The sequence below is a fragment of the Mesorhizobium sp. WSM4830 genome, from assembly GCF_055811495.1.
In genome coordinates this window covers 69,416-177,934 of record NZ_JBVVQI010000005.1, presented here as the reverse complement: position 1 = coordinate 177,934, position 108,519 = coordinate 69,416, and the positions used below count along the sequence as shown (strand labels likewise).

Below are 108,519 nucleotides of genomic sequence, written 5' to 3'. Positions count from 1 at the left end.
AGGGACCGACGGTCATGGGCCGATGACGTGCAAGGATCCGGTTCGGCATTGACTGCGGTCGGGAACGAAGCCACAGACAGGTGATCGAAACCGTCTCGCGCTTCAAGACAACACGAAGACCGGACGGGATCGCAACGGGCGGCGACAAGATGATTGCAAAGAAACGAGTGTCAACGGTCCCGGCATATCCGCTGATCAAGCGTCTGATTGGCGAAAATCTGCCGCCGCACAAGATGCTGTATGTGACAGGTTTGCTGTGCTCGATCGCTGCTGCTGCCGCGGTCGGCGCGACGGCCTGGATCATGAAAGTCATGATCAACACCATCTATGTCGAGCGAGACGCTGCCGCTGTATCGGGTATCAGCGTCGTCATCATCGGCATTTTCCTAGTCAAGGGCATAGCTGCCTACTGCCAGACCGTCACGACGGGAAAGATTCGCCGGGCTATCGTTTCGGACCTGCAAAACCGTCAATTTTCTCGAATGGTGCGCTTCGACATCAGCCGTTTCGCGAACCAGCATCCGGCAAAATTCATCGCCAAGATCATGTTCAACGCGCGCGCCGGGGCGACCGTTATTCTCACCCTCACGAGCAGCGCCGTCTCTGATCTGCTGACCCTGATTGCTTTGGCCAGCGTCATGGTCAAGCAGGACCCGGTGATGTCGCTGATATCCGTGGCGGTTCTGCCGATGCTGTTCCTGTCAGTCGGCGCGATAACAAGGAAGCTCAAGGCGCTGGCGAGGGGCGAGACGGAATTGGCCGCGCAGGTCCAGTCGATCGGCACGGAAGCCGTCGAAGGCATCCGCACCATCAAGTCCTTCCAGCTCGAGGACAAGGCGGTTGCCAGCTTTGCAAAGGCCGTCCGCAAGATGGAAAGACGTGGCATCCAGATCAACCGGACGTCAGCATTGATGAGCCCATTGATGGAGACCGGCGGCGGCGTGATCATCGGGCTTTTCGTTATGTACGCCAGCTGGCAGACCCTCGGCAACGGCAAGACGCCCGGCGAATTCATGGCCTTCATTACCGCGTTCCTGCTTGCATATGAGCCTGCCAAGCGGTTGGCCCGGGTCAATGTCGACGTCCAGAAGCAGATGGTCGCCGTCGAGCAGATGTATGATTTGATCGACACGCCCGAGCAGCGGCGACTCGCAATCGCGGGCGAGCGCCTGACCGACGTCGATGGTGGTATCCGCTTTGAAGATGTGGCCTTCTCCTATGACGGCAACAGCCCGGCGCTCGAGGGTGTTTCCTTCGACGTGCGACCTCGTGAGAAGCTGGCGATCGTCGGCCGCTCCGGCGCCGGCAAGACCACCATCGTCAATCTGATCCTGCGCCTGATGGAGCCGGCCAAGGGCAGGATCCTGATCGACGGAAAGGACATTTCGAAGATCAGCCTAGCGGACGTTCGCGACAATATCGCACTTGTGTCACAGGACGTCTTCCTGTTCGAAGGCTCGATCCGCGACAACATTCGCGACGGCCGCCCGAACGCCACGGATCAGGAAATCGAGTCCGCTGCGAACCTCGCCCGGGTCACCAGTTTTGCTTCGGCGCTTGAAAACGGCCTCGACACGCTTGTCGGGCCGAGCGGCACCAATCTGTCGGGCGGGCAGAAACAACGCGTCGCCATCGCACGCGCCCTGCTCAAGAATGCTGCGGTAATCGTCTATGACGAAGCGACATCGGCGCTTGACGGCGAAAACGAACGGGCGGTTATGGAGGCAGCCTTCGACAGCACATTTCAGCGCACGGTGATCTGCATTGCGCACAGGCTGTCTACAATCAAGGCGGCCGATCGTATTCTCGTGTTTGACGCCGGACAGCTTGTCGATGCTGGAACGCATGACCAGCTTGCCAAGCACAGCGAGATATATCGTTCGATATTCCACCTGGAGGCGCCCGATCCGATGGTCGAAAGCGGCAAAAAGCTGCGGCAGAGCGTATTGCGCTGAAGGCCGATGACCAGCTTTTATCATGGTTCCTATGTCCGGTATGTGATTGGTGGACTGGGCCTTCAGGTGCGCCGGTACAAAAAGGCGGTGCGCAGGTTGTTTTCCGGTGCCAAGCAGCCGCGTTCCATTCTTGAGCTGCAAGCCAAGGTTGAGGCTCTGATCGTGCGCAGGGACTGGAAAGGCCTTGAAGCCGGTACCAATGAGATGGCTGTCACGGCCGATCACAATCGCGATCCGGAGTTGATGCAGAAGGCGGGCCAGGCGTTCGAGCGGCTTGGCAACTTTGCGCGGGCAGCTGAGCTTCGGCTTTCGGCGCGCCGGCTGCGGAAAGGGAAAAGCGCCAACGAGTGGATCGGCGAGAATCTCGGATCGGATACACTGCTGATCGATCTTGTGGAGGATGACCCGCGCAGCCTTGGCCGGGTTATCCGCCACGCGCGACTGGCCGGCGCTGCCGCTTCCTATTCGCAAAGCGCAACAATTCGGGTCGAGCCGCGCCTGGTATCAATTCTGCAACGAACGTTCCCGAAGGCGACCGTGGTCCCGGCGCAGCAGGATGTGGTCGGCGACAAACGTGCGACTTTCGAAGATCTCGCCTGGGTGTTCGGACGCGATGCCGAAAAGCTTGCTGCCGACTTCGTGCCGCTGCGGCCAGATCCTGAACTCGTCGAGACATTCCGCAAGCGCTATCGCTCGATGACGGATCTGCCGCTGGTGGGTCTCTCCTGGGGCAGCAAATCCCACACCAAGGACGTGCCTGATTTTCCTGAATGGGCACGGTTCATCGCCCAGACACAAGCGACATTCGTTTCGCTCCAGTACGGACAGATCAAGCCGGCGTTGCGGCGCCTTCGCAACGGCAACGACGGACGTCTTATCTTTGACGACAGCGTCGACCAGATGGTCGACATGGACCGTTTCGCCGCACAGGTGGCCGCACTCGATGCTGTCGTGACGATCAGCAATACGGCGGCGCATCTTGCCGGAGCCCTTGGCGTGCCGACTGTTTTCCTCATCGACGACAATTTTCAGACGGCATGGCCAGTGACCGGCGACCGGACACCCTGGTATCCGAAGGGCATTGTCATTCGCAAGGAGGGGCGCCCTTGGTCGCTGGTGCTCGACGAGGCCGGCCGGCGGCTCTCGTCGATCCTGACGACGCTTTCCGACACTCCCCGAGGACGATAGAACATCGCCGTGCAGAACAGACGAACCATCCTTCAGAAAGCAAAAACCGCCGATCTGCGCCCGCAGGGCGCCGTCGGCAAGCGGCTGCAGAAGGTTCTCGAGCGGGCAAAGGAACTTCTTAGACGTCCCTCGCGCCACGCCGACGAAAGCGCCGAACGGCATATGAGGCTGATGGAGGAAAGCGTGCAGCGTGGTGACTGGCAAAGTGCTCGCGACCATGCACTGGCGCTTGGCGTGCTCGGTGAGCAGCTTGGCGATCTCGGGCTGATCAAGAAAGCAGGGCGTGGACTGAGGCGTCTCGACGGAGGAAATCGCGTCTGGCAGTTGATGGCGGCGAGCAAGCAGCTGCGCGGCAGGCCCGATTGGGATGGCCGTGATCTTGCGGGTCGCACGCTTCTCGTCGATCGTCGCGAAGGCGACCTGGCGATCTTTTTCCAGTTCGCGTCGCTGCTTGGTCCAGTGATCGCGGCTGCCGGTCGATGCATCGTCTTCGTCGAGCCGCGACTGGCACCGCTTTATCGCAGAACATATCCTGCGCTCGATGTCAGGATTGAAGGGGAAGAGGACATGGCGGCGGTGGACGCCGATGTCGTTGCCGGTTTCGAGACACTGGCAAAGCATTTCTGGCCGGACGACCCGGCGGCACGCGCGCCCTTCGTTCCGCTGGAGCCGGACCGCCGACTGGTTGCCGAGCTGCGCGGCACCTATCTCGATGGCGGCCCAGGTCCCCTGATCGGATTTGCCTGGGGAAGCCTCAACAAGAGCAAGGATCTGCCGGCTCTGGACGATTGGCGGACGCTGTTCGGCAGCCTGCCGGGGCGCCTCGTCAGCTTGCAATATGGCGATGTCGGGCCGGCCCTCTCCGAGTTCGAGCGCCACGCGCCGGGGCGCATCATCCATGACGCTTCCGTCGACCAGTTGACGGACATGGACCGCTTTGCCGCCCAAATCGCGGCGCTCGACGCGGTGGTGACGATCAGCAATACCGGCGCCAACCTGGCCGGCGCGCTCGGCGTGCCGACGATTGTCATGCTCGACGACGGGTTTCGACTGTCCTGGCCTGCCTTCGGCGAGACCGTCGCCGCATATCCGAGCATTCGACTGGTCCGAAAAGGCGGCCGAGCCTGGGCGTCGGCAGTGCAGGAAGCAGGCGGACGGGTCATGCAAATCATCGGCGGAGCTGGCGATGGAAGGTAGCCTATTTCTCGGCCGGTTGCGCCGCGCTGTCGCGCTTGCAGGCTACAAATACAAGGTCTGGTTCCGACGTCACCGCCGGCAGCTCTTCCTTCGCTGGCGCGACGGCGACATTGCCGATCAGATGGCGGACTATCGGCGAAGCGTCGAGTCCCGCGATTGGCCGGCGGCACTGCCGAAAGCCCTGGCTCTTGGGTCCATTGCGAAGTCGAGGGGCGAGGTCCACCTGATCGACGAGCTCAGCAAGGCGCTGATGCGGATGGGCGCCTATGGCGCAGCCGCCGAACTCAGGATCGCACGACGCCACATCGTCAACGGCCGCGTCGATGGCGAGTGGCTGGGCCAGAATATTTCTGGCCAGACACTGCTGATCGATCTGATGGAAACCGAAAAGCAGGGTCTGGCCACCGCGATTCATCATGCGAGTTCCGTCGGCTGTGCCCTGGCGCGCGCCGCCCGCTCGATCGTGCTGGTCGAGCGCCGCCTGGTACCGCTCTTTCAGCGCACTTTTCCAACCGCCGATGTGCGGCCGGTCGGCGCTGATGGCAAGGCTGCCTATGCCGAGGCGCAGGCCTTCGCCGGCGTCCAGCATCTGACTGCCGTTTTCGAGACCGACGAGGCGACGATCCGCGAGCATTTCGTGCCCCTTAAGCCGGATCCGGCCCGGGTCGCTGAACTTCGCGCCCGCTACCGGAAGGAAGGGCGGCCGTTGGTCGGTATCGCATGGGGCAGCTCCAATCCCGGCAAAGACCTGCCGCCGCTTGCCGCCTGGCGAAACCTGATCGGCCGCCCGGACCTCCGGTTCGTCTCGCTGCAGTACGGCCAGATCGAGACCGATCTGAAGATCCTGACCGACGGTGAGCCGGAGCGCATTCTTCATGACAGATCGGTCGATCAGCTCGTCGACATGGACCTTTTCGCCGCGCAGGTTGCCGCGATGGACGCCGTGGTGACCATCAGCAATACCGGAGCGCATCTGGCCGGCGCGCTCGGCATTCCCTCGGTTTTCATTCTGGGCGACGGCTTCAAGCGCTCCTGGCCGGTCGAGGGTGACCGCACGCCCTACTATCCATCGGCCGTGCTGGTCTCGAAACGGGAACGCCCCTGGTCCGTAGTGATGGACGAGGCCGAGTCCATTCTGGCGCCATGGGTCACAAAAGTGAGTGGCTAAAGCATGTCGTCCAAAAGCGCGTCACTGAATGCGCTTCGACGCAATGCGCATTAAGGGGTTCGGCCGACGGACCGCGGAATGGAGCGCCTGTGTCGAACAGTCGTCGCAACAGGCCAAAAAACATAAGGCATTCCGAACCGGGATATAGTAAAGGCCCAATTCGCCCCGCAGAGGATCGCAATTCTTGCTGGCATTTCTGCCTTGTGTTCGAATCAGTCGTAGGCTTAGGCGCCCAGTAATGGGGTTGGTCTGGCCGGCAGCGGTTCGGGCGCCAGCTCTGATAATCTAAAGGAGGTCTCTCCCATGTCCTTTCTAAAATTTTTCCAGGCCAAAGCGCCGCCTCTTCCTCTTATCGTATCCTTTCCAAAATCGGGGCGCACGTGGCTGCGTGTCATGCTGGACGATCTCGGCGTTGAAGTTCAATACATTCATGACGGAACCGACCACAAGTTACTTCGACCGAAGTCGAGCCTCAAGGAGAATAAGTCTCGATACAAGAAGAGAAGAACAATAATGCTTGTTCGCGATCCAAGAGATACGGTGGTCTCAGGGTACTTTCAGGTTCAGAAGCGCCACATGCTTCCAGCGGGATCGTTCAGCGATTTTATCAGAAGCGACAATCATGGGATTGAAAAGATCATCAGATTTAATCTGCATTGGTTCGCGGCCATGCCCCGGATGCGCGAAATCCGGTATCTTCAATATGAAGATATGCATCGGGATACGGCTGGTGTCCTTCGCGCGATTCTTGGATTCCTGAACCAGCAGGCTGACGATCGGACGCTTGTCGAGGTGGCGAACAACCGAACGTTCGACAAGATGAAAGTGAGTGAATCGACCGGTGATCTGTCCGATCGATACGGCAAGATATTACAGCCGCGCGATGCGAATGATCCCGAAAGCTTCAAGGTGCGCAAGGGCAAGATAGGCGGTTACGGCGAATATCTTTCCGACGACGACGTGGCCTATTGTGACGAGCAGTTGGCTAAGTTCGAATATTGGGAGAAGCTGGACAAGGTCTTTAGCACGAACGGCTTGTGCTACTCTCGCGTCGATAACCGCGCCCGGATCGCCTTGGGTTAGGGAGCATTGCCGACATGGTGATGCGGACCGGATTCATTTGCGGCTGCGGTCATAGCGGGACGACGTTGATTGCGACGATCCTTGCGTCGCATCCCGACGTCTACTTGCCGCTCCAGGAAACCAACATTTTCTTCAAGTGGACGCCATTGGCCATGTTCCGCTTCTGGAAACTGAAGCGGGCGGCGCTCGATGCTGGAAAGAGCGTGCTGCTTGAAAAGACACCGCGGCATATCCGCCGTGTCGCCCGCATTCGCCGGCTCGTGCCCGGCGCGCGTTTCGTCATGCCGGTGCGAGATGGGCGCGACGTGGTAGCGTCCCTGATCAAACGACTTGGCGACCCAAAGGAGGCTCTCGACCGCTGGATCAACGACAATGCGCTAGTTCTTGCGGAACGGGGAAAGCCGGATGTGCTGATCTATCGCTATGAGGACCTGGTCGAGAATCCGGCCAAAGTCGTCGAGCAGATATGCGGCTTTCTCGATGTAACCTTCAGCCCGGATCTTCTCGACTACCACAAGAACCCGCAGCAATGGTTCAAGCCGACCGACGCCAGCGACGAGACGCCACATGCGGTGCTCCGGAACCAGCAGGTCAATCAGCCGATCTACGACGGAAGCGGAAGATGGCGCTCCGAACTTGGAAACGCCGAACTACAGGACCTGGTACAAGGACGAGGTGCCCAGCTTATGAAAGCATTCGGTTATGCATGATGCCGGTTCGGCATCTGCTGGAAATGCCGTCTACCAATCAATCTTGTCGATCAAACCCGTTTTGAACAGGCTGTGAGCTCCTTCGTACAGCATTGACTGTTCGCTCATCGCGCTGAGAGCGGCTTTACCGCTCGATACCTCATGATACTGGCGATATTTGGAAGCGCCGTTCCAATACTGACCTTCCGCCACCGCGACCTGCGCCTTGTCGTTGAAATCGGCGAAGAACTTGAAATGAAGCAGGCCGGCCAATCCTTTTATATAGTTTCGCCAGTAGGGCAGCGGTGAGTGAATCGACGTAAAAATCGTCTGGCGATCAACATATATCAGAGGAAACTTGGTCAACTTGTGCTGCCTGGCGAAAAGCCGGGTTCTCGGGCCGCCTGTGATCTTGAGATGCCGGGGGCTCCTCGTCACCTCATAGCCGCTGACGTCGAAATGGTCCGCAACTTGCCATGGCGGGACGATGGGATCGAAGGGTACGTCCCAGATGTTTCCGCTCGGATACATGTCGATCATCGGCGCCAGCAGGCGTGTCATTCCGCGCCGCTTGAGCCAGTCGGCCATCGCACCGAGCGGATGCTGATCCATGCCGTCATAGACAAGATATTCGTCCGCATCCACGGTCAGATACCAGCGAGGCTGACCGTAAATCTGCACAATACGCTGCCGCCAAAGGTTTCCCAGGTCCGACTGCGAATAGGTGATCGGCGAGCTGAACAGATCGACGTCTGGCTGCTCGGCCAGAAGCTCAGCTGTGCCGTCGGTCGAGCGATCATCGAGGACGGCGAATCTGGTGACGCCGAGTTCGCGATAGTGCTTCAGGAACGGGTGTAGCCTGTCCGCCTCGTTGCGGATGACGAGGATCAAAGGCAGGTCATTCGCTTTAAGGGGCGTTATCGGCCGCAGCGATGACACTTCTGCCCGTCTTCCGAAGGTGTGTCTCAGCCGATATATGGCGGTGTCGGTAATCGTCCGGCGGACAATGGCGGGCCAGGTTGCTTTGCTCAAGCCGTCGATTCCCCTCATGGCGGTCACCGCCCGGCTGGAGCTGGCGCTGATCCGCTGTTTGCAGTTAATTTCTACATGCAGCACCGTTAGGCAAATCGCAAGCAGTTGCGGAGTTCCGGCGGGTGAGCTTTCCAAGTGTTGCCGATGCGCGCTGGCCTCTATAGACATCGTCGGATGGCAACAGGCCGGAGCCCAGACCCTATGTACGCCGGCATTCGTGGCACCGAAATTCAATTCGACAGGCCGATCCTGTTCGTGCGCCAGCGTTATGCGCCATTTGGCGGCGGCGAGATCATGCTGGAAAACATCATGGCCGCATTTGCCGCGCGTCAGCGGCCGGTGGCCGTGCTCTCCGGCGACTGGCCGCGAAACGAAGGCATAGAATTCATCCATTGTGCCGGCCGCCGGTTTCCGCGTTCGCTGCGGGCGACGTCCTTTGCTCAAGCCGCCTGCCGCAAGATCGCCGAGATGCCGCCGGCGCTGGTGCAGAGCAATGATCGCCTGCCGTGCTGCGATGTCTTCCGGGCCGGGGAGGGCGTTCATGCCGCCTATCTTGCCGAGCGGCGGCGTTTCGAGACGCGGCTTGGCAGGGCGGCAATGGCGCTGAGCCCCTTTCACCGCCAGACGCTGCGCCTCGAGCGCGCAACCTATGCCAGCCCGCGGCTCAAAGCTGTCATTGCCATTTCGAAAATGGTGGCAGAGGACATTGTCCGTCACTACGATTATCCGGCGGAAAATGTGCACCATATTCCCAACGGGGTGGATCTCGAACGTTTCAACCCGCAGCTGCGCCAGCGGCATCGGGCGACAATCCGCGCGCGGCTCGACGTCGACGAAAACAGGTCGGTCGTCCTGTTTGTCGGCTCGGGCTTTGCGCGAAAGGGACTGCTTGCACTGATGACGGCAGTCGCCAGGCTCGATGGCGAGCCTGAATTGTGGGTCATCGGCCATGATTCGCGCGCCAACGCCTTCAGGCAGGCCGGTGACAGGCTCGGTCTCGGCGCACGGCTCAAGATGCTGGGGCCGCAGAAAGACATGCTGCCGTGGTACGGCGCGGCCGACATTGCAGTGCTGCCTTCCATCTATGATCCTTTCGGCACGGTGGTCATCGAAGCGATGGCCAGCGGCTTGCCCGCCGTGGTGAGCACCGGCTGTGGAGCGCGCGAGCTTGTCGAGCGGTTCGAGCCGACGCTCGTTTGCGATGCGGCCAGCGAAAGCGACCTCGCAGCAGCGCTCGCGCACGCGCTGCAGTTGTCGTCACGGCCTGAGACCGCAACCCGGGTGAGGGCGGCCGCCGAACACTATGATTTCAATGTCATGATCAAGCGAATGATGGCGCTGTATGAAAGCCTTGATCTGAAATGATTTTCGACTTTGTTGAATTGGGTTAGTACCGTCAGTGTGCCAACAGGCCGGGAGCCGATGCTGCAGATGCATTCGAATGACAGTGGCAGCTTTGATGCCGGAACCTTCTGACCGTGCCGGCGCTCTCGGTCATTATCATCACCCGCAACGAGGAGGCGTCCATCGCGCAATGCCTTCGGTCGGTCCATTTTGCCGATGAGATCGTCGTTCTCGACAACAACAGCAGCGACAGGACCAGGGAGATTGCCGGTGCTCTGGGGGCCAAGGTTCTGATGACCGTTGATTGGCCCGGTTTCGGCGCGCAAAAAAACCGTGCGCTGGCCGCGGCGACGGGGGATTGGATCCTCTCGCTGGATGCAGATGAGTGGGTGGAGGCGCCGCTCGGCGCGGAAATCAGGGCCGCAATCGCCGACCCAAAAGCCTATGACGGCTTCGAAATACCGAGAAGATCGCGCTTTTGCGGTCACATTGTCCGCCATAGCGGCTGGTCGCCCGATCTGGTGCTCAGGCTCTTCCGTCGCCGCTCCGGGCGCTTCAGCGACGACACCGTGCACGAGAAGGTATTGGTGAACGGGAAGGTCAGCCGATTATCCCAGCCGATCGAGCACGATTCCATCACCGACTTGGCAGATGCCCACGACAAGATCGGCCGGTACGCAGAAGCGTCCGCCGCGCAGCTGCTTGCCGAGGGCAAAAAAAGCTCGATAGGCAAGGCGGTCTTGCGCTCGGTCTGGGCCTATGTGCGCAGCTATGTTTTCCGGCTGGGATTTCTGGACGGTTCCATTGGTGCGATGGTGGCCGCGTATTCGGCTAGCTACACCTATCAGAAATGGGCGCGTGTCGCATTGGGAATGCGAGGCCAGGTCCACCAGAAAAGCAAGGCTGAGGCCAGGACAAATCTGTGACAAACCGGCTTGGTTGACCGCAATTGTTGCCGAGCCATCGCCAACTAGTTAGTGTACGACCGTTAAAATCGAAAGCCAGGGTAGTGAATATGACTGATGCGTTTAGGGTATTTATCGGATGGGACAGCCGTGAGCCGATCGCGTACGACGTCGCGCGACACTCGTTGCTCAAACATGCGTCGGCGCCTGTCTCCGTCATTCCGATCAAACAAGACGAGATGCGTGCCCGCGGGCTGTATTGGCGGGAAAAAGATCCGCTCGCCTCAACGGAGTTCACCTACACGCGCTTCCTGACGCCCTTTCTCGCCGACTACACGGGTTGGGCCCTGTTTTGCGATTGCGATTTCCTGTGGCTCGGTGACGTCGCAGGCCTGCTGAAATACACGGACTCGGACAAGGCGGTCTATTGCGTCCAGCATGACTATACGCCGAAGGCCACAACCAAGATGGATGGCGTGGTCCAGACGTCCTATCCTCGGAAAAACTGGTCGTCGCTGATGCTGTTCAATTGCGCGCATCCTTCGGTCAGATCGCTCACGCCAGACGTCGTGAATCAGGAAAGTGGCGCCTATCTTCACCGAATGCAGTGGGTTGCCGACAAGGATTTGGGCTCATTGCCGGTAGAGTGGAATTGGCTCGAAGGCTGGAACGAAAAGCCTGCTGTCGGCACACCCAAGGCGGTCCACTATACCAGCGGCGGCCCGTGGTTTGCCGAGTGGCAGAATGTCGACTACGCCGACTTGTGGATAGCAGAACGCGACGAGTTCCTGGGTTCCGATCAAGCGGCATCTTCTCAGAGCGCAGTTCGATAAGAACATCGTGTTTGGCGGGTGACCTGGGCGCTTGCGAAAGTGGCATTGATTTTCGTGTCGCCAAGGGCGCAGCAACCAGCCGTCAGGCGCTGGGCGTCGACAACAATGCGTGGTGCCGACTGGGGGCGGGACCGGGGCAGATTGCGCCTACGGATCTGGCGGCTCCGGCCGGGCAAACATGCCGCGCTGAGATAAGGATCAACTCGCGGCAATATGATCGGTTTGGGGTCCGTCAGCTCTTTCATCGCCCTAGCCGGCACGCGAAAGTCGACCATGCCGTCACTGCGAAGACGCCTCGATCGTTTCCTGGAGAACCGCGGGCCTAAAATACCGCGGCTGCAGCTGAACCATGTCGAGCGCCTGGCGCTGGTTCGTCGCCATGGTGATTTTTCCCTTGCCTATTCGACCACCGTGCAGAAGGGGCTTCACTACTTCGGCGATGCCCAGGGCTACATCGCTTACGGCAGCAAAACGCGACATCATTTCGCGCTGGGTGATCCAATGGCTGCCCCGGCCGATCGGCGCGACTATATCAGACGTTTCATCGAGGTTGCCGGCAGCCCGTGGTTCGTGCAGATCGGCGAACAGACGGCGCGCGTGCTTGCCGGGCTTGGCTATCAGGTCAACCGCCTCGGCGTCGACACCAGGCTTGTCTTGCCCGGACACGACTTTTCCGGAAAGCGCAATGAGACAGTGCGCTATTCCGAACGCTGGCTCTTGAGGAAGGGTTTTTCCTTCGCAGAGGACAACGGGACTGTCTTCCTCGACGAGATTGCCAGGCTCTCCCAGAATTGGCGGGCCGACCGCATCGTCAAGCGCTGGGAGATGAGATTTCTCAACAGGCCCTTTGCCGATCACCTTGGCGTCGATATGCGCCGTTTCGTCCTGCACGGTCCGGATGGGGAACTCGTGGCCTTGCTGGATTTCGATCCGCTGTTCAGCGACGGCAAGATCATCGGCTACACCACCTCGTTCAAGCGCAAGCACATCGATGCCTCGGCGCATGCCGAGATCGGCCTGACCAAGTTCGCGGTCGACCGCTTTCGCAACGAAGGTGTTTCCGTCGTCACCCTGGGCCTGTCGCCGCTTGTCGAAATCGGACCTAGCGGTTTTGCCGAAAGCGATTTCTGGCGGCACGCCTTCCAGCGTGCCTATGACTCGCCGTGGGTCAATCGCACCCGCTTCAACCTGCAGGGGCAGGCGGCCTTCAAGCGCCGGTTCCACGGTGTCGAAGAACCGACCTATCTCGCCTTTCGCAAGGGGACTTTTTTCGAAGCACTTTCTCTGCTCCGGCTGATCAGGGCCGTGTAGTGCCTGTTAGATGAGCGCTCGTCGTCTCCCGGTATGGTCGACCTCACACCGGCCAGGCTGGTTGTTTAGGTGGGGAAAGGAATGCCGCGGCGGATGCAAAAGACCGGCTGCGAAGCGCCGGACCATTCTGCCGTCGTCCCCAGTCCCGCCGAGGCACTTTTGGCAGCCCGACACCGGCTCCGCATCAGCGCGCCAGCGAGCGGATTCACTATTGCTGCTGCGCACCGCCGGGAATAACGAGAGTACCCTGGCCCGGCCTTGAGTATCTGAAGCCTATGAAGAACAAAGCAACGATGACCAAACAAATGACGATGACCGCGACGACGCTGCCAGGATGGTGTCCGGTATCTGGCGGTTGGACCATTGCCTTCCCGTATGGCTATCGCCACTGACCTTCTTCATCTTCCAACCGAGCATGACGACTGTCAATGGACAGAGGAGCTGCCCCCGCCATCCAATCAGCCGCCGGTAGCGCCGACCACGTTACGCGCTTGCCGACCGAAGTTGATGATGGACCGAACCACAACTTGTCCTAAGCACGCCTCCATCGCTGCGAAGCGTTGGATGGCGGCGATCCACCGCGGCTTAGTCAAGCCGGAAACAGGAACGCCGCCGCCGGATCGAAAAAGACCTGCCGGCTGCAGGGCGACACACCCTGCGATTGCATGGCGGCGGAGGTCGGCCTGATGTCAACCTCCTGTCCAGCGGCGGTGCGCGCGACAATCCGCCGGCGCTCGCCGTAAAATGCGATATCGACGATCTCGACATTCAGTTCAGCGCTCGCCGGGCTCCGCTCCATGCTAAAGGCTTCGGGCCGGATCATCAGCCTGCTCTTCTGGCCTTTGCCGAACGTGCCGTTGGACCTCACTCCGGATATGATCGAACCGTCTGTCATGCGGATCGTTGTCGTGCCGTTGGTGGTGTCGAGATGTTCGGCGGCGAGGAAATTTGAATTGCCGATGAAGCCGGCGACGAAGTCGGTCGCCGGCCTCAGATAGAGATCCTCGCCGGTGCCGGTCTGCTCGATGCGGCCATCCTTGAACAGGGCGATCCGGTCCGACAGATGCAGCGCCTCTTCCTGATCGTGGGTGACGTAGAGAATGGTGACGCCGGTCTGGCGATGGATGCGGCGGATTTCGCCCTGGATTTCCTCGCGCAGCTTCTTGTCGAGCGCCGACAATGGCTCGTCCATCAAAAGGATCGGCGGATCGTAGGCCAGCGCCCGGGCCAGCGCGACGCGCTGCTGCTGGCCGCCCGACAGCGCGCCGGGTAAGCGCCCGGCAAAGCTTTCGAGTCGCACCAGGGCCAGCATGTCGGCGACCTTTTTCTTCACCTCGGCGTCCGTCCGGCGGCGAACCCGCAGCGGAAAAGCGACGTTTTCGGCCACCGTCAGATGCGGAAACAGGGTGTAGCGCTGGAAGACCATGCCGATGTTGCGCTTGTGCGAGGGCACTGCAAGCAGTGATCTTCCTTCCAGCAAGACATCGCCGGAAGTCGGGTTCTGAAAGCCGGCGATCGCGTAGAGCGTCGTCGATTTTCCCGAGCCGGAGGGCCCAAGAAAGGTCAGGAACTCACCCTTGGGTATGTCCAGCGTGACATCGTGCACGGCGACAATCGCCCCGAACGCCTTGCGCAGATTGCGGATGGAGAGGAAAGGGTGGGTCATGTCCGGAACTTTCGCTGCAGCAGCGCCGTCACCACCATCAGGGCAAGCGTCAGCCCGACAAGCAGGCTTGAGGCGGCTGCGATCACCGGACTGAGGTCCGACCGCAGACTGCTCCAGATCTTGACGGGCAAGGTTTGCAAGCTGGGACTGGCCATGAAGATCGCCACCACGACTTCGTCCCATGAGGCGAGGAAGGAAAAGATCGCGGCGGAGAAGATGCCGATCCGGATCGACGGCAAGGTGATCCTGAGCCTGGCCTCGAGCGGGCTTGCCCCGCAGACGATTGCCGCATCCTCGATCGACTTGTCAAACCCTTCGAGCGCCGCGACGATCGGGATGATGGCGAAGGGCAGCGCCAGCACGGTGTGGGCGATAACGAAACCGATGGTGGTGCCGCCGAGGCCAAGGCGAAGGAAGAAGGCGTAGATGGCGATGGCGAAGACGACGACGGGCAGCACCATCGGCGTCAGCAGCAGGCCGCGCAGGATCTCACGTCCGGCAAACCGTCCGCGAACCAGGGCAAAGGAGGCGAGCAGGCCGATCGCCACTGCCAGGATCGCCGTCATGGTGGCGATTCGGGCGCTGGTCAGCGCCGCGTCGAGCCAAGCCGGATCGGCAAAAAGCTCCTGGTACCATTTGAGCGTCCAGCCGGGCGGCGGAAAGGCCAGCCAGCGCGACGAGCCGAAGGAGAGCAGGACGATGAAGACCACCGGCAACAGAAGAAAGCCGGCGACCAGCGCGGTGAAGCCGAGCAGGGCAACCCGCAGTCCACCCATGCGGTCATAGTCGAGCAGCATCTCAGATGCCTCCGCTCGTGCGCCTGGCACCGACAAGGCGCAGCTGCAGCGCGTAGAGAGCCATGGTGACGACAAGCAGGATGAAGGCTGCGGCGCTGCCGAGTCCCCAGTTAAGCAGCGACTGGACCATCTGCGCGATCATTTCGGCAAGCATCATGTTCGACGTGCCGCCGAGCAGTGCCGGCGTGACGAAGTAGCCGAGCGACATGACGAAGACCATCAGGCCGCCGGCCGCGACGCCGGGCAGCGACAGCGGCAGGAGGATGCGGCGGAACGCCTGGAAAGGGCTTGCGCCGCACAGCGACGCCGCACGCAGCGTCATCGGATCGATCGCCCGCAGCGTGCCGACCAGCGGCAGGATCATGAAGGGCAGCATGATATAGACCATGCCGATGGTGACGCCGGTGAGATTGTTGATGAGCGGCAGCGGCTGGTCGATGACGCCGATGGTCATCAGCGTCCGGTTGATGACGCCGGTACGCTGCAGGAGCACCATCCAGGCATAGGTGCGGGTGAGCAGGTTCGTCCACATCGACAGAATGATGATGCCGAAGATGATCGAGGCCAGTCCCGAAGGCATGATCGCCAGCATCCAGGCGACCGGAAAGGCGACAAGGACGGTGACGATGGTGACCAGCGCCGCGACCAGGAATGTGTTGAAGAACACCCGCGCATAGGTGCCGTCACCAAGCAGGGCAGCATAGTTCTGCAAGCCTGGCTCGGGCTCCGTGACACTGCGCAAAAGCAGCGCCAGCACGGGGACGACGAAGAACAGCATAATCAGAATCAGGGCCGGCAGCAGGCCATTGAGACCTGCCGGCACCCGCACCGTTCCAAAGTTCCGGCGTGTTTCGACCGACATGACAGCGACCCGGCTACGGGACGAGACGGTACGAACCGTCTCGTCCATTGCGGTTCAAGGGCGGGCTTATTTCGCCTGCCAGGCATACCAGCGCGCGGCGATGGTGTCGCGATTGGCGGCCCAGTAGTTCATGTCGAGATTGATCTGTCCGTCGACATGAGCATCCGGCAGCGATTTCACGGCATCGGCCGGCATCTCTGCCTTGGCCTTGGTGTTGATCGGCGCATAACCGCTGGCTTCGGCAAATTTGGCCTGGCCAGCGGGGCCGCTCGCCGCGGCGAGGAATTTCATCGCCGTATCCTTGTTCTTGGCACCCTTCGGTACCACCAGGACGTCGGCTGCGGTCAGGTTCTGGTTCCAGGAGACGCCGACATCGGCGCCATCCTTGTTCAGTGCGAAGACGCGGCCGTTCCACAGCTGGCCGAACGTTGCTTCGCCGGATGCGATCAATTGCTGCGACTCCGCCCCGCCACCCCACCAGACGATGTCCGACTTGATGGTGTCGAGTTTCTTGAAGGCGCGATCGAGATCCAGCGGATAGAGCTTGTCCGCCGGAACACCATCGGCCAGCAGCGCGATCTCGATGACGCCGGGCGCCGACCATTTGTAGAAGGTCCGCTTGCCCGGGAACTTCGTCAGGTCGAACATGTCGGCCCAGCCGGCCGGTTCACCCGAAACGGCGCCCTTGTTCCAGGCGAGCACGAAGGAATAGTAGAAACTGCCGACGGCGTGATCGGTGGTGAAGCGCGGATCGAGGTCGGCCTTCGGCACGGTCTTGAAGTCGATCGGCTCGAGCAGACCGTCCTTGGCCGCCTTGATGGCGAAATCCATCTCGACGTCGACGACGTCCCAGTTGACACTGCCGCTATCGACCATCGCCTTCAGCTTGCCGTAGTCGGTCGGGCCATCCTGCATGACCTTGATGCCGGATGCAGCGGTGAACGGCTCGGCCCAGGATTTGGTCTGCGCTTCCTGGGTCGTCCCGCCCCAGCTGGTGAACACCATGTCCTCGGCCTTTGCGTCCGTCGTTGCCAGAACTGTCGTTGCAATAAATCCGGCAAGGATGCCGGTGATGATCAGTTTCATGTCGTTCTCCTCTGTTGTTTTCGTTGTTGTCTGTTCGCGATCGGTCGTTTTCGCCTTGATCGCGCATCTCCGGCCAGCGGCGGCTACCGCATGACAAAAGGATCGGGAATCGGGTCGTCGGAGGTGCGTATCCACACCGATTTCGAACGCGTGTAGTCGCGGATCGCATCGAGGCCGCCCTCGCGGCCGAGCCCGGATTGGCCGTAGCCGCCAAACGGAACCAGCGGCGAGACCGCCCGATAGGTGTTGATCCAGACCACGCCGGCATGGATGCCGCGCGCCATGCGGTGGGCTTTTGCCAGATTGGTGGTGAACACGCCGGACGCCAGGCCGAACTTCGTGTCGTTGGCGAGCGAAAGCGCTTCAGCTTCGCTGTCGAAGGCAAGCACCGAGAGCACCGGGCCGAAGAGCTCTTCGCGCACGCAGGCAAGGGTCTGATCAGGCGCGTCGATAATCGTCGGCGCGTAATAGAAGCCGCCCGCCATGCCCGTGGGGCGGATGCCGCCGGTGACCAGCCGCCCGCCGGCGGCCAGGCTTTCAGCAACGATCTTCTCTATCCATTCGCGCTGGCGCGAGGTGGCGAGCGGTCCCATTTCGGTCGCGGGATCCTGCGGATCGCCAATCCTGATCGCCTCGGCCTTGCGCTTGAGCCGGGCGAGGAGTTCGTCCTTCACGGAGCGCTGGACCAGCAGCCGAGAGCCGGCGACGCAGCTCTGGCCGGTGGCAGCGAAGATGCCTGCAACGACCGCGTTGGCGGCGCTGTCCAGATCGGCATCGGCAAACACCACGACCGGGCTTTTGCCGCCGAGCTCGAGCGTCGTGAAGGCGAGGTTTTCCGCCGTATTCCTGACGATCTGCCGAGCGGTCGAGGGACCGCCGGTGAAGGCGACGCGGGCGACGAGCGGATGACTGGTCAGGCGGTGACCGCAATCGTGGCCGAAGCCGGTCAGGATGTTGACGGTCCCGGCGGGAAATCCCGCCTCATGGACGAATTCGGCGAAGGCCAGCAACGGGGCAGGGCCGTCTTCCGATGCTTTCAGAACGATGGTGCAGCCGGCCGCCAGCGCCGGCCCGAGCTTGACGGCGGACAGGAAGAGCTGCGAATTCCACGGCACAATGGCGGCGACCACTCCGATCGGTTCGGGCCGGATGGTTACTTCCATGTCGGCCTTATCGATGGGGACGAATGAGCCCTCGTGCTTGTCGGCCAGCCCGCCATAATAGCGGTAGTAGTCGCCGACATAGGCGATCTGGGCGCGGGTCTCGCGGATGATCTTGCCGGTGTCGCGTGTCTCGAGTTCAGCCAGCCGGTCGGCATTGGCGACCACCAGATCGCCGAGCCTCACCAGAAGCTTGCCGCGTGCCGTTGCCGTCATCGCTGCCCACGGGGCACAGCGCAGCGCCCGGTGAGCGGCTTCGACGGCGCGGTCGACATCATCAGATGATGCAGCGGGCATCGTCGCCCATGGCGCGCCCGTCGAGGGATCGATGCTGTCGAAGGTCGCCGCCACTTCGACGAAGCTGCCGTCTATATAGTTCCTGAATTGAGTGGTGCTCATCGCAATCTAGCTTTCGGCTCGGAAAAGGCCGGCATCACCCTGTCGATGAAGAGCTGCAGCGATTTCTTCTTGCGCTGATGGGAAAGGCCGCTGTCGATCCAGATCGAATACTGATCGTAGCCGAGCGCTTCGTAGGCCTTCAGCCTGGCGATCACCTCGTCGGCTTCGCCAATGACCAGGTTCTGCTTGATCTTGTCAGGCGCATATTGCGGCATGGCCCCGATCTCGTCTTCGGTCAGCGCTTCCATCATGCCCTGGTGCACCGGCTTCTTGTTCTGGAACCAGGCGCCGAACTGGCAGTAGAACTGCGACAGATCCTGCGCGAGCCGGTCAGCATCCGCGGCGTCCTCGGCGACGAAAGTATGCATAAGCAGCATGATCTCCGGCCTTGGTACGTCGGGGTGGGCATTGCACGCCGCGTTGAAACGCTCCATCAGGCTGGCCACTTCGTCATCGCCCGAGGCAAGCGGCGTAACCTGGACGTTGCATTTGCTGGAAACCGCAAAGTCGTGCGAGTTCGGATCGCGTGCGGCCACCCAGATCGGCGGATAAGGCTTTTGCAACGGCTTGGGCGACGAGGTGGTTGAAGGAAACGACCAGAACTCGCCGGCGAGTTCGAAGTCACCATCCCAAAGGCCCCGGATCGCTGGCACCATCTCGCGCATACGCTGGCCGGCACCCCAGGCCTCGAGGCCTGGGAAAAGTCGCAGGTATTCATAAGCGTAGGCGCCGCGCGCAATGCCGATGTCGAGACGGCCGCCGGTGATGACGTCGGCCATCGCCGCTTCGCCGGCAAGCTTGATCGGGTGCCAGAATGGCGCGACGATGGTTCCGGTGCCGAGCCGGATGCGCCTGGTTTTGGCGGCGAGCCAGGCGATGTTGATGAACGGATTCGGCGAGATGGTGAATTCCATCCCGTGATGCTCGCCGATCCAGGCAGTCTCGAATCCTGCCTTTTCGGCCTGCAGCACCAGCTCCTCCAACTCGCCGACAAGCTCGGAATGCGGCTTTGCCAGATCCGACCGCTCCATGTGGACGAAAAGCGAAAATTTCATCGGTTTCACCCGCGGCCGGAAAGACGAATTTGAGAAGAAGAGGGCTTGGCGAGCGGCCGGACTTCGCCTTCGACCTCGTTGCCGACATAGACGCCGAATGCATCTTCCGTACGTTCGCGCGCATAGCGGGCAAGCATCGAACGCACTGCGGGATCGGCGATCTTCAGATCCGCGATCTTCTCGATGTCGACAAGCCGCATCTGGCGATCGTCGGAATAGGGTCCCTCGACCGTTCCGCGATAATAAACATGCGTGCGCCAGGGTTCGGCGGCATCGTCCCACACCGCGAACAGGAAGCCGAGCTGGGCGTCTATGGCCTTGGCGGCAAGGCGCCCCTTGAGACTGCGCGCATCGTTCGGCGTGCCCAATCCGCGTCCGGCTGGCAATTCATGAAACCCATCGGCCGTTGCGAAGAACAGCACACGGCCCTCATTCTCGAGAATGGCGCCGATCTCCGTATCGGGGGGCGCCGCCGCCAGGGCCTCCTGGCTGAGGCCAGGCGTGACGTAGGTGCCTCTGCAATAACCGAGGGGCTGAGCTCCGTTGTGACTGAAGTCACGGACGCGGCCGATGAGGATCGAGTGATCGCCAGCATCGACCAGTTGCTCCATGCCGCAATCGAACACCGCAACGCAGCCGTCGACCAGCGGATTGCCGGTCCGGCCCGGTTGCCAGCTCACGGCCGCGAACTTGTCCGCTGCTTTGGAAGCGAAGATGCCGGAATGGGCCTTCTGGTCCTCTGACAGGATGTTGATGGCGAAACCTCTCGACGTCGAAAAAGCACTGTGCCCCAGCGCCCTCTTGGCGATGCAGACAAGCACCAGCGGCGGCTCGAGCGAGACCGAGGTGAACGAGTTGGCGGTGAAGCCGCGCGGTTCGCCTTCCGTGCTGATCGTTGTGACGATGGTGACACCGGTCAGGAAGGAGCCGAGCGCGCGCCGGAATTCGCCGCTGTCAAAGACTGCATCCGTCTCCGGGTTCACGCCAGCGTCTCCTGCCGTGTCGAGAAATTCCATGATGTGTTTGGTCACTTTTTCAGGTGAAGCCATTGCCATCATGTGCCTTTCTCCATTGAGCACGAGGCATTGACCGTGCGGCGCAAGCCTCGCCATCGCCGCCGACATGGCCGGGGTCGAATTGCTGTCTTGCGACCCGGTCATAAACAGGGCCGGTGCGGCAAGACTCGGGAGGGCATCGGCATGCTCGGCATCGGCACGGGCAAAGAGGCGATAGGTGCGCGCGTAGCCTTCGGGTTCGACCCTTTCAAGGGCGGCGCGCGCGGTAGAGGCCGCGTCGACAAGGTTCGCAGGCAGCGGGTCGCCGAACCAGCGGGCAAGTGTTGCCGCAATGGCGGAAGGATTGCCACGGGGGCCAAGCGCGGCCGCCCGCTCGCGCACGGCCTGCGTCAAGGCCGCGGGGCGGCGGAACACCGCGTTGAGGCACACGATGGCGCGAACGCGCAAAGGGGCGCGAAGGGCGATTTCCAGTGCGACCAGCGCGCCCATCGAATGACCGACGATCGACACCGACGCCACGCCAAGATGGTCGAGCAGGCGAACCGCCTGATCGGCGAAATCCGACAGGCTGGCTTCTTCCGGCGGCAGCGGTGAAACGCCGTGGCCGAGCATGTCGATGGCGATCAGGTCATGATGGTCTTTCATCGCCGCGATCTGATCGTGCCAGATCGCGGCGTTCATGCCGACACCGTGAATGAGCAGAACCGGCGCGCCGGAGCCGGCGCGGATGAAGCCGGTGCCGTCCGGAGCCGTGTCCCGGACCCATGCGGTGGCAGCGACATCAGCCATGCAGGTCTCCGACCTCCTTGAGGTCCTGATAGCGGTCGCCGATGCGATGGTGCGGGCGGCCGCCAATCGAAGCGCCAAGCGCCACCACCAGTTCGTCGGGCGCGGGCGCGTCGCCGATTTGGAAATGTACGGTCAGATAGTGGGAGCGGCGGCCTTCGTCGTTCTTGTCCATCAGCGGGATCATGATCGGGGTGTTCGGCCCTCCGCGCAGATTGGTGAAGGCGAGATAGGTCTTGGCGCCGACCGCGCGACGGTAATGGTTGCCGAAATGCAGCGTATGGATCAGCGCCGATGCGTGCTCGATCTCGCCAGCCGTGCCGCAGACCGCGGCCTTGCCATAACCCTCTATTGCCTCGCCGGAACCGGCAACGGCGATAATCTCGCGGGTCAGCAGTTCGCCGAGGAAGGGAGCAATGACACGGATCTCCGGCGACAGGTCGTCGGTGAAACCGCAGCCCGCCCAAGGGTTTGTCAGCACGGCGGCGACGCCGATCAGACGCAACGGTTTTGGGGCTTCCTTGCCGCCCTCGATTAGCGTGTTCTCGATGTAGGTGACGATCTTTCGAATGGCTGGTTTCATGAAAGTCCTCGGTCGCCATGGCGCTGTGCAACGCCGAAATCTTTACATCATCTTATGGTATACCATACTATGGAGCACCGGGAGCCTTGTCAATCGGCTATGGAATCTGTTTTGTGGCCGGATCGGGGTAGGGAGAGAAGATGTCAGGCGATACGCTGCGGATCGACCGCTCTGCCAAGACGCTGAGGACGCTGGCGCTGGAGCGCATGCGTGAAGCGATCATGGGCTTCCATTTCCAGCCTGGTGAAAGGCTGGTCGAGCGGCCGCTATGCGATCAGCTCGGGGTTAGCCGTTCCGTCGTGCGCGAGGTCCTGCGGCAGCTGGAGGCGGAAGGCCTGGTGCAGATGATACCGGGCCACGGACCCGCCGTGGCCAAGCCGGATCTCGGCCGCGCCGACGAAATCTATGAATTGCGGGCGCTGCTCGAGGGCATCGCGGCGCGGGCTTGCGCCCTAACGGCCACGGACGCGCAGATCGCTTTGCTCGATGACGCCTTGACGAACCTGCTTGAGGCGTGGGCGTCCGGTGCGCCTGTCGAGGTGATGCGGGCAACGACCAAGTTCTACGAAACGCTGTTCGAGGCCGCCGACAAGCGCATTGCCTGGGAAATCGTGACGGGGCTGAATGTCCGCATCAATCAGCTCCGCTCAATGACGATCGCATCGGAGAACCGCCGCGAGCCGGCGATCGCCGAAATGACCGAAATCATGGATGCAATCCGGTCGCGCAAGCCGGACGAGGCGGAGGCGGCGGCGCGGCGGCATGTCGAATCCGCGTGGCAGATCGCCCGCAACACGCTTCGCCTTGGCTGACTGGTTTGCCGCCAACGCGGTTCATCGTTCCATGGAAGGCGTCTAACTGGTGCGTACAGCGAGGTGTGTGACGTGACTAAATTGCTTTCAGTTGCGGCGGCAAAATCGTATATCGGGTCAGTTAGGTGAGCATCTCTTGCCAAATTGCTCTGTCATTCGAAACGGAGTATCGGACGGACTGAGACAGAGAAAATAGTAAAATGAATATGCTACGCCACAGACTTGCGGTGGCGCCGATGATGGATTGGACGGACCGGCACTGCCGGTTCTTCCATCGCCAGCTGACGCGCGAGGCGCTGCTCTACACCGAGATGGTGGTGGCCGATGCGGTCATCCACGGCGCACGCGAGCGGCTGCTCGGCTTCGACGACAACGAACATCCGGTGGCTCTGCAGCTCGGCGGCGCCGATCCTGGAAAGCTGGCCGAGGCGGCGCGCATCGGCGAAGCCTTCGGCTATGATGAAATCAACCTCAATGTCGGCTGCCCGTCCGACCGCGTCCAGTCGGGCACCTTCGGCGCCTGCCTGATGAAGGCGCCCGTGCTCGTCGCGGATTGCGTCGCGGCGATGAAGGCGGCGGTGAAAATACCGGTTACCGTCAAATGCCGCATCGGCGTCGATGAGCAGGATCCGGAACCGGCACTCGATTCGTTGGCCGACGGTGTTTTCGCGGCCGGCGCAGACGCGCTGTGGGTGCACGCCCGCAAGGCCTGGTTGGAAGGACTGAGCCCAAAGGAAAATCGCGACATCCCACCGCTCGACTATGGCCGCGTCTATCGGCTGAAAGCCAGAAAGAAAAACAAATTCATCGGCATCAACGGCGGCATTCAATCTCTCGCAGAGGCGCTGACGCATCTCGACCATGTCGATGGCGCCATGCTCGGCCGCGCCGCCTATCACACGCCAGGGATACTGACCGGCATCGATGCCGCGTTTTACGGCAGCACAGCTGAGCCGTTCGATTTTGCCGCACTGATCGATGCGATGGCGGACTACGCGGCACGCCATATCGAACAGGGCGGCCGGCTGGGGCATGTCACCCGGCACATGGTCGGGCTGTTTCACGGCCTGCCCGGTGCACGCCGCTACCGGCAGATCCTTTCCATCGAGGCGACCAAGCAGGGTGCCGGACCGCAGGTGCTCAAGGCGGCTTTCGCAGAGGTCGATTTCGGCAGGACCGCAGAGGCGGCCTGAGGAAAAACTTAATCCCGCAACACCATGCGGTCACCGCGTACGTCGAAGCCCGATAGCGAGCCGATGAAATTCATGCCGAGCAGGCTCTGGCCGAGCGTGCCGGGTGCGGCGATCATGATGGGCATGTCCTTGCGCACGATGCCGCCGATCGACAGTTCATCGGTTCTTACGGCGGCGGCGCGTGTCATGCCGTTGGCGGTAGAGATCGGTATGGTGAAGCGGAGAGCCGCCGAATTGAACCCGACCGCCAGCGCGTCCTCGGCGGTCAGCACGGTGCTGGTTGCGCCGGTGTCGACAACCGTCAGGATCGGCGTGCCGTTGATCGTGACGCGCGCTTCGAAATGGCCGCTGCCGGCCTTGTCCAGGGTGACGGTGGCATGGCCTTCTTCCACGCCCAGCGCCAGCGGACTGCCGGGAACAAGGCCAGCGGTGATGCGGCTGGCGAAATCCTGCAATTCATAGCGGTACTGATAGCCGGCGATCAGCGCCAGCACGATGGCACCCCAGGCGCCGAGGCTGCGGGCCATGGTGCCTAACGGCCTGCCTGATCTGAGCAGGCCGGCGCCGACGAGCGCCGCTAAAGCGCCAAGCCAGATCAGCTGGCTGAAATCGTAATTCTCAACGCCGAATGTGCTGCCGGCGGAATCGTTGAGCATGAGCAGGAGTACACCCGCCCCGATCGCGACGATCAGAATCCACAACAGTCGGTTCATCTCTGCGGCCGGTTCACGAGAGGGCGTCGCGTTCGCGTGCCATGCGGCTGCGACGGGTTTCCCGGCGGGGGCGTCGCTCGACCGTTTCCAGCCTTGCCGGCAGCTCGGCCATGACGCTGCGGCGCGTTTGTGGGGTCATGTCGATCCAGGCGGCGATTTCCTCGCGCGTGCGCCCGCAACCGAAACAGAAGCCGGTTTTCATGTCGATCGAGCAGACCAGGATACACGGAGATTCAATGGCCGTCATAAGGATTTCCTTGGCTAGCCTCCACATGGTGCAACGACAATGTCAATGCAAGCCCTCCGGGATGCGCCGCCAACGGGTGCTTTCGCGTCAATACCGCCAAGTTGTACCGGGGCCTGGAGGTTGTGCCGGCTTGAGGTTGTGCCGGCTGGCCAAGGCGGCTATGCCGCTAACCAATTCACACGGACGATCGCCATCGACATGACCAGCGCGCTGCCTTTCGACGATTTTCGCGACCTCCTGGTGAGCCTGCGGCCGGCAGATATGGCGGCCAACGCCCGCGTGCGCCAGCTGTTTGCCAGGGCAGACAAGACCAAAGGCTCGCTCGGCCGCATCGAGGACATCGCCGCATGGCTCGCCGGCTGGAGCGGTCGCGCGCCGCCGGCGGTGACGCGACCATTGGTGGCAATCTTTGCCGGCAATCATGGCGTCACCCGCTACGGCATTTCACCGCGCCCCGCCGCCGCCACGGCAAATGCAGTCGAGCTCTGCGCCGCCGGCGGTGCAGCGATCAACCAGATCTGCATAGCCAACGATCTCGGCTTGAAGGTGTTCGATCTGGCTCTGCACATCCCGACAGCCGACATCACCGAGGATGCGGCACTAGACGAGCGCGGTTGCGCCGCCACCATGGCCTTCGGCATGGAAGCGATTGCCGGCGGCACCGACCTGCTTTGCCTTGGCGACCTCGGCGTCGGCAATTCGACTGTTGCCGCGGCGCTTTGCACGGCACTGTTCGGCGGCACCGGCGCCGACTGGGTTGGCCCTGGATCAGGGGCCGACGCGGCGATGCAGAGGCGCAAGGCGGAGGTAGTCGATGCCGCGATCGCGTTTCACGGCGCGAGCCTCAAGGACCCGCTGGAAGCGCTGCGCCGCGTCGGCGGACGAGAATTCGCGGCGATCTGCGGCGCCATTCTGGCGGCGCGGATGCAGAAGATCCCTGTGCTGCTCGACGGGTTTGCGGTAACCGCGGCCGCTGGTGTCCTACATGCCGCCAACCCCGCCGCGCTCGATCATTGTCTCCTTGCAAGCCTGTCGCCGGAGCCTGGTCATGCCAAGGCCGCCGAGCGCCTCGGCCTTCGCCCGCTGCTCGATCTGGGCGTCAGTCAAGGCGAGGGGGTAGGGGCGGCTCTTGCCGCCGGCCTGGTCAAGGCGGCCGCGCTGACCAGCTCCGGCATGGCAGCCGCGGTCCGCGGTTAAGCATTCAGCGCCGGCGCGAAGCAACCGCCTTGGTCGGCAGCGCCGGCAGTTCCTCCATCACCCGGCTCAGCGGGAAGATGGCGATCGCCTCGGTGCCTTCGCGTAGCCTGGAATGGAGCTGGAATTCGCCGCCATGCATGGCCAGCAGGCCTTGCACGATCGGCAGGCCAAGCCCGGTGCCCTGTTCGGCGCTCTTGATGGCGATCGAGCCCTGGCCGAAGGCCGAGAGCACGATCGGAATCTCGTCTTCCGGTATGCCCGGCCCATTGTCCTTGACGGAGAGATATTGCCCGCCGCCCGCCGTCCAGCCGACGCGCACGCGGATTTCGCCGCCGGTCGCGGTGAACTTGATGGCATTGGACAAGAGGTTGAGCGCAATCTGCCGCACCGCGCGTTCGTCGGCGAACAGGCGCGGCAAGGCGTTTTCGAAATCCTGGACGATGCGGATGTCCTTGTTGCGCGCCTTCAGCTCCATCATGTGGCAGCAATCCTCGACGACGGAGAGCAGCATCATCGGCTCCTCGTTGAGCTGGTAGCGGCCCGCTTCGATGCGCGACAAATCGAGAATTTCGTTGATCAGGTCGAGCAGATGCTGTCCGGAGTCATGCACGTCACGGGCATAGTCGCGATAGGTCGGGTTGCTCATCGGGCCGAGCACCTCGTTGGCCATCACTTCGGAAAAGCCGAGAATGGCGTTGAGCGGTGTGCGCAGTTCGTGGCTCATCGAGGCCAGGAAACGCGATTTCGCCAGATTGGCGTCTTCCGCCCGCCGCCGTGCCTCGTCCGACATCGATTTCGCCGTCTCCAATTCGGCGATCAGCGCATCCTTTTCGGAGCGGAACGAAAGCAGCATCAGCGAGGAACGGTTGAGCTGGCGCGCCACATAGGCGAAGAAAGGCAGCGACGCGATCAGCAAACCGGCCATGATCACTTCGACCGGCATCCATAATTTTGCGCTGGCATAGGCATAGATGGCGGCCGGGAGGGCGAAGGTCGCCAACAGCGCGCCGCGCAGGGACGATGCCAGGATCGCGGTTGCCGACATGGCGAGCAGCAGCACCACCGCCTTGGCGACCTGGAACTGATCGATTTGGCAAGTTTCGCAGCCGAGCCATGCGAACCAGGCCCAGCCAAGCCCGCAAAGAAAATGGCCGATCAGGAAATCCCTATGCGTCTCCAGCGGGTTGAGCTCGGACGCTTGAGTGACGCGTCTCGCCATGAATGCAACGATGGTATAGCAGATGAATGTGAACAGCGCCCAGACGCCGATCTCCTTGCCGATGCCCGCGAGCAAGCCTGCCGCGGCCGTTGCCAGAACGAGCAGCGGGATGACGATCACGCCGCCGGTCATCGAAAGCGCGTGGAGCTTCAACAGCTCGCGGTCGAAGTCGGGATTTCCGGCTTGCTGCGAAAGACGGTCGCGCGTCTTGCGGACCGCGCGCGCGACATCGCTGTTGCGATGGCGTTTCCTGCGGTCCACAATAAACTTGTCCGCCGTGGTCGAGCGTTGCAGGGGCATGAAGTCTTCAATTTACGCGGGCAGCAATTTCAAATCGTTAAGCTACGTTCGAATGATTAACCAACGGTTTGCCATATGAGCCGTTCGTGGTCGCGATGGCCGCGCCCGCGATACTATGCGCCGCGTCCCCTGTGGCGCAGGCTGATGGACTATGGGCTGACACTCACCGTGCTCGGCTTGCTGATCCTCCTGGCGGCGCGCCTCGACCGGGTGGAGACGCGCAAGACGGAGGGCGCGGCCATTGTCAATGACGGCGATAGCATCACGCTCGGCAGCGAGCGCATCCGCATGCGTGGCATCGACGCCCCGGAATATTCGCAGATCTGCCGCAAGGACGGTGCCGATTATCCCTGCGGCAAGCTGGCGCGGCAGTCCCTGGTGCGGTTGATAGCCGGCAAAGCCGTCTCCTGCAGCGGCTGGCAGCGCGACCGCTACGGCAGGCTGCTCGGCGACTGCAAGGTCGGCGGCAAGGATCTCAACCGCGCGCAGGTCGAGGCCGGCTGGGCGGTCGCCTTTGGCGATTTCGAGACCGAGGAAGCTGCTGCGCGCGCGGGCAAAGCCGGCATCTGGGCCGGAACTTTCGACGAGCCGAAGAACTGGCGCGAGAGCCACGGCCACGAGATGGTCGAAAGAAAGCACGGCACCTTGGCGTCGATCGGCGATGCCTTGCGCGAAATTTTTCGCTTCTGGTGAGCTGTGCCTATAGTTCGTCGAGACGGACGAGGAGGATAGAGATGAAGCTGTTCGACGGCGGGCGCGCGCCCAATCCACGTCGGGTTCGGATTTTTCTGGCCGAAAAGGGACTTCAGGTGCCGCTGGTGCCCGTCGACATGGGCGCGCTGGAGCACAAAGAGCAGCCGGTCAGCTCGCGCAATCCGCTGAAGCGTCTGCCGGTGCTCGAGCTCGACGATGGCACCATCATCACCGAATCCGTCGCAATCTGTCGTTACTTCGAGGAGCTGCACCCCGAGCCGGCTTTGTTCGGGCGTGGCGCGCTCGGCAAGGCGATCGTCGAGATGTGGCAAAGACGTGTGGAGTTCAATCTGTTCGGCTGCGTCGCCGCGGCGTTCCGGCATATCCACCCCGCAATGAGGGAATGGGAGATCCCGCAAATCCCCGAATGGGGTGAGGCCAACAAGCCGAAGGCGATCGAATTCCTGAGATTTCTGGACACTGAGCTCGCCGGCAGGGAATTCGTCGCCGGTGATGCCTATTCGATCGCCGACATCACCGGGCTGGTCGCCATCGACTTCATGAAGCCGGCTCGCATCAAGGTACCCGAAGAGTGCACCAACGTGCTGCGCTGGTATCGAGAAATCTCCAGCCGGCCGAGTGCAGCCGCCTGACAATGAGTTCCGAATGAGCGAAGAGCTGGAAGCCCTGGCGGCGAGGGTACGCGCCTGCCGCATCTGCGTCGATAGGCCGGCCGGCAGGCCGTTGCCGCACCAACCGCGGCCCGTGCTCAGGCCATCTTCGAGCGCACGTATCCTGATTGCCAGCCAGGCGCCGGGTACCAAGGTCCACGTGTCAGGCATGCCGTTCACCGACGCCTCCGGCGACCGACTGCGAAGCTGGCTAGGCGTCGGCAGCGAGGAATTCTATGACACGGACAAGTTTGCCATCGTGCCGATGGGCTTTTGCTTTCCCGGTCAGGACGCCAAGGGCGCCGACCTGCCGCCGCGCCGCGAATGTGCGCCGGCATGGCGCACATCGCTGATGGCGCTGATGCCGCAAGTCGATATGGTGCTGACGATCGGCATCTACGCGCAAAGCTGGCATATGGGCGCGGCGCGCCGTCCCTCGCTGACGGAAACGGTCATGGATTGGCGTGCCATCTGGGCGGCGGCGACCGACCCGAAAGTCCTGCCGCTGCCGCACCCGTCCTGGCGCAACACCGGCTGGCTGAAGCGCAATCCATGGTTTGAAATGGATTTGCTGCCCTTTCTGAGATCGGAAATCCGCTATCGCCTCGGCTAGGCATTCGGCAAGAAATCACTCGCTTTTGCGCTATTCAACAGAATTTCTTTCTTGTAATAGGCTTGAGCAAGAGGGAATATGGTAATCCATTCCTCGAAGCGCGTCGCGCATGAGGGGACGCGCGTTAAATTCTTGTTTTTATGCATGTCGTTGTGCCAAGGCCGCTGCGCACTTTGGACGACTTGCATCAGGGGAGCACCCAATGGACCGCCTCGATAGAAAAATCCTCCGCCTCCTTCAGGAGGATGCGACGCTTGCAGTCGCCGACGTCGCCAAGAAGGTGGGCCTGTCGACGACGCCGTGCTGGCGGCGCATCCAGAAGCTCGAGGAAGAGGGCGTCATCAAGCGGCGTGTCGCCATCCTCGATCATGAAAAGGTCAATGTGCGGGTCACCGTGTTCGTCTCGATCCGCACCAATTCGCACAGCCATGAATGGCTGCGGCGCTTTTCGGAGGTTATCCAGGAATTTCCCGAAGTGGTCGAATTCTACCGCATGAGCGGCGACGTCGACTATCTCTTGCGCGTCGTGGTGCCCGACATCGCCGCCTACGACGCCTTCTACAAGCGGCTGATCGCCAAGATCGAGATCCGCGACGTGTCGTCTTCCTTCGCCATGGAGCAGATCAAATACACGACCGAGATGCCGCTGGATTACATGGTGCTCGACAAGGAGTCCGGCGCCAACGCCGCCTGAGATTCTTCTGCTTAGTTCTTCTTTTTGTTGAGGAAAGTCCAGGGCGAGTTGACCGGCAGCGTGATCGTATCCGGCACGGTGTCGACGTCGACCACCTCGGCCTTGCGCACGGTGTAGCCCGACTGGATGACGCTTACACCGTCAAGGATAAAAAGCTGACTCTTCTCCATGCCCGGCTGCAATGCGCCGGTTACCGAAACCGGCTGGTAGGCCTCAGACATCCGGTAGGGTTGGGCAGGCGTAACGAGGACGATCTGGTTGGGCGGCGGCGTCGGCATATGGCTGCAGGCTCCCGTCCAGGGCACCAGCAGGAATTGATAGACGAGATCACCGTCGCGATCGACCGGCAGTGCATAGCCCGCGAGTTGTACGGTCTTGTCCTGCAAGTTGAGTGACAGCGTCTCGCCATGATCCGGCATTTTGGCCGCGATCATTGGCAGCCCGACGCTTTCGGCGGCTGCCTGGCTCGCCGGGCGCAGATCCTTCCAGAAAATATGCATCGTCCCGGCGCAAGCGTTGCCTGCGACAACAGACGCGAACACTGCGGCTGCAAGCGTCGCGCCTGACTTGAGACGGTTTTTCATTCCTGCTCCACTGCTGAGCCTTGATCTGCGGCCTATGCCAGCAAGTAAAGCTGCCGCTGTCGCCAAGGTCAACGTTCAAGCCGCATCACATGCCGGCGCGAGCCGGTCATGCCGATCTCGCGAAAGCCGCGGGCGGCGAACATGTCCCGAAAACCCATAAAGCTGTAGCTCGGCGACGCCTGGTCGACGGGATAAGCCTCGATCGTCGTGGCGCCTTTGGCAAAGGCGTGATCGATGGCTGCATCAAGCAATGCGCTCGCCAGCCCGCCGCCGCGCAACGCTCTAGGCACAAAGAAGCAGACGATCGACCAGATCCCCGCCTCGCGGTCGTCCTGCTGCCGTGACAGCTTGCGGTAGGTCTCGCGCGGCGCGACCGAGCACCAGCCGACGGTCCGGCCATCGTTCTGGGCGACAATGCCGACCGGCGTGCCGGCGTCGATCAGCGCCATCATCGCGCGTTTCTTCTCGACGTTCTCGACATGCTCGCGGCGGTCAAGATTGCGCCAAGCCATACACCAGCAGTATTTCGGCCCGCCGGGTTGCTCGAACAGGTTTTCGAAATCGGCGCGCGTCGATTGCGTCACCTCCGTGAAGCGCAGTTCGCTCAGGTCAAGCTTTTCTGTCAGCGAGCCGCTCAAGCGTCTTGGCATCGGAAAGTTCCTTCACGGCGTCCTTGCCGATCCAGCGTGCAGTCTTGTCCGTCGAGGCTGCCAGTTTTTGCGCCACGGCAAGGGCAGGGCGGTGCAAATTCATCGATCGCTTGCCGATCGAACGAAGCGCCCAGTTCACGGCCTTCTTCACAAAATTGCGGCCGTCGGTCGCATGCGCTTCGATGATCGACAGGAATTCGAGGAAGGTCGTGTCGGGTTCCTTCTTCCGGTGAACCACCGACCAGGCCATCATCGCAAAAGCCGTGCGCCGAACGAATTCCCGTTCGTCGACCGCGAATTCGGCGATCAATTCCCTCCAGCAATCCGTATCAACAAAGAGATCGGAGACCCCGTCGACGATATCCCAGGAGTCGAAAGTCGCCGCCCATCGTCTTGCATCCGCGGCGGAGAACCGCTCCGGATCGGCTGTCACGGAAGCGATGAACTGCGCCTCCATGATGCCTGTCTGCCAAAGCTCGAAGGCACGCTCATGGTTGCGCTTGATTTTCTTGGCAATCTGCCGCTGCACGCCATGCGAGATACCGAGCGCACGTTCGATCTTGATGCCGTAGCGCAGCATGCCAAGTCGATTTTCCTCCGAGGCGATCGAGCGCAGATGAGCGACGATTTCGTCGGCGCTGGATTGAGGCGAAAGCTCGGCCACGGTGAAGTCCTATTTCTCCAGCCGCGCCAGCAGCGAGGACGTGTCCCAGCGCTTGCCGCCCATCGCCTGCACGTCCTTGTAGAACTGGTCGACAAGTGCCGTCACCGGTAGTTTGGCGCCGTTGCGGTCGGCCTCGGCGAGGCAGATGCCAAGATCCTTGCGCATCCAGTCGACGGCGAAGCCGAAATCATATTTGCCGGCGTTCATCGTCTTGTGGCGGTTCTCCATCTGCCAGGAACCGGCGGCGCCCTTGGAGATCACCTCGATGACCTTTTCGATGTCGAGCCCAGCCTTTTGGCCGAAATGGATGCCCTCGGCCAGGCCCTGAACGAGGCCGGCGATGCAGATCTGGTTGATCATCTTGGTGAGCTGGCCAGCCCCGGCCGGTCCCATCAATCCGATCATGCGGGCATAAGCATCTATGACTGGCTTGGCCTTGTCGAAGGCGTCTGGCTCGCCACCGACCATCACGGTCAGCATGCCGTTCTCGGCGCCTGCCTGACCGCCGGAGACCGGGGCGTCGAGAAACGCAAACCCGAGCGCTTGCGCCTGCTGCGCCAGTTCGCGCGCGACCTCGGCCGATGCCGTGGTGTTGTCGATGAAGATGGCGCCTTTCTTCATGGAATTGAAGGCGCCTCCGGCGCCGGTCGTTACCGAGCGCAGATCGTCGTCATTGCCGACGCACGAAAAGACGAAGTCCTTGCCCTCGGCCGCCTCCGCCGGCGTCGCGGCGAAGCTGCCGCCATGCTGGACAACCCACTGCTCGGCCTTGGCCCTGGTGCGGTTGTAGACGGTGACGTCATGACCACCCTTGTTCTTGAGATGCCCGGCCATCGGATAGCCCATGACGCCAAGACCGAGAAATGCCACCGAAGCCATGTTTTCGAAATCCTTTCAAGCCTGCTTTCCGGCCTTCTTACCGGATCAGGCCTTCTTAGCGGATGAGATAGTGCGGTGGGAGTCAGCGGTGCAGATGGATGGTGATGCGCCGTTCGATCCATTCGACTGCGTGGCGCAACATCTCGACAATGATCAGGTAGACGATCGCCGCCCAGATAAAGGACTGGAAGTCGAAAGTGCGCGCATAGGTGAGCTTCGTCACGCCCATCAGATCGTAGACGGTGATGATGGCGACGATCGCCGAGCCCTTGATCATCAGGATGATCTCGTTGCCGTAGGGTCGCAGCGCGACGATCAGCGCCTGCGGCAGGATGATCTTCCACATCGTCTGCAGTTTGTGCAGGCCGAGCGAGGCGGCACCTTCCCATTGGCCCCTCGGCACGCTCTCGATCGCGCCACGCAAAATCTCGGCCTGGTACGCGGCAGTATTCAGTGAAAAGGCGAAGATCGCGCAGTTGAACGCCTCGCGGAAGAAACCCCACAGGCCGACCATCTCGAGCTCCGGCCGGAAGGAGCCCAACCCGTAGTAGACCAGGAAGGTCTGCGCCAACAGCGGCGTGCCGCGAAAGAAATAGACATAGGCATAGGCGAACCCCGAAAGGATCGGGTTCTTCGACATGCGTGCATAGGCGATCGGCACTGACAGGATCGCACCAAGCACAATCGAGATGGCAACCAGCAACAGGGTGATGCCGAGGCCGGATATGTAACCGGGTGCATATTTCTGGAAGAACTCCGGGTTCCACGCAGCGACCAGGTAGACGACCATGCCAATGCCGAGAGCGATCCACAGGCCGACCAGGACATGGCCGAGGATGCGTTGGCGCGACCAGCCGCGTGCGGGCGGCGGCGGCCGGTCGACCTTCAGCGTATCGGTGGCCAGGCTCATCTCTTGACCTCTCTGCCGCCGACCGCTCGTTCGATCGCATTGATACCGAAGGAGGAGACGATCGCCAGCAGGAGATAAATCAGGCTGGCAAAACCATAAAACAGGAAGGCATGCTTGGTGACGCGCGCGGCAACCCCGCTCTGCCGGAGGATCTCGTTGAGGCCAACGGCCGATACGAGGGCGGTGTCCTTGAGCAGGATCAGCCAGAGATTGGCAAGTCCGGGCAACGCGATGCGGATCAACTGCGGCAGCACGATCAGCCGCATCGTCTGACCGCTGGACAGGCCAACTGAATAGCCTCCCTCATATTGCCCTTTTGGAATGGCACGGAAGGCGGATAAAAATACCTCGCTGGAATAAGAGGAGAAAATAAAGCATAGCGCGATCATGCCGGCGACGAAGCTGTTGACGTCGGCGGACGTTCCGGGGCTCACCAGCCGGACAATGTACTGCAGGATCAATGGGATGCCGAAGAAGATCAGAAACAGCGTGAGCAGCTCGGGTATTCCGCGAAAAATCGTGGTGTAGATGTTCCCGGCCAGTCTCAGCGACGGCTCTTCCGACTGTTTGGCCAGCGCCACGAAAAAGCCGAGCGTCAGGCCAAATGGCAAAGTGGCCAGCGCAAGACATACCGTGACAAACACACCCGCGGCGATGTCGTCGAGCCAGCCTTCGGGTCCCCAACTGAGAAGCGTCAGTGCGCTCTGCATCCGCCGGCCTGTTCTCCTTGAGGCTCTTTGCCACCCGTGCCGCGTCACCCCTCGTGCGCGGCATCCTTATAAGAACGGCGGGAATCTCCCGCCGTTCACGTCGACCTATGTCGGTCGATCAGGACTCGCCGCCATAGACGTCGAATTTGAAGTACTTGTCGTTGATTTCCTTGTACTTTCCATTCGCGCGGATGGCGTCGATCGCCGCATTGAACTGGTTGACCAGATCGGTCTCGCCCTTGCGCACGGCAATGCCGGCGCCCGGACCGTGGATTTCGATAACCGGCTGGATTGTGCCGACCAGCTTGCAGCAGGCGCCGTCCGGCGAATCCAGCCATTGCTGCAGCACGACGACGTCGTCATTGGCGGCATCGAGCCGGCCATTGGCCAGATCGAGCTGGTATTCCTGCGCGGTCGGGTACGGCTTGACGGTGCTGTCGGTATAAGTCTTGGTCGAATAGTTGAAATGCGTGGTGGACGCCTGCACGCCGATTGTCTTGCCGGCCAAGTCTTCCTTGGTGACACCCTTGATGTCGGTGTCCTTGGGCGCGGCGATCGCCGGCGGCGTATTGTAATATTTGTGGGTGAAGTCGACCTTCTCGGCGCGTTCCGGCGTGATCGACATAGACGCGACGATGGCGTCGAACTTGCCTGCCTGAAGGGCTGGAATGATGCCGTCCCAGTCCTGCGCGACAAAGGTGCACTTCACCTTCATCTCGTCGCAGAGCGCCTTGGCAATGTCGATATCGAAGCCTACGAGCTGGCCGTCGGCTGTCAGATTGTTGAATGGGGGATAGGCTCCCTCGGTGCCGATCCGCAAGGTTTTTTCCTGGGCCTGGGCAACGCCAAGCGTCAGCAGCGCAGCCGATGCGGCGAGCGCGATACGCAGTGCAATACGCATAATGGTCCTCTCTGTTGGTCCCGGCCGTCGTTCCCGAACGGCTCTGTGGGCGGTGCTTTTGACCGCCCGCTGGCGCGATACTCCCATTCTTTCCCAAGAAAAAGCAACTGCAAAACCGTCGCTTGAGGGAAGGTCATGTTCAGAAAGCGATGACGCTGGGTCAGACGCCTAAATTGGAAAGTAAGTGGGCGGAAACTGTCTTCTGCCGCATTCTCAGCGCGACAGGCCGGTGGCGCGCTCGATGAAGTCAGCTATCGAATTCGTGTCGTCGAGATCGAAAACCGGCAAGTCTTCGCCGACAATGGGGAAGTCGGACGCGATGGCGACAATGTGTGGATCGCCTGCCGAGAGCGGTGTCCGGTCCTTGGCCTCGAGCCGTCTCGTCTCGATTTTCTTGTGCGCCTCGCGCTTGTACCCCTCGACCAGCACGATATCGGAGGGTGCCAGCCGTGACAGGATCGCGTCCAGCGTCGGCTCGTCCTCGCCCCGCAATTCGTGCATCAGCGCCCAGCGCCTGCCCGACACGACCGCGACCTCCGTCGCTCCCGCCTGCCGGTGGCGAAAGCTGTCCGCGCCGGGTTTGTCGATGTCGAAATCATGATGGGCGTGTTTTACAGTCGACACTTTCCAGTTGCGCCGGACGAGTTCTGCTACCAGCTTTTCGGTCAATGTCGTCTTGCCGGAGTTCTTCCAGCCGGTGATGCCGAAAATACGTCTTTTCATGGCTCGATGCTCTGCAACAGATGCGCGGCCTGGGCAAGGTCGTCCGGAGTGTTGATGTTGAAGAACGGATCTATCTCGGCCCCGCCGGATTTCAGGATGGGAAATTCCACCTCGACAAAACCGTGCCGGTCGATGAACGCCGAAACGCGCCGATTGTCTTCCTCGACGAGAAATTGTCGCAAGACCTGGCCGGAACTCAGCGGCCACAGCGCAAAGGTCGGATGCCGTTTGCCGCCGGAACAGGCGACCGCAATCGAGCCGGGGCGTTCGTCGGCTGCCGCAAGCAGCCGCTCGACCATGTCCCTGGGCAGGAAAGGCGTGTCGCCGGCAGCCGTGACCAGCGCCTGGCAAGTCGTGTCGAAAGCCCATTCGAGGCCGGTCAGGATCCCGGCAAGCGGCCCGGCATAACCCTTGACGGTGTCGGCAAGCACCGGAAGCCCCGTCGCGGCAAACCGTGCCGGATCGCCATTCGCGTTTAGCGCAAGCGGGCCGACTTGCGGGCCAAGGCGCGAAACGACACGGTCGAGCAGAGTACCGTCGCCAAGTGCAAGCAGGGTCTTGTCGCCGCCACCCATCCGGCTCGACCGGCCGCCGGCCAGAATGATCCCTGCGATATGTCGGCCCATCGTTTGCTGCCTAGACCCAATGACCAAAATCCAGTTTTCAAATCAGACGGTCGTCGACGGTCACGCCTATATGCCGTCCGGCGCCATGTCCGGTCCAGCGCTTTCGGCAGCTGTCTTTTGCCGGCCGACGATCCGTTCGCGGTAGAGTGCATAGAGGCCCGACACGATGATGATCGTGGCACCGAGGATCATCGGCAGATCAGGGACATCGCCGAAGACCGTGAAGCCAAGCAGGATTGACCAGAGCAGGGCGGTGTAGCGGAACGGCGCGATGAAGGAGATATCGCCCACCCGCATCGCCGTGATGATGAACTGGTAGCCGATGAGCACAAGCACCGCCGCCAGCGCCAGGAACGCCGTGGTTCTTCCTGTCATCGGTGTCCAGCCGCCCATCGGCGAAAGCAGTGCCGCGCCCAGAACTGTCATGGCAAGTGCCGTGGCGCTCGACACCAGCAATGTCGGAATTGCCTGCGGTATCCGCTTGGTGGCGAGATCGCGCACCGCACAGCACGCGACGCTGGCCAGCGCCAGCAGAGAAAAGACGCTGAACCCTTCGAAGCCCGGCCGCACGATGATCAGCACGCCGGCAAAACCGACGGCAATAGCCAGCCAGCGCCGCCAGCCGACGCCCTCGTTGAACACAAGCGCGGCGCCCATCGTCACCGCCAGCGGCAGCGCCTGCAGCACGGCGGAGACATTGGCGATCGGAAGATGTGCCAGGGCAACCAGGAACGACACGGTGGCGCCGGCCTCGCCGGCGACGCGCAGCGCAACTGTCGGCTGCAGCATCGAAGCTGGCAGGGCAAGCGCGCCGCGTTGCCACGCAAGCAGGCCAACGAAAAGCGAAGCGAAGGCGCCGCGGATCAGCATGACCTGCGCCATGTTCATCGATTCCGATGAGAATTTGGTGATCGCGTCGTTGAGGGTGAAACCAGCCATGGCCACCATCATGAACAACGCGCCGCGCAGGTTTGGCGAAAGAGGCAAGGCGATTACCGTGTGAGTCCTGCAGCAAGCGTCTAGCAGGCACCCACAAGACAGCAACGTCAAAGGGCTGGGCCACAGCCTTTCTGTGGCCGATGACATCTGCCGCGCAAGCGCGGCAGGGCTTATTTTGGCGTCAGTACCTCGGTGCCGTTGCCTTCCTTGCCGGCAATCGTCCACAGGCCATGCAGCGAGCCGTCTTCCTGCACCTTGTAGACGACAAGACCGACCGCCTTGCCCATGACATAGCCGGCGGAGAAGGCATCGTCGTTCCGCATGCAGATACCGTCCGAGGACGAGCCGCCTGTCTCCCAATGGATCGTGCAGGTCGTCTCGCTCGTCAGCGTGATCGTCGCGTCGCCATCATAGGACGACCCATCGAAATTGGTGCCGGCCACGACATAGGTGCCGCCGATCGACTGAGCCGCCGCAGGCAGGGCCGCGAGGCTGAGCAATGCAAGAGAAAGAATGAGTTTGCGCATATCGTATTCCCCCACTGGGCGAAGAACCGCTCCAGGGCAGAGGCTAGGCCCGAATGGGCTTGCGGTAAATCCGGTGACCGTTTGCGGACAAGACCTTTTCTGGGTGTGACCCCGAAAGGTGCCGTTCTAAAGGGTGGCTTCGGAGGGCAAACTGATCACACCGCGGCTCCAGGAAAACTTTTCGACGCCATCAAATTTGCTCGGCAAGATTCACCAAATTGGTCATTGTAGGCTTCTGATCTTGTCTGGGGAGGTAGTCCATGATGAATGCACGAGGCAATGCGGACAGGCTTGGCACAGGCAGCAGGCGGCACGTTTCGTCGGCTTTCCGGTTCTCTTCTGCACTGGCGGTTATCCTCATGGCGATAGCGCCTGCGTTCGCCGAGAACGGCGCTTCGGCGTCGGCAGTCGAACGGATGTCCACGCCGGGTCACGAAGCGGATGAGCTCGCTCGCCGCGTCGGGAAATGGTCCGTCGTCAACACGATCTGGCCAACGCCCGGCGCCCAGCCGATCGTGATGACCGGGCTGGTGGCCGAGCGCACGATGATCGGCCCCTTCATGCAGGAGGTGATGCGCCCGGCGCGCGGGTCGAAAATCCCAGACTTCCAGCGGATAGCCTATTTGAGCTATGACCGGGTGGAGGGCCGCTGGAAGTATGTCTCCATGGACACCCGTTTCCCGGCAGGGATCATGCCCGCCTGGAGTTTTGGTGGCGAGGAGGACGGCAAGATTTCACTGCTGTTCGAGCCGCTTGGTTTCGTCGGGTTCGGGCCCGAGGTCGAAGGGCGATTCACGGCCTCCGATTTCGTCATTTCCAGGGACGGCGACAATCACGAAGTGGCCGAGCAACATTTCCTCCAGGCCAATGGCAGCGGCAAGAAATGGATTGCCGTACGATACGACTACACGCGTCAACAACCGTGACTCGCTAGCAAAAACAATAGGCTGCGAATAAGTTCTGACGTCGCGGATGCTCACAGTCCCCTGAGGCTACCGGCAATCGCATCGACGAGCGCGTCGTATTTCGATTTCAAGGCTGGCGGATAGTCGATCCAGACCGTGCGGATGACACCGTCTTTTCCGAACAGGCGGCGTTCATAGAAGATATTCCCGCCTTTGATGCCCGACAGCACCGCCCAGTCCTTGCCAGTCTTGCTGTAGGTGATCCTGTAGCCAGGTTCCTTGCTGGCCCTCTCAGCGGAGACGAAGGCTGTCGGGGTGTCATCATCGATGTTGAGGATACCCGAACAGATCAGGCTGGCGCCATCGGCGGTGAGCCATTGCTGTCCATCGCCATTGTCCGGCTCGGGCTGGCGAAGAGTGAAGATTTCATCCGGAAAGGTGCAGACGGTACCGAAGCGCTCGTTCGTATAGGTAAATGGCGCGGCGACTGCCGTGGTCCCCGCCATCACTCCGAAAAACGTCAGGACTGCAAAAAACCGCTGCACGCCTCGCCTCGCGCCGATACCAAGGCGATTATTCTTGCACGAAATCGGCGAAAAATCAGCCGCCGGTGACGCTCATATGCCGCGACACCGAGGGACGGTTGGTGCGGCGATCGATGATGAAGTCATGGCCTTTGGGCTTGCGGCCGATTGCTTCGTCGATGGCATCGGCGACCAGCTCGTTGCCTTCCGACGCACGCAGCGGCGCTCTCAGGTCGGCGGCATCTTCCTGGCCGAGGCACATGTAGAGAGTGCCGGTGCAGGTCAGCCGGACCCGGTTGCAGCTTTCGCAGAAATTATGCGTCATCGGCGTGATGAAGCCGAGCCGCCCGCCGGTCTCGGCGACGTGGACATAGCGGGCCGGGCCGCCGGTCTTGTAAGGGATGTCGCTTAGCGTGAACTGGCGCTCGAGTGCCGCGCGCAGCAGCGACAGCGGCAAATACTGGTCGGTGCGGTCGGCGTCGATCTCGCCCATCGGCATGGTTTCGATGACCGTCAGATCCATGCCGCGGCCATGCGCCCAGCGTAGCATGTCCGGCAATTCGGCGTCATTGAAGTCCTTCAACGCCACGGCGTTGAGCTTTACCTTCAGCCCGGCCGCCTGCGCGGCGTCGATGCCGTCCATGACCTTGTCCAGATTGCCCCAGCGGGTGATCTGGTGGAATTTGTCGGCATCGAGCGTATCGAGCGAGACGTTAATGCGCTTGACGCCGCAGTCGGCGAGCTCGGCGGCAAAGCGGGAAAGTTGCGATCCGTTGGTGGTCAGCGTCAGCTCTTCCAGCGCACCGCTCTCGAGATGCCGCGAAAGCTGGCGCACTAGGTGCATGATGTTCTTGCGCACCAGCGGCTCACCGCCGGTGAGGCGGAGCTTGCGCACGCCCTTTTCGATAAAGACCGTGCAGAGCCGGTCGAGTTCTTCCAGCGACAGCAGGTCCTTCTTAGGCAGGAACGTCATGTCCTCGGCCATGCAATAGGTGCAGCGGAAATCGCAGCGGTCGGTGACCGACACGCGCAGGTAGGTGATCGTGCGACCGAAAGGATCGATCATATCCATGCTTATGCGCTTCCCGTGGCCGTGAACGGCTTCGTTATATATGGCTATGTGATACGAGCCAACTTGCCATTCAAGATAGAAGCTCGCGATCTTCGGTAACATTCCGACGCCGACAGATCATGTCGGAACTTTCCATGCGGCCTTTTCCCTCGACACGAAGCGGCGTAGGGAAGGGCAGTTCTCCGCAGGATCCACCACCATGACAGCGCCGAAGGAACTCAGGGTCTCGAAAGATCGCAAGCTGCTTTCCGTGACCTTTCCGGGCCATCAGCCGTTCGAGTTGCCGGCCGAGTTGCTGCGCGTCGCCTCGCCATCCGCCGAGGTGCAGGGCCATTCGCCCGAACAGCGCGTCACCGTTCCCGGCAAGCGCAATGTCGCGATCCTTAAGATCGAGCCGGTCGGGAATTATGCTGTACGCATCACCTTCGACGATTTCCATGATACCGGCATCTTCACCTGGAATTACCTGCACACGCTGGGTCATGAGAAGGATGCACGCTGGGCCGCCTATCTCGCCGAATTGGAAGAGAAGGGCCTGAGCCGCGACCGTTGAATGGATCCCGCAGGACTCTCCGGTCAACGCAGGATCGCCAGTATCTCGCTGGTGTCGTAATAAAACGGCATGCCTTCGATCAGCCGGTCATTCTTGAAGCGCAAGACTTCGGCAAACGGCTGTTTGATGGTTGCACCATTGGCCCGCGACGTCAGTGAAAGCGTGCAGCTCATGAACACCGTGTCATCGTTTTGGGCGACCTGAAGGTCCTCCACCGCCACGTCGCTCCAGATTTCCCGCATCTTGCGGAAAAGGGCGCCAACGCCGTCGAGGCCGTTCCAGTCACCGGCATAGGGCAGGGAGCGCGGCTCATGCACGACAATCTCGGCATGAAATGCGCCGGCAAGCATATCGAGGCTCTCCGACCCTGATTGCAGGAAACGCATTTCAACATTGAACATGTTTTCGATAAGTTCCATGGCGGTGCGTCGCCGGTCGTGCGGTTTATCCATTTTTCGGTCTCCGTATCCGTCGGCACGATTGTGTAGGTGAAAGCGTTTGCGCTTGTTCGCGTTGCCTCGACACCCGTTTCGTGATGACCGGCAAGTGGGCACCATGTCGTGAAAACGTCATGCATCTGGAGTAGCGCCGGCAAAGCTTTGGAGACGAAAACATGTCGATGATCACCAGCGTCGAACAACTCGAAGCGCTCTATGGCCTGCCCGGCGAGGCGTCGGTGGTCAAAGAACTCGACCAGCTGATTCCCGAATACGCGGCTATAATCGAGGCTTCGCCATTTGCCGTGCTCGCGACCTGCGGGCCTGAAGGGCTGGACTGCTCGCCGCGCGGCGACCTCGCTGGCTTCGTCCGCATCGACGATCCGAAAACGCTGATGATGCCGGACCGGCGCGGCAACAACCGTGCCGATTCGCTAAGGAACATCCTTCGCGATCCGCGCGTCGCGCTCCTGTTCCTGGTGCCGGGTTCCGGCACGACGCTGCGCGTCAATGGCCGTGCCCGCATCACCACCGACCCCGGGCTCTGCGCCTCGTTCGCCGTCGAGGGCAAGCCGGCGCGCTCGGTGACGATCGTCGAGATCGATGCGGTTTATTTCCAGTGCGCCCGCGCCATCCACCGATCGGAACTGTGGAATCTGGCAAGGCATGTCGACCCGAAATCGCTGCCGACTCCCGGCCAAATCCTGGAAATCACCAGCCGCAAGAACATCGACGGCGAGGTCTACGACAAGGAATGGCCGGAGCGCGCAAAAAAGTCGATGTGGTGAAGCACTTGGTGGTGGAGCACTGGGCCGTCAGGCGGTCTTCAAAACCTCGGCAACCCTCCGCATCTGTTCGCCGATCATGTCGCATTGTTCCGGTGTCGACTGGCTCATCGCCTTCTCGATCAGCGCCATATGGACCTTCAGCGCCTGCATCAGCAGTGCCTCGCCGGCCTCGGTCAATGTCAGCCGCAGCACACGCTTGTCCTTCTCGTCGCCCTCGCGGCGCAGCAGGCCGCGGGTCTCCAGCTGCGGCAAAAGCATGGTGATGTTGGAGCGGCCGACCAGCAGGCGACGAGCGAGGTCATGCTGCGACATGCCTGGATGACGGTAGAGGTTCATCAGCACGTCGAGCTGCGCCGGCTTCAAGTCGAGCGGCGCCAGCTTCACCGCCAGGGTGCGTTCCAGCACGTGGCAGGCGCGCGCCACCGCGACCCAGTTGCGAAAACGCGGGTTGTCCCAGGGCAGGTCTTGCTTAATGTTCATGTTTGAACTATTATGTTCATGCTTGAACCAATGAATGGATCGGCACTATGGCATCATTTGGACTGAAGGTCATCCGCGGCACGTTCGGCGTGGCTGAGCATGTGGCACCGCGACTCACCGGGCGCGCCGCATTCGAGCTGTTCTGCCGCACACCGCACGAAAAGAGCTTGAGCCAAGGTGAGCGCCGCGCAATCGATCGCGCCGCCGATTTCATGACCCAAGCGCGCCATCACCGGCTAAAGACCAGAACCGGCTGCGTCATGGTGCATGAATTCCGGCCCGAGCCGGGCAGGGCAACTGCCGGCACAGTGCTCGTCATCCATGGTTGGCGTTCGCGCACCGAATACATGCGAACGCTGATCGAAGCCTATCGCGATGCCGGCTACAAGGTGGTCTCGCTCGACCTGCCGGGCCACGGCCAGTCGCAGGGCCGCCGGCTTACCCTGGTCAGTGCGGTCGATGCGGCACGGGTTGCCGGCGAATGGTTCGGGCCGTTTGCCGCCATCGTCGGCCATTCCTTTGGTGGTGCCGTTGCCGCCAATGCAGTCGCCGGTTCAATCAGGAACATCCCGCGATTGGCGGCCGGGCGACTGGTGCTTATCGCTGCGCCGAGCTCGCTGCCGGCAATCTTTGCTGATTTCAGTCGCATGCTGAATGTCGGCTCGCGCTCGCAGGCCGCCATGGCCGACCGGGTCGAGCGCATCGCCGGCCGGCCATTGCATGAGTTCACCGGTGACCGCCAACTGGCAAGCACGCCGCTGCCGACGCTGGTGATCCACGCACCGGACGACCGCGAAGTGTCCGCCGAGCATGCAAGGCTCTACACGCGCGCCGGAGACCATGTGCGGCTTTACTGGGCCGACGGGCTCGGCCACCGCCGCATTCTAGCCGACGAGGGTGTGGTGGAGCGTGCCGTTGGCTTCGTTGCCGGTAGGCTGGAGCCGTCTCTGCAGTAATCTGAATGTCTGTTCTTGTCTGCCTGGTTCGATTGTCACGCCGCCCCGGTGCCGGCCATCGCTATCCAAGCCGCCATTGCCCCGGCCACCGTCGCCAGAAGGGCCGAGCGCGACGCGCCGTCGCGCGCCTGGATCGACATACCGTGCTGCACGGTCGCGTAGAAGGTCGCGGCCGTACCGCAGTCGAAATCGCCCGGCAACTCCCCCTCGGCCACCCCACGCTCGAGCCGTCTCAGCAAGGCTTCGCGGTTTTCGGCGCGGCGACGGCGCAGATCATCGCAGATGGCGCCGCGGCTTGAATCCTGGTGCAATGCGCCGAGCGCGATAAGGCAGCCTTGCGGACGACCGGTCTGTGAATAGGCCCTGGCAGTCTGCCTCAGGAACCGCTCGACCGCCTGGCGCGCGGTCGGCGCCTTTTCCAGCGCGGACCAGATATCGGTTCCCTCGACCCGCGTGTAAAGCTCGGTTGCCTCGAGAAACAGCGCTTCCTTGCTGCCGAAGGCGGCATAGAGGCTGGGTGAATTGATGCCCATTGCAGCGGTCAGATCGCTTATCGACGCGCCCTCATAGCCCTTGGCCCAAAACACTTCCATTGCGCGCCGCAAGGCGGCGGTTCGATCGAAGGTACGGGGGCGGCCTCGTTCCGGCATGGCATCCTTTCTGTATTGGTCGATACATAATTCAGTTGACGTGGTTCAGCAAGGCTGGCAGATATTTATGTATCAATCACTACAAAATGGAGCAGCAAATGTCATCCAGCAGCTTGAACGGCAAGGCCGCCCTCGTCACCGGCGGCAGCCGCGGCATTGGTGCGGCGATCGCACGAAGGCTCGCGGCCGACGGCGCGGGCGTGGCAATCACCTATGTGAATGGCGAGCAAGCGGCGCGCGGGGTGGTCAGGGAAATCGAGGCGGCCGGCGGCCGGGCCTTTGCCATCAAGGCCGACAATCGCGATGCTGCGGCGATCGAGGCTGCAGTCGATGAGGCAGCAAAAGCCTTCGGACGGCTCGACATCCTGGTCAACAGCGCCGGCATCTGGCGCGCTGCGCCGATTGATGCCCTGTCGCTTGCCGACTTCGATGAGACAATGGAGGTCAACCTCAGAGCCCCGTTCGTCGCCGCCAAGGCGGCAGCAGCGCATATGGGCGAGGGTGGCCGGATCATCTCGATCGGCAGCAACCTGGCCGAGCGTGCCACGGACGCCGGCCTGAGCGCCTATTCGGCCAGCAAGGCTGCCTTGGTTGGCCTGACCAAGGCCTTTGCACGCGATCTCGGTCCGCGCGGCATCACCGCCAATGTCGTCCATCCCGGGTCGACCGATACCGACATGAATCCGGCAGCCGGCCCGCACGCCGAGCATCAGCGCCAGAAGATGGCGATGCCTCGCTTCGGCACGGCCGACGAGATCGCCGGCATGGTCGCCTGGCTTGCCGGTCCCGAAGGGCGCTTCGTGACAGGCGCGGCATTGACCATCGACGGCGGCGCCAACGCTTGAGGCTTGGCTCACGGGCACTACCATTGATCGGGGCGATGGCGGAACCGCTTGGCCCGTCACGATGTTGTGAAACCGTTCTGCAACAGACGTTCCGAAATTTATGGAAGCTTAACGAAATCAGTATGAATCAGTGTAGTCACGCCTTACATCCGCCATGCGGTGGGCGAGACCGTGAAAGCGGTGCGGAACGGGATCCGGTTCAACCGGAGCGGGTGATCCATGAAACTCCTTGGAAACAAAGCAACCGTGCTGCCGATTGCGGTGGCCGCGGCAATGCTGGCCTTCGGGGCGCCGCAGGCTGAAGCGCAAGGGTTCTTCGACATGCTTTTCGGCGGCGGCGTCAAACACGCACCGCCGAAAGGTAACTTTCCGCCGCCACCGTCAAGATACAAGCCGAAGCCCAAGGCTCCGGCCGCTTCCGGTGGTGGTGCGCAAATCAGCAGCCCGTCCTATTACACCTACAAGAGCGATCCGCTGGTGCGCGTCGATTTTTCGGCACTGTCGGCAGCGCCTGAACCGGCAACGCCTCAGGATGCTGCATTCGAACCGGCGGCCACCGGGGCTGCATTCCGCGAAGCCATTGCCGGCCTCGAAGGCTATGACCTCTACGCCGAGAAGGACATCGCCAAGGCGCTGATCGCCTATTACTCGGCCAATCCGGATTTCATCTGGGTAACGGGAACCAGTCCCAACAGCCGTGCCGAGGATGCGGTGCGGGTGCTGGGCGAGGCCGCGAGCTACGGCCTGACGCCCGCGGATTACACCGTCGAAGTTCCGGCAGCAGGCGCGTCGGCGGGCAATGCCGATGAACGCCTGAAAGAGCTGGTCCGCTTCGAGATGGCGCTGTCGGCGCGTGTCCTGCGCTACGCCCGTGACGCACAAAGCGGCCGCGTCGATCCCAACCGCATGACCGGCTACTACGATTTTCCGCCGAAGCCGCTCGACATGGAAGGGGTGCTGAACACGCTGGCCCACACCCAGCAAGTGCGCACCTATCTCGAATCGCGGCATCCACAGAATTCCGAGTATCAGGCGCTGCGCGTCGAACTGGAAGCGCTCCAGGCCAGCGCCGAAGACGAAATCACCATCGATCCCAATCTGCTGTTGAAGCCGGGGCAGACCAACCCCGAGCTGCCGAAGCTGTTGACAAAGATCGCGCGCAATCTCGATGACGAGATGGGCGGCGCCTATGGAGAGGTTCTGGCGAGGCTCGCCACCAGCGAGGTCTACGATCCGGAGCTGGTGCCGGTGATCAAGGAGGTGCAGAAACGTGCCGGCATGAAAGGCGACGGCGTCATCGGTCCCCGTACGGTCGCATCGTTGGCCGGAACGTCCAAGGCCGACAAAATTCAGAAGGTTCGGGTTGCGCTCGAAGAGTTGCGCTGGCTGCCTTCCGACCTTGGCAGCCCGCGCGTCTTCATCAACCAACCGGCTTTCACCGCGAGCTATATCGATGATGGCGAGGAGAAGCTGAAGACCCGCGCCGTCGTTGGCAGGCCCACCAACCAGACTGCTTTCTTCTATGACCAGATAGAGCAGGTCGACTTCCATCCCTATTGGGGCGTGCCGCAGTCGATCCTGGTTAACGAGATGCTGCCGCGGCTGCGCCGGGATCCTGGCTATCTCGACCGCGCCGGCTACGAGGTGGTCAATGCCCGCGGCAAGCGCATTCCCTCATCCTCGGTCAATTGGGGCGCCTATGGCGCCAAGATACCCTACGGCGTGCGCCAGCTGCCGAGCGAGGCCAATGCGCTGGGCGAATTGAAGATACTGTTCCCCAACAAGCACGCCATCTACATGCACGATACGCCGCAGAAGTCGTTTTTCCAGCGCGACATGCGTGCGCTCAGTCATGGCTGTGTTCGCTTGCAGGATCCGCGCGGCATGGCGGCTGCCGTGCTCGGCACCTCGGTCGACTATATCGAGGACAAGCTAAAACACGGACATTCGACCGAAGACGTGACACGCAAGATCCCCGTCTACGTCGCCTATTTCACCGCATGGCCGGACCTGTCCGGCACCGTCGAATATTTCAACGACGTCTACGGCCGCGATACAAGGCTGCAGCAGGCGCTCGACAGCACGGAAGCGGTGCGTTCGCCGGCTAGCTGAGGAATGCGGTTCTAGCGCTGAAACAGCGGACGCCGGAAGCCGGCGTCGCGTCCGGCGATCAGCCAATAGACCAGGCCGGCAACAACGCCTGCCGCGGCAATGATACCGATATCGGCCCAGCGCTCCGGGTTCGTGTCGTCCGGTACACTAGGCCAGATCAAGGCGAACCCGCCAACCGCGGCCGCTGCGCCGAAGACCATGTGCAGCCAAAAACTGCGCAGCGAGAAAAACTCGGCAATCAGTGCGAAGATCAGCGTCTGCAGGCCGGTCAGCACGATCGTCAGAAAATAGATGAACATGCCGAGCGGCGGCAACAGCAGCACCGCAACGGGGGTGACACCCATGACGTCGAAATAATTCGGCGCGTTTGGCAGCGAGCTCAACCCGCCATAGATCGCCGCCACCGCGATCAGCCCGACCAGTACCGCTATGAAATAACCCGCGAGCATCATCAGAAAGCGTTTCAATACGTGCTTTACCGTCGCCATGCCCACCCCCGCGCGCAATGATAGCACTCAGTCAGCCATCAAAGCCATATCTGCGCAAGGGTCTGCCGAAGGTCGGGGGCATTCGATGCCCGCCATTTTTTAGAATTTGCACCGTTGGCGGCCAGCTTCATTTCGGCGCGGCTGTCACCGGATCATAGGTGATTTCAACTTTCGCCTTGTCGTTCGTGTAGTAGGTGACAGTGTAGGCGCCGCTGTCCCAATCGATTTCCTTGATGTAGCGGAAGTCGTCGCGCTGCTCGACCTTGGCGATGATTTCCGACAGCTTCTTGGCATTCTGCGGCGGCACCGGATTTTCGTCCGCGGCAAAGGCCGATCCGCCGACAAGCAGCACTGCGGCCGCCAAAACAAGTCTGGACATGGCTTTCCCTCACATCTCGATCAGCAGAAACTCGTTTCTATGCAGGTTTGTTCCGGGATAGCGGAGCGTTGCGCTACAAGGAGGCGCCGTCCGTACCTGATTTATGGCCACCGAAAGAACACGGCGACTGCTTAAAATCATGATGCGTCGCCTCAACATCGCGGCCATAATAGTGCCGGTGGTCATTTCGGGGGTCTACATGCAAATGCGTCACGCCATCATATTTGTACTTTCCATACTTTCCAGCCTGGCCGTTTCGATGCCTGTCCAGAAAGCCGCGGCGCTGGAACCTGAACGCTATACAGTCTATTGCGCCGACGACCGTATCGATGTTTCGTTCTGGGATATCGAGCAGATGAAGGTGCGGGCCGGCTCCAACGTTTGCCAGTTCCAGAGCTATACGAGCTACAGCAGCGCCTTGAATTTCGCCCAAAAGAATTTTGGCGGCGAGGGGGCCACCTGCAGCTGCTAGCCGCTCTGGCTTGGAATTGATTCAGGAAAGCAAATGGTGGGCGATGCAGGGATTGAACCTGCGACCCCACCCGTGTGAAGGGTGTGCTCTCCCGCTGAGCTAATCGCCCGCTCGTTGCCCGAAGGCCAAGCGCGCCGCGATATAAGGGAGGCTGGCCTGCTAAGTCAACCACTTGTCGGTCGGCATCTGGCGGTCCGCCCGATGGGCAGCTTTCAGCCTTCTGCCGCAGCCATCAGTCTTTGTACCAGATCGAGCGTCAGCGAATCGAAATGCGAGATTACCGCCGACGGTTCGAACTCTCGCACATGGCGGTCAGTGTAGCCGAAATCGACTGCCACCACCGGAATCCCGGCGGCTTTCGCCGTGTCGATGTCGGTCTGCGAATCACCAACCATCAGCGCACGGCGCGGGTCGCCGCCGGCGCGCGCGATGGTCTGCGTGAGATGGCGCGGGTCGGGCTTGCGGAACGGAAAACTGTCCTGGCCGCAGATCGCCGCGAAATGCCTGGTCATACCGAGCGCTTCGATCAATGCCACCGAATTGGCCTCGTATTTGTTGGTGCAGATGGCCAGCAGGTAACCGGCTGCCTCGAACCGTGCGATCGCCGCAGGGACGCCGGGGTAGGGGCGCGATTTGCCGGGAATGTTAACGGTGTAATGGTCCAGAAACAGCTTGAGCAGGCGGTCGCGCTCCTCCACTGCCAGCGACCTATGCTGCGCTGCGTGAGCGCGCTCGATCATCACCCGGCCGCCATGGCCGACGAAGCGCTTGAAGCCGGCTTCGTCGACGGCCGCGAGCTGGCTGGCGGCAAGGCTGTGGTTGAGACTGTCGAGCAGGTCCGGCGCCGTGTCGATCAGCGTCCCGTCGAGGTCGAACACGATGATCGGTCGGGTCATGGCCTGTCCTGTGACGATTCGATTGCCGGCAGGCGATAACCGCTGCGGCCCGTTCAGGCAAGCCGGCTTATCCACCGCGGGCAAGGTCCTTTGACCAGCCCGGCAAAAATGCTACGAGCGCCGAAACAAATCTCGGGACCCGGCATGGATGCGAGGCAATTGAAGGTTGAGGCCGCGCGGGCAGCGCTTGCCCATGTCACGGATGGCATGCGGCTCGGCATCGGCACCGGCACGACGGCGGACGAGTTCGTGCGGCTGCTCGCCGACAAGGTCGCTACCGGCCTGACTGTCATCGGCGTGCCGACCTCGGAGCGCACCGCCGTCCTTTGCACCGAGCTTGGTGTGCCGCTGTCCACCCTCGAGGAAACGCCCGAACTCGACCTCACCATCGACGGCGCCGACGAGATCGATCCGGCGCTGACATTGGTCAAGGGCGGCGGCGGCGCGCTGCTGCGCGAAAAGATCGTCGCGGCGGCCTCCGCGCGCATGATCGTCATCGCCGACAGCTCCAAGATGGTCGAGATGATCGGCCGTTTTCCGCTGCCCATCGAAGTCAACCGGTTTGGCCTGCGCGCCACCGAAATTGCGGTTGGCGCGGCAGCTGCAAACCTTGGCCTTTCCGGCCCTGTTACATTAAGGATGACGGGGAGCCAGCCATTTGTTACAGACGGCGGCCATTTTATCCTCGATGCATCTTTTGGCCGCATTCCGGATACAAGAGCGCTTTCGAATGCTCTCCACGCCATTCCGGGCGTGGTCGAGCATGGTCTTTTCATCGGGCTGGCATCAACGGCCATCATAGCCGGCGGCGACGGCATCCAAACCGTCCATGCCGCCCGAAAATCAGGGAGTTTTACCGATCATGATGTTGCATAACCGGGTTGGCCGCTTTTTTGCCATTCTGGCGGCCTCGGCCGTTTTCGCGTTTTCGTCGCCTGCGTTTTCGCAGGACGTCACCGATGCGCATTTGAAGGCGGCGCGCGCCGCGGTCGCGGCGATCCATGCGACGGATACGTTCGATAACATCCTGCCGCAAGCGGCCGCGGCCCTCGAGCAGCAGCTGATCCAGAAGAACCCGGACATGCAGGAACTGATCGCCAAGACGATCAACGAGAAGGCGATGACCCTGGCATCGCGCCGCGCCGACCTGGAAAAGGAAGCAGCGCTCGCCTATGCAAAGGTGTTCTCGGAAAAGGAACTCAATGAAATCGCCGCTTTCTACAATTCCGATTCCGGCAAGAAGCTGCTCGACAACGGCCCGATCGTGACGCGCGAACTGGTGAAGGCTGCCGAGATCTGGCAGAACGGCCTGGCTCGCGATCTCGCCCAGCAGGTCGGCGAGACCCTGGGTGCAGCGGCGAATGCCAAGGCGCCGGCTGCACCTGCCGACGGTACCGCTCCGGCAGACGGCGCAGCTCCCGCGGACGCCACACCGAATTGATTGCGGACTTCCGAGCGGCCTGACCGACACTGGACCAGAAAGCCCGGCAAGTCCGGGCTTTTCTTTTGATAGTCGGCAGCCTACCTGTCTCGGTGTTTGAGGGGCAAGGAGTTCAGCCATGGCCGGTTACGACTACGATCTTTTCGTCATCGGCGGCGGCTCCGGCGGGGTGAGGGCGGCGCGCGTCGCGGCCGCACTCGGCAAGCGTGTCGGCATTGCCGAGGAATATCGCTACGGCGGCACATGCGTGATCCGCGGCTGCGTGCCGAAGAAGCTCTATGTCTACGCCTCGCAATTCCCCGAGCATTTCGCCGACGCCGCCGGTTATGGCTGGACGGTGCCTGAGGCGCGTTTCGACTGGCAGACGCTGGTCGCCAACAAGGACCGCGAAATCAGCCGGCTGGAGGCCATCTACAAGAAGAACGTGCAGGGCGCCGGCGGCGAGGTCTTTCATTCGCGCGCCACCCTGGTCGATCCGCATGTGGTGCATCTTCTCGGTGAGGATCGCACCGTTAGCGCCGACCAGATCCTGATCGCTACCGGCGGGCGCCCGGCGCCGCATCCGGCATTGCCCGGCCATGAGCACTGCATCTTTTCCAACGAAGCCTTCGACCTCAAGGAACTGCCGAAGGCAATCATGATCGAGGGCGGCGGCTATATCGCCGTCGAATTCGCCAACATCTTTCACGGCCTTGGCGTCGACACGACGCTGGTCTACCGCGGCAAGGAGATCCTCAGCCGTTTCGACATGGACCTCAGACGCATGCTGCACGACACGATGGAAAAGAAAGGGATAAAAATCCTCTGCCACGCCGTGTCCGAGTGGGTCAGGAAGCGGCCTGACGGCCGACTCGACGCGCTTGTCACCGGCGGCACGGTGCTGACGGTCGACCAGGTCATGCTCGCCATCGGCCGCATTCCCAATACCGAGAACATGGGCCTGGAAGGCGTCGGCATCGAGATGACCAAAACCGGGGCAATTCACGTCGATGAATACTCCCGCACCAACATCGACAACATTTGGGCAATCGGTGACGTCACCCACCGCGTGCAATTGACGCCGGTGGCAATCCACGAGGCGATGTGCTTCGTCGAGACCGCCTTCAAGGACAATCCGACGGCGCCCGACCACGACACGATCGCTACCGCAGTCTTTTCGCAGCCCGAGATCGGTACGGTCGGCCTGTCGGAGGATGAGGCGGCAAAGCGCTTTTCGGACCTTGAAATCTACCGCGCCACCTTCCGGCCGATGCGGCACACACTTTCCGGCCGCGACGAAAAGATGCTGATGAAGCTGGTCGTCGACGGCGCCTCGAAAAAGGTCCTCGGCGCCCACATCCTCGGGCCGGATGCCGGCGAAATGGCGCAGCTTCTCGGCATACCGCTGAAGGCCGGGCTGACCAAGGATGATTTCGATCGCACCATGGCGGTGCATCCGACCGCGGCGGAAGAACTCGTCACCCTGTACAGGCCGACTTACCGGGTGAAGGATGGTGAGCGCGTCTGACGCGACAATAAACCCATCGCGGCAACGAAATTGCCGCGATGGAAGTGCGTAAGTTTTCTTACAGCAACGTTCCGCGCAGGATCACCAGCGCAACCGAAAAATAGATCACCAGCCCGGTGACATCGACCAGCGTGGCGACGAACGGAGCCGATGCGCTGGCCGGGTCGAAGCCGATGCGCTTCAGGGCGAACGGCAACATCGATCCAGACAGCGAGCCGAAGGTGACGATGCCAACCAGCGTGGCGCCGATCGTCATTGCGATCAGCGGCCAGTGCGGGCCGTAGTCGTAGAAGCCGAGATACTGCCAGAGCGCAATGCGGCAGACGCCGACCACGCCAAGAATCGAGCCAAGCACCAGGCCGGTGGGCAGCTCGCGCAATGCCACCCGCCACCAGTCGCCAAGGCCGATCTCGCGCAGCGCCAGCGCCCGGATGACGAGCGAGGTCGCCTGCGAGCCGGAATTGCCGCCGGAGCTCATGATCAATGGAATGAATAGCGTCAGCACGATCGCCTTTTCCAGCTCGCCCTCGTAGCTTTGCATCGCGTTGGCGGTCAGCATCTCGCTGATAAACAGCGCGCATAGCCAGCCGGCGCGCTTCTGGATCATCGCTAGAAAGCCCATCTTCATATAGGGCTCGTCCAGAGCCTCCATGCCGCCGAAACGATGCACGTCCTCGGTCGTTTCCTCGATCATCGTGTCGATAATATCGTCGATGGTAACGATGCCGAGGAGCTTGCCGTTGTCCACGACCGGGACGGCGAGCAGATCATATTTCGAGATCAACTGAGCAACCTTTTCACTATCGGTCAGCGGTGAAACGGTGATAGGCGCACGATCCGGCGCTATTGCCATGATCAGCTCGTCGGGCTCGCCAGCGATCAGTCGACGCAGGTTGGTCGAGCGCAACAGGACATGCGTTTGCGGATCGACGATGTAGATCGCGTAGACAGTTTCGCGCGTCCGCTCCACCTTGCGGATATAATCCAGAGTGCGGGCAACGCTCCAGTCCGGCGGCACGCTGACATATTCGGTCGTCATGAGCGAGGCGGCGCTGCCATCGGGATAGCCGAGAATGGCAAGCAGCGTCGCGCGCAGCGGTGGCGCTAGGCCACCAAGCAGTTCGGAACGAGCCGGCTCGTTCAGATCGCGCAATATGTCGGCGGCGCGGTCGACCGACATGGCCGCAAGCAGTCTGCCTGCTTTGATGCGGGGCAGCGCCTCGACGAGTTCGGATGCGCCGTCGAGCTTCGGCTGGTCGAAGATCTCGACCAGCCGCTCGAACGGCACTTCGCAGAGCAGATCCGATGCTGTCTCGCGGGGCTCCCGATTCAAGGTCTCGACGATGTCGGCGACGTGTTCGTTGGCAAGTACGCGAGCGATGGCGATAGCATCGCCGCCCGCGACGGGGGAAGACTCGTTCATGGCTCACTCCTTGCCGTCCGGCAGGACGTGAGCCGGTCAGGTCACGTCAAGCGGACGGCGGTTGCGTTCGACTGTGACTGTCGCCAGGCATGGCGCGGTGACCTTTCTGCTCGCGGGTTCGAGTTGAGATTCTGCAAGCCGGCGCAACATAGGAGCGCGCCTTGCCGAGTCAATCGCGAGAGCGGGTTAAAGCGGCGGCAAACCGACCGGATCGCGAGACTGTGATCGGGCTACGTGGCAGGCTGGCTGGATGCCGGCAGTGGTGCCGCGGCTATCTCTGCTTCAGCCGGCGGGGAAAGCGCAGCCACTTGTCCTCGGCCGGCCGCGTCGGCTGCGTGAGAATGGTGGTGAGCTCGACCGGCAAGCTCGGAACCAGCGGCTTCTTGGTGGCGACGCCGTCGGCGATCGCAACCACGCTGTGGTAGAATTCGGTGCCCGCGAGCGATCTCGGCGGCGTCGCCTCATGCATGATCGAGATCACAGTTGCATCAGGGCAATTGTCCTTGATCGCCTGGTGGAAGGCGATCCGTCCATCGGGGTCGAGCGCGCCGGTGGCTTCATCGAGGAACAGCAATCCCGGCTGCTGCAGCACGATGCGGGCGACAACCAGCTTCTGTTTCTGCCCACCCGAGAGAACCTGATCCCAGATCTTTCCTTCACGGCTCTCCTCGGCCAAATGCTCGATGAAATCGCCAAGGCCGGCCTTGTGCAGGGCGGATGCGACCTGCACGTCGGCGTAATCATGCTCGGAACCGGGCAGGCAGACCAGTTGCTTCAGCGAAACCTGCTGCAGCTTCACCTCCTGGGCGGCGTAGAAACTCCTGACCCCTTCCGGGAAGACGATGGTGCCGCGGCCATAAGGCCACAGGCCGTTGATCGCCTTGATCAGCGAGGTCTTGCCGCAACCGGATTCGCCCTTGAGAAAAGTCCACTCGCCTCGCCGGAAGCGCAAATTCGCGGCACTCAGGAAGGGCGTGGCGTCCTCGCCCTGATGCGCCAGTTCGAGCTTCTGGATGGTCAGGCCGAAAACCGGGTTTTGGCGGTCGTAGCGAAAATCGGAGCGGCCGGTCTGCTGATAAAATTCCTGCGGGTGCTGGACGTTTTCGATAGCGTTTGCGAGTTCGGTGACGCGCTGGCTGTTGGCCCGCAATGCGGCGATGGCAGGCATGACATGGATGAACCACGAGCATTGACTGATCAACGAGTTGACCATCTCGGAGCCGGTTATGTAGCCCTTGAGATCGAAGCCGTTATGGATAAAGGGAACCAAGCCTGGCCCGTAGGCGACAATGCGGGCACCGATGAAATTGTAGATCAGCTCGAATGAATTGTAGCCTGTGTTGACGATGTTCAGCCGCGCCCAGGTGCGGTCGATGTCGACATAGCGCTGGGTGTGCACTGCCTTCTGCACGTTCTCGCCTTGCGATGCGGCGACATGAAAACTGCGGCGCAGGAACGTGATCAGCTCGCCGCGATAGCTGCCTTCGGCCTGCTGCATCCTGACATTGAGCCGTTCCAGCAGCCTGCCCAGCTTGACCGCGATCCAGGTGTTCAACGGCACGTAGGTGGCGACCGCCAGAAAGGCGAGAACGGCGCTGCCATAGCTGCCGAGGAACTCCAGCCCCTTGACCTCCGCCGAGTGCGCAAGCAGTTGCTGGCCAACGAAATACAATGAAGTAGCAACGGCCAGAACCCCCATCGCGAGGCCGATGGCTCCGCCCGTCATATCCTTGATCGATTCCTGGATGCGCTGATCGATATTGTCGGGAGCGGCGGCACCTGACGAGCCATGCTGAGCGTGGAAATGGGTGTGATTGGCGTCAAGCAGGGCTTCGTTGAACTGGCTGTCCAGCCAGCCGCGCCACTTACGATGCAATGTTGCGGATACCAGGCTGCGGATACCGGTAAAACCCGCATCCTTGAGCAAGACCAGGAGGACAAGTATCCCGGCATTGGTCAGCAGAGCCTGAAGCGGGGTGGTGTTTGCGGCATCGTGGAAAAAGGCGATCGAGTTGACCAGCTCTCCGGATGCTACGGCAAACCAGACGCCTGACTTGCTGGAGAGCGCGGTGAGCAGGGCGATCACCAGTGTCAGCGTCCAGGCTTCCACCCACTTGTCCGAGAACCAGTAGGCCCGCATCAGTCCCCAGAAGCTGCGCATCGACGATACGGGCGTCAGGGGCGACTGCCTTGCGGCACCGCGGAGCCATTTTTCCGATATTGAATGTCGCGTTGGTCTATCGACCCGAATCACTATCCCGCCCAAACGATTTTTCTTTTGTTACGGACAGTAACACCAATTGATCATTTTCCATTAGCTTTTCTCCGGCCGCAGGTGGCTTAGCTCGCGGGCCGTTGCAGTGGAGCAACAGAATGAATGATCGCGGCGTTAGGCCGTTACGTTTCGAGGGGTGGAATACCAACGCCATTTCAAGTAGTTACTTGCCTGCGCCCGAGCAAGTAGAGACCTTCCCCAAGGGAAGGTCTTCACACAGCTTTGTGAACATAGAAGCGCCGCCCAGCGGTCGATCTTCACAGCCTGAACCGATCTTCAGTCCGCCTTTACAGTCAGGTCCGACCTCGTCGGCGGCCAGAACGTGACCGTATGATTCGTGGTTGAAGCCGCCTTGTCAGGACCCCGTAATCGGCCAAGCACTGACTTTGCCGTTACAGTCCAGGATGCAGACCAACATCGATCAGACCGTACTTTTTAGAGCGCGCGCAAACTGCGTTTGACAAAGATGCGCTTCGGATCGAACCTGCTGGACGCATCCAGGTTTGAACCGGGGGGAAGTTCTTCATGCTTGCACGAACATTGTTTGTGGCGACGCTCGCAATGTTTGCCTGGCTGCCGCCAACATATGCCGGCAGCCAGACCGTTCCCGCAAACGCCGAGGGACAGATCGAGTTCAACACGCCGTCCGGCAATATTGGCTGCATCTACACGCCGAAGGGCGGCACCAGCACCTATGAGCCACAGGATGGCGGACCGGAACTGAGTTGTTCGCGCGTCGAGCCCAGCTACGTCACCATCATCCTCGGCCCGAAAGGCCCGGCGACGCTGATCAAGAATCCAGGCGAGCAAGGCTGCTGCGGTGACGTCAGCAAGCTGGCTACGGCAATAGCTGGAGCAAGGGGCCGTTTTTCTGCCAGTCATCCACCAAGGGATTGACCTGCACCGGCAGGCATGGCCATGGCTTTTTCGTCAGCAAGGCCAAGGTGACGGTGAAATAGTCCGACTCAGTTGGCCGTTTCCAGTTCGCCGCGTGCCTTGGCTGCGGCGACCTGGCGGAGTGCATCGGCAAGCGTATCGGCGTCCTGGGCGCCCATCACCGCATATTTGCCTTCAAGCAGAAAGCACGGCACGCCCGATATGCCCATGCGCGAAGCGGTGGCGATTTCGGTGCGCACCGCCTCGACATCGGCGTCGGTCGGCAGAAGCGTTTCGACTACGGACGCATCCATGCCGGCCTCGCGGGCGGCTTCGATCAGCACGGCATGATCGCCGAGATTGGCGCCTTCCTCGAAATTCAGCTGGAACAGCCGGCGCACCAGCCGGTTCTGAATGGCCTCGCCGGCCGTCCCGGCCCAGCGAATGAGACGGTGCGCATCCAGCGTATTGGGCGCGACCTTGATGGCGTCGAAGGCGAAGGAGATGCCTTCAGCCTCGCCCAGCGGCTCGATCCGGGCATGGATTTCGCGGATGCGTTGCTCGCTCCCGAATTTCGCCACCATATAGTCGCGGCGGTTCTTGCCTTCGGGCGGGATTGTCGGGTCGAGTTGGAAGGGCCGCCAGCGTATGTGAACGTCGATATCGACGGCGGCAATCGCCTTGTCGAGCCGTTTCTGGCCGATAAAGCACCAGGGGCACACCACGTCGGAGACCACATCGACGGTAATCGAGTTCTCGTCGTTCATCTTGGTCTCCTGTTCTGAAGAGGTCACTTCGGTTTGCGCCACCAGGTCGGCAACTGATAACCGTATATGGGCGTCTTTTGCGGATGTTCCAGATAGTTCCAATAGGCAAGCCATTGCTGGTTGTTGTGCTGGGTTGGCACCATGTAATTGCCTGAGATCAACAGCCGGTCGAGAACGCGGACGGCGGCGACATAGTCCTCCTTCGAACGGGCTCTCAGCATCGCCTCGATCGCCGCATCCACCGCCGGATCGGCGACGCCGGCGAGGTTGAACGATCCTTCGGCCGTGGCGGCAGCGGATCCCCAGCGCCCGGTTTGCTCGATACCAGGCGACAACGAGTTGTTGAAACCGGTCGAGCCGACCAGCACCTCGAAATCGAAACGCTGCTTGCGCGACTGGATCTGATCGCCGTCGAGGCTGCGGATGCCGACATCGATGCCGAGCTTCTCAAGCGTGCGCTGATAGATAGCGGCAAGTCGCTCTTCGTCCTGCGAGGCGGTCAGTATCTCGAAACCGAACGGCTTTCCCTCGGGATCGAGCATCGCGCCGTCCTGCACCGTATAGCCCGCGCTCTTCAGCAGCTCGAATGCCGCCTTCAGCACCTTGCGGTCCTGGCCGGAGCCGTCGGTAACGGGCGGCCTGTAGGTGCCGTCCATGACATCTGCGGGCACGCGGCCGGGGTAGGGGGCCAGCAGGGCCTTTTCCTTTTCGCTGGCGGGATGACCGAGGGCGGAGAGCTCGGAGTTTTGCCAAAAACTCATCGTGCGCGTGTATTTGCCGCCGAACAGATTCTTGTTGGCCCATTCGAAATCGTAGAGCATGCCGAGCGCGCGCCGCACGACCGGATTGGAAAACTTCGGCAGCCGAGTGTTGAACAGGAAACCGTTGACCACCGGCGGAATGCCGGTGTCGAAGGTTTCGGCGATGACCTCGCCCCTGTGGAAGGCCGGAAAGTCGAGATCGCGCTCGCGTTTGACCGGGTCGCTGTCGTCGTCGATGGCGCAGATGCCTTTCTTGAACGCTTCCTGCTTGGCGTTGGCGTTGAGGAAATACTCGATGGTGATCTGGTCGTAATTGTCGAAGCCGCGCTTGGACGGCACGTCCTTGCCCCAATAGTCCGGATTGCGCTTGAACACGATGCGCTGACCGGGCACGACATGCGCCACCGTGTAGGGCCCGCTGCCGATCACCGGCTTCAGCGTCGTCCTGTCGAAGGTGTCCTTGTTGAAGGCGTGTTTCGGGATGATCGGCGTCAGCGCAATGATCAGCGGAAATTCGCGGTCGGCCCTGTCGTTGAAGGTGAAGCGCACACTGCGGTCGCCGGTCTTTTCGAGCTTGGCGATCGCTTTCATCCGCTGGCTGTAAGGTGGCCGGCCCTTCTCGGTGAAGACGTCATAGGTAAACAACACGTCGTCCGGCGTCACCGGCACGCCGTCCGACCATTTGGCGTTGGGATCGAGGTGGAATTCGATGCTCTTGCGCTCGGGATCCATGTCGGCGGTATCGGCGAGCAGGCCGTAGAGACTGAAGGCCTCGTCGTAGTTGCGCTGCATCAACGGCTCGAAGACGAGATTGCCAAAGGCTTGATCCATCATGCCGCGCGCGGTGGTGCGCAGGCTTCTCAGGATGAACGGATTGAGATTGTCGAAGCTGCCGACGACGCAATAGGTAATGCTGCCGCCTTTTGGCGCGTCGGGATTGACGTAGTTGAAATGATCATAGTCGGCCGGCAGCGCCGGCTCGCCCTGCATGGCAAGCGCGTGCTTCGGTTCCGACAGAGCCGGCTGCAGGGAAAGGCCGACAAACAACATTGCGGCGATCAGCCAAAAGACAACGCGGCCCATGACCGTCTCCTTCCCGATTCGATGCGCAGCATACATGAGCCGGTCGTGCACCGGCCAACCCCTCGGCCAAGATTCGCGAGACCCGGGCTGGATTCGGCACCGCTTGCAGTGTAACACGCCGTCCGAAGTCATTCTGTTGCCTCATTTCGGCAACAGGTAGCTGGACCACACGGCGGGAAAAAGCCGGTTCCGGGATCATTTGAGAGGAATGCACGACATGACGAGCCTGAACAGCAACGCGTACCGCCTGTCGGTCATGGCCGCTGGCGTGGTCGGCATTCTCGGCGCCGGGATTCCCGCTGCTTCCGCGCAGCAGCAACAGCAGATTCCGCAAGGCTGGTTCAAGGCCTGCACCAAGCAGGAAGACGTCGACATCTGCAATGTCCAGAACATCACCACCGCCGGCAACGGCCAGCTCATCACCGGTGTCAGCCTGATCGAATTGAAGGGCAAGGTGAACCGCAAGGTGTTCCAGGTGACGGTTCCGACCGGCCGTCTGGTTCCTCCCGGCATCGGCCTCCAGATCGACGGCGGCAAGGCGCAGAAGCTCGACTATGTAATCTGTTTCCCGGATCGCTGCGTGGCGGAAGTGCCGCTGAGCGATCAGCTGGTCGCATCCTTCAAGAAGGGATCGGCGCTGACGCTCACCTCAGTCAATTTCCAGAACCAGCCGAACCCGATCAAGATTGCGCTGACCGGCTTCAGCGGCGCCTTCGACGGCCCGCCGCTGCAGCAGTCGGACATCGAGGACCGGCAGAAAAAGCTCCAGGACTTCGTCGCCAAGAACAATCAGGATTTTGCCAAGAAGCTCAAGGAAGAGCAGGAAAAGGCGAAGGCCGCCAACTGATCGACGGGTTTTCGAACCAACAAAAAGCGGGGTTCATGCCCCGCTTTTTTCGTTTGGATCGGCCGTTTGTCGGGTCAAGCCATGTCTCAAGCCTATCCCAGCTCGATCCCGACTAAGTCAATGTCTCAATTGGTGCTTCGGCTCGTAGCGCCCGTCCGGCTTCTTATCGAACATCTCACCAATCTGCGGATGCCGGACCGGTTCGCCCGACCGGTCCTCGAGCAAATTCTGCTCGGACACATAGGCGATGTATTCCGTTTCGGAATTCTCGGCGAACAGATGATAGAAAGGCTGGTCCTTGCGCGGCCGCACGTCAGCGGGGATCGCCTCGTACCATTCGTCGGTATTGGCGAATTGCGGATCGACGTCGAAAATAACGCCGCGGAACGGAAACAGCCGGTGCCGAACCACCTGTCCGATCGAGAATTTGGCTGTCTTCATCGCACTCACCACTTGAACTTCTTGAACGCCACGCATCCTGAAACACGCAGGAAAACGCTCCAGGACTTTAGACTCTAACGCACCAATCCGGCAAAGACTGGCCGGACCTTAAGGTCGACATCGTCATTATTTGGCGCAGACGCCGCGTCAATTCAATCCCGATCCCCTTGATGCCGGGTTGAGCATCGCAAGATGCGGATCAAGGGCGGTGCCCAAGATCGCTATCGCGCAGCCGGTTTTCGCAATCCCCCAAAAAACGCTGCAAAACCGCTGCCGGGTCGAAGACCCTCGCGCATGAAAAACGCCCGCAGCGGCGCAAACCCCTCAAGCGCGCCCAGGCCAGCGCTGCGCACCAGCTGAGCCGGCAGCATGTCGGAAAGCAACGACATGTTGAGCAGGTTGACCGCGCTGCTGCGCGCCAGAATGTCCGGCCGCCGCTTGAAATCATAGGCTGCAAGCGCCTTGGCGGCGCCCGGATCCGAGCGGTTTCTGCTTGCGGTACCAATCAGGTCGTCGATGTCCCTGATGCCGAGATTGAGGCCTTGCGCGCCGATTGGGGGAAACACGTGGGCGGCTTCACCGACAAGGGCCACGCGGCGATGCGCAAACCGCCACGGGCTCACCGCTGAAAGTGGGTAGACCTGCCGGCCGGGCTCAACCGATACGCGACCCAGCATCGATTGCATCCGCTGTTCGACCCGCGTCGAAAGCTCGGTGTCATCGAGTGCTGCAAGGTTCCTGGCGACATCGGGCTCGAGCACCCAGACAAGGCTGGACCGGTTGCCGGGCAGGGGAACCTGTGTGAACGGACCGGTCTCGGTGTGGAATTCGGTCGAGGTGAAGGCGTGGTCGCTGCGATGACCGAAATTGAGCACCAGCGCCGCCTGCGGATAGGATCGGACCGAGGTCCGGATGCCGGCTGCCTCGCGGGCCGGCGACTGACGGCCATCGGCGGCAACCGCCAACGACGCCTCAACCTCGCTGCCGTCGGCGAGAACGGCATGGGCATGGTCGGCATCGAGGCGCCATGCCTCCACCATCGACTTTCGCCATTCGATGCCCGAATGCGCGACAGCCTCGGCTAGCGTGCGGTTGAGAACGCTGTTGGGCAAGTTCAGCCCGAATTGCTCTTCGTTAATCTCGCTGGCGCGAAAGGTCACTGTCGGGCTGCGGATCAGCCGGTTGGTTGCGTCAACGATGCGCATCACCTTGAGCGGCGCTGCGTGCGACCTGATTCCGTCGAAGATCCCGAGCCGTTCGAACATCTTCAGGGCAGGGTTCATCAAGGCTGTCGTCCGGCCGTCGGGGCCGGCTGCCTCGGGTCCGACGAGCGTCACGGGAAAACCCGCCTCGGCAAGGCCAAGCGCCGCGATCAGCCCCGCAGGGCCGCTGCCGGCGACCAGTATCCGTGCTGTTTCCCGATGGTTCAAATTCGGCTTCCGGATTGCGAGGTGAGGCCCGTCCGACCTGCTGGTCCATATAGGTCAGGTGATGCGGCTTGATCAACGCGGCGATTCGGCCCATTCGGTTGCCATGACCGGCCAACAAGACGATTTCAGCCACCTCGACGGCACCGGCCGCGCGATGGCGAGCGTTGCGCGCAGCCCTCGACTGACCGTGAGCGTTGTTGCCGGCATGGGCATCGCCCTTGCCTGGCTCCTTCTCGGCGCAATGGCAGTTCGAGGGGCGGTAAGCCGGCTCCCGGGCACCGATGCACCCGGCGATGCCGTGCTGGAATACCTGCCGCAACTGCCGCTGCCGGATTTCCTTGTGCGTCTCTTCGCCCTCTGCCTTGCGCCGGCGCCACTTCGCGCAAGCCTAGGCGCGCAAGGCGGGGCACTCACCGCGATGTGGCTGTTGATGGCCATTGCGACCATGCTGCCCTCCGCGGCGCCGATGATCCGCACCTATTGCGAGATCGCAGATACCGCCCGGATCAAGGGGGAGCCGGCCGTCCATCCGTTGATCCTGGTCGCTGGATATTTGAGCGTCTGGCTTGCCGCCTCGGCAATGTTCGCAGCCCTGACGCTCGCCGTCGATGCATTCGCGTCATCCGGGCAGATGCTCGATCCGCTGGTTGGAATTGCCGGAGCAGCCGCGCTGTCGATCGCTGGTCTGTATCAGTTCAGCTGGCTGAAGGAAGCCTGTCTGGAGAAGTGCAGAAATCCGTTCTCGGTCCTGTTCGCCAACTGGAGCGCCAGGCCTATTCGCATTTTCCGGCTCGGCATGGAGCAGGGCCTGTGGTGCCTTGGATGCTGCTGGGCGCTGATGCTGGTAATGTTCGCCGTCGGTGTGATGAACGTGTTCTGGATGGCGCTGATCGGCCTGTTCAGCCTGGTCGAAAAACAGACGGCAGGCAATCTGCCGACGCGGCTGGGCGGTGCGATACTGCTTGTCTGGGCAGCCGCGCTACTAGTAGTCTCGACATGAGGGGGAGAATTCGATGACTGACCAAAACTGGGCAATGAAGGGAGAGCTCGTCCTCTCCTGCAATTGCACGGTTTTTTGCCCTTGCGTTCTGTCGCTCGGCAATCATCCGCCTACGGAAGGCTATTGCCAAACCTGGGCGGGGTTCCGCATCGATGCCGGCCATTTCGGCGAGGTCGACCTGTCCGGTCTCAATCTTGGGCTGATCATGGAAATCCCCGGCTACATGAGTCGCGGTAACTGGACCGCCGGCCTGTTTATCGACAAGCGCGCCTCGGTTTACGCTGTGAAGGGACTGACGAAGATATTCACCGGCAAGGCCGGTGGAACCACATCGCTGCTCTCCATCCTGGTCGGACAGTTCCTCGGCGCCGAGCAGGTGCCGATCACCTACGAGACGCGTGAGAAAACACGCATGTTCCAGATACCGAAGATCATCGATGGTGCGGTGACGCCAATCACCGGCAAGGATCGCGACAAGGATACGGTTATCAGCAATTCGGAATACTGGATTGCGCCGGAAATCATCGTCGCCAAATCCGACAAGAGCAAAATGCGGGCCTTTGGCCGTAACTGGAACTTTGCCGGCCGTTCGGCCGAAATCTGCAAGCTGGACTGGCGGGGCCCGTGAGCAAGAAGACGACGGCCAGGAAAATCGCCGACCGGATTCCGCGGCCGAAGAAGAAAGTCACATGGCCTCAGGCGCGGGCGTTCTCGGTCCATCTCTTGACCGCGTCGGGCTCATTCCTGGCGTTTCTGTCGCTAGTGGCAGCAAGCGAGCAGCGCTGGACGGCAATGTTCTGGTGGCTGGGCCTGGCACTTTTCGTCGACGGCATCGACGGGCCGATCGCCAGGAAGCTCGACGTCAAAGAAATCCTGCCGACATGGTCGGGCGAACTGCTCGACAACATCATCGACTACGTGACCTACGTGTTGATTCCGGCCTTCGCGCTCTATCAGCGCGGCTTCATGGGCGAGCGCCTGTCGTTCCTGTCGGCTGCGATAATCGTGGTGTCGAGCGCAATCTACTATGCCGATACCGGCATGAAGACGAAGGAGAATTTCTTCAAGGGCTTTCCGGTCGTCTGGAACATGGTGGTGTTCACGCTGTTCGTCATCGAGCCTGGACAATGGGTTTCTTTCGCCGCGGTCGTGGTGGCCGGCATTCTCACCTTCGTGCCGATCAATTTCATCCATCCGGTGCGGGTGAAGCGGCTGCGCCCAATCAATCTCGGTATGACGCTGCTTTGGTGCGCTTTCGGCGCGCTGGCGCTGGCGCAGGCCGCACTTGCCTCCTTCTATGACCAGATCGGCGTGCTGGGCGAGCAGGTCAGCGATTTCATCAAGATCGGGATTACGATCACCGGGCTTTACCTCGCCTGCATCGGCGCTATCATGCAGTTCTTCCCAAATCTCGGCGCCAAGCCGGATAAGAAAGCCTGATCCCAAGAGAGCCAGAAAATGTCCAAAGCGATCCGCGTCCATGCCCATGGCGGCCCGGAGGTCCTGACCTATGAGGATGCCGATCCCGGGCAGCCGGGCTCGGGACAGATCCTGGTCAAGCACACCGCGATCGGTCTCAATTTCATCGACGTCTATTATCGCTCGGGCCTTTATCCGCCGCAGGGCGGATTTCCGCTGATCCCCGGCGGCGAGGCGGCCGGCGTGGTTTTGGACGTCGGCACAGATGTCGACTGGCTGACGCCCGGGGATCGCGTCGCCTATGCGGTGACGACCGGCGCCTATGCCGGGCAGCGCGTGATCGCCGCCGACCGCGTGGTGAAGGTGCCCGACGGCATCAGCGACGAACAGGCCGCGGCGATGATGCTAAAGGGCATGACCGCCGAGTACTTGTTGCGCCGTACATTCAAGGTGAAAGCCGGCGACACGATCCTGTTTCATGCGGCGGCCGGCGGTGTCGGGCTGATCCTCGGCCAATGGGCCAAGCATCTCGGCGCGACGGTGATCGGCACCGCGAGTTCAACCGACAAGATCGAGCTCGCCAAGGCGCATGGCTTCGACCATGTGATCAACTATCGCGAACAGGATTTCGTGGCCGGCGTTGCCGCTATCACCGGTGGCAAGAAATGCGACGTTGTCTATGACTCGGTCGGCAACGACACGTTTCCAGCCTCGCTCGATTGCCTGCGGCCGCTCGGCACGTTCGTCAGCTTCGGTCAATCGTCTGGGCCGATCCCGCCCTTCAGCATCTCGCTGCTGGCGCAGAAGGGCTCGCTGTTCGCAACGCGGCCGACGCTGTTCGTCTACAATGCCAAGCGCGAAGACCTCGAGGCTTCCGCCGCCGCCTTGTTCGATGTGGTGCTCAGCGGCGCAGTCAAGATCAAGATCAACCAGCGTTACGCGCTCAGCGATGCCGGCAAGGCGCATTCCGATCTCGAAGGGCGCCGGACCACCGGGACAACGATACTTATCCCTTGAGCCCGCATTTTCGGCCCGCCGACGCCGCCGTTCTTGCGAACTGCTCTTTACCGCTTGAGTTTCCACTGAAATTCTTGAAGCTCTTTCAAGTCGTGAGGCGCTTACCGTAGAGAGCAGCCCGCGCATACGATGCTTGCGGGAACACAGAACATGTCTGGCAAACCAGATGGAGGCACCGTGAGTGCAGATCAGGACGGCGCAAACCTGCTGGAGGTTCGCGGCCTCACAAAGATATTCGGCACGCTGACGGCGTGCGACCATGTCGATCTCAACATCGCCAAGGGCGAGATCCATGCATTGCTTGGCGAGAACGGCGCCGGCAAGTCGACGCTGGTGAAAATGCTCTTCGGATCGCTGGAACCGAATTCCGGCGAGGTATTCTGGAATGGCCAGGCGGTCAGGATCACCAGCCCCGGCACCGCAAAGAAGCTCGGCATCGGCATGGTTTTCCAGCATTTTTCGCTGTTCGAAGCGCTGACGGCGGCGGAGAATATCGCGCTGTCGCTGGATGACGGCTCGCCGATCAGCACGATCGCGGCCAAGGCGAGGGCGCTCTCCTACAGTTACGGCCTGCCTCTCGATCCGCTATCGCTGGTCGGTGATCTGTCGGTCGGCGAGCGTCAGCGTATCGAAATCATCCGCTGCCTGCTGCAGACGCCGCAACTCATCATCCTCGACGAGCCAACTTCGGTGCTGACGCCGCAGGAGGCCGATAAGTTGTTCGAGACGCTCGAACGGCTGCGTTCGGAAGGAAAGTCCATCCTCTACATTTCGCACCGGCTGGAAGAGGTCAAACGCATCTGCGACCGCGCCACCGTGCTGCGTCACGGCAAGGTGGTCGGCCATTGCAATCCGCGCCAGGAAACCGCGTCTTCGTTGGCGCGGATGATGGTCGGCAACGAGGTGCAGGCCGTGGTGCGGGCGCCGGCCGAGGGTATCGAGACCGCGCCGGTGCTGCTTCAAATCCGCGAACTCACCCGCAAGCCGGCGACCCCGTTCTCGATCCCGCTCAGGAACATCAATCTTGAAGTCCGCGCCGGCGAGGTGATCGGCATTGCCGGTGTGGCCGGCAACGGCCAGGGCGAATTCTTCGAGTCCGTCTCCGGCGAGGTGCTGCAGCAGGATGCCGGCTCGGTCCGCATCCGCGGCAAGGATGCCGGCGGCCTCACCATCACCGGCAGGCGCCTGATGGGCGCTGCCTTCGTTCCGGAAGAGCGGCTCGGCCATGGTGCAGCACCGCGCATGAAGCTTTCGGAGAACCTGCTCCTGTCGCGCCACGCCACCGATGGCAAGATGTTTGTCGGCGCCGGTGGAATGGTCAAGGGCGATGCTATCTATACCGCTGCCCAGCGCATCATAAAGGCGATGGACGTGCGCAAGAGCGCGCCGGATCCAGAGGCTGCGGCTCTTTCTGGCGGCAATCTGCAGAAATTCATCGTCGGCCGCGAACTCGACCGGCGGCCAAGCGTCATGGTGGTCAATCAGCCGACCTGGGGGGTCGACGCGGGTGCGGCGGCCCACATCCGCCAGGCGCTGATCGAACTGGCGCGCAGCGGCTCGGCGGTGCTGGTGATCAGCCAGGACCTCGACGAGCTGTTCGAGATTTCCGATGCGATCACGGTCATGCACAATGGCGAACTGTCGAAGCCGCTGCCGATAGCTGAAGCGACATTCGAGAAGATCGGACTACTGATGGGCGGCGCCGAACCCGGTCATGCCGAACATACGCTGGAGACGGCTTGATGCGCCTCGAACTTGTAAAACGCCCGCAGCGCTCGATGCTGTTTTCGGCACTCTCGCCTTTCATCGCTTTCGTTTTGACGATCATTGCTGGTGCCATCATGTTCGCGCTGCTCGGCGTCAACCCGTTGACTGCGTTCCGCATCTACTTCATCGAACCGATCAGCCAGGTCTGGCAGTTACATGAGTTGGCGATCAAGGCCGCCCCCTTGATCCTGATCGCGGTCGGACTGTCGGTCTGCTACAAGGCCAACATCTGGAACATCGGCGCCGAAGGCCAGTTCATCCTGGGCGGCATTGTCGGCTCGATCTTCCCCGTGCTGTTTCCGCAGTTCGAAGGCCCATTGGTGCTGCCGCTGATGCTTCTTTTCGGCATGGTCGGTGGGGCCGCCTATGCTGCAATCCCGGCACTGCTGAAGACGCGCTTCAACACCAACGAGATCCTGACCAGCCTGATGCTGGTCTATGTCGCCCAGCTCTTCCTCGATTGGCTGGTACGCGGGCCGTGGCGCGATCCGCAGGGCCACGGTTTCCCGCAAACCATCCAGTTCAACGACTCGGCGATACTGCCGGAACTCCTTCCGGAATCCGGCCGGGCAAACTGGGGATTTGTCTTCGCGCTGGTCGCGGCGATACTGATCTGGATCCTGATGAGCCGTATGCTGAAAGGCTTCGAGGTCCGCGTGCTCGGCTCAAGCCCGAGGGCAGGGCGCTTCGCCGGGTTTGGCCTTAACCGCATGGTCTTCTTTGCCTTCCTGCTGTCGGGCGCACTGGCCGGGCTTGCCGGGATTTCGGAGGTCTCAGGCGCCATCGGGCAGCTGCAGCCGGTGATCTCGCCTGGCTACGGATTTACCGCCATCATCGTCGCATTCCTCGGCCGGCTCAATCCGCTCGGGATCGTTGCCGCCGGCCTTGTGCTGGCGCTGACCTATCTCGGCGGCGAGGCAGTGCAAAGCGCGCTCGGCATCTCCGACAAGGTGGCGCGCGTGTTCCAGGGCATGCTTTTGTTCTTCGTGCTCGGCTGCGACACGCTCATTCACTATCGCATTCGCCTGACCGGCTTTGCCGCACCGAAACTCGAGGCAGCGCCGAAGCTGGAGGAAGCTCGCTGATGGACATCACCGTCAACATCCTTTTGACCATCGCGACGGCGGCGACGCCGCTGCTGATCGCGGCGATCGGCGAACTGGTGGTCGAACGTTCGGGTGTGCTCAATCTCGGCGTCGAGGGCATGATGATCATGGGTGCAGTCGGCGGCTTCGGCGCCGGCTATCTCACCGGCTCGCCGTGGATCGGGCTGTTGGCGGCAATTGCCATGGGGGCAGTGTTCTCGCTGCTGTTCGCCGTCATGACCCTGTCGCTGGCCACCAACCAGGTGGCAACCGGCCTGTCGCTGACGCTGCTCGGCCTCGGCCTTTCCGGCATGATGGGGACGAATTTTGTCGGCCAGCCCGGCGAGAGATTGCCTAACCTCGATATTCCCGGCCTGACCGCAATCCCGGTCATTGGCAGGCTGCTGTTCGGTCAGGATCCAATCTTCTACATCTCGATCGCGCTGACCGCCGCCGTCATGTGGTTCCTGTTCAAGACCCGCACCGGGCTCACGCTGCGCTCGATCGGCGACAGCCATGCATCCGCCCATGCGCTTGGCATCCACGTCATCCGTTACCGCTATCTCTCAGTGATTTTCGGCGGCGCTTGTGCCGGCCTAGCCGGCGGTCACCTATCGCTGGTCTACACACCGCAATGGGTGGAGAACATGACCGCCGGCCGCGGCTGGATCGCGCTGGCTCTGGTCGTCTTCGCCTCCTGGCGGCCATGGCGGGTGCTGGCCGGCGCCTATATTTTCGGCGCGGTCTGGATCGGCCAGCTTCATGCACAGGCATTCGGCATTCCGGTCCCCTCGCAACTGCTTTCTTCGCTGCCCTATCTGGCAACCGTCGTGGTTCTCGTTCTAATCTCGCGCAACAAGCGTTTGACGATGATGAACACGCCGGCCTCCTTGGGCCAGCCATTCGTTCCGGATCGTTGACAACAAAAAGACGGAAGCTCCAAGGCTTAACTCAGAGAGGTAACACAATGAAAAAACTGCTTATTGCCCTGATGGCGACGACGGCCGCATTGTCATTGGCGGCCTCAGCCCAGGCGGCGGACAAGCTGAAGGCCTGCTGGGTCTACACCGGCCCGATCGGCGATTTCGGCTACTCCTACCAGCACGACCAAGGCCGCCTCGAGGTGGAAAAGGCACTCGGCGACAAGGTCGAGACCGCCTATCTCGAAAACGTCTCCGAAGGCCCCGATGCCGATCGCGCCTTCGAGCGCCTGGCGCGCGAGGGATGCAAGATCATATTCGGCACGTCCTTCGGCTTCATGGACCCGGAAGTGAAGATCGCCAAGAAATTCCCCAAGGTGATGTTCGAGCACGCCACCGGTTACAAGACGGCCGAAAATCTCGGCATCTACAATGCGCGTTTCTATGAAGGCCGCTACGTGCTTGGCCAGATCGCCGCCAAACAATCGAAGTCGGGCGTCGCCGGCTACATCGTTTCCTTCCCGATCCCGGAAGTGGTGATGGGCATAAATTCCTTTATGCTCGGCGCACAGTCGATCAACCCGAACTTCAAGGCGAAGATCGTGTGGGTGAACTCCTGGTTCGATCCGGGCAAGGAGGCCGACGCTGCCAAGGCATTGTTCGACCAGGGCGCCGATATCATTGTCCAGCACACCGACTCGACCGCTGCCTTGCAGGTGGCGGAGGAGCGCAAGCTGCACGGCTTCGGCCAATCCTCCGACATGATCAAGTTCGCACCGCACGCGCAGCTGACCGCGCTGACCGACGAGTGGGGTCCATACTACATCAGCCGCGTCCAGGCGGCGCTCGACGGCACCTGGAAGCCCGACAATGTTTGGCTCGGCATTAAGGACGGCGCCGTCAAGCTGGCGCCCTTCACCAACATGCCCGACGACGTCAAGGCGATGGCCGAAGCCACCACCAAGAAGATCGCCGACGGCTGGAACCCCTTCACCGGGCCGATCGCCAAGCAGGACGGCACACCTTGGCTGAAGGAGGGCGAGGTCGCCGACGACGGCACGCTGCTCGGCATGAATTTCTACGTCAAGGGCGTCGACGACAAGCTGCCGCAGTAGGCAGTCGGAAACATATCGAACGAAAGGGCGCCACGCGGCGCCCTTTTACTTTGGACGGAATATCAGACAGCTGAGCCGTAAAGGTCGTAAGCGTCGGCGCGGTCGATCTTGACCGTGACGATGTCGCCGGCGCGCAGTGGCCGCCGCGACTGGATATGGACCGAACCGTCGATTTCGGGCGCGTCGTATTTGGTCCGGCCCTTGGCCGAATTGCCATGCGCCTCGTCGATCAGGACCGGCAGGCGCTTGCCGATTTTCTTGGTGAGCTGCGTTGCCGAAATCTTCTGCTGGCGCTGCATGAAGCGGTGCCAGCGGGCTTCCTTGATCTCCTGCGGCACTTGCTCGAGGCCGAGCTCGTTGGAGCGGGCGCCTCTGACCGGCTCGTATTTGAAACAGCCGGCGCGGTCGATCTTGGCCTCGTCCAGCCAGTCGAGCAGCATCTCGAAATCGTCATCGGTCTCGCCGGGGAAGCCGACGATGAAGGTGGAGCGGATGGCAAGGTCCGGACAGACGTCGCGCCAGCCGCGAATGCGCTCGAGCGTCTTTTCGCCATGAGCTGGCCGACGCATATTCTTCAGCACCTGCGGCGAGGCGTGCTGGAACGGAATGTCGAGATAGGGAAGAATCTTGCCTTCGGCCATCAGTGGTATGACGTCTGCGACATGCGGATAGGGATAGACATAGTGCATGCGCACCCAGACACCGAGCTTGCCGAGTTCCTCCGACAAATCCAAGAATTTCGCCCGCACTTCGCGATCACCGAACAAGCTGGTCTGGTATTTGATATCGATGCCGTAGGCGCTGGTATCCTGCGAGATGACGAGGATCTCCTTGACCCCGGCCTTGGCCAGCTTCTCGGCTTCGCGCAACACGTCGGCGGCCGGCCGTGAGACGAGGTCGCCGCGAAGTGCTGGAATGATGCAGAAGGTGCAGCGATTGTTGCAGCCTTCCGAAATCTTGAGATAGGCGTAGTGGCGCGGCGTCAGCTTGACGCCCTGCGGCGGCAGGAGATCGACATAGGGGTCATGGCTCGGGGGCGCAGCCTCATGCACGGCTGCCATCACACTCTCGTAGGCCTGCGGGCCGGTGATGGCGAGAACGTTGGGATGTCTTTCACGGATGACGTCCGGCTCGGCGCCGAGGCAGCCGGTGACGATGACTTTGCCATTCTCTGAAAGTGCCGAGCCGATAGCGTTGAGCGACTCGTCGCGGGCGGAATCGAGGAAGCCGCAGGTGTTGACGACGACCAGATCGGCGCCGTCGTGCTTGCGCGCGATCTCGTAGCCCTCGGCGCGCAAGCGCGTGATGATGCGCTCCGAATCCACAAGGGCTTTCGGGCATCCAAGACTGACGAAACTGACGCGAGGGGCAGACATAAAAGGGTTTTCCGGATTTTCGGGATTGGCGGCGCATTACCACACTTATTGCGGCATTGGTATGGGCAGCGGCTGCGGCGAAACGCAACCGCCAGCGTCGACGAAGGCTCGCCGAAGCTGAAAGGCCGGCCGATGCGAATTCGAGTCGATGCGTCAGCTCATCGCACTGCTGACATGCGGCAATACTTCCACAGCGCCTCGATAGATCATATCGAGCGCGACATAGAAGATGATCAAAAGGCCGATATAGGCGATCCAGCGATGGCGGTGCAGCAGCTTGGCGATGAAGCTCGCGGCAAGGCCCATCAGCGCGATCGACAGGACGAGGCCGATCACCAGCACCTGGAAGTGATCGCGCGCTGCGCCGGCGACCGCCAGCACGTTGTCGAGCGACATCGACACGTCGGCGATGACGATCTGCAATGCCGCCTGACCTAGGGTCTTCTTGCGCGCCTTGCCGGCCACCATATCATCGCTGTTGATATCGGAATTGGACAGCGCTTCGGTCGCCTCCTCCTCGTCGGCATGCGACGTGCGCAGCTCGCGATACATCTTCCAGCACACCCACAGCAGCAAGATGCCGCCGGCCAGCAGCAGGCCGACAATCTGCAGCAGGGTGACGGTGATCGCGGCAAAACCGATACGCAGCACCGTCGCCGCCACCACGCCGATGAGAATCGCTCTCTTGCGCTGCTCGACCGGCAAGCCCGCCGCGGCCAGGCCGATGACGATGGCGTTATCGCCTGCAAGCACGAGGTCGATGGCGATGACCTGGAGCAGGGCAGAGAAGCCCGCGGCAGTGAAAATTTCCATCGACTGGAAGTCCCTTGCTGGTTGGCCGACCGTTCGCGTCGAATGCCTGAGGGCCTAACGTGTATGGTTCCCGCGCGTCAAGGGACTGGTTGGAACAAGGTCAGCTATATACAGAGTTTGCGACGATCGGCCCGAAACACCAGCAAAATGCGGCCACAGCTCCCGAATGCCTAGTTATAGAGATTGTATTTGGGCCAGTCGCTTTCCGGAATTTCATCACCGATCCGGTAGCGGAGCTGCAGGACTTCCATATGGTCCGGCGCTGTCTCGCATTTGAATTTCAGCCGGTACCATTGTCCCTTGCTGCGAAACGCAGCACCCGGGCTCTTGATCGCATCGGCGCCCATTTCGGGCGTCGCAAAAGCGTAGGCGACAACACGATCGGCTTTGTACTTGTGGTCGTCGCGGGTAATCCGGTCGAGAATTTCGGCGTCGCATCGCTGCTCCAGCCGGGTTTGCGGATCGAGTTTCAGCAGGCCGGCGCGCAATGCGCTGTCCATCGCGCTGGCCGGCCAAGCCACTATCGTCCATGCGAGAGCCGCAGAAAATAGTTTATTCATAGGCGGGAGAAGCATCATATTCGGGCGGAGAAATCAACCCGACGAGCGCGGCTGCGCGGCGGGTGACAGTCTTCGCTTGTGGCAGGTTGTTGATTACGCAGTAGCATCAACGGTACTTTGGTATCGTTGGCACGATCAGCACCTGTCGCATTTCAGTGACGCGAGAGGTGGCGCGTGCATGGGGCAGAGCGGCCCGGCGCTTCTCTCCGAAACGGACCGGCCTGTTAAACCCGGGCAGTCGAGAATCCGACGAGCGGAAAACTCGACGTCATGCCTGCAGGATTGAAGAAATTGGACGGATATGGCGGAGGGAGTGTCTTCTAAACGGCTGTCCGCTGGTGTTTGCCGATGTAACAGAAAAGTGTTGATTCACAAGGGTTTTCGGCATTCTTCGTTTGCAGCCATCCGCCTCAATCCGCTAACATCACCGCTTGAAGTTAGGAACGGAGTTGCTGGGAATGGTCCGCTCGCTCAACCTGCTTGCCGAGACGGCGATCCGCCCAAAGGATCTGAAGCCAGGGCGGTACAGCGACGGCGGCGGGCTTTATCTGATGGCCAAGAAGACGGGGACCAAGTCTTGGACCTTCGTCCACTTCAAGGGCTCTGGCGCCCGCCGCGTCTGGAAGGAAGTCGGGCTCGGCTCCTATCCTTCTGTTTCCCTGAAGGATGCGCGAATAGCTGCCGGTGGCTGTCGCGACCGCCTGCGGCGGGGGCTTGATCCAATAGAACAGCCTTCGGAAAAGAAGGCCGAAGCTCCGACATTCGCTGAGTGCGCGGAAGACTTCATTGCCGAAGTCGGCAAGAGCTGGAGGAATCCTAAGCACAAGGCGCAGTGGGAAATGACCCTCGGCGACGCCTACTGCAAACCGATCCGCAACAAGCCGGTCGACAAGGTGACCACGGCCGATGTGCTCGAAATCCTCAAACCAGTCTGGCAAGCCAAGCCAGAAACGGCGCAACGACTTCGCGGGCGAATTGAGCGGGTGTTGGACTTTGCCAGAGCCTCGGGGCATCGATCGGGCGAAAACCCAGCTTTGTGGCGCGGCCATCTGCAACACCTTTTGGCCAAGGCAAAGAAGCTCTCTCGGGGGCATCATCCTGCCATGCCCTACGCTGACGTGCCGGCGCTCGCGAAGCGCCTGCGGGCCGCTGAAGCCCTGTCGGCCAAGGCGCTGGATTATCTCATCCTGACGGCGGCGCGTTCGGGCGAAGTTCTCGGAATGAAGTGGCCTGAGCTGGATCTGGACGACAAGGTTTGGACCGTCCCGGCGGGCCGCATGAAGGCTGGCAAGGAACATCGCGTGCCATTGACTGATGCCGCCCTGGCTATCCTGCGGCCGCTCTATGAAGTGCGCGTGTCCGACTATGTTTTCCCCGGGGAAACCAAGCGGGGCGTCTCGATGCCGCTCTCCGTCATGGCGATGACCATGCAGATGCGCCGCATGGAAGTCGGGCAGTTCACGCCGCACGGCTTTCGATCGGCGTTCCGGGACTGGGCTGGCGATCAAACATCGTTCCCGCGTGAGGTCGCGGAAGCAGCTTTAGCGCACAAAGTCGGCGATGCTGTCGAGAATGCTTATCGCCGATCTGATGCGCTAGAGAAGCGCCGCAAGCTTATGAACGCCTGGAGCAACTTCTTGAACGCGCCTGCGGCAAGGGGGAACCTACGCGTTGTTGGCGCGTGAGAACAGTTCAAGAACACATTTGCGTGTCCGCAGTTGACCGTGGCCGCAAATCACTGCATTGTCTCGTTGTCCTGTTGGACTCGCAAAAGTTTTCGGTTTTGAGGGATCTATAGCCGGCTCCGCCGTGCTTTGAATCGTAAGGGCCTACCGGCCCTGCGAGCCCGCCGATGTTCTTGCGTCACTCCCAATATTGTGCGCGGAAAATCAACGGCTTCTGGCCCGCTCTGGTTCGATTCTGGTTTGCCCAGATTGGAACAAAGCTGGAACTGCGCTGTGCATAACCTGTGGAAAACCACCAGCTAAGTGTTTGGAACAAAAAGGGTATAAAAATCATGTGGGAAAGGGCTTCCGGACTAGGCGCCGAGTCCCGAAATCCACTAGAATCCGAGCGTGCTTGTGTACACAAATCAAGGAAAGGAACTGAATATGGAAGTTAGTCCTAACGCGTTCACGGTCGCAGGGTTCTGCGCGGCCTTCGGCGTCGGCCGCTCGCTGCTCTATGAAGAGTTGAAGTCTGGCCGCCTCCCTTATCGCAAGGCCGGCCGCAAGACATTGATCCGCAAAGACGATGCGCAGGCGTGGCTTGATAGCCTACCGAAAGGAAAAACTGAACCGATTGGGGCAGGGGAAGCGTGAGCTGCGGTCGCCAAACCAAAGCAGCCCACGCCGATCCTGGATCCCACGATTTTCCCAACCCCTTGCAGAGCACGAAAGGAAACCAGAACAATGACAGCCATAGCAGGGGATTCGTCCCTGACGAATACACAATCTGTAACCAAGGCTAAAAAGTCCACAGTCACAGTTCGCATCGAGCCGGATGGACGCACGATGCGTCTTGAGGGTCGCGCGGCATGGATGATTAGAGTTCTGATTAAGGCGGGCAAGCGTGGTGTCACCACGATAGAATTGCCGGCCGGCGTCAGAGTTTCTCATAGCGTGTATTTGCTTCGTAAGGCGGGCTTCATCATCTCGATGCAGCGCGAAGCTCACGGCGGCGAATTTTCGGGAGTCCACGGAAGATTCCGGATTGAGACGCCTTGCAGCATCGTTGAAGATGCATCGGCGGTGGCTGCATGAGCGCCGCAGCTGAAAAGCTCGCAAGCCCCGTCGACCTTGCGGCCAAGTGGCTGGCAACCGGATCGGCGGACCGCGCGAAAGCAATAATCCCGCAGTTGCAGGAGAGGTTCGCCTTACCGCTCAAGGATGCTGTCGAGGCCTGTCGGCAAGCGGCCCTGATCCGGGCGAGGGCGCAATGATGGCCTTGCTCCGCTCTACGTCCAAAGCTCAGGGGCGCGACTACCCGCCAGAGCATGTTCCCGATGAGGGAGAAGTAATCGAGTTCCGGAATGGAAAGCCGGAAACCCTCTATGCGAAGGCGACGCGCGAACTCGCCGCCTTCAAGTTTGAGCTATACGAAACAGCCGCGGCCGACCCAAAACTAACAGATGCCGCCGTACGAGCCATCGTTGCGATGGCTCGCTATGTCACGGTGGATGAGAGGACGCTTAAGCCTACGGTCGCCTATTTATCGAACATTTCGATGATGGCTGAGGCGGGCATTCGCTCGAAGACCACGGTCGGCAACATTCGTCGGTTGATGATCGAACTCATGTACTGGGTCGACGTGGGCCAGACCGCAGACGGTTGCCGGTTGTACCGCATTGAGAATCCCCGCCGGGATGCTGTTCAAATGCACATACGCGAAGCCCGCGAAAAGCTTCGTGAGGATGACACGATCCGGAAAGAGAACGAAAGGAGACGTAATGCGGACCGGAAAGCTGGAAGGGTACCAAAAACTGTTACCCCTCAAGCGCTAGAGGGTGCCAAAATTTGGGACGACAGGGTACCAATTTCTGACCCCAATTATCTTAGAGCATACCTTGGAGATTTTAGCTCTGAAGGGAGGTCTAACCCTATACCCGAGGTCTTTTCTGATTTGGGTCGCGAATTTCCATTCCCGGTTCCAGAAACGGAAGACGAAGCGGTCTCCCTCTTGGTGTCGCTGTTCGAGGGCAAGGAAAACCGGCCGGGCCTTATCAACTATTTCCGCAACAAGCTGATGAGCGGAAATCTGACGCCGGCGGACATCGAAAATCATCTGGAGGCAGTCGCATGAACCGCGAACCGCACCAGCTTGATGTTATCGAAAATCCCGAAACCTCGGCGGCGCCGACCGCCGTTGTGATCAGCGCTCTTCCCTATATCGCTCGGCGCATGTGGCGGGAGCGAACGCTCGCCCTGCCCAATAATCCCGGTGACGTGGTCGCCCTGCAAACTAATCGGAGGCAGGCATGACGGTCATTGAGACGGAAGACGGCTTCGTCGTGGTCGACGGCGACAAGGTGTTGGCTGGTCCATTCCCGACCAATGCAGAGGCATGGCGCACGTCTGATCGGATGGACGGTTCGCCGATATCGCCGGCAGAAAAGCGGGCGGACTGGATTTCAAACAAGATCCTGTCGATCGGGCCGGCGCCGACCCCTCCGAAGAAGAAGACCAAGCGTGAGCGCAAGCAAGCCAAAGCCGCGGCGAAGGCTCCTCGCTGGGTTCGTGACATCGCCGCCGCAAAATTCGATCCGCACGGCAATCGCCAGCATCGGGAATGGCAGCTCGGCACGTTCGGACCGGCGTCGCCTGTCAGGAAGATTGATCCGGCCGACTATCTGGCTTTGAAGGAGCAGTCACCATGACGGCGCCTTTAGACGACGATGACGAATTCTCGGAAAAGCAGTTGCAGATCATGGCTGAAAAGCTGCTGGCGGGCTACCAGCCGCCGACTGCACTCTCTGGCCTCGGCGAAAAAGAGCAACGGATGGCGGAAAAGCTGCTTGGCGTCACCAATGCCGAACGGCTAGCACGAACTGGTGGCAACAAGCCCTTTAAGTATCGGCGGCCGAACCATGCGATCGAATACTACATGGGCGCATGGGGCTGGGCGGTCGACCTGATCGAAAACGGGCGGCGCCTGCCGTTCAAGTCGAACCTGGACGACGACAAGCTGGCAATCGTCCTGGCGGCCATCAAGCAAAAGGGCGTGCCAGTCCGCCGATTCGAAACCGACGGCGAGAAACAAGACCGGCTCGACCGCGAACGGCGCCTGGAAACCAATCCAACCATCAAGATCAAGCCGCGAAGCGCTCGCTTCGACGTGCTCGATGAACTGAGAGACTTCCGCCTATGAGCAAGCATGTCGATCTGCCGCGCTGGTTCATCGTCCAGACTCGGCCATCCTCGGATTTGAAGGCCGGCGAAGAGATCCTTGCGCTTGGCCTCACGGTATTTCTGCCGCAGTACAGGAGAGAATATAAGCATAATCGGCAAAACCGCTGGATCACGCGCTATTATCCGCTGCTCAAGGGGTATCTGTTCGTTCTCGGCTCCGTGCACTGGCACCGGGTTTTGAACTGCCCGGCGGTCGAGGCAGTCCTGCGCACCCAACTGGCAGGCGGCGCTGGCGATCCGATCATGATTGATGACGCTACCGTCCAGACCATTCGCGCCGCTCAAGATGCCGGCGAGTTCGATGAACTGCGAGTGCACCGCCACAACGTCACGGCCGGCGAAACGGTCAAGGTGGCAGAAGGCGCTCTGATCGGCCTCAAGGGCGCGGTCCATGGCGTCGGCGAGAAAGACATCACCATGATGCTCAATATCTTGGGCCGCGAAGTGAAGACGAAGGTTCCCATTGAAATGTTGGGACGAACGGGCTAGATTGCGCCAACGATTTGGGATGTTTATCCCACACATGGGCGAAATGTTCGTCTGCGCGAGGCCTAAGAGTTTTCGCCGGGACAATGCGGGGATCGTCCCCCGCGTGGCGGGGAAGCCGTATCCATAAACGTTAGCTGCTGTTTGCAAACGTTGGTCACGTGACCCGTCAACCGTCACGTGAGCCGTAACGTTACGCGGCCGTTACGCAACGTTTCAGTCGAGCAGTGTCTTGCTGTACTTTGCCCAAAGCGCCGAACAGTCCTTAGCATTGAGGCTCTGGGCATAGTGGTCGCCGTATAAGACAGCCGCCGTTCTCACGTCATATCCATCTACGTGCCCCAGCGCCACGAATAGGACTGCTTCACCAAGACTGCGAGGTACCAAGGCAGCTTCGGTCTGGGTTTTGGTGTCCAAAACGCCCATGATTCTCGCTGGCACGGCCCTGTCCTTCAGCACGGCCTCCATTTCTTCTTCGGTCATAAGCTAGTCCTCCCTCGAACGGAGATAGCAAATCACCATTACCGGACGGGGGCAACATGACGAGCTTTCTAGACAAGCGCCGCTCCAAGCTCTCGCCCTCCGACCAGCGGGCAGCACAGGAAGAAGTCCGCCGGCAAATCGCGCTGGCGGTGTCCATCGCCAAACGGAAGGCAGAGGCTGAAATGCAGACTGCCCAACCCGCAGATGAGCAAGCCTGATGGCTGACGGGCTCACCGCAAATCAGGAAGCGTTCGCCGCCGCGTATGTAGAGACGGGCAATGGCTCCAAGGCCTACCGCCTGGCCTACGATGTCGGCGCCGACACGAAACCTGAGACTGTTTGGTCGAACGCCTCACGCCTACTGGCCGATAGCAAGGTTGCAGCAAGGGTCAAGGAGCTCCAGGCCGAAGCGCGCGAACTGCTTATGGTGTCGGTCGGCACGCTCACTGATGAGCTGGAGCTCGCCCGCGCCAAGGCGATGGCTGAGCCCAAAGGCGCCTCTGCTGCCGTCTCTGCCACGCTCGGCAAGGCCAAGCTGCACGGTCTGCTCGTCGACAAGGCGGAACTGACAGGGAAGGACGGCAAAGACCTGATGCCCGACCACTCGCCGCGCAAGCTGGCCAAGGCTGTTGCGCTGATCCTGGCTAAGGGCATGAAAGAGGCCGATGGAAGCCGCAATTGATCTTCGGTCGCTCGAAGCCATCATTGCCAAGCTTTCACCTGAAGACCGGGCTGAACTGGTCGAGCAAGTAGGGGCTGAACTAGACAAGCCCTTCCTGCCGAACCCTGGACCGCAAACGGCAGCACTCGAAAGCCTCGCCGATATCCTGCTCTACGGTGGACAGGCCGGCGGCGGCAAGTCGGCGCTGGAAGTCGGCGCCGCGGCCAACAACCATTTCTCCAGCCTGATCCTGCGGCGTGAAGCGACACAGCTAGACGGTCTGATTGAGTTCTCGCGCGAGATCCTGGCCGGACATGGCGAGTTCATCGGGGGCAACGAAAACGTTTGGCGCCTCAAGGCAGGCGGCCGGCTCAAGTTCGCGGGCCTGAAGCAGCCTGACGACTGGCGCAAATATGCTGGTAATGCTCGGGACTATCTGGCCTTTGACGAGGCAGGCGAGTTCCTTCGGGAGCAAGTGTTCTCGCTGATCGGCTGGCTTCGATCGACAAAGGAAGGGCAGCGCTGTCGCGTCATCCTCGGTTCCAACCCGCCGCGTGGTGGTGACGGGCTGTGGCTGATTGAAGAGTTCGCGCCGTGGCTCGATCCCAACTATCCCAACCGGGCGATGCCTGGTGAACTGCGCTGGGCCATTGTGGTCGGCGGCATCACCGAATGGGTCGACGGTCCTGGCGTCTACGAGCGCGGCGGCGAAGACTACGAAGCGATGTCGCGGACGTTCATCCCGGCAAGCCTCGATGACAATCCGTACCTGAGGGACACAGACTACCGGGCGAAGCTGCAAAGCCTGCCTGAACCGCTCCGCTCGCAACTGCTGTACGGCGATTTCCAAGCCGGCCGGGCTGATGACGAATGGCAGCTATTGCCCGGCGAATGGGTCAAGGCTGCTCAAGCGCGGTGGGTGCCAGACGGCTTCAAGGGCCTGAAGATGACGGCGTTGGCTGTCGACGTGGCTCAAGGCGGTGCCGACGATTCCACGATAGCGCCTCGCTATGGGACGTGGTTTGCGCCGCTTGTGGTGAAGCCGGGCAAAGAGACACCGGACGGGCCAAGCATCGGCGCTATGGTCTTCGGTGTTCGTCGCGATGGTGCCGGCGTGATTGTAGATGTTGGCGGCGGGTATGGCGGTGGTGCCGTCACCTTCCTGAAGGATAACGGGGTCGCTGTCTCTGGCTACAACGCCTCGCACACGTCGACCGGCAAGTCAGCCGATGGGCAATGGTCGTTCTTCAACAAGCGGGCTGAAGCGCATTGGTGGTTCCGTGAAGCTCTGGACCCGTCGCAAGAGGGCGGATCGCCGGTAGCTTTGCCTCCGGACCCTCTGCTGCTGGCCGATCTGCTCGCAATCCGCTGGAAGCCAGTTGGAACGGCAAAGGTTCAAATCGAAGAGAAAGCCGCAATCAAGGTTCGGCTCGGCCGCTCTCCCGACCGCGGCGATGCGGTCATCATGAGTTGGTCGGAAGGCACCAAGCTGGCAATCCGCAAGCTCACTGACGCGGCACTTGGCGGCCGACTGCCGCAAGTCAAGGTCGGCTATGCAAAACAGAAGGTAGGCAGGCGATGACGTTTGAAGACTCGATCAAGGTACCGAAACCGGCGAAGGGCGCACCTCGCGGCATCATCACGGAAAAGCAGGCTGAACAGTCGCTCGCCCTGGCTGCGAAGGCGTTCGGCGAAAGCCGCTTCGGCCTGCTGCGCTCTGAACGTAGGGCAGGGGTCATATCGCTGATCTACGGGCTCAACGGTCGGGCACTCGATGCCGCAGCATTGGCATACGAGCTGAACAACTAAGATGAACCAGAACACCTCTGGCGCGGTGCTGCTGCTGATCATCGCGGCGGCGGGCCTGCATACCAATCAACCTGCGGCGTGGCTCTTGGCTGCCCTAACGGCGGCGCTGGCCTTCATCGCCGATGAGATGCGCACTGCCAACGAAGTTCTTGGCAGCTTCAACATGGTGATTGCGCGCACCGTCGTTGCAATCGCCTCATGGCTCACCATCGCGCTAGCAGCGCTGTCCCTGTTGTTCTGAAGGAGAAACCCAATGGCTGGCCTTTTCAAACCCAAAGCTCCGAAAGTGGAGGCAGCAACGCGCATGCCGGATGCGCAAGACCCGGCTGTCCTGGCAGAGAAGCGCAAGCAGATGGCCGAAATGCGGGCTCGAGGCGGTCGGGATTCGACCATCATGTCGGACAACCTCACCGGCTCTGTCGGAAAGCTTGGGGCGTAAAGCCACATGCAGACCTCCGCCGCGGTTCAAACCATAGTCGACAACGGCAACCGGCTTTTCAGCGAAAAGACGCCGCTGCTGTCGCATTGGCAGGAGCTGGCGGAGCATTTCTATTACGACCGCGCCGATTTCACTGGGCCGCTGAATATCGGCCCTGACTATGCGGCGGGCTCGTTCTCGTCTCGGGCGGCGATCTACCGCCGCGACATGGCGGACCTTTACAGGACCATGCTGCGGCCGGCCGACTTCTTCGAAGTGAAGTCGCTCGATGATGCCCGCAACAAAGTTCCTGATGCTCGCTCCTGGCTGGAATATGCCACGGCAATGCAGCGCGCCGTCATGTACCGCAACGGCGCCGGCTTCACTCGCGCGACTGAGGCGGGGGACCATGATCACCTGACGTTTGGGCAGGCGGTCGTTGAAGTTACGCCGACGACCGACCGTCGCAACCTATTCTATCGCAACTGGCATCTGCGCGATGTGGTGTGGTCGGAAGACTACGCCGGATCGGTGTCTGACGTGCACCGCAATTGCAAGCCCACGATTACCCAGCTTATTCAGCTATTCCCGGGCAGGGTGCCTGAAGCGCTGACGAAGGACGCTGAGAAAGACCCCTACAAGAAAATCTCTGCCCGTCACGTGGTGGTGCCGGCCGCGTCCTACGATACCGGCATCAAGGTTCGGGCCGAACACGAGTTCATTTCGCTTTGGGTGCTGCCCGACTGCGAAGGCGAAGTGTTGGAGAACATAAGCCGCACTTATCGGGGCTATGTCATTCCCCGCGGCCCTACCGTCTCGGGCTCGCAATATGCCCGTTCTGTGTTCACTTCGATCATCCTGCCGGACAGCCGGACGCAGCAGGCGATTGAGCGCATTCTGCTCGAAGCCGGCGAAAAGGCGATCGACCCGCCGATGGTTGCCACGATGGATGTGATCCGTTCCGATATCGGTCTGGGCGCTGGTGGCGTTACCTGGCTTGATCGCGAATACGATGAACGCCTCGGCGAAGCTCTGCGGCCCTTGCCTATGGACTATTCCGGCCTGCCCGCCGGGCAGAACATGTCCGACCGTATCGATATGACGATCCGCATGGGCATGATGACCGACAAGGTGCAGATTCCCGACACGTCTGGAATGACTGCCTACCAAATCAGAAAAGTGGTCGAACAGCAGATGCGGGCTCACATTCCGATGTTCGAGCCGGTCGAGGTGGAATATTCGGAACCGCTCTGCTCCGAAACGTTCAAGGTCATGCGCTCGCTCGGTGCTTTCCCCGCAAACGAGATCCCCGATTCGCTACGCGGCTCTGGTGTCGAGTTTTCTTTCAAGAGCCCGATCAAGGACCTTGAAGACGAGGGCATGCAACAGAAGCTCATTGAAGGCTTGGGCGTGGTCAAGGAAGCCGCTGCGCTCGATCCGATGGTTGCCAAGCTGCCGAACGCCATGGCGATTGCAAAGGACCTCCTGCGCCGTACTGGCTGGCCGGAAGAGTGGTTGAACGACGACAAGATGCTGAAGGCTGCTGCCGAACAAATGGCGGCTGAAACGCAGGCGGCCAAGGTCGCCGAGACGATGGGCGGGGCCGCTGAGATGGCGGGCCGCGCCGCTCCGATGATCAAGGCTCTACAGCAAGCCGCATGACACAGCATTCACCGCGCAACAGCGCTTCTCGTGCCGGGCCAATGGCGCCGGCCGCATATGAAGACCTGGATGTCGAGGCGATCAAAGCCGTTGCCGCGGACAATGCCTCCGCTGGGCAACAGAAGCGGGCAATCGCCTGGATCGTCCACAAGGCGGCGATGACCTACGAAGAGATGTTTGTGCCGGGTCAACCTGATGTGGGTCACCACCTGACTGGCCGGCGAAACGTCGGAAACCAGATCCTGAAGCTGGTCAACACGCCGATTCATTTGCTGACGAAACCGAAAGGAACAACTGATGTCGGATGACACTCTTGCGGGCGCGGCTCCGGCCGAAAACCCCGCTCCGGGTGCTGCTGAAGCGGGTAAGCCTGCTCCCGCTGCTGTGACTGCCGAACCGGCGAAAGCCGCTCCTGCTGCCTCTCCTGCGCCTGCCGCTGTGGCGCCGCCCGCTGAAGCTGCCAAACCGGCCCCCGAAGAGGAAGGGCCTTGGGGCAAAGACTGGCGCGACAAGCTGGCGAAGGGAGATGCCAAGCGCCTTGAACGCCTCGCACGGTTCGCCTCGCCGGAAGCGCTGCTCACTGCACAGGAGGAAGCCCAGCGAAAGATATCCGAAGGGCTGAAGCCGAAGGGAAAGCCGAGTGAGAAGGCCACCGCCGAAGAGTGGGCAGAGTATCGCAAGTCGAACAATATTCCTGAAGCAGTCGATGATTTCGTCAAGGCCATTGTGCTGCCCGACAAGCGGGCGATCGGCGACGATGACAAGCCGGTCGTGGCGGCATTTGCTGAGCGAGCCATCAAGAAGGGCATAGCGCCGGCCGACATGGCCGAAATGGTGGACGAATACTACGCTTTGCAGGAGGAACAACAGTTCCAGCAAGCGACACAGGACCAGGACTTCAAGAAACAGGCTGAAGCTGACCTCAAGAAGGAATGGGGCGGCGACTATGCCGGCAACTTCGCAGCGATGCGGCCCTATTTCGAAAGCGTCAGCCCCGAGCTCTTCGACAATCTGATGGGCGGCCGAATGGCTGACGGTCGGAAAATCGGCAATCACCCTGACGCGCTCAGGTTCTTCGCCGCGAAGGCGGTTGCTGAGAATCCGATGGCAACGATTGTGCCGGCCGGCGGCTCGTCGGCGGAAGGGCTCCTTGCAGAAATCGCCACGATGGAAAAGCGGATGAAGACCGACCGCGCCGCATGGCACAAAGACACGGCAGCGCAAGACCGCTACCGCAAACTGATCACGGCCCGCGACAAGCTCAAGGCCTGATATCCCGCCTGAAGACGGCCAACCCGCCACGCGGCTCCGTCCATAGCGGCTCTACCCAAACCAGCCAAAATCAGCGCCGAAGGGCGGTCTAGCGGCTCCGGCTAACCCGGACAACCCGCGACCCTGGCCTGCGGACAACCTGCCTACGGCTCCCGATCCCTCGATAGAAGGAATCTGGACCATGGCCGACACGGCATTCCAGAAACAGTATCGCCAAGAGTACATCGCCGGCTTCGAAGCCGGGGAAAGCCCGCTGCGCATGTCGGTTACGACCGAGTTTGTGCGCAAGGGCAATGAAGCAATCTTCCTCGTGGCCGATAGCGGCGGCGCGGAAGCTCGGACGCGCGGCGTCAACGGCCTGATCACGGCCCGCGGCGACAACCTGACCCAGAACACCGCCACTCTCGTTGAATGGCACGATCTGGTCCGCAAGACCGACTTCAACATCTTCGCCTCCCAGGGCGATCAGAAGCGCATCATGCAGGATACCTCGCTCAAGGTGATGAACCGCAAGGTTGACGCGGACATCATCACTGAGCTGGCAACCGGCACCGTCGACACCGGCGCCGCTGCTACCGGCTCCCTGACCCTGGTCACCAAGGCTATCGGCATCCTCGGCTTGGCATCCGTGCCAATTCAGGAAATCGAAAATATGTGGGGGCTCATCACTCCCGCAATGCTGACGTACTTCATGCGCGATGCGACGTTTACGTCTCGCGACTATGTCGACGTACAGCCGCTTGCCGGCGGCCCGATCAAGCGCGTCATGCGCTGGGCGGGCGTCAACTGGCTGGTGCATCCGACCCTTCCGGGCGTCGGCACGAACGCCGAAAAAGCGTTCCTTTACCACAAGTCCGCTATCGGCCACGCGGCCGATACCGAAAACCTCGAATCCCTTGTCGGCTATGACGAAGAGCAGGGTTACTCCTGGGCTCGCGCCTCGGCTTTCATGGGTTCCAAGCTGCTGCAGAACAGCGGCGTGGTCGTCATCAACCATGATGGCTCTGCCATCGTCGGCTCGTAAGGAGGGCTGAAACCATGGCTTACGCAACCACCAACCCTCCGGTCCTGATCACTCAGGGCATCGCTGGCTTCCGTATCTGGAAGTATGAATCCGTCGACGCGGCCACTCTGGTCCGCGTCTCCGGCTACTTCACGAACGGCTGGCAGCTCGGCATGCGGGTGAACGACATTGTCTTTGTCACCGACACGGACAGCTCGAACGCCACGACCATCCACACCGTCAACTCGGCCTCGTCTTCGGGCGTGGATCTGACTGACGGCCTGGCAGTCGGCACGACCGACACCGACTAAGCGCCAAGGGCGGGCGGCTTCGGCTTCCCGCCTGTTTCCTCTTTCATCGAAAGGATGCGGCCATGGCCGGACTTCCTCTTGTGGTTGGTGACCCGGCCGCATCTCTAGCTTCGCCTGTCATGCTGGTTGATGCATCGGGCAATCCGATTGACGCCACGCATCCGCTGATTACGGGCGCGGCTGCGGGCACGGCTCTTCCGGCCGGCCTGAATGAAATCGGCAAGGTCAACTGGCGGCATTTTAACGTCGCGGCATCCGCGATCACCCGTCCCGCTAATGCGACACCCTATTCCATCAACGACAGCATATCCGACAATGCGACCGCCGGCAGCGTGACTGCGGTTTCCGTCACCGTGTCGGATACCAACGACGATCCGGTCGACCTGACCGAAATCAATCTCGACACGACCGACACCGGTCCTGGCGCGGCTGGTGCCATTATCCGCTGCCATATCTTCAATGCTGACCCAACCGCGAGCAGCGGTGTCGTTGGCGGCGACAATGCGGCGTACTCCAATAAGCGCAACGGCTGGGTCGGGTCGTTCTCAGGCACGATGCGCGCCTTCTCGGATGGATCGCGCGGCGTGCTCGTCCCCGACGAGGGTTCGGTTCGCATCGCCAATCCTGTGACCGGCGCCAAGACGCTGTTCTATCAGCTTCAGACGCTCACTGCCTTCACCCCGAGCGCTAACAGCACGGTATTCACCCCGCGCTTCAAGGGCTTCCAGGGGCGCACCTGATGTTTATGACGCCGCTCGGCCGCGCGCTCCTCCGCAGTCGCGCAATCATATTTGCCGATGATTTCTCGGCCTATGCTGATTCAACGGCATTGCAGGCCGCGTGGACCGGTGGCGGGACAACGCCGCTCATCTCGCTCGCTTCAGCACCAAGCCGGATGCGCGTCGAGAATGGCGCGGCAGCAACGTCCTATGCATATCGCATCGTCACGACGGTTCCCGGCAAGACCTATCGTCTAAGCGGCAACGTGATTGCCAAGGGTTCGAACACCCCGCGCGTGTTTGTCGGAACGGCTCCGAACGGCAATACGCTTGGCTCCTACAGCGCTGTCGCCGTGGGCCAGTTCTCGTATCCGTTCACGGCAACCACGACAACGACATACCTCAACGTTGGGACGCTGAGTGCAGTTCTAGCCACATTCATCGAAATCGATGACCTCTCGGTAACAGGCTGATCGATCATCCTACCCTCAAAAAAACGGAGAATCTCGCATGCCTCTGAACGTCAACGGTCTCCTGCTGGCCGAAAGCAAGCGCAACGTTCACCGCATCGCCCTCTATGCCGGCACGAAGGCGGAAGACCTTCTTGACCCTGGCTTCTGGGTCCATGTCGGCCCGCAACTCCGCGCCGATGATCGGATTGAAGTAGTCGGATTCGATCGGCAGTGGTTCGGTGAAGTCATGGTCCTCGAAGTAGGCAAGGGCGCCGCTGGTGGCGCTCGCGTGGCCTACATCGTCGGCCCGGTGGCGCTCACCAATGAAGCGTCGATCGCCAAGCCTTCGGAACATGAAGTGCGCTGGGGCGGCCCGAACGGCGGCTGGCGCGTCATCCGCACGAAGGACAAGACTGTCCTGGCTGAAATGCTCGATTCCAAGGAAGCGGGCGTCGCATGGATCGCGGAAAACCTGAAGGCGGCTTAATCCATGATGGATCAGCTTTCCCTCTATAATGGCGCCCTGATCAAGCTTGGTCAGCCGCGCCTTGCTGCCCTCACGGACGAGGGGAAAGCGCGCCGTGCGCTCGATGCCGAGTATGTAAAAACGGTAAAGGGGTGTCTGGAGGCGGCGTTTTGGAATTTCGGGATGCGCTTCGTTCAGCTTGAAGCCACGCCAAGCGAGGCCAGCAACTTCGGCTATCAATACGTGTTCGACAAACCCGACGACTGGTTGCGCACGGCTGGTGTGACGACTGACGGCTTTGGCAAGTGCCCGCTACTGGACTATGACGACCGAACTAGCTTCATCTTTGCCAATCAGTCGATCATATATTTCCGCTACGTTTCAAACGACGAAGATTACGGAATGGATCTCGGCCTGTGGCCGCAGACCTTCGTCGATTATGTCGAGACGTGCCTAGCCTGGGCAACGTGCGAGGAAATCACCGGCTCGGCCGACCGGAAAGACCGGCTCGAAAAGGCGAAAGACAAAGCCAAATACAAGGCATCGAACACCGATGCCATGAACGAGGCGGTAACCCGATACCCGCCACCGGGTCGGCTCGTGCAAAGCCGTGGTTCGTCCTCTCGCGGTAGGCCTTTCGGGCTCCGCTGATGGCCAAAACCAACGCGCCTCTGCTGGCCTTCAACCGGGGGCTGGTTTCCAGCTCTGCGCTCACGCGCGTTGATGTCGATCGCATCCGCCTGTCTGCGGAAGTGATGGAAAACTGGCTGCCCAAAACGGCCGGCTCAATGTTCCTTCGCCCTGGCTTCGGCTATCTCGGGTCCAGCCGCAACAATGCTTTTGCAATCGACATTCCCTTCGTTGCCGCCACCGACGACACGGCACAGATTGAGTTCGCGGACGGCAAGATGCGAGTTCGCATCGATGACGTTCTGATCTCTCGGGTTGCGGTCGCCACGACCATCAGCAACAGCGCGTTCGCAACCTCTGCAAGTTGGACTGAGGGGTCGACCAACGGCGGCACGCTCGCCTTCGGCGGCTCTGGTCTGGTGCTGAACGCGGTCAATGTCGGCGGCCTAGCCCTCTGCAGGCGCCAAATTGCGGTTGCCGGCGGTGACCTGAGCAAGGAACACGCGCTCAACATCAGTGTGACGCGTGGTCCTGTAACCTTCCGCTGCGGCTCCACCTCGGGTGGTGACGAGTACATTGCCGAGACCACGTTGCGCACGGGCGCTCATAGCTTGGCCTTCACGCCGACTGGCGACTTCTGGGTGCAGTTTCAATCGGATCTCGACATCGACAAGATTGTTGCGTCTTGCCAGGTGGCTTCGGCCGGTACAATGGAATTGGATATCCCTTATGCGGCGGCCGATCTGCCTTATGTCCGGTGGGACCAATCGGCCGACGTTCTGTTCCTCGCTTGCGATGGTTACCAGCAGCGCCGGATTGAACGGCGCGGAACGGGCACTAGTTGGTCGCTAGCCTTGTATCAGCCCGACTCAGGGCCGTTCTTTGCAGCGCGTTCGGCCAAGGTAAAGCTGAAGGTCGCGTCGACCAATGGCAACACGACGCTGACTTCCGATAAGCCGTTCTTCAAACCGACGCATGTCGGGGCGATTTTCAGACTGTTCAACGAGAGCGTCGAGCAGACCTTCAAGCTTGGGGCAAATGGTGCCTATAGCGATCCATTCCGTGTCACCGGTGTTGTGAGTGACGACTACACCGACCGAGATTGGTTCTATACCGTCACCGGAACGTGGGTAGGCACATTGAATTGGCAGCGCTCGTTCGACGGCGAGGAAACGGGCTACAAGACTTTTCGCAGAAGCCGAGCAGATTCTGGCGCTACCGACATCACCGGCAACGTTGCGGACGTTCGAAATGCTGATGGCGACGACAATGCCATCGTCTGGTACAAAATCGGCTTCGCCGATGGTGACTACACCTCTGGCACGGCTACGGTCGCCATTTCCTACGACGGCGGTGGATCGTATGGCGTCTGCCGGGTCACCGGATTTACATCGTCAACCCAAGTTGATGTTGAAGTCCTCGACCGGTTCGGCACGACTGCCTACACAGAGGATTGGCAGGAGGGTATCTGGTCCGACAAGCAGGGCTGGCCCGGCGCTGTAGCTTTCGACAAGGGCCGGCTTGGATGGTCGGGCAAATCGCGCTTTATCTTCTCGGTGTCTGACGACTACGAGAATTTTGACCCGACCACCGAAGGCGATTCTGGCCCGATCAACCGGACGCTCGGTTCCGGTCCCGTCGACACGATCAACTTCATGCTCTCTCTCAGCCGGCCGATCATCGGCACGCCTGGAGCTGAGTTCTCGATCAAGTCGACATCGTTCGATGAGCCTTTGACGCCGCAGAACGCGCAGGCCGGCACGCCGTCGACGCAGGGCTCTCGACAAGGGGTGACTGCCGTCAAAATTGATGGTCGCGGTATCTTTGCCCAGCGATCCGGCAAGCGCCTGTTCGAACTTGTGTTCAGCCCGGACACCTACGAATATTCCCCAAGAGACCTGACGCTGCTTTGCCCCGACCTGACGGGCTCGGCCAAAGTCGTAGGGATGGCCACTCAACGCCAGCCCGACACTCGCGACCACGTGTGGCTCGATGATGGGACGGTTGTCCTGCTTACCTATGAGCCCTCGGAAGATGTCACTTGCTGGTCGCGCTTTTCGATGGGCGGCAGTGGCTTTGTCGAGGGTGTGTCTGTCCTTCCCGGCGAAGATGAAGACCAGGTGTTCTATCGCGTCCGGCGCACTGTGAACGGGTCGACCGTTCGCTATCTGGAAAAGATGGCCATGGAATCAGAATGCCTGGGCGGCACGATGAACAAGCAGGCTGACAGCTTCATCATCATCTCGGCTGTGACCGGCACGACCGTGACCGGCCTATCGCATCTGGAAGGCCTAAGCGTCGTCGCCTGGGGCGCTGGGGCGTATCTAGGCGTCTACACGGTGTCCGGCGGCTCAATCACGCTGAGCGCGCCTGTGACGGCCGCTGATGTCATGGTGGGCCTGCCCTATACCGCGCTCTACAAGTCGACCAAGCTGGCTTATGCCGCATCTGCGGGCACGGCTCTCAGCCAAATCAAGCGGGTCAACTATGTCGGCCTGATTATGGGCCTGGTCCACAATGACGGCATCGAAGTCGGCCGTGATTTCACCAACATGGACAGACTGCCGCGCCTTTATCAGGGGCGGCCAGTGACTGACGACGAAATCTTCACCGACTACGAAGAGGTGGCAACGGCGTTCCCTGGCGAATGGAAGCCCGATAGCCGCCTGTGCATCCGGGCAACGGCGCCGAAGCCTTGCGTGCTGAACGCCGCCGTTGTCACGGTCGAGACAAACGACAAAGTTTGATGGCTCACGAAGTCGTTCCGCTCACGCGGGAACACCTCCTGGAGTGGTACGGCGACAAGGGCAGCGGGCCAACGGTTCGCGGCATCGCTGGCATAGTTGATGGCAAGCTGGCGGCTGTCGCCGGGTTCTGGTTCTCGGGTGGCAATGTGATTGCATTCTGCTCGCTGAAGGATGAGGCAAGGCCTTACCGCCACGCCATCCATCGGACGGCTCTTGCGCTGCTGAACGATGCCAAGACGCGCCACAAACGCATTATCGCGCTCTGTGATCCCGACGAAAAGACTTCGGCAAAATGGCTCTCGCGACTCGGTTTCAAGCCTGACGATGGGGACGTGTGGACATGGCAGACTTCGGACTAACCACCATCCTTGCCCTTGCGGGAACCGCTGCTTCTGCCGCCGGCACCCTCGCGGCTGGTGCTTCTGCGAAAAGCGCTGGCGATTTTCAGGCTGAGCAGTTGGAACAGCAGGCCAAGGAAGAGAAGGCAGCGTCCCAACGTGAAGCCGAACGCGCGACGAAGGAGAAGAATTTCGTCCTTTCGCGTCAACAGGCCGTGGCTGGTGGCTCTAGCCTCGGTGCGCTTGATGAAACGGTCCAGTCTTTGGCCGGCGATGTCATCACGCAAGGCGAGGTGAACAAAGGCATGATCCTTTATGGAGGCGAAGAACGCGCGAAGGGTAGGCGGGCTCAAGCTGCCGCCGCTCGCATGGAGGGCAGGGCGGCTCAAACCGGCTCCTACTTCGGCGCCGCCGGCACGCTGATGGATGGCGTTGGGTCGTTTGCGAAAGATTGGAACCAAGATCCTTATGCCGCGCCCTCTTCGGGGGTCTATTACTGATGGCTCTCCGTCTGCCTGGCGCTGAAGACCTGAGCAACCCTGTCAGCGGTCGCGCCGGTCGGCCGATTGCAAGCTTCGACACGTCGGCTATTGGCCGCGGCGTGGCGCAGCTCGGCGGCGGGATGCAATCTCTCGCGTCCAACCTGAAGATCAGGGAAACGCAGGCCCGCGAAACGGTCGACAAGACCAAGCTCTTCGAGACGGAAAGCCGCTACCAGCAGTTCCGGTCGGCGCAGGCGCAGGCTCTCACCGCTGCCGGCGACAAGGCCGAACCGGGCGCCTTCGGGTTCAAGGAGCAGTATCAGGGCGCCTACAAGGAAGCCGCGAAGCAGTTCATGACGACTGTTCCGGCACAATTGAAGCCGGTCTATGATGCGAAGCTGTTCAGCACGGAAGAATCGCTCATCAACGGGGAGGGCGGCGCTGGCGACTTCGAGCGAAAGCAGCGCAAGGCTTATTACAAAACCAACGTAGACGAAGGCCTGACGGCCATCGAAAGCCGGCTCTACAGCGATCCGTCGAAATTCGATGACGCTGTCTTCGAGGGCAACAACTTTATCGACGCCATCCCCGATGAAGACGTAAACCCGATCGAAAAGGATGCGCTTCGCCGCGGCTGGAAAGCCAAGGCACAGATGGCCGCGCTGAACGGCATGAAGCCGGCCGACAGGTTGCGGGCTCTTGGCGAAGCTCCGGGGCAGGACGACATCATCAACGCGATGAAGGGCGTTGAAAGCGGCGGCGATCCGAGCGCAGTTTCTGGTGCAGGCGCCGTTGGCCTTCTTCAGGTTATGCCCGATACTGCTGTCGAGATTGCAGCGGAACTGCAGGACCCGAACTTCCCGAAAGACCCGGCGGCACAGGCCGAATATCTGAAAGACCCGAAAGTTTCTGAGCAGTACGGAACCTACTATTTCAACAAGATGCTGGCTCGCTACGACGGCGACACGGAAGCCGCGCTCATCGCCTACAATGGCGGGGCCGGCCGGGCCGACAAGTGGATTGCCAGTGGTCGCAACGATGCTGTGATCCCGCAGGAATCGGCCGACTACTACAAGAAGGTTCTAGCAGGAGTTAAGGGCGGGGACAGCGCTGCGCAGTCTGCGCCTCGTGGCCTTCAGGAACCGGGCAACATCGATCTGAACGCGCGGCCCGTGGTCCAGAATGCAGATGGCACGATTTCCACAGTGCGCTCGATCTCGTTCGAAGAGGACGGCAAAGAAGTTCTGATCCCGACCGTTTCCGAAGACGGCAAGGTCCTGAGCGATCAAGACGCGATCAAGCTCTACCGCCAAACCGGCAAGCATCTGGGCAAGTTCGACAATGCCGATGATGCGACCGCATACGCCAAAGACCTCCACAACGCGCAAGCAAAACAGTACGGCGGCGAAGACCAGCCGGTCATCATCGGCAACCAACCCGGCCGGGTTGGCAGTGCTGACGTTGCTGGCGTCAACAGCGTGGTCATGGATCGCTTCAAGAAGGTGCAGAACGCATTTGGCGCCTCGGTGCCGATCGTCTCAGGCTTCCGTGATCCGGAACGCAACGCGAAGGCCGGCGGCGCGCAGCATTCAGAACACATGCACGGCAACGCGCTCGACCTCGATGTCAGCAAGCTATCGAACGAAGACCGCGTCCGACTTATCCAGACCGCTTCGTCCCTCGGCTTTACGGGTATCGGCGTCTATGCCAATTCGTTGCATCTCGATATCGGTTCCCGTCGTGCGTGGGGCGCTTCGCATCATTCGGACAGCGTTCCGACCTGGGCGCGTGATGCCATTGCCGCGCATATGGCAGGCAAGGCTGTTCCGCTTGGTCAGAGAGGTGGCGCCGGCTTCAAGGTCGATCCACGCTTTGCCGACATGGACTATGTTTCTCGCGACGCAATCGCCAAGTCGACGCAGAAGGACATTCAGACTGAGGCGACCGCGACCCGCATTCAACAGCAGGCCCAATACAAGGCTTATGACGACGCGATGGGCCTCAACATCGAAACCGGCAAGATTGTCAGTGAAGAGCAGATCCTGAGCGATCCGGTTCTCGATGATGGCGACGTTACCAAGCAGTTGAAGGCCTTCCGCTCGAAGCGGAAGGAAGACGGCGGCGTCGGCGAACTGGTGTCGGCCATCCTGGCTGGCAGCCCTGCCGCCTCGATCAACAGCTTTGACAGCGACCAGAAGTCGACGGCCAACAAGGCCTATGACCAGATGCTGAAGGTGACGCCTGAAGAGCAGCAGCCGATTGTCACGGAAGGCTTCGTCAAGGCAACAGGTTATATTCCCGACACGCTACAGGCTCAGGTCAGGCAGGGCGCGGCATCGAAAGACCCTGCCGTCTTCGCCGCAGCCATGTCGCAAGCCGATGCGCTTCAGACCGTCGCGCCAGTGTCGTTCGGTGCGGTCGAAGGTGCTGCCGATATCCGAGACAAACTCGCAGCTTTCCGCCATTTCGTGAATGATCGGGGCATGTCTGGCGAAGAGGCGTCGCAGCGCATTCTCGCCATGGATGATCCGGCGCAAAAGGTGAACCGCGACGTTCTGAAGCCTGGTCTGGACAAGTTCACCAAGACGCTGACGGTTGCCGATGTCACCAACGCCTTTGACCCGAGCGTCTTCGTGTCTGAGCCTGGCGCCGGCATCATGCCCATTCAGACCAACGCGCTCCTTGCCGAGTACAAGGAAATCGCGGAGGAAAAATTCTACGATACCGGCGGCGACACTGGCGCGGCGAAGGCGCAAGCCCTGGCTGAACTGAAAACCCGCTGGAACGTCTCGAACATCTCCGGTTCGCCGAACCTGATGCGCCTGCCGCCTGAGCTCCATTATCCGCCGATCGACGGCAAATATGACTATCTGCGCGACGATGCCATGAAGACGGCGGAAAGCTACGTGGCCGGGCTGCACGATGGGCGCAAGGTCGACAACATCGCCATCATTCCGACCGCGACGACGCGCGCCGATATCGAAATGAAGCGTCCGCCACGCTACCGGCTGTTCTACCAGTACACCGAAGACGGCCAAAAGAAGTTCGATGAGGTGTTTGCCGGCGCCTGGGGCATCGATGCAAAGACGCTCAATGTTGGTGTGGCCAAGAGCGGGGAAGACGCGAAGAAGCGCTTCCTGACCCGCCATAATCTCAATGAAGCGGCCAACGATATCGACCGTGCTGCCGCGGCGAAGGCCAAGGCGATCAACGCAGACCCGAACACGCAGGATTTCATCAAAGCGCTGGGCTCGGAAGCGACCATCGGCGCCGGCCGTCTTCAATCCGATCTGGTGCGCGCGAAGGGTGCTGAAGATGAAGCGCCCGCCGCGCCGCCGGAAGCGCAGCAACCACAGAATCCGCGCGGTGGCGGTGATCCAAATGCTGGCAAGGCGTTCCGTCGCGGACCGGGAGGCAATTTCTGATGCCTATCCTTCAGTACCCCGAAGATCGGCCTTCGCTCGGTACGTTCGGGGCTGTCAGTTACAAGCCGGCGGCGGAAGAAGCCGAAGTCGCTCCTGACGTTGCTACGCTGCTTGCCGCGAGCTTCAGGCAGGACAACACCATCGTCTCGATGGGTTCGAACAAGCTGGCCGGGGTCGACCTCGCAACGCGCGAAGATGGCTTCAGCGGCGATGTGATGTGGGACCAGATCAAGGGGACACCATACGAGAAGAATTGGGATCGGTTCGCGAACGTCTTCAATCGTCCCGGTTTCGAGGCCATGAAGGCGCAAATCGACATGGAAACCGAAGACCGGCGCACGGTCGATTCCGCTGGCTGGTGGGGGACGGCTACTTCTGCGCTGGCCGGCGGGCTCGATGTGCCTAGTCTGATTCCCGGCGGCGCTCTTATCCGCGAAGCGACGGTTGGCGCCACGGTGGTCAAATCGGCACTCCGAACGGCTGCCGCGGGTGCTCTCGGCGCTGGTGTTTCCGAAATCGCGCTCCAGTCCACACAACAAACGCGACCGTTGGGCGAAAGCGCAATGGCAGTTGGTGCCGGTGCAGTCCTCGGTGGGCTGCTTGGGGCCGGTGCTGGGGCGCTGTTCTCCCATGCGGAACGGAAAGCCGCGTTTGCCTCGGTCGAACGCGCATTGCAGGACCACGTTCCAACGCCGGAACAAGTGGCAGCGCACGCCGAAGGCATAGGCGCTGCTGCTGTCGATCGGCCCGTCCTCGGTGACTACGGTATCGCCTCGGGCGCCAAGACCGTGGGCGCGCTGCAAGCGGGCTTCAACCCGATTCTGCGGGCAGCTCATAGCCCGTCAGCGGTGCATCGTGAGATAATGGCCGGCTCGGCAGAAACTGGCTACTACCTCGAAAGGAACGTGCGCGGCGAAGGCAGTCTCGCCGTCGAAAGCGCCGTCAAGTATTGGGACCGGGGCGCCTTGACCAAAGCCCTGGAAGATATGCGCGGCACCTATGCCAAGGCACGGCAAACGCCCGGCTTTGACATGACGCCTGAAGAGTTTCGGACGGCTGTCAGCAAGGCGATGCGCCGCGGTGATGTCGGCGAAAACAACGCGGTGTCTGCGGCGGCGCAATCGTGGCGCAAGACACTCTTCGATCCGCTGAAGGATGAAGCAATCGCCGCGGGCCTGCTGCCGGCAGATGTCAACGTAAAGACGGCAACGTCCTATCTCACGCGCCTTTGGAATGCGCCACGCCTCAATGCCGGCGAAGCGCGGTTCAAGCAGATCGTCAAGCCGTGGATCGATGACCAGCTCGCGCAACTGGAGTTCAAGGCCGATGAAATCCGCGTGGGCAATCGGATTGTCGATGCTGAAAAGCGGCGCGAGGCATTCGGCCAAGTCTCGGAACGTCTCGAAAACATCGAAAGCCGTCTGGCTGGTCGGCAGGGCATTCGGCAACGCAAGCAAGCCGAGCTCGGACAACTGCAACAGACCCGGCAAGACGTGCTCAAAGAGCGTGCTCCGGCCGACCTGGTGAAGATGCTGCGCGGCACCGATGAAAATGCCGTGATGGTCGACACGGTGAAACAGGCGCGGGCTGCTGCTCGATCGGCTGGCAAGAAGCAGTCGTTTGCCGAACGCTCGCCCGTCCTGGCGCTGATCAAGAACAAGGGCGGTGTGCGCGTTGGCTCGAAGCTCGATCGAGAGTTGCGGGCCTTGGACGTGACGCCAAAGTCGCATCCTGGCCTTTTCATCAAGAAAGGCGGGATTGGCGATGTCGACAACTTCGTCCAGTCGGAAGATGAGATTTTCGCCAATCTGCCCGCCGATGGTAGCGGCTACGTCGACCCGGTGGCAGTTATGGAATCGATCCGCTCTGAACTTGGCGGAAACCCGCTGCGCACGGCAGAGGAAGAGGCCACAGCAGCGGCGCTCGATAATCTAGACCAAGTGGCCAGCGAATGGCTGGACCGCGTAGGGCTGGCTCCCAATGCCTCGGTGAAGGATGTCCGCGACTTCATCGCACGCGTGACCGGCGCCGAAAAGAACACGGCCGGCATCGACACGCGCATCTCCCGTTTCGAGCAGGAGATTGAAGACTTCGACCGCACAACCGACGCCATCGTCAACGAAAGCAAAATCACCGCCGCCGAAGCAAAGACCGTTGGCGAAGAACTGGAGAAGCTGGAAGCCGAACTTGATGCCGTGCAGGATCTTGCCAATTCGTCGCCACGCGTGGCGCTGGTGGTCGATTACGGCAAGACACGGCGTGACCTATTCAAATCGAAGCTGAAGGAGCGCTCGCTTTCCAAGCGCGTCGAAGCACTGAAGCGCCTGGATGCCGAAGGCGGCGCCAACGATGAAATCCTGGCCGAACTTAACGCCAAGTCGATCGATCTGGAGCGGCTGCGCGCCAACATCGACGGGCTCAAGGTGAAGGCTGACAAGCTCGAACCGATGATGCCGAAGGTGAAACAGGAAATCCCTGACTTCGTGTCGCCGGAAGACCGAGCCGATTATGTCAAAGGGATCGTGGATGACATTTTCTCCCAGCTTACCGGCCGGGCAAATCAGGGCATGCCGTCCTATGACATGACGGTGGCTGCGCGCGGACCCTTGAAGGAACGCACGTTTAACATTCCCGACCATCTGATCGAAGAATTCCTCGAGCACGACATTGAACTGATCGGCCGGCGCTATGCTCGCGTCATGGCGGCTGATGTCGAGCTGACCAATCTGGATAAGCGCCTCGGTGGCGCCGGCAAGCCGACGTTGCAGAGCCAGCTAGACCGGGTGAGGGCGGATTATCTGACCCTGCGCGAAGCGGTCAATGCTGGTGATTTCGAGCCGAAGGCGCGCGAAAAGGCACTTCTGGAACTGGCCCGTAGCGAGAAGAGCGACATTGAAGACATTGGCAGCGTGCGCGATTTGCTGCGCGGCCAATACAAGGTCGATGCCCAACACACGAACTACGCTCGGGTGCTGCGCATGGCCGGGATTTTCAACTTCATGCGGTCCCTTGGCGGTGTTGTGGTGTCGTCGCTCTCCGATGCTGCCCGGCCGCCGATGGTTCACGGCATGGGCCGCTATATGAGCGAGGGCATTGGGCCGCTGGTGTCCAACCTAAAGGCTGTCAAGCTGGCGGTGGAGGATGCCAAGCTGCTGGGTGCCGTGACGGAACGGTCATTGCAGGGGCGCCTTGCCACGATGGCCGAACTGGCGGACCCGTATGCCAGCCATTCGCCGTTCGAACGCTTCATGGACAATGCCGCGAACGTCTTTTCCAAGATGACGCTGCTGCCCTGGTGGAACGACATGCACAAGTCCATCGCCTCGGTGCTTGTGCAAAACCGGCTGCTGAAGAATGCCGCGGTGGACTACGAACAGCTCGGCCATGCCGAACTGAAATATATGGGCTTCCTCGGCATCGACGCTCACATGGCCGAAAGGATTTCAAAGCAGTTTGCCGAGTTCGGCGATGTCGACGGCAACGTCCACATTCCGGGAATTGCGAACTGGACTGATGAAGGCGCGCGCCGTGCATTCGCCGCCGCGGTGAACAAAGACGTGGATTCCATCATCGTCACCAAGTCCGTGGCCGATGTTCCGTTGTTCGCTCATACCCCGACCGGGCGTGCGCTGCTCCAGTTCAAGAGCTTCGCCCTGGCCTCCAATCAAAGGGTGCTGATGCGCGGCCTCCAGGAGGGGCCTGGCTCGTTCATTACTGGCATGGTGGGCATGTCTACGCTGGGAATGCTCGCCTTCTATGTGAAGCAAGTCGAATCCAACCGGGACCTGAACGACAACCCCGGCCGATGGATGGCAGAAGGCCTCGACAAATCCGGCGTTTTCCAGCTCGCGTTTGAGGTGAACAACACTTGGGAAAAGCTTGGCGGTCCCGGCATCTACGCATTGAGTGCGGCGGCGTTCCCGGACAGAGCACAGCAAGCGCCGGCATCACGCTATGCAAATCGAGACGCCTTCGGCGCCTTGCTTGGCCCATCATTCCAGCTCGGGACCGATGCGGCGCAACTGCTGGGCATCCCGCTAAAGTCGCTTACCGCCGTGACCGACCGCGATCCGACGACCAACCCGGACTTGGCGCCGGCCGATGTCGACAGGGCTTCAAAGATGATCCCGTTTCTGACGCTACCCTATTGGCGCTGGGCTATTGAAGGAGGCTTCGGCCTCGATGACGCTGGCTTGAAGCCGCAGCTCAAGGAAGCGGTTGCCGACTAGCAATTGTAGGTATCGTCGGACCTGCCGCCGTTATTCCAGCACTTATCCGAACTCCCGCCACCCGCGATGAAGCTGGTGATAGCGAACGCCGTTGCGGCCAGAATTAGCATACCGACCAGAACGCCGAACCCGCTCCATCGCGGGTCACGCCAAAAGCCCGGCTGAGCCGGCACAACCACCTTCTTCTTAGATGCGGAGTCGATCAAAATGGCGACCACTTCGGTTGATCAAGTCACTGGCTATGGCGAAACGGTAGCATACAAGGCGCCGTGCCGCCTAGCGACCACGGCAAACATCGTTCTGAGTGGTTTACAGGCGATCGACGGTACCCTCACCGGTGCCCAAGACCGGGTGCTGGTGAAGAACCAGACTGACGGTTCGCAGAACGGCATCTATATTGCGGCAACCTCTGCCTGGGTGCGGGCGCAGGATATGGACAGCAACCGCGACATCGCCACTGGAACGCAAGTTCTTGTGTGGGGCGGGGCAACGAATGCCGGGCCTTGGTACATCGAAACCGAAGGTCCTATCTCGATCGGAACAACGCAGTTGGTCTTCGCCTTCTCATTCGAGCAGGCTGGCGTTGATGCCATTATCCAAGAGGCACGAGACGCGCGCGATGCCGTAGAAGGCTTTGCAGATGATGCGGAAGATAGCGCAGACGCCGCCGCCGCCACTCTCGTCCTGACCAATGCCGACGTCGCCGCTACCGATGCGGCCGTCCTGGTTGCCGAAGCTGCTCGTGATGCCTCACTCTCCGGTCACGGTGTTTTCGCAACGACTGCGGCCGGCATTGGCTTTGGTATCCAGGATGTGACGATCACCGCTGCCGGTTCCGGCGGCACGGATGGCACCTTCGACGGCTCCTATACTGGCGGGACCGGTTCGGGCGGCACGGTCCGCTTTGTCGTGTCCGGCGGTGCGGTGACGCAAATCCTTCCCGGCGCCAAGGGGCTTTACACCGTCGTTCCGACCGGGATGAGCTTTGCTGCTTCCGCTGGCCTGACCGGCGCGACCGCAACACCCATTCTCACCCGCAATACCCCTCTTGGCGAGTATTTCTGGGCACCGCTCGATACGACCTATCTGGCCCTGTATCTGGTTGCCGCAGGTCCGGCCGCAAGCGATACCGGCATCCGCCACGCCCTGCCGCAAAACCTCTGGCCCGATCCCTACGCCGAACAGCTTTACGACGATCAATTCGTCACGCCTCGAAGTGGCAATGATACCAGGACGCTGCTTTACAATCCTGTCGCGACCTACAATCAGCCAAGCGCTTACACCAGCACCGGGTCGTTCAACAAGCCGGGCCTGCTGACCTATTCAGGAACGCTCTGCTACCGGCGGGTGGGGCTGAACAAGCTTGGCGCGAAGATTGGTGAAACGTGGAGCTTCGGCGTTGCCGCGAACCATTCCGCCGGCAGCAACACCATTACCGTCGTCTGCTTCAAAGCGCCCCCTGCCGGGCTGGCATCGGTTGGTTCCGTCACCATCGGCAATCCTGTTGGTTCGGGGTATCACGAAACGTCCGGATCGATCCTCATCCCGGCCGATACCGTCTTTGTCGAAATCCGCATATCGCCCGGATCTGGAGGCTCTTCGGAAATCCTCGCTGTTTCAGCGGCTCGCGGTACGGTTGCGGCTCCGTTCAGCAACGCGCCGGCTTCTCGCGATGTCTCGACACTGCCGGGGACGCAAGCGCTCAATCAGGACCCATTCTTTCGCAAAGCTTCCGCCGGCCTGCTGACGGACAGCAACGGCAACGAATATATCGGCGGGACGGTCACAGGCACGCAAGCCACTCTTATCGACCCGCCGGCACAGTCGCCATTCCGGACACAGTGCGTCAATCTCGCTGCCGGCGTCCAGCTTCACCGTATCGCCCTGCCGATCGCCGACTTCGGCGTGAAGCTTGGGGAAAAGGTCAACATCATCGTTGGGATGCTGCTTCAACAGTCGGTCCAAGTGGCCGCCTCATGGCAGCAAGGCACCGGCACGCCGACAATCGATTACGCCTCACTCAGCGGCCCGCGCGCCCATCTGGCCACGATTACGCTTGCATCCCCCGGCGTCTTCACATGGACCGGGCACGGCCTAGCCGTCGGTGACCGGATCATACTCACCACAAATGGGGCGCTGCCGACCGGGTTGACCAGCGGCACCGCTTATTATGTCAAGACGGTTCCCGACGCGAACACCTTTACTGTCGCGGCGACCCTTGGCGGAACGGCGATCAATACCTCTGGTTCGCAGTCCGGTTCGCACACCGTCACTCCGGTTGGTTTCGCAGAGTTCCAGCTAACCCTGACAGCCGATGCGAACGTCATTTCGAGCGGCACCGGCATTCTGTTGTCCTGGATCATCGCCACGCCTGGCATCATCACAGATGCGCAGATCGTCGGCGTCAAAGTCCAGAAAGCCATGTCGCGGCTCATCGACAATGACGGGCTTTCGAACCGTCTGGCGATTTCGGCAGGGACGGCGGCAACATCACCTGTCGCGGGCGAAGTATGGCTTCATACCGGGGACAGCCTGATCGAGGGGACTGGACTTCCCGGCTTGTCCATTACCGACGTCATCGCCTTGCAGACGGGGCTGAACATCAACAATGGCGGCATCGGCGGGACCCGGCTGGGCTTCCACTCCAACGCCAATTACAACACGGTTTCGGCAGGTCCGATTGTTGACGCCTTCATTTCTGGCGATTGGACGGCGGCAATCGCAGCCATGGCCACGGAAGGACATACGGCAGCCCTGAACCGGCTGATGTCGGTCGTCCCGGAAGACCTTGAGGGGCATCTGCTGTCCTACGGAACCAACGACTGGACCGGGGCAGGGGCAGCCCAGCCCATCGGGGATCTGACTGATACCACCGTTCTGACGTGGTGCGGGGCGCTCAACTACGTCATCGCAACTTGGTCAGCCAACTTCAAGAAGTGCAAGCTTGTCATGTCAACGCCGACATGGCGCGCCAGCCCGTGGGACCCGAACAGCGCCGTCAATGATCGGGGCGACAGTCTCTATGACCTGATCGACGCGATGGAAACGCTTTGCCACAAGCGAGGCGTCCCGGTCATCAATATGCTGGAGAACAGCACGACCAACGAGTTCAACTACGATTACTACCTGGCCGATGGCAACCACCGGCTTGAAACCGGTTCGATCCTGTACGGCGGCAAGATGGCGTCCGGGATCAAGAGGTTTTTCTAGGCCCTGCTCTCTTCCAAACCCCACGAAGGAACCTCCCATGGATGATCTCTCATTCAAGGGCGCTGCGAAGCGCCTAGACGACCTTGATTTGCCCAAACTCGGCGCCCTGATCGGCGTCGGCGAAGATGAGTTGCACGCCTTTATCGATGTCGAGACGCGGGGATCTGGCTTCGATCCGCAGGGGCGGCCAATCATCCTGTTCGAGCGCCACAAGTTCTATCAGTATGTGCCGGCAGCAAAGCTAACCCAGGCTGTCAATGCTGGCCTCGCGAGCAAGACGCCGGGCGGATATGGCAAGGAAAGCGAACAGTACGGCAAGCTTCTGAAGGCTATCGCGATCGACCGTCAGGCGGCGCTCTATTCCTGCTCATGGGGCCTCGCTCAGGTGATGGGCTTCAACCACAAACTCGCCGGCTACGACACGGTTGAGGCGATGGTTGCGGCCTTCATGGCGGATGAAGAGACGCACCTTCAGGCGGCCGTCACTTTCATCAAGAACACCCACATTGACGACGAGCTTCGCGCCCACAATTGGGCCGGCTTCGCGTTCGGCTACAACGGCGCGAACTATCGGATCAATGCCTACGATAGGAAGCTTGCCGAGTCCTTCGCCAAGTGGTCGCGCATCAAAGACACGCGGTGGCCACAGGCAGCGCCGCCAGCGCCCGCGAAGCCAATCCCCGCTCCGCAGCCGCCCATCATGCCCGCGCCCTCTGTGCCGCCTCCTGTGCCCGCGCCTGTCGCGAAGCAAGGCTTCTGGGCGGCGCTTATCGAAATCATCATGAAACTGTTCGGCCGAAAGGGCAAATGACCATGTGGACCCGCATCAAGAAGTTTTTCAGCGGCAGCGAAACGATATTCTGGGCACGGCTTCAGGCTGCCATCGGCCTCGTCGCCACCATCGTTACCTACGTCGATCCACAGGTGCTTTCGCCGATCATTCCAGGCGACTGGTTTCCGTGGTTTCTCGTCATCAACGGCGTGCTGACTGAGTTCCTTCGCCGTCGTCGCGCTGAGGATTTGTGATGGCCGCGCTCCTAGCGATGCTCGGCGCCATCCTCGGCAACAGGACCATCATGGCTCTCTTCGCCGCGGTTGTCGGCGGGCTCGGGCTGTACGTCGCTGGCGGGATCAATCGGGCCAAGAAGGACGCCGCCAAACGCGCGGCCGAACAGCTTGCCGCCGCGCAAGACCGCCTCGAAATGGACCGTGAAGCCACGGCAGCCGAACGCGAAGCCGCCGGCATGACCGACGCCGAAGCAAGGGAGGTCGCGACCAAATGGGCAAAGCGCTAATCCTCTGCCTGGCGCTCGCTGGCTGCACGACAACAGCGCCGATCGGCAACCCGCGTGAAGTGTGGTGCGACCACAATCAACCGCGCCGGCCGTCGCTCGCGGTCGTCGGCGCAATGACGCGCGCCGAACTGGACGAGATGAACGCCTTCAACGGGCAGGGCGCAAAGTGGTGTGGGTGGAAAGCAAATGCATGATTGGTTCGATCTTCTCGGCATCAAGGGGCCGGTCGTGGCTGCTGGGCTCGCTGGTGGTGTTCTCAGGGCCTTGTCGCGACATCGGTACAAAGTCCGCGAGATGGTCGCCTCACCGATCTGCGGTGCGCTTGCGGCCGCTTATCTCACCTTGCCGGTGGTGACATATTTCAAGGCGACTGGCCTGCCGATTCCTGACCCTGCTGACGACACGACAACGCTTGCGGCCGCGTTTCTGATCGGGGTCTGCGCTATGTGGATCTCAGATATCCTATTCGAGTTCGTCATTCGGAAGTTCAAGCCGGCGGCGGAAGAGTAGCTTAATCCGCCTCATCTACCAGCGCCTTCCTGCGCTTCGGGGGTCGATATTTCTCCACCAGCTTGACCTTGTCCAGATCCACCGTCACCAGCGGTCCTAGATCGATCGTCACCTTCTCTTCATCGATCCTGGTGACTTCGCCGGTAAGCTCGATTGCCTGGCTTCGCTTGACCTTAGACTTGCTGTCTCGGATCGAATGCGGAAAGCCGTAGCTTGGAATCGAGACGCTTACCCGGTCCTCCGTGACCCGCCTTCGAACCGTGGCCGTGATTGCAACCACGTCACCGATGCCAATGCCCCGCGCCATGCCTTGAGTCTGGAGCGGCCGGCGCCTTAGTCAAGATGCTGCTAATATACGGCAATGACGCGGCTTGGCGGACTGGAAAATCTTCCTATATCGCGCGAATGGCAAACGGCTGGACAGTTCAGGGGTTGATAGACGAGCGCATGGAGCTCCATGCGTATTGCTACGAACCACGATGCCGCCACAGTCAGCCGCTCGACCTCGAAAAGCTGAAGGCTAAGCTCGGCCCTGATGGGCCGGCAATGGCCGACGATCTGATTCCCAAGCTCAAATGCGCCAGCTGCGGCGGCAAGCGTGTCGGGTTGACCTATACGCCCGATACCGCGCCGCCTCCTTACCGGCAACACTGATGATGGACCAACCAGCTACAACCTACGTCGTGAGCGTGTTCGAAAAGCCGCACTGGCGCACGGTGCTGGTCACGAAGGACAAGGCCAAAGCTGAGGCTATGGCGAAGGACATTGGCAAGGGCGCCCAGATCGAAGAAATTACCCCGAAAAAGAAGAAGCGTTAAACGCCAGCCGGCCGGTGCCCGAAACGCCGCGTCGGCTTTTTTGTGCCTTCATGCCGGGCCTGCTGGCGCTTGGCCTTCCTGATCCGCGGCAAGTCCTGGGTGTGGGTCTTGATCTCACCGCATTTGAAGTGAGCCGGGCCGCAGTTCGTGTTCACGTCCGGGCCTAGCAAGGCGAGGGCGCGCACGTGCTCGATGATCCAGCGGTCTTCGTGGCGGCGGATCGGCTCGCCGCAAAGGCAGCACGGCGCGACGTTGTGCCGGGTGGCATGCTCGGTGAAGATGGCTTGCCGGCGCTTCGCCGACATGCGGGCGCGGGGAGTGTTGGCGGTCACGGCTTGGCCTTCAACCTCACGCCTGGGCTTCCATGGTTCAGAAACTCGATGCCCTCGGCCTCAAGTACGGTCATCACCGCGCGAACCTTATCGAGCCCGCTTGTCAGACCCTCGGCGCCCTTCTTCTCCATTGCGCTTACCGTGTTGATGTTGATGCCAGCGCGCTTCGCCAGCGTCCCTTGGTCCATGTCAGCTAATGCGCGGGCTGCGCGAAGCTGGTTTCCCGTTGTGAGCATTCTGTGTCCTCTGCCTGTCTAACTAGGAATATTTCATAGTTGGCCGTTGACGGCAACTTAATTCGGGTTCATGGTGAACTGGTAAATATAACTAGTTAACAAGGAATAGACCACATGCCGAACATCACTGTTCGGGCAGCCGCCGAAGGCATGCCCAAAGTCAACCGTCTCGCGCCGCATCCCGCCGACGATCTATCGTTCATGCACCGCAAGCCGCGCGATGTCGGCGGGATCTGCTATTGGAACATCGAGGCAACCGGCCGCTACGGCGCCGACTGCGATAACGGCCATTCGCTGGCTCGCGAATATCTCGACTACATCGGCCGGCATCCCACCAACGGAAACGGGACCCTGCTTGCCTGCATCGTGAACGATATGATGGTCCGGCGCCGCGAAGAGGGGAAGTTGAGCGGCGTCGAGCTGGCGTTTCTGAACGAGATCAACCGACACGCCATGGCCACCGCCAAGTTTGTCGTTGCGACCGTGGGCGGTGCGAAATGAGCGCCGCCAAGGAAAAGACCACCTTAGCCGATCTGGAGCCGCTGCTCTGCGACACCATCAACATGCTCGACGTTCTCGTAAGCATGATGGACCGTATGGGCCTAACCTCAAAACAGGCCGGCGCCAATCACGTGCTGACCCAAGGCGAGGGCGATCAGCTTTTCTTCGTTGCCTGCACCGCGGCATCGATGTCCGAGAAGGCTAGGCAAGCCTACTATGAAGCGCTCGGATGGGACGCGTCATGAGCGGGCCTTCTGACGACATCCAGGATCTGCAATCCGATATCGGGAACCTGCACCACTTGCTGGAAGTGCTCTATGATCAGACCGGGGAACAGGAGTTCCAGCGCGACGGTAAGCGGATCGCCTTGGCAGACCAGATACACGCGCTGGCGATGATCGCCCGCGACCTCGCCGAACGCCTGAACGAAGCGGCCGAAGCCTGCGTCGACAAGGCGCTGGCCGACGCCAAAGCCAGAAAGGCCGCATCATGAACGCGCTTACTTCCGCCCCGACCGTCGAACCCTTCTGCGTCTCTGACACGTTCATCACCGGCGCCGGCCCGCTCCAGTTCATGGGCGACAATCTCAGGCTGACGCTGCATGTGTTGCAGCGCTCGACCTATGACGGCGGCACTGAAAACGCCGTTGTTTCAAAAATCGTTGGAAGTCGCGCCGACATGCTGAAAATCGCAGCCGCCATTCTCAGTGCTTGCAACTCCCGATCAACACCAGCGGATAAAGTGGTGGAAAACTTCATGGAGTTTCTTGAGGGACCCACCGGCCGTCACTGATCAAGTCGCCAGCTCGACGACATGGCCCGCTGCCTCACGGTGGCGGGCTTTTCATTTAGCGGGGGCTAACTTCGCGATCAGCGGGCATAAGCCAGAAGGGGGTGCTGGCCATAATCCGCATGTCTCGGCAACATTGCTGCGATCCCCAGCGTCAGGTTGAAGCAATGAGCAGCCCCGCAGATCGTGTTAAGCCGTATACCACGCTTGCCCATATCGAAGGCGCGAACACCTATGGCGTGCCGCGCGAGAAATGGGCGAGATTGAC

121 protein-coding genes, 1 tRNA gene and 1 pseudogene (1 of these 123 running past the window's edge) are annotated in these 108,519 nt (G+C 61.1%); 78 read left to right on the top strand and 45 right to left on the bottom strand.

Translation table 11 applies throughout. The annotated features are described in order from the left end of the window. Positions 1-167: 167 nt before the first annotated feature. The 6 genes from AC0L2Y_RS09550 to AC0L2Y_RS09525 all read left to right on the top strand — a co-directional run bounded on the left by AC0L2Y_RS09550 (position 168) and on the right by AC0L2Y_RS09525 (position 7,301). On the top strand, positions 168-1,955 hold the full coding sequence (locus AC0L2Y_RS09550) for an ABC transporter ATP-binding protein (RefSeq protein ID WP_352710210.1): 1,788 nt from the start codon (positions 168-170) through the stop codon (positions 1,953-1,955). 6 nt (positions 1,956-1,961) lie between these two features. After that, complete coding sequence (locus tag AC0L2Y_RS09545) at positions 1,962-3,143, top strand: glycosyltransferase family 9 protein (protein ID WP_473555646.1); 1,182 nt, start codon at positions 1,962-1,964, stop codon at positions 3,141-3,143. 9 nt (positions 3,144-3,152) lie between these two features. After that, positions 3,153-4,340, top strand: coding sequence for a glycosyltransferase family 9 protein (locus AC0L2Y_RS09540; RefSeq protein WP_473555644.1), 1,188 nt, complete (start codon positions 3,153-3,155; stop codon positions 4,338-4,340). After that, positions 4,330-5,508 carry a glycosyltransferase family 9 protein gene (locus tag AC0L2Y_RS09535; protein ID WP_352491986.1) on the top strand — a complete coding sequence of 393 codons (1,179 nt, stop codon included), beginning with the start codon at positions 4,330-4,332 and terminating at the stop codon, positions 5,506-5,508. Before AC0L2Y_RS09540 ends, AC0L2Y_RS09535 begins: the two co-directional genes overlap by 11 nt. 303 nt (positions 5,509-5,811) lie before the next feature. Continuing rightward, a complete protein-coding gene (locus tag AC0L2Y_RS09530; protein ID WP_473555641.1) occupies positions 5,812-6,591 on the top strand; it encodes a sulfotransferase domain-containing protein in 780 nt (259 codons plus the stop codon). A 14-nt stretch (positions 6,592-6,605) separates the two neighbouring features. Next, positions 6,606-7,301 (top strand): sulfotransferase family protein, encoded by a 696-nt coding sequence (locus tag AC0L2Y_RS09525; protein WP_473555640.1) that lies wholly within the window; start codon positions 6,606-6,608, stop codon positions 7,299-7,301. A gap of 30 nt (positions 7,302-7,331) precedes the next feature. Here AC0L2Y_RS09525 and AC0L2Y_RS09520 read toward each other — a convergent pair whose 3' ends face one another. Then, complete coding sequence (locus AC0L2Y_RS09520) at positions 7,332-8,546, bottom strand: glycosyltransferase family 2 protein (protein ID WP_473555637.1); 1,215 nt, start codon at positions 8,544-8,546, stop codon at positions 7,332-7,334. Between AC0L2Y_RS09520 and AC0L2Y_RS09515 the strand changes: the two genes are divergently transcribed. From AC0L2Y_RS09515 to AC0L2Y_RS09500, 4 genes are all read left to right on the top strand, one after another. Then, the gene (locus AC0L2Y_RS09515) at positions 8,514-9,677 is read left to right on the top strand and encodes a glycosyltransferase family 4 protein (RefSeq protein WP_473555635.1); all 1,164 of its coding nucleotides are present in this window, start codon (positions 8,514-8,516) and stop codon (positions 9,675-9,677) included. The two genes, AC0L2Y_RS09520 and AC0L2Y_RS09515, sit on opposite strands and share 33 nt — an antisense overlap. 113 nt (positions 9,678-9,790) lie before the next feature. Then, on the top strand, positions 9,791-10,582 hold the full coding sequence (locus AC0L2Y_RS09510; protein ID WP_473555634.1) for a glycosyltransferase family 2 protein: 792 nt from the start codon (positions 9,791-9,793) through the stop codon (positions 10,580-10,582). A gap of 89 nt (positions 10,583-10,671) precedes the next feature. Beyond that, positions 10,672-11,394, top strand: a complete 723-nt coding sequence (locus AC0L2Y_RS09505; RefSeq protein ID WP_352491981.1) for a glycosyltransferase — start codon at positions 10,672-10,674, stop codon at positions 11,392-11,394. Positions 11,395-11,667: 273 nt separating this feature from the next. Next, positions 11,668-12,705: a phosphatidylglycerol lysyltransferase domain-containing protein gene (locus tag AC0L2Y_RS09500; RefSeq protein WP_473555631.1), complete on the top strand. Its 1,038-nt coding sequence runs from the start codon at positions 11,668-11,670 to the stop codon at positions 12,703-12,705. A 589-nt stretch (positions 12,706-13,294) separates the two neighbouring features. On the opposite strand, the gene AC0L2Y_RS09495 is transcribed toward AC0L2Y_RS09500, so the two are convergent. From AC0L2Y_RS09495 to AC0L2Y_RS09460, 8 genes are all read right to left on the bottom strand, one after another. Continuing rightward, on the bottom strand, positions 13,295-14,371 hold the full coding sequence (locus AC0L2Y_RS09495; protein WP_473555629.1) for an ABC transporter ATP-binding protein: 1,077 nt from the start codon (positions 14,369-14,371) through the stop codon (positions 13,295-13,297). Further along, positions 14,368-15,168 (bottom strand): ABC transporter permease, encoded by an 801-nt coding sequence (locus tag AC0L2Y_RS09490; RefSeq protein WP_473555626.1) that lies wholly within the window; start codon positions 15,166-15,168, stop codon positions 14,368-14,370. Before AC0L2Y_RS09490 ends, AC0L2Y_RS09495 begins: the two co-directional genes overlap by 4 nt. Position 15,169: 1 nt before the next feature. Beyond that, a complete protein-coding gene (locus AC0L2Y_RS09485; RefSeq protein WP_473555742.1) occupies positions 15,170-16,030 on the bottom strand; it encodes an ABC transporter permease in 861 nt (286 codons plus the stop codon). 66 nt (positions 16,031-16,096) lie between these two features. Further along, positions 16,097-17,116, bottom strand: a complete 1,020-nt coding sequence (locus AC0L2Y_RS09480; RefSeq protein ID WP_473555624.1) for an ABC transporter substrate-binding protein — start codon at positions 17,114-17,116, stop codon at positions 16,097-16,099. A gap of 83 nt (positions 17,117-17,199) precedes the next feature. Next, on the bottom strand, positions 17,200-18,675 hold the full coding sequence (locus tag AC0L2Y_RS09475) for an aldehyde dehydrogenase (protein WP_473555622.1): 1,476 nt from the start codon (positions 18,673-18,675) through the stop codon (positions 17,200-17,202). Beyond that, positions 18,672-19,730: an LLM class flavin-dependent oxidoreductase gene (locus AC0L2Y_RS09470; RefSeq protein WP_473555620.1), complete on the bottom strand. Its 1,059-nt coding sequence runs from the start codon at positions 19,728-19,730 to the stop codon at positions 18,672-18,674. The genes AC0L2Y_RS09475 and AC0L2Y_RS09470 overlap by 4 nt, the downstream gene beginning before the upstream one ends. Positions 19,731-19,735: 5 nt before the next feature. Continuing rightward, positions 19,736-21,535 carry an alpha/beta fold hydrolase gene (locus AC0L2Y_RS09465; RefSeq protein WP_473555619.1) on the bottom strand — a complete coding sequence of 600 codons (1,800 nt, stop codon included), beginning with the start codon at positions 21,533-21,535 and terminating at the stop codon, positions 19,736-19,738. Next, positions 21,528-22,115, bottom strand: a complete 588-nt coding sequence (locus AC0L2Y_RS09460; protein ID WP_473555616.1) for an amino acid synthesis family protein — start codon at positions 22,113-22,115, stop codon at positions 21,528-21,530. Before AC0L2Y_RS09460 ends, AC0L2Y_RS09465 begins: the two co-directional genes overlap by 8 nt. Positions 22,116-22,255: 140 nt before the next feature. On the opposite strand from AC0L2Y_RS09460, the gene AC0L2Y_RS09455 reads away from it, so the two are divergent. Together AC0L2Y_RS09455 and dusA are read left to right on the top strand one after the other, a co-directional pair. Continuing rightward, positions 22,256-22,927 (top strand): GntR family transcriptional regulator, encoded by a 672-nt coding sequence (locus tag AC0L2Y_RS09455; protein WP_473555614.1) that lies wholly within the window; start codon positions 22,256-22,258, stop codon positions 22,925-22,927. A gap of 200 nt (positions 22,928-23,127) precedes the next feature. Continuing rightward, the gene (dusA, locus tag AC0L2Y_RS09450; RefSeq protein ID WP_473555612.1) at positions 23,128-24,120 is read left to right on the top strand and encodes a tRNA dihydrouridine(20/20a) synthase DusA; all 993 of its coding nucleotides are present in this window, start codon (positions 23,128-23,130) and stop codon (positions 24,118-24,120) included. 8 nt (positions 24,121-24,128) lie between these two features. On the opposite strand, the gene AC0L2Y_RS09445 is transcribed toward dusA, so the two are convergent. Together AC0L2Y_RS09445 and AC0L2Y_RS09440 are read right to left on the bottom strand one after the other, a co-directional pair. Next, positions 24,129-24,833, bottom strand: a complete 705-nt coding sequence (locus AC0L2Y_RS09445) for a TIGR02281 family clan AA aspartic protease (protein WP_473555609.1) — start codon at positions 24,831-24,833, stop codon at positions 24,129-24,131. A gap of 13 nt (positions 24,834-24,846) precedes the next feature. Beyond that, positions 24,847-25,080: a DUF1289 domain-containing protein gene (locus tag AC0L2Y_RS09440; protein WP_031193575.1), complete on the bottom strand. Its 234-nt coding sequence runs from the start codon at positions 25,078-25,080 to the stop codon at positions 24,847-24,849. A gap of 198 nt (positions 25,081-25,278) precedes the next feature. Between AC0L2Y_RS09440 and AC0L2Y_RS09435 the strand changes: the two genes are divergently transcribed. Further along, complete coding sequence (locus AC0L2Y_RS09435) at positions 25,279-26,277, top strand: nicotinate-nucleotide--dimethylbenzimidazole phosphoribosyltransferase (RefSeq protein WP_473555741.1); 999 nt, start codon at positions 25,279-25,281, stop codon at positions 26,275-26,277. Between the two features lie 4 nt (positions 26,278-26,281). Here the strand turns inward: AC0L2Y_RS09435 and AC0L2Y_RS09430 are convergent, their stop codons facing one another. After that, positions 26,282-27,796: a sensor histidine kinase gene (locus AC0L2Y_RS09430; RefSeq protein ID WP_473555607.1), complete on the bottom strand. Its 1,515-nt coding sequence runs from the start codon at positions 27,794-27,796 to the stop codon at positions 26,282-26,284. A 75-nt stretch (positions 27,797-27,871) separates the two neighbouring features. Here AC0L2Y_RS09430 and AC0L2Y_RS09425 point away from each other — a divergent pair, with 75 nt between their 5' ends. The 4 genes and pseudogenes from AC0L2Y_RS09425 to AC0L2Y_RS09410 all read left to right on the top strand — a co-directional run bounded on the left by AC0L2Y_RS09425 (position 27,872) and on the right by AC0L2Y_RS09410 (position 30,467). Continuing rightward, positions 27,872-28,489 carry a thermonuclease family protein gene (locus tag AC0L2Y_RS09425; RefSeq protein ID WP_473555604.1) on the top strand — a complete coding sequence of 206 codons (618 nt, stop codon included), beginning with the start codon at positions 27,872-27,874 and terminating at the stop codon, positions 28,487-28,489. Positions 28,490-28,530: 41 nt separating this feature from the next. After that, entirely contained in the window at positions 28,531-29,142 is a 612-nt protein-coding gene (locus AC0L2Y_RS09420) for a glutathione S-transferase (protein WP_352466226.1), read from the top strand. Then, positions 29,082-29,773 (top strand): annotated as a pseudogene (locus AC0L2Y_RS09415) (uracil-DNA glycosylase family protein). Before AC0L2Y_RS09420 ends, AC0L2Y_RS09415 begins: the two are co-directional and overlap by 61 nt. Before the next feature lie 202 nt (positions 29,774-29,975). Next, a complete protein-coding gene (locus tag AC0L2Y_RS09410; RefSeq protein ID WP_006333679.1) occupies positions 29,976-30,467 on the top strand; it encodes an Lrp/AsnC family transcriptional regulator in 492 nt (163 codons plus the stop codon). 11 nt (positions 30,468-30,478) lie between these two features. Here AC0L2Y_RS09410 and AC0L2Y_RS09405 read toward each other — a convergent pair whose 3' ends face one another. From AC0L2Y_RS09405 to AC0L2Y_RS09355, 11 genes are all read right to left on the bottom strand, one after another. Then, positions 30,479-31,051: a DUF3299 domain-containing protein gene (locus tag AC0L2Y_RS09405; protein ID WP_292653568.1), complete on the bottom strand. Its 573-nt coding sequence runs from the start codon at positions 31,049-31,051 to the stop codon at positions 30,479-30,481. Between the two features lie 68 nt (positions 31,052-31,119). Further along, positions 31,120-31,701, bottom strand: a complete 582-nt coding sequence (locus AC0L2Y_RS09400; RefSeq protein ID WP_473555602.1) for a GNAT family N-acetyltransferase — start codon at positions 31,699-31,701, stop codon at positions 31,120-31,122. Then, the gene (locus AC0L2Y_RS09395) at positions 31,661-32,365 is read right to left on the bottom strand and encodes a DNA alkylation repair protein (RefSeq protein ID WP_473555599.1); all 705 of its coding nucleotides are present in this window, start codon (positions 32,363-32,365) and stop codon (positions 31,661-31,663) included. The genes AC0L2Y_RS09400 and AC0L2Y_RS09395 overlap by 41 nt, the downstream gene beginning before the upstream one ends. Before the next feature lie 9 nt (positions 32,366-32,374). After that, a complete protein-coding gene (locus AC0L2Y_RS09390) occupies positions 32,375-33,244 on the bottom strand; it encodes an NAD(P)-dependent oxidoreductase (RefSeq protein ID WP_473555598.1) in 870 nt (289 codons plus the stop codon). 82 nt (positions 33,245-33,326) lie between these two features. Next, on the bottom strand, positions 33,327-34,154 hold the full coding sequence (locus tag AC0L2Y_RS09385; protein ID WP_473555596.1) for an ABC transporter permease: 828 nt from the start codon (positions 34,152-34,154) through the stop codon (positions 33,327-33,329). Continuing rightward, a complete protein-coding gene (locus AC0L2Y_RS09380) occupies positions 34,151-34,864 on the bottom strand; it encodes an ABC transporter permease (RefSeq protein WP_473555594.1) in 714 nt (237 codons plus the stop codon). Before AC0L2Y_RS09380 ends, AC0L2Y_RS09385 begins: the two co-directional genes overlap by 4 nt. Positions 34,865-34,982: 118 nt before the next feature. Then, complete coding sequence (locus AC0L2Y_RS09375; protein ID WP_292653573.1) at positions 34,983-35,765, bottom strand: ABC transporter substrate-binding protein; 783 nt, start codon at positions 35,763-35,765, stop codon at positions 34,983-34,985. A gap of 213 nt (positions 35,766-35,978) precedes the next feature. Next, on the bottom strand, positions 35,979-36,488 hold the full coding sequence (mobB, locus tag AC0L2Y_RS09370) for a molybdopterin-guanine dinucleotide biosynthesis protein B (RefSeq protein ID WP_473555591.1): 510 nt from the start codon (positions 36,486-36,488) through the stop codon (positions 35,979-35,981). Beyond that, a complete protein-coding gene (gene mobA / locus AC0L2Y_RS09365; RefSeq protein WP_352491303.1) occupies positions 36,485-37,114 on the bottom strand; it encodes a molybdenum cofactor guanylyltransferase MobA in 630 nt (209 codons plus the stop codon). Before mobA ends, mobB begins: the two co-directional genes overlap by 4 nt. 66 nt (positions 37,115-37,180) lie before the next feature. Beyond that, the gene (locus AC0L2Y_RS09360; RefSeq protein WP_352491304.1) at positions 37,181-38,101 is read right to left on the bottom strand and encodes a DMT family transporter; all 921 of its coding nucleotides are present in this window, start codon (positions 38,099-38,101) and stop codon (positions 37,181-37,183) included. Positions 38,102-38,223: 122 nt separating this feature from the next. Beyond that, positions 38,224-38,580 (bottom strand): hypothetical protein, encoded by a 357-nt coding sequence (locus AC0L2Y_RS09355; protein WP_352491305.1) that lies wholly within the window; start codon positions 38,578-38,580, stop codon positions 38,224-38,226. A gap of 260 nt (positions 38,581-38,840) precedes the next feature. Between AC0L2Y_RS09355 and AC0L2Y_RS09350 the strand changes: the two genes are divergently transcribed. Then, positions 38,841-39,506, top strand: coding sequence for a DUF1579 family protein (locus AC0L2Y_RS09350; protein WP_473555587.1), 666 nt, complete (start codon positions 38,841-38,843; stop codon positions 39,504-39,506). Positions 39,507-39,556: 50 nt separating this feature from the next. On the opposite strand, the gene AC0L2Y_RS09345 is transcribed toward AC0L2Y_RS09350, so the two are convergent. Both AC0L2Y_RS09345 and moaA read right to left on the bottom strand, forming a co-directional pair. Continuing rightward, the gene (locus tag AC0L2Y_RS09345; protein WP_352566232.1) at positions 39,557-40,030 is read right to left on the bottom strand and encodes a hypothetical protein; all 474 of its coding nucleotides are present in this window, start codon (positions 40,028-40,030) and stop codon (positions 39,557-39,559) included. 55 nt (positions 40,031-40,085) lie between these two features. After that, positions 40,086-41,081, bottom strand: coding sequence for a GTP 3',8-cyclase MoaA (moaA, locus tag AC0L2Y_RS09340; protein ID WP_352491308.1), 996 nt, complete (start codon positions 41,079-41,081; stop codon positions 40,086-40,088). 199 nt (positions 41,082-41,280) lie between these two features. Here moaA and AC0L2Y_RS09335 point away from each other — a divergent pair, with 199 nt between their 5' ends. Beyond that, complete coding sequence (locus AC0L2Y_RS09335; protein WP_023717628.1) at positions 41,281-41,634, top strand: gamma-butyrobetaine hydroxylase family protein; 354 nt, start codon at positions 41,281-41,283, stop codon at positions 41,632-41,634. 23 nt (positions 41,635-41,657) lie between these two features. Here the strand turns inward: AC0L2Y_RS09335 and AC0L2Y_RS09330 are convergent, their stop codons facing one another. Beyond that, positions 41,658-42,086 (bottom strand): nuclear transport factor 2 family protein, encoded by a 429-nt coding sequence (locus AC0L2Y_RS09330; RefSeq protein ID WP_473555584.1) that lies wholly within the window; start codon positions 42,084-42,086, stop codon positions 41,658-41,660. Between the two features lie 161 nt (positions 42,087-42,247). On the opposite strand from AC0L2Y_RS09330, the gene AC0L2Y_RS09325 reads away from it, so the two are divergent. Next, complete coding sequence (locus AC0L2Y_RS09325; protein WP_473555582.1) at positions 42,248-42,859, top strand: pyridoxamine 5'-phosphate oxidase family protein; 612 nt, start codon at positions 42,248-42,250, stop codon at positions 42,857-42,859. A gap of 27 nt (positions 42,860-42,886) precedes the next feature. Here AC0L2Y_RS09325 and AC0L2Y_RS09320 read toward each other — a convergent pair whose 3' ends face one another. Next, positions 42,887-43,339, bottom strand: coding sequence for a MarR family winged helix-turn-helix transcriptional regulator (locus AC0L2Y_RS09320; protein WP_254817243.1), 453 nt, complete (start codon positions 43,337-43,339; stop codon positions 42,887-42,889). Between the two features lie 47 nt (positions 43,340-43,386). Between AC0L2Y_RS09320 and AC0L2Y_RS09315 the strand changes: the two genes are divergently transcribed. Continuing rightward, complete coding sequence (locus AC0L2Y_RS09315; protein WP_473555580.1) at positions 43,387-44,295, top strand: alpha/beta hydrolase; 909 nt, start codon at positions 43,387-43,389, stop codon at positions 44,293-44,295. 35 nt (positions 44,296-44,330) lie between these two features. Here the strand turns inward: AC0L2Y_RS09315 and AC0L2Y_RS09310 are convergent, their stop codons facing one another. Further along, on the bottom strand, positions 44,331-44,945 hold the full coding sequence (locus AC0L2Y_RS09310) for a TetR/AcrR family transcriptional regulator (protein ID WP_473555577.1): 615 nt from the start codon (positions 44,943-44,945) through the stop codon (positions 44,331-44,333). Positions 44,946-45,043: 98 nt separating this feature from the next. Between AC0L2Y_RS09310 and AC0L2Y_RS09305 the strand changes: the two genes are divergently transcribed. Then, positions 45,044-45,790 carry a 3-oxoacyl-ACP reductase family protein gene (locus tag AC0L2Y_RS09305; RefSeq protein WP_352491314.1) on the top strand — a complete coding sequence of 249 codons (747 nt, stop codon included), beginning with the start codon at positions 45,044-45,046 and terminating at the stop codon, positions 45,788-45,790. Between the two features lie 219 nt (positions 45,791-46,009). After that, positions 46,010-47,902 carry a L,D-transpeptidase family protein gene (locus AC0L2Y_RS09300; RefSeq protein ID WP_473555575.1) on the top strand — a complete coding sequence of 631 codons (1,893 nt, stop codon included), beginning with the start codon at positions 46,010-46,012 and terminating at the stop codon, positions 47,900-47,902. 11 nt (positions 47,903-47,913) lie between these two features. On the opposite strand, the gene AC0L2Y_RS09295 is transcribed toward AC0L2Y_RS09300, so the two are convergent. Both AC0L2Y_RS09295 and AC0L2Y_RS09290 read right to left on the bottom strand, forming a co-directional pair. After that, positions 47,914-48,390: a hypothetical protein gene (locus tag AC0L2Y_RS09295; protein WP_352448896.1), complete on the bottom strand. Its 477-nt coding sequence runs from the start codon at positions 48,388-48,390 to the stop codon at positions 47,914-47,916. Positions 48,391-48,517: 127 nt separating this feature from the next. Beyond that, on the bottom strand, positions 48,518-48,769 hold the full coding sequence (locus AC0L2Y_RS09290) for a PepSY domain-containing protein (protein WP_473555573.1): 252 nt from the start codon (positions 48,767-48,769) through the stop codon (positions 48,518-48,520). Between the two features lie 103 nt (positions 48,770-48,872). Here AC0L2Y_RS09290 and AC0L2Y_RS09285 point away from each other — a divergent pair, with 103 nt between their 5' ends. Then, positions 48,873-49,241 carry a hypothetical protein gene (locus AC0L2Y_RS09285; RefSeq protein ID WP_473555571.1) on the top strand — a complete coding sequence of 123 codons (369 nt, stop codon included), beginning with the start codon at positions 48,873-48,875 and terminating at the stop codon, positions 49,239-49,241. Positions 49,242-49,275: 34 nt separating this feature from the next. Here AC0L2Y_RS09285 and AC0L2Y_RS09280 read toward each other — a convergent pair. Then, a tRNA-Val gene (locus AC0L2Y_RS09280) sits at positions 49,276-49,350 on the bottom strand. 103 nt (positions 49,351-49,453) lie between these two features. Next, on the bottom strand, positions 49,454-50,137 hold the full coding sequence (locus AC0L2Y_RS09275; RefSeq protein ID WP_473555568.1) for a phosphoglycolate phosphatase: 684 nt from the start codon (positions 50,135-50,137) through the stop codon (positions 49,454-49,456). Between the two features lie 144 nt (positions 50,138-50,281). Between AC0L2Y_RS09275 and rpiA the strand changes: the two genes are divergently transcribed. From rpiA to gor, 3 genes are all read left to right on the top strand, one after another. Next, complete coding sequence (rpiA, locus tag AC0L2Y_RS09270) at positions 50,282-51,013, top strand: ribose-5-phosphate isomerase RpiA (protein ID WP_352456755.1); 732 nt, start codon at positions 50,282-50,284, stop codon at positions 51,011-51,013. Continuing rightward, entirely contained in the window at positions 51,000-51,578 is a 579-nt protein-coding gene (locus AC0L2Y_RS09265) for a DUF2059 domain-containing protein (RefSeq protein WP_473555566.1), read from the top strand. The genes rpiA and AC0L2Y_RS09265 overlap by 14 nt, the downstream gene beginning before the upstream one ends. Positions 51,579-51,696: 118 nt before the next feature. Next, a complete protein-coding gene (gene gor / locus AC0L2Y_RS09260; protein WP_473555563.1) occupies positions 51,697-53,085 on the top strand; it encodes a glutathione-disulfide reductase in 1,389 nt (462 codons plus the stop codon). 58 nt (positions 53,086-53,143) lie between these two features. Here the strand turns inward: gor and mgtE are convergent, their stop codons facing one another. Next, positions 53,144-54,508: a magnesium transporter gene (gene mgtE, locus AC0L2Y_RS09255; RefSeq protein WP_473555561.1), complete on the bottom strand. Its 1,365-nt coding sequence runs from the start codon at positions 54,506-54,508 to the stop codon at positions 53,144-53,146. Between the two features lie 271 nt (positions 54,509-54,779). Beyond that, positions 54,780-56,669 (bottom strand): ABC transporter ATP-binding protein/permease, encoded by a 1,890-nt coding sequence (locus tag AC0L2Y_RS09250; RefSeq protein WP_473555559.1) that lies wholly within the window; start codon positions 56,667-56,669, stop codon positions 54,780-54,782. A 639-nt stretch (positions 56,670-57,308) separates the two neighbouring features. On the opposite strand from AC0L2Y_RS09250, the gene AC0L2Y_RS09245 reads away from it, so the two are divergent. Further along, positions 57,309-57,680, top strand: coding sequence for a hypothetical protein (locus AC0L2Y_RS09245; protein ID WP_473555556.1), 372 nt, complete (start codon positions 57,309-57,311; stop codon positions 57,678-57,680). Between the two features lie 68 nt (positions 57,681-57,748). Here AC0L2Y_RS09245 and AC0L2Y_RS09240 read toward each other — a convergent pair whose 3' ends face one another. Then, entirely contained in the window at positions 57,749-58,426 is a 678-nt protein-coding gene (locus AC0L2Y_RS09240; protein ID WP_352456761.1) for a DsbA family oxidoreductase, read from the bottom strand. A gap of 23 nt (positions 58,427-58,449) precedes the next feature. Continuing rightward, positions 58,450-60,237: an extracellular solute-binding protein gene (locus AC0L2Y_RS09235; RefSeq protein WP_473555739.1), complete on the bottom strand. Its 1,788-nt coding sequence runs from the start codon at positions 60,235-60,237 to the stop codon at positions 58,450-58,452. A 250-nt stretch (positions 60,238-60,487) separates the two neighbouring features. Here AC0L2Y_RS09235 and AC0L2Y_RS09230 point away from each other — a divergent pair, with 250 nt between their 5' ends. Further along, positions 60,488-61,117, top strand: a complete 630-nt coding sequence (locus AC0L2Y_RS09230) for an invasion associated locus B family protein (RefSeq protein ID WP_352491327.1) — start codon at positions 60,488-60,490, stop codon at positions 61,115-61,117. Between the two features lie 117 nt (positions 61,118-61,234). Here the strand turns inward: AC0L2Y_RS09230 and hspQ are convergent, their stop codons facing one another. Further along, positions 61,235-61,558 (bottom strand): heat shock protein HspQ, encoded by a 324-nt coding sequence (gene hspQ, locus AC0L2Y_RS09225; RefSeq protein WP_352491328.1) that lies wholly within the window; start codon positions 61,556-61,558, stop codon positions 61,235-61,237. Positions 61,559-61,779: 221 nt separating this feature from the next. Continuing rightward, the gene (locus AC0L2Y_RS09220) at positions 61,780-62,988 is read right to left on the bottom strand and encodes a UbiH/UbiF family hydroxylase (RefSeq protein ID WP_473555552.1); all 1,209 of its coding nucleotides are present in this window, start codon (positions 62,986-62,988) and stop codon (positions 61,780-61,782) included. A 103-nt stretch (positions 62,989-63,091) separates the two neighbouring features. On the opposite strand from AC0L2Y_RS09220, the gene AC0L2Y_RS09215 reads away from it, so the two are divergent. From AC0L2Y_RS09215 to AC0L2Y_RS09180, 8 genes are all read left to right on the top strand, one after another. Next, entirely contained in the window at positions 63,092-63,988 is an 897-nt protein-coding gene (locus AC0L2Y_RS09215) for a DUF2182 domain-containing protein (protein WP_473555549.1), read from the top strand. A 13-nt stretch (positions 63,989-64,001) separates the two neighbouring features. Beyond that, positions 64,002-64,616 carry a DUF1326 domain-containing protein gene (locus AC0L2Y_RS09210; protein ID WP_352491331.1) on the top strand — a complete coding sequence of 205 codons (615 nt, stop codon included), beginning with the start codon at positions 64,002-64,004 and terminating at the stop codon, positions 64,614-64,616. Next, positions 64,613-65,428, top strand: coding sequence for a phosphatidylcholine synthase (gene pcsA / locus AC0L2Y_RS09205; protein ID WP_352491332.1), 816 nt, complete (start codon positions 64,613-64,615; stop codon positions 65,426-65,428). Before AC0L2Y_RS09210 ends, pcsA begins: the two co-directional genes overlap by 4 nt. Before the next feature lie 18 nt (positions 65,429-65,446). Then, entirely contained in the window at positions 65,447-66,424 is a 978-nt protein-coding gene (locus AC0L2Y_RS09200; RefSeq protein ID WP_473555548.1) for a quinone oxidoreductase family protein, read from the top strand. Positions 66,425-66,574: 150 nt separating this feature from the next. After that, on the top strand, positions 66,575-68,167 hold the full coding sequence (locus tag AC0L2Y_RS09195; protein ID WP_473555546.1) for an ABC transporter ATP-binding protein: 1,593 nt from the start codon (positions 66,575-66,577) through the stop codon (positions 68,165-68,167). Beyond that, complete coding sequence (locus AC0L2Y_RS09190) at positions 68,164-69,276, top strand: ABC transporter permease (RefSeq protein WP_352491335.1); 1,113 nt, start codon at positions 68,164-68,166, stop codon at positions 69,274-69,276. The genes AC0L2Y_RS09195 and AC0L2Y_RS09190 overlap by 4 nt, the downstream gene beginning before the upstream one ends. After that, complete coding sequence (locus AC0L2Y_RS09185) at positions 69,276-70,196, top strand: ABC transporter permease (protein ID WP_352491336.1); 921 nt, start codon at positions 69,276-69,278, stop codon at positions 70,194-70,196. Before AC0L2Y_RS09190 ends, AC0L2Y_RS09185 begins: the two co-directional genes overlap by 1 nt. Before the next feature lie 47 nt (positions 70,197-70,243). Beyond that, entirely contained in the window at positions 70,244-71,311 is a 1,068-nt protein-coding gene (locus AC0L2Y_RS09180) for a BMP family ABC transporter substrate-binding protein (protein WP_352491337.1), read from the top strand. 62 nt (positions 71,312-71,373) lie between these two features. Here the strand turns inward: AC0L2Y_RS09180 and rimO are convergent, their stop codons facing one another. From rimO to AC0L2Y_RS09165, 3 genes are all read right to left on the bottom strand, one after another. Further along, the gene (rimO, locus tag AC0L2Y_RS09175) at positions 71,374-72,687 is read right to left on the bottom strand and encodes a 30S ribosomal protein S12 methylthiotransferase RimO (protein WP_473555543.1); all 1,314 of its coding nucleotides are present in this window, start codon (positions 72,685-72,687) and stop codon (positions 71,374-71,376) included. A gap of 153 nt (positions 72,688-72,840) precedes the next feature. Then, positions 72,841-73,500, bottom strand: a complete 660-nt coding sequence (locus tag AC0L2Y_RS09170; RefSeq protein WP_352491339.1) for a TerC family protein — start codon at positions 73,498-73,500, stop codon at positions 72,841-72,843. A gap of 170 nt (positions 73,501-73,670) precedes the next feature. Beyond that, on the bottom strand, positions 73,671-74,078 hold the full coding sequence (locus AC0L2Y_RS09165) for a DUF930 domain-containing protein (RefSeq protein WP_352491340.1): 408 nt from the start codon (positions 74,076-74,078) through the stop codon (positions 73,671-73,673). A 440-nt stretch (positions 74,079-74,518) separates the two neighbouring features. On the opposite strand from AC0L2Y_RS09165, the gene AC0L2Y_RS09160 reads away from it, so the two are divergent. The 8 genes from AC0L2Y_RS09160 (at position 74,519) to nusG (ending at position 79,456) form a co-directional block, all read left to right on the top strand. Beyond that, the gene (locus tag AC0L2Y_RS09160; protein WP_473555540.1) at positions 74,519-75,745 is read left to right on the top strand and encodes a tyrosine-type recombinase/integrase; all 1,227 of its coding nucleotides are present in this window, start codon (positions 74,519-74,521) and stop codon (positions 75,743-75,745) included. Positions 75,746-76,135: 390 nt separating this feature from the next. Continuing rightward, positions 76,136-76,381 (top strand): helix-turn-helix domain-containing protein, encoded by a 246-nt coding sequence (locus AC0L2Y_RS09155; protein WP_473555538.1) that lies wholly within the window; start codon positions 76,136-76,138, stop codon positions 76,379-76,381. Positions 76,382-76,471: 90 nt separating this feature from the next. Then, entirely contained in the window at positions 76,472-76,822 is a 351-nt protein-coding gene (locus AC0L2Y_RS09150) for a winged helix domain-containing protein (protein ID WP_473555535.1), read from the top strand. A gap of 175 nt (positions 76,823-76,997) precedes the next feature. Continuing rightward, positions 76,998-77,861, top strand: coding sequence for a hypothetical protein (locus tag AC0L2Y_RS09145; protein WP_473555533.1), 864 nt, complete (start codon positions 76,998-77,000; stop codon positions 77,859-77,861). Beyond that, positions 77,858-78,040, top strand: a complete 183-nt coding sequence (locus tag AC0L2Y_RS09140) for a hypothetical protein (protein WP_473555530.1) — start codon at positions 77,858-77,860, stop codon at positions 78,038-78,040. The genes AC0L2Y_RS09145 and AC0L2Y_RS09140 overlap by 4 nt, the downstream gene beginning before the upstream one ends. Continuing rightward, positions 78,037-78,435, top strand: a complete 399-nt coding sequence (locus AC0L2Y_RS09135; RefSeq protein ID WP_473555528.1) for a hypothetical protein — start codon at positions 78,037-78,039, stop codon at positions 78,433-78,435. Before AC0L2Y_RS09140 ends, AC0L2Y_RS09135 begins: the two co-directional genes overlap by 4 nt. Positions 78,436-78,485: 50 nt before the next feature. Then, on the top strand, positions 78,486-78,926 hold the full coding sequence (locus AC0L2Y_RS09130; RefSeq protein ID WP_473555526.1) for a hypothetical protein: 441 nt from the start codon (positions 78,486-78,488) through the stop codon (positions 78,924-78,926). Then, positions 78,923-79,456, top strand: coding sequence for a transcription termination/antitermination protein NusG (nusG, locus tag AC0L2Y_RS09125; RefSeq protein WP_473555523.1), 534 nt, complete (start codon positions 78,923-78,925; stop codon positions 79,454-79,456). Before AC0L2Y_RS09130 ends, nusG begins: the two co-directional genes overlap by 4 nt. Positions 79,457-79,669: 213 nt before the next feature. Here the strand turns inward: nusG and AC0L2Y_RS09120 are convergent, their stop codons facing one another. Further along, positions 79,670-79,936, bottom strand: coding sequence for a hypothetical protein (locus AC0L2Y_RS09120; RefSeq protein WP_473555521.1), 267 nt, complete (start codon positions 79,934-79,936; stop codon positions 79,670-79,672). Between the two features lie 56 nt (positions 79,937-79,992). Here AC0L2Y_RS09120 and AC0L2Y_RS09115 point away from each other — a divergent pair, with 56 nt between their 5' ends. From AC0L2Y_RS09115 to AC0L2Y_RS08990, 26 genes are all read left to right on the top strand, one after another. Next, on the top strand, positions 79,993-80,154 hold the full coding sequence (locus AC0L2Y_RS09115) for a hypothetical protein (protein ID WP_473555518.1): 162 nt from the start codon (positions 79,993-79,995) through the stop codon (positions 80,152-80,154). Next, a complete protein-coding gene (locus AC0L2Y_RS09110; protein WP_473555516.1) occupies positions 80,154-80,618 on the top strand; it encodes a terminase small subunit in 465 nt (154 codons plus the stop codon). Before AC0L2Y_RS09115 ends, AC0L2Y_RS09110 begins: the two co-directional genes overlap by 1 nt. Next, positions 80,602-82,179, top strand: coding sequence for a terminase (locus AC0L2Y_RS09105; protein ID WP_473555513.1), 1,578 nt, complete (start codon positions 80,602-80,604; stop codon positions 82,177-82,179). The genes AC0L2Y_RS09110 and AC0L2Y_RS09105 overlap by 17 nt, the downstream gene beginning before the upstream one ends. Beyond that, complete coding sequence (locus AC0L2Y_RS09100) at positions 82,176-82,406, top strand: hypothetical protein (protein ID WP_473555511.1); 231 nt, start codon at positions 82,176-82,178, stop codon at positions 82,404-82,406. Before AC0L2Y_RS09105 ends, AC0L2Y_RS09100 begins: the two co-directional genes overlap by 4 nt. A gap of 1 nt (position 82,407) precedes the next feature. After that, positions 82,408-82,647 carry a hypothetical protein gene (locus tag AC0L2Y_RS09095; protein ID WP_473555508.1) on the top strand — a complete coding sequence of 80 codons (240 nt, stop codon included), beginning with the start codon at positions 82,408-82,410 and terminating at the stop codon, positions 82,645-82,647. A 12-nt stretch (positions 82,648-82,659) separates the two neighbouring features. Next, the gene (locus AC0L2Y_RS09090; RefSeq protein WP_473555506.1) at positions 82,660-82,845 is read left to right on the top strand and encodes a hypothetical protein; all 186 of its coding nucleotides are present in this window, start codon (positions 82,660-82,662) and stop codon (positions 82,843-82,845) included. Positions 82,846-82,851: 6 nt separating this feature from the next. After that, positions 82,852-84,486, top strand: coding sequence for a portal protein (locus AC0L2Y_RS09085; RefSeq protein ID WP_473555503.1), 1,635 nt, complete (start codon positions 82,852-82,854; stop codon positions 84,484-84,486). Next, the gene (locus AC0L2Y_RS09080; protein WP_473555500.1) at positions 84,483-84,794 is read left to right on the top strand and encodes a hypothetical protein; all 312 of its coding nucleotides are present in this window, start codon (positions 84,483-84,485) and stop codon (positions 84,792-84,794) included. The genes AC0L2Y_RS09085 and AC0L2Y_RS09080 overlap by 4 nt, the downstream gene beginning before the upstream one ends. Further along, positions 84,784-85,758: a hypothetical protein gene (locus AC0L2Y_RS09075; RefSeq protein WP_473555499.1), complete on the top strand. Its 975-nt coding sequence runs from the start codon at positions 84,784-84,786 to the stop codon at positions 85,756-85,758. Before AC0L2Y_RS09080 ends, AC0L2Y_RS09075 begins: the two co-directional genes overlap by 11 nt. Positions 85,759-85,939: 181 nt before the next feature. Further along, positions 85,940-86,782, top strand: coding sequence for a phage capsid protein (locus AC0L2Y_RS09070; RefSeq protein ID WP_473555497.1), 843 nt, complete (start codon positions 85,940-85,942; stop codon positions 86,780-86,782). A 14-nt stretch (positions 86,783-86,796) separates the two neighbouring features. Then, the gene (locus tag AC0L2Y_RS09065; protein WP_473555495.1) at positions 86,797-87,072 is read left to right on the top strand and encodes a hypothetical protein; all 276 of its coding nucleotides are present in this window, start codon (positions 86,797-86,799) and stop codon (positions 87,070-87,072) included. 62 nt (positions 87,073-87,134) lie between these two features. Beyond that, the gene (locus tag AC0L2Y_RS09060; protein WP_473555493.1) at positions 87,135-87,812 is read left to right on the top strand and encodes a hypothetical protein; all 678 of its coding nucleotides are present in this window, start codon (positions 87,135-87,137) and stop codon (positions 87,810-87,812) included. Further along, complete coding sequence (locus AC0L2Y_RS09055) at positions 87,812-88,264, top strand: hypothetical protein (protein ID WP_473555491.1); 453 nt, start codon at positions 87,812-87,814, stop codon at positions 88,262-88,264. The genes AC0L2Y_RS09060 and AC0L2Y_RS09055 overlap by 1 nt, the downstream gene beginning before the upstream one ends. A gap of 37 nt (positions 88,265-88,301) precedes the next feature. Next, on the top strand, positions 88,302-88,730 hold the full coding sequence (locus tag AC0L2Y_RS09050; protein WP_473555488.1) for a hypothetical protein: 429 nt from the start codon (positions 88,302-88,304) through the stop codon (positions 88,728-88,730). A 3-nt stretch (positions 88,731-88,733) separates the two neighbouring features. Then, a complete protein-coding gene (locus tag AC0L2Y_RS09045; RefSeq protein ID WP_473555486.1) occupies positions 88,734-89,360 on the top strand; it encodes a phage connector family protein in 627 nt (208 codons plus the stop codon). After that, entirely contained in the window at positions 89,360-92,086 is a 2,727-nt protein-coding gene (locus AC0L2Y_RS09040) for a phage tail protein (protein ID WP_473555484.1), read from the top strand. The genes AC0L2Y_RS09045 and AC0L2Y_RS09040 overlap by 1 nt, the downstream gene beginning before the upstream one ends. Continuing rightward, entirely contained in the window at positions 92,086-92,445 is a 360-nt protein-coding gene (locus AC0L2Y_RS09035; RefSeq protein WP_473555482.1) for a hypothetical protein, read from the top strand. Before AC0L2Y_RS09040 ends, AC0L2Y_RS09035 begins: the two co-directional genes overlap by 1 nt. Beyond that, positions 92,427-92,924: a hypothetical protein gene (locus AC0L2Y_RS09030; RefSeq protein WP_473555479.1), complete on the top strand. Its 498-nt coding sequence runs from the start codon at positions 92,427-92,429 to the stop codon at positions 92,922-92,924. The genes AC0L2Y_RS09035 and AC0L2Y_RS09030 overlap by 19 nt, the downstream gene beginning before the upstream one ends. Then, positions 92,924-96,331 (top strand): transglycosylase SLT domain-containing protein, encoded by a 3,408-nt coding sequence (locus AC0L2Y_RS09025; protein ID WP_473555478.1) that lies wholly within the window; start codon positions 92,924-92,926, stop codon positions 96,329-96,331. Before AC0L2Y_RS09030 ends, AC0L2Y_RS09025 begins: the two co-directional genes overlap by 1 nt. After that, complete coding sequence (locus tag AC0L2Y_RS09020; RefSeq protein WP_473555475.1) at positions 96,331-100,560, top strand: hypothetical protein; 4,230 nt, start codon at positions 96,331-96,333, stop codon at positions 100,558-100,560. The genes AC0L2Y_RS09025 and AC0L2Y_RS09020 overlap by 1 nt, the downstream gene beginning before the upstream one ends. 207 nt (positions 100,561-100,767) lie before the next feature. Further along, entirely contained in the window at positions 100,768-103,770 is a 3,003-nt protein-coding gene (locus AC0L2Y_RS09015; protein ID WP_473555474.1) for a hypothetical protein, read from the top strand. 88 nt (positions 103,771-103,858) lie between these two features. Continuing rightward, positions 103,859-104,581, top strand: a complete 723-nt coding sequence (locus AC0L2Y_RS09010; RefSeq protein WP_473555473.1) for an N-acetylmuramidase family protein — start codon at positions 103,859-103,861, stop codon at positions 104,579-104,581. Continuing rightward, entirely contained in the window at positions 104,578-104,796 is a 219-nt protein-coding gene (locus AC0L2Y_RS09005; protein WP_473555470.1) for a hypothetical protein, read from the top strand. The genes AC0L2Y_RS09010 and AC0L2Y_RS09005 overlap by 4 nt, the downstream gene beginning before the upstream one ends. Further along, entirely contained in the window at positions 104,796-105,065 is a 270-nt protein-coding gene (locus tag AC0L2Y_RS09000) for a hypothetical protein (RefSeq protein WP_473555467.1), read from the top strand. Before AC0L2Y_RS09005 ends, AC0L2Y_RS09000 begins: the two co-directional genes overlap by 1 nt. Beyond that, positions 105,050-105,259, top strand: a complete 210-nt coding sequence (locus AC0L2Y_RS08995) for a hypothetical protein (RefSeq protein WP_473555466.1) — start codon at positions 105,050-105,052, stop codon at positions 105,257-105,259. Before AC0L2Y_RS09000 ends, AC0L2Y_RS08995 begins: the two co-directional genes overlap by 16 nt. After that, a complete protein-coding gene (locus AC0L2Y_RS08990) occupies positions 105,252-105,575 on the top strand; it encodes a hypothetical protein (protein ID WP_473555464.1) in 324 nt (107 codons plus the stop codon). Before AC0L2Y_RS08995 ends, AC0L2Y_RS08990 begins: the two co-directional genes overlap by 8 nt. A 1-nt stretch (position 105,576) precedes the next feature. Here AC0L2Y_RS08990 and AC0L2Y_RS08985 read toward each other — a convergent pair whose 3' ends face one another. Further along, positions 105,577-105,882 carry a hypothetical protein gene (locus AC0L2Y_RS08985; RefSeq protein ID WP_473555462.1) on the bottom strand — a complete coding sequence of 102 codons (306 nt, stop codon included), beginning with the start codon at positions 105,880-105,882 and terminating at the stop codon, positions 105,577-105,579. A 140-nt stretch (positions 105,883-106,022) separates the two neighbouring features. On the opposite strand from AC0L2Y_RS08985, the gene AC0L2Y_RS08980 reads away from it, so the two are divergent. Continuing rightward, positions 106,023-106,229: a hypothetical protein gene (locus AC0L2Y_RS08980; RefSeq protein ID WP_473555459.1), complete on the top strand. Its 207-nt coding sequence runs from the start codon at positions 106,023-106,025 to the stop codon at positions 106,227-106,229. Continuing rightward, positions 106,229-106,393 (top strand): hypothetical protein, encoded by a 165-nt coding sequence (locus AC0L2Y_RS08975; RefSeq protein ID WP_473555457.1) that lies wholly within the window; start codon positions 106,229-106,231, stop codon positions 106,391-106,393. Before AC0L2Y_RS08980 ends, AC0L2Y_RS08975 begins: the two co-directional genes overlap by 1 nt. Here AC0L2Y_RS08975 and AC0L2Y_RS08970 read toward each other — a convergent pair. Further along, a complete protein-coding gene (locus tag AC0L2Y_RS08970) occupies positions 106,390-106,725 on the bottom strand; it encodes a hypothetical protein (protein ID WP_473555455.1) in 336 nt (111 codons plus the stop codon). The two genes, AC0L2Y_RS08975 and AC0L2Y_RS08970, sit on opposite strands and share 4 nt — an antisense overlap. Continuing rightward, the gene (locus AC0L2Y_RS08965) at positions 106,722-106,961 is read right to left on the bottom strand and encodes a helix-turn-helix domain-containing protein (RefSeq protein WP_258116554.1); all 240 of its coding nucleotides are present in this window, start codon (positions 106,959-106,961) and stop codon (positions 106,722-106,724) included. The genes AC0L2Y_RS08970 and AC0L2Y_RS08965 overlap by 4 nt, the downstream gene beginning before the upstream one ends. A gap of 114 nt (positions 106,962-107,075) precedes the next feature. Between AC0L2Y_RS08965 and AC0L2Y_RS08960 the strand changes: the two genes are divergently transcribed. From AC0L2Y_RS08960 to AC0L2Y_RS08940, 5 genes are all read left to right on the top strand, one after another. Next, a complete protein-coding gene (locus AC0L2Y_RS08960) occupies positions 107,076-107,462 on the top strand; it encodes a hypothetical protein (RefSeq protein WP_473555453.1) in 387 nt (128 codons plus the stop codon). Continuing rightward, on the top strand, positions 107,459-107,707 hold the full coding sequence (locus AC0L2Y_RS08955) for a hypothetical protein (protein ID WP_473555451.1): 249 nt from the start codon (positions 107,459-107,461) through the stop codon (positions 107,705-107,707). The genes AC0L2Y_RS08960 and AC0L2Y_RS08955 overlap by 4 nt, the downstream gene beginning before the upstream one ends. Continuing rightward, positions 107,692-107,955 (top strand): hypothetical protein, encoded by a 264-nt coding sequence (locus tag AC0L2Y_RS08950; RefSeq protein WP_473555449.1) that lies wholly within the window; start codon positions 107,692-107,694, stop codon positions 107,953-107,955. Before AC0L2Y_RS08955 ends, AC0L2Y_RS08950 begins: the two co-directional genes overlap by 16 nt. After that, entirely contained in the window at positions 107,952-108,254 is a 303-nt protein-coding gene (locus AC0L2Y_RS08945) for a hypothetical protein (RefSeq protein WP_292627624.1), read from the top strand. The genes AC0L2Y_RS08950 and AC0L2Y_RS08945 overlap by 4 nt, the downstream gene beginning before the upstream one ends. Positions 108,255-108,418: 164 nt before the next feature. Then, positions 108,419-108,519, top strand: partial view of a hypothetical protein gene (locus AC0L2Y_RS08940; RefSeq protein WP_473555447.1) — the 5' portion only. 481 nt of this gene lie beyond the right edge of the window; only the first 101 of its 582 coding nucleotides appear in the window; the start codon lies at positions 108,419-108,421; its stop codon lies beyond the right edge, outside the window.

Excerpts from the sequence above, each read along its gene's own strand:
- AC0L2Y_RS09545 (WP_473555646.1), top strand. The coding sequence starts at position 1,962 with ATGACCAGCTTTTATCATGGTTCCTATGTCCGGTATGTGATTGGTGGA.
- AC0L2Y_RS09535 (WP_352491986.1), top strand. The coding sequence starts at position 4,330 with ATGGAAGGTAGCCTATTTCTCGGCCGGTTGCGCCGCGCTGTCGCGCTT.
- AC0L2Y_RS09530 (WP_473555641.1), top strand. The coding sequence starts at position 5,812 with ATGTCCTTTCTAAAATTTTTCCAGGCCAAAGCGCCGCCTCTTCCTCTT.
- AC0L2Y_RS09525 (WP_473555640.1), top strand. The coding sequence starts at position 6,606 with ATGGTGATGCGGACCGGATTCATTTGCGGCTGCGGTCATAGCGGGACG.
- AC0L2Y_RS09515 (WP_473555635.1), top strand. The coding sequence starts at position 8,514 with ATGTACGCCGGCATTCGTGGCACCGAAATTCAATTCGACAGGCCGATC.
- AC0L2Y_RS09505 (WP_352491981.1), top strand. The coding sequence starts at position 10,672 with ATGACTGATGCGTTTAGGGTATTTATCGGATGGGACAGCCGTGAGCCG.
- AC0L2Y_RS09500 (WP_473555631.1), top strand. The coding sequence starts at position 11,668 with ATGCCGTCACTGCGAAGACGCCTCGATCGTTTCCTGGAGAACCGCGGG.
- AC0L2Y_RS09495 (WP_473555629.1), bottom strand. The coding sequence starts at position 14,371 with ATGACCCACCCTTTCCTCTCCATCCGCAATCTGCGCAAGGCGTTCGGG.
- AC0L2Y_RS09490 (WP_473555626.1), bottom strand. The coding sequence starts at position 15,168 with ATGCTGCTCGACTATGACCGCATGGGTGGACTGCGGGTTGCCCTGCTC.
- AC0L2Y_RS09485 (WP_473555742.1), bottom strand. The coding sequence starts at position 16,030 with ATGTCGGTCGAAACACGCCGGAACTTTGGAACGGTGCGGGTGCCGGCA.
- AC0L2Y_RS09480 (WP_473555624.1), bottom strand. The coding sequence starts at position 17,116 with ATGAAACTGATCATCACCGGCATCCTTGCCGGATTTATTGCAACGACA.
- AC0L2Y_RS09475 (WP_473555622.1), bottom strand. The coding sequence starts at position 18,675 with ATGAGCACCACTCAATTCAGGAACTATATAGACGGCAGCTTCGTCGAA.
- AC0L2Y_RS09470 (WP_473555620.1), bottom strand. The coding sequence starts at position 19,730 with ATGAAATTTTCGCTTTTCGTCCACATGGAGCGGTCGGATCTGGCAAAG.
- AC0L2Y_RS09465 (WP_473555619.1), bottom strand. The coding sequence starts at position 21,535 with ATGGCTGATGTCGCTGCCACCGCATGGGTCCGGGACACGGCTCCGGAC.
- AC0L2Y_RS09460 (WP_473555616.1), bottom strand. The coding sequence starts at position 22,115 with ATGAAACCAGCCATTCGAAAGATCGTCACCTACATCGAGAACACGCTA.
- AC0L2Y_RS09455 (WP_473555614.1), top strand. The coding sequence starts at position 22,256 with ATGTCAGGCGATACGCTGCGGATCGACCGCTCTGCCAAGACGCTGAGG.
- dusA (WP_473555612.1), top strand. The coding sequence starts at position 23,128 with ATGAATATGCTACGCCACAGACTTGCGGTGGCGCCGATGATGGATTGG.
- AC0L2Y_RS09445 (WP_473555609.1), bottom strand. The coding sequence starts at position 24,833 with ATGAACCGACTGTTGTGGATTCTGATCGTCGCGATCGGGGCGGGTGTA.
- AC0L2Y_RS09440 (WP_031193575.1), bottom strand. The coding sequence starts at position 25,080 with ATGACGGCCATTGAATCTCCGTGTATCCTGGTCTGCTCGATCGACATG.
- AC0L2Y_RS09435 (WP_473555741.1), top strand. The coding sequence starts at position 25,279 with ATGACCAGCGCGCTGCCTTTCGACGATTTTCGCGACCTCCTGGTGAGC.
- AC0L2Y_RS09430 (WP_473555607.1), bottom strand. The coding sequence starts at position 27,796 with ATGCCCCTGCAACGCTCGACCACGGCGGACAAGTTTATTGTGGACCGC.
- AC0L2Y_RS09425 (WP_473555604.1), top strand. The coding sequence starts at position 27,872 with ATGAGCCGTTCGTGGTCGCGATGGCCGCGCCCGCGATACTATGCGCCG.
- AC0L2Y_RS09420 (WP_352466226.1), top strand. The coding sequence starts at position 28,531 with ATGAAGCTGTTCGACGGCGGGCGCGCGCCCAATCCACGTCGGGTTCGG.
- AC0L2Y_RS09410 (WP_006333679.1), top strand. The coding sequence starts at position 29,976 with ATGGACCGCCTCGATAGAAAAATCCTCCGCCTCCTTCAGGAGGATGCG.
- AC0L2Y_RS09405 (WP_292653568.1), bottom strand. The coding sequence starts at position 31,051 with ATGAAAAACCGTCTCAAGTCAGGCGCGACGCTTGCAGCCGCAGTGTTC.
- AC0L2Y_RS09400 (WP_473555602.1), bottom strand. The coding sequence starts at position 31,701 with ATGCCAAGACGCTTGAGCGGCTCGCTGACAGAAAAGCTTGACCTGAGC.
- AC0L2Y_RS09390 (WP_473555598.1), bottom strand. The coding sequence starts at position 33,244 with ATGGCTTCGGTGGCATTTCTCGGTCTTGGCGTCATGGGCTATCCGATG.
- AC0L2Y_RS09385 (WP_473555596.1), bottom strand. The coding sequence starts at position 34,154 with ATGAGCCTGGCCACCGATACGCTGAAGGTCGACCGGCCGCCGCCGCCC.
- AC0L2Y_RS09380 (WP_473555594.1), bottom strand. The coding sequence starts at position 34,864 with ATGCAGAGCGCACTGACGCTTCTCAGTTGGGGACCCGAAGGCTGGCTC.
- AC0L2Y_RS09375 (WP_292653573.1), bottom strand. The coding sequence starts at position 35,765 with ATGCGTATTGCACTGCGTATCGCGCTCGCCGCATCGGCTGCGCTGCTG.
- mobB (WP_473555591.1), bottom strand. The coding sequence starts at position 36,488 with ATGAAAAGACGTATTTTCGGCATCACCGGCTGGAAGAACTCCGGCAAG.
- mobA (WP_352491303.1), bottom strand. The coding sequence starts at position 37,114 with ATGGGCCGACATATCGCAGGGATCATTCTGGCCGGCGGCCGGTCGAGC.
- AC0L2Y_RS09355 (WP_352491305.1), bottom strand. The coding sequence starts at position 38,580 with ATGCGCAAACTCATTCTTTCTCTTGCATTGCTCAGCCTCGCGGCCCTG.
- AC0L2Y_RS09350 (WP_473555587.1), top strand. The coding sequence starts at position 38,841 with ATGATGAATGCACGAGGCAATGCGGACAGGCTTGGCACAGGCAGCAGG.
- moaA (WP_352491308.1), bottom strand. The coding sequence starts at position 41,081 with ATGGATATGATCGATCCTTTCGGTCGCACGATCACCTACCTGCGCGTG.
- AC0L2Y_RS09335 (WP_023717628.1), top strand. The coding sequence starts at position 41,281 with ATGACAGCGCCGAAGGAACTCAGGGTCTCGAAAGATCGCAAGCTGCTT.
- AC0L2Y_RS09330 (WP_473555584.1), bottom strand. The coding sequence starts at position 42,086 with ATGGATAAACCGCACGACCGGCGACGCACCGCCATGGAACTTATCGAA.
- AC0L2Y_RS09325 (WP_473555582.1), top strand. The coding sequence starts at position 42,248 with ATGTCGATGATCACCAGCGTCGAACAACTCGAAGCGCTCTATGGCCTG.
- AC0L2Y_RS09320 (WP_254817243.1), bottom strand. The coding sequence starts at position 43,339 with ATGAACATTAAGCAAGACCTGCCCTGGGACAACCCGCGTTTTCGCAAC.
- AC0L2Y_RS09315 (WP_473555580.1), top strand. The coding sequence starts at position 43,387 with ATGGCATCATTTGGACTGAAGGTCATCCGCGGCACGTTCGGCGTGGCT.
- AC0L2Y_RS09310 (WP_473555577.1), bottom strand. The coding sequence starts at position 44,945 with ATGCCGGAACGAGGCCGCCCCCGTACCTTCGATCGAACCGCCGCCTTG.
- AC0L2Y_RS09305 (WP_352491314.1), top strand. The coding sequence starts at position 45,044 with ATGTCATCCAGCAGCTTGAACGGCAAGGCCGCCCTCGTCACCGGCGGC.
- AC0L2Y_RS09300 (WP_473555575.1), top strand. The coding sequence starts at position 46,010 with ATGAAACTCCTTGGAAACAAAGCAACCGTGCTGCCGATTGCGGTGGCC.
- AC0L2Y_RS09295 (WP_352448896.1), bottom strand. The coding sequence starts at position 48,390 with ATGGCGACGGTAAAGCACGTATTGAAACGCTTTCTGATGATGCTCGCG.
- AC0L2Y_RS09290 (WP_473555573.1), bottom strand. The coding sequence starts at position 48,769 with ATGTCCAGACTTGTTTTGGCGGCCGCAGTGCTGCTTGTCGGCGGATCG.
- AC0L2Y_RS09285 (WP_473555571.1), top strand. The coding sequence starts at position 48,873 with ATGGCCACCGAAAGAACACGGCGACTGCTTAAAATCATGATGCGTCGC.
- AC0L2Y_RS09275 (WP_473555568.1), bottom strand. The coding sequence starts at position 50,137 with ATGACCCGACCGATCATCGTGTTCGACCTCGACGGGACGCTGATCGAC.
- rpiA (WP_352456755.1), top strand. The coding sequence starts at position 50,282 with ATGGATGCGAGGCAATTGAAGGTTGAGGCCGCGCGGGCAGCGCTTGCC.
- AC0L2Y_RS09265 (WP_473555566.1), top strand. The coding sequence starts at position 51,000 with ATGATGTTGCATAACCGGGTTGGCCGCTTTTTTGCCATTCTGGCGGCC.
- gor (WP_473555563.1), top strand. The coding sequence starts at position 51,697 with ATGGCCGGTTACGACTACGATCTTTTCGTCATCGGCGGCGGCTCCGGC.
- mgtE (WP_473555561.1), bottom strand. The coding sequence starts at position 54,508 with ATGAACGAGTCTTCCCCCGTCGCGGGCGGCGATGCTATCGCCATCGCT.
- AC0L2Y_RS09250 (WP_473555559.1), bottom strand. The coding sequence starts at position 56,669 with ATGCGCAGCTTCTGGGGACTGATGCGGGCCTACTGGTTCTCGGACAAG.
- AC0L2Y_RS09245 (WP_473555556.1), top strand. The coding sequence starts at position 57,309 with ATGCTTGCACGAACATTGTTTGTGGCGACGCTCGCAATGTTTGCCTGG.
- AC0L2Y_RS09240 (WP_352456761.1), bottom strand. The coding sequence starts at position 58,426 with ATGAACGACGAGAACTCGATTACCGTCGATGTGGTCTCCGACGTGGTG.
- AC0L2Y_RS09235 (WP_473555739.1), bottom strand. The coding sequence starts at position 60,237 with ATGTTGTTTGTCGGCCTTTCCCTGCAGCCGGCTCTGTCGGAACCGAAG.
- AC0L2Y_RS09230 (WP_352491327.1), top strand. The coding sequence starts at position 60,488 with ATGACGAGCCTGAACAGCAACGCGTACCGCCTGTCGGTCATGGCCGCT.
- hspQ (WP_352491328.1), bottom strand. The coding sequence starts at position 61,558 with ATGAAGACAGCCAAATTCTCGATCGGACAGGTGGTTCGGCACCGGCTG.
- AC0L2Y_RS09215 (WP_473555549.1), top strand. The coding sequence starts at position 63,092 with ATGACCGGCCAACAAGACGATTTCAGCCACCTCGACGGCACCGGCCGC.
- AC0L2Y_RS09210 (WP_352491331.1), top strand. The coding sequence starts at position 64,002 with ATGACTGACCAAAACTGGGCAATGAAGGGAGAGCTCGTCCTCTCCTGC.
- AC0L2Y_RS09200 (WP_473555548.1), top strand. The coding sequence starts at position 65,447 with ATGTCCAAAGCGATCCGCGTCCATGCCCATGGCGGCCCGGAGGTCCTG.
- AC0L2Y_RS09195 (WP_473555546.1), top strand. The coding sequence starts at position 66,575 with ATGTCTGGCAAACCAGATGGAGGCACCGTGAGTGCAGATCAGGACGGC.
- AC0L2Y_RS09185 (WP_352491336.1), top strand. The coding sequence starts at position 69,276 with ATGGACATCACCGTCAACATCCTTTTGACCATCGCGACGGCGGCGACG.
- AC0L2Y_RS09180 (WP_352491337.1), top strand. The coding sequence starts at position 70,244 with ATGAAAAAACTGCTTATTGCCCTGATGGCGACGACGGCCGCATTGTCA.
- rimO (WP_473555543.1), bottom strand. The coding sequence starts at position 72,687 with ATGTCTGCCCCTCGCGTCAGTTTCGTCAGTCTTGGATGCCCGAAAGCC.
- AC0L2Y_RS09170 (WP_352491339.1), bottom strand. The coding sequence starts at position 73,500 with ATGGAAATTTTCACTGCCGCGGGCTTCTCTGCCCTGCTCCAGGTCATC.
- AC0L2Y_RS09165 (WP_352491340.1), bottom strand. The coding sequence starts at position 74,078 with ATGATGCTTCTCCCGCCTATGAATAAACTATTTTCTGCGGCTCTCGCA.
- AC0L2Y_RS09160 (WP_473555540.1), top strand. The coding sequence starts at position 74,519 with ATGGTCCGCTCGCTCAACCTGCTTGCCGAGACGGCGATCCGCCCAAAG.
- AC0L2Y_RS09150 (WP_473555535.1), top strand. The coding sequence starts at position 76,472 with ATGACAGCCATAGCAGGGGATTCGTCCCTGACGAATACACAATCTGTA.
- AC0L2Y_RS09145 (WP_473555533.1), top strand. The coding sequence starts at position 76,998 with ATGATGGCCTTGCTCCGCTCTACGTCCAAAGCTCAGGGGCGCGACTAC.
- AC0L2Y_RS09140 (WP_473555530.1), top strand. The coding sequence starts at position 77,858 with ATGAACCGCGAACCGCACCAGCTTGATGTTATCGAAAATCCCGAAACC.
- AC0L2Y_RS09135 (WP_473555528.1), top strand. The coding sequence starts at position 78,037 with ATGACGGTCATTGAGACGGAAGACGGCTTCGTCGTGGTCGACGGCGAC.
- AC0L2Y_RS09130 (WP_473555526.1), top strand. The coding sequence starts at position 78,486 with ATGGCTGAAAAGCTGCTGGCGGGCTACCAGCCGCCGACTGCACTCTCT.
- nusG (WP_473555523.1), top strand. The coding sequence starts at position 78,923 with ATGAGCAAGCATGTCGATCTGCCGCGCTGGTTCATCGTCCAGACTCGG.
- AC0L2Y_RS09120 (WP_473555521.1), bottom strand. The coding sequence starts at position 79,936 with ATGACCGAAGAAGAAATGGAGGCCGTGCTGAAGGACAGGGCCGTGCCA.
- AC0L2Y_RS09115 (WP_473555518.1), top strand. The coding sequence starts at position 79,993 with ATGACGAGCTTTCTAGACAAGCGCCGCTCCAAGCTCTCGCCCTCCGAC.
- AC0L2Y_RS09110 (WP_473555516.1), top strand. The coding sequence starts at position 80,154 with ATGGCTGACGGGCTCACCGCAAATCAGGAAGCGTTCGCCGCCGCGTAT.
- AC0L2Y_RS09105 (WP_473555513.1), top strand. The coding sequence starts at position 80,602 with ATGGAAGCCGCAATTGATCTTCGGTCGCTCGAAGCCATCATTGCCAAG.
- AC0L2Y_RS09100 (WP_473555511.1), top strand. The coding sequence starts at position 82,176 with ATGACGTTTGAAGACTCGATCAAGGTACCGAAACCGGCGAAGGGCGCA.
- AC0L2Y_RS09095 (WP_473555508.1), top strand. The coding sequence starts at position 82,408 with ATGAACCAGAACACCTCTGGCGCGGTGCTGCTGCTGATCATCGCGGCG.
- AC0L2Y_RS09090 (WP_473555506.1), top strand. The coding sequence starts at position 82,660 with ATGGCTGGCCTTTTCAAACCCAAAGCTCCGAAAGTGGAGGCAGCAACG.
- AC0L2Y_RS09085 (WP_473555503.1), top strand. The coding sequence starts at position 82,852 with ATGCAGACCTCCGCCGCGGTTCAAACCATAGTCGACAACGGCAACCGG.
- AC0L2Y_RS09080 (WP_473555500.1), top strand. The coding sequence starts at position 84,483 with ATGACACAGCATTCACCGCGCAACAGCGCTTCTCGTGCCGGGCCAATG.
- AC0L2Y_RS09075 (WP_473555499.1), top strand. The coding sequence starts at position 84,784 with ATGTCGGATGACACTCTTGCGGGCGCGGCTCCGGCCGAAAACCCCGCT.
- AC0L2Y_RS09070 (WP_473555497.1), top strand. The coding sequence starts at position 85,940 with ATGGCCGACACGGCATTCCAGAAACAGTATCGCCAAGAGTACATCGCC.
- AC0L2Y_RS09065 (WP_473555495.1), top strand. The coding sequence starts at position 86,797 with ATGGCTTACGCAACCACCAACCCTCCGGTCCTGATCACTCAGGGCATC.
- AC0L2Y_RS09060 (WP_473555493.1), top strand. The coding sequence starts at position 87,135 with ATGGCCGGACTTCCTCTTGTGGTTGGTGACCCGGCCGCATCTCTAGCT.
- AC0L2Y_RS09055 (WP_473555491.1), top strand. The coding sequence starts at position 87,812 with ATGTTTATGACGCCGCTCGGCCGCGCGCTCCTCCGCAGTCGCGCAATC.
- AC0L2Y_RS09050 (WP_473555488.1), top strand. The coding sequence starts at position 88,302 with ATGCCTCTGAACGTCAACGGTCTCCTGCTGGCCGAAAGCAAGCGCAAC.
- AC0L2Y_RS09045 (WP_473555486.1), top strand. The coding sequence starts at position 88,734 with ATGATGGATCAGCTTTCCCTCTATAATGGCGCCCTGATCAAGCTTGGT.
- AC0L2Y_RS09040 (WP_473555484.1), top strand. The coding sequence starts at position 89,360 with ATGGCCAAAACCAACGCGCCTCTGCTGGCCTTCAACCGGGGGCTGGTT.
- AC0L2Y_RS09035 (WP_473555482.1), top strand. The coding sequence starts at position 92,086 with ATGGCTCACGAAGTCGTTCCGCTCACGCGGGAACACCTCCTGGAGTGG.
- AC0L2Y_RS09030 (WP_473555479.1), top strand. The coding sequence starts at position 92,427 with ATGGCAGACTTCGGACTAACCACCATCCTTGCCCTTGCGGGAACCGCT.
- AC0L2Y_RS09025 (WP_473555478.1), top strand. The coding sequence starts at position 92,924 with ATGGCTCTCCGTCTGCCTGGCGCTGAAGACCTGAGCAACCCTGTCAGC.
- AC0L2Y_RS09020 (WP_473555475.1), top strand. The coding sequence starts at position 96,331 with ATGCCTATCCTTCAGTACCCCGAAGATCGGCCTTCGCTCGGTACGTTC.
- AC0L2Y_RS09015 (WP_473555474.1), top strand. The coding sequence starts at position 100,768 with ATGGCGACCACTTCGGTTGATCAAGTCACTGGCTATGGCGAAACGGTA.
- AC0L2Y_RS09005 (WP_473555470.1), top strand. The coding sequence starts at position 104,578 with ATGACCATGTGGACCCGCATCAAGAAGTTTTTCAGCGGCAGCGAAACG.
- AC0L2Y_RS09000 (WP_473555467.1), top strand. The coding sequence starts at position 104,796 with ATGGCCGCGCTCCTAGCGATGCTCGGCGCCATCCTCGGCAACAGGACC.
- AC0L2Y_RS08995 (WP_473555466.1), top strand. The coding sequence starts at position 105,050 with ATGGGCAAAGCGCTAATCCTCTGCCTGGCGCTCGCTGGCTGCACGACA.
- AC0L2Y_RS08990 (WP_473555464.1), top strand. The coding sequence starts at position 105,252 with ATGCATGATTGGTTCGATCTTCTCGGCATCAAGGGGCCGGTCGTGGCT.
- AC0L2Y_RS08985 (WP_473555462.1), bottom strand. The coding sequence starts at position 105,882 with ATGGCGCGGGGCATTGGCATCGGTGACGTGGTTGCAATCACGGCCACG.
- AC0L2Y_RS08980 (WP_473555459.1), top strand. The coding sequence starts at position 106,023 with ATGGAGCTCCATGCGTATTGCTACGAACCACGATGCCGCCACAGTCAG.
- AC0L2Y_RS08975 (WP_473555457.1), top strand. The coding sequence starts at position 106,229 with ATGATGGACCAACCAGCTACAACCTACGTCGTGAGCGTGTTCGAAAAG.
- AC0L2Y_RS08965 (WP_258116554.1), bottom strand. The coding sequence starts at position 106,961 with ATGCTCACAACGGGAAACCAGCTTCGCGCAGCCCGCGCATTAGCTGAC.
- AC0L2Y_RS08960 (WP_473555453.1), top strand. The coding sequence starts at position 107,076 with ATGCCGAACATCACTGTTCGGGCAGCCGCCGAAGGCATGCCCAAAGTC.
- AC0L2Y_RS08955 (WP_473555451.1), top strand. The coding sequence starts at position 107,459 with ATGAGCGCCGCCAAGGAAAAGACCACCTTAGCCGATCTGGAGCCGCTG.
- AC0L2Y_RS08950 (WP_473555449.1), top strand. The coding sequence starts at position 107,692 with ATGGGACGCGTCATGAGCGGGCCTTCTGACGACATCCAGGATCTGCAA.
- AC0L2Y_RS08945 (WP_292627624.1), top strand. The coding sequence starts at position 107,952 with ATGAACGCGCTTACTTCCGCCCCGACCGTCGAACCCTTCTGCGTCTCT.